Raw genomic sequence first — 115,343 nt, 5'->3', positions numbered from 1 at the left:
CTTTTTGTAAACGACTTTTACCTCTTATTTTTGATAGTTAAATAGTCGATAATTAGTAATAGATAAAAATCACAGACTGTTATTGGGGTCAAATCTCCATATTCCTGATGGCATAAGGCTTTCAGGCTTTTTCGCAATTCTCTCATGAATAATGCAGGTTAGAACAAAGACTAAACGATGTTGCATAATCTCTTATCTGATTATCTTAATCAAATCGAACAAAGAATTATTTTTCTTCAAAATACTTATGTAGAACGGTATCAAGAGGAAATTTTGACTTCAAAACGAGTTAATTTAAGAATTAGATTACGTCTTAATCAAACCCATTTATTAGAAATTAATGAAGCAATCATTATCAAAGATAATCAAGTCAAATTTTTAGACTATCGTTATCATTTTCAAGATGAGGAAAATAAGCTAGTTTTTCGTTATGATAGCACTCCTCACTTTCCTAATCTGTCGACTTTTCCCCATCATAAACATTTACCTAATGAAGTAATTAGTTCTCAAAAACCTGATATTATTCAAGTTTTAACATAAGAGGATTATAGTTTAATAACATTGGACTAATTTAATCAAACTGTTAAAAAAGGTGGGTATTCCCACCTTCTAGACTAATAAGTTTTAAGCTTCTTCTTCGTAATATTCCGCTTGTTTTTGTTTTTGAGGAATATTGACAGGACGAGGGTTATAGGGTTCAGCTTCAACATCATCGTCCCAAACATCCCCTTGAACATCATCATATTCGTATTCCTTTTCTCGAAGGGGAGGTTCATAAGACACCGGTTGTTCCCGTCGAGTTTCTCCCCAGTTGTCTTCTTCGTACTCATCCTCATATTCTTCATAACGAATAGATTCTTCTCTTCGTCTGGGGGGAGGGGGAGTAATCGGTTGTTCCCAGGTATCTTCGTCCCAACGTTCCTCCATGACAGGTTGTTTTGCTTGGACAGGAGTTCTGACGGGGATACCAGTCCCTAATTGATTTTCAGGTTTAGCGGTAGGGGGAGAATAGATGTAATCTTCGTCTTCTGTTTCCCAAGGAGGACGACCAATACCTAGTCGTTCAAGAACACCAACCGTCAACTGGGTTAGTCGTTCTTCGGCCCCTTCAAATACAATGAGACGGTTCGGACCACTGCTAACCACTTCCTCAATAGAAATTTCGTATGTACTGAGAACTTGATCAGGAATTTGAGGATATCCTAAAGAAGCGATAATAATCGACAAAACTCGACCTGTTGCTAGATCAAATTGAAAGTCTCTGACGCGGCCTAAGGGTTCCCCTGCTTCTGTAATCACTTCAGAATTAATAACTGGTGAGTACATATCAACGTCAACGGTTTCGATCGCATCTTCGTTGTCTACTAAAATGACATCACCAATCTGCCGAATACTGGTAATGTAGATATATTGGGGCATACCTGATAAGGAAAGCATATTATCCCGTAGTCCCAGGGCAACAACTTCCCGTTGATCGATATCCACTAAAATGTCTTTAACAACCCCTAACTTTTTACCTCCCTCACGGGTGATGACTTGTGTATTAATAAATTCGTTACGTAGTCGGATGTTATCTGTGGTCATTGTATCTTAGGTTAGATTTTGGCTTTCTAGCAATAGAAAAATTAAATAACAGGTAGTTTGGTTTGATGATCAAGCTTAATCGATAATGATAGCTTAATCTCAGTTACCATAGAGTTTAGTTATTAATTTTACGGAGTTTAATCATAATTAAGGTTTTCTAGGAGTTGCTCTTAGGCTTTTAATGACTTTGATGTAACTCCTATGTTCCATTTTAACTAATCCGTTGACATTTGCCGAAATCAGTTATCAGTGACCACCAGTGAAATATATTCTATCTATTGAGTATGGTTTCGTGTCTCAATGTTGCACGACCAAAGTAGAACAAGGTGCATGATGAACCACATAGTTACTCACACTGCCTAATAATAGTTCTGATAAGCCATTACGGCCTCGACGACCGACTACAATTAAATCGGCTTCCCATGTTTTGGCTAAGGTACAGATTTGTTTTCCTGGTTCTCCATAAGTATAGTCTGACTCTGCTTTAATTCCTTGATTAATCGCTTTTTGCGTTAATCGTTTTAACCAAATCTGTAGTTCTTCTAAACTTTCTTGGATTAATTTTTCTTCTAATTCGATCATTTCTTGATTATAAATTGCCCCATATCCTGTCATTTCTGAGTAAATGGGTAAGTCCATATTCCCTCTGAGATTTTCCTGAACAACCGTTAAAATCATTAACTGGCTATTCTGGTCTTTTGCTAAGTACAAAGCAGCGTCAAAAACCTCTTGACTGCTATCTTCTTCTTCTATAGCAACTAAGATTTTTTTGTACTTGGGCGTAACTATTTTAGTTTCTAAAGATTCTGAATTCAGGACTTCTCGACTTTCAACTTGGTTTGTCATAGCCCCCCCTTTGTTATTATCTCTTCTTTTATTTATAGCTTGACATATTTTTCTTAATGTGTATCAATTTTGATAGAAAAGTTAATATATTTAAGTCTATAAAGAATAAACAATTAATTGAGTTTAGTTGCTCAATTTCTTAGAAAGCCAATACTCAAAACTAAAATTTAATTATTATGGCTCAATCTTCCATTACTATTACTATTAAACTATTTGCTATTTATCAAGAAGTTTATGGGGTTCCTGAATTAACACGACAAGTCCCTCAAGAAACAACGGTGAGTAATATTTTATCTGAGTTGATTGAAGAACATCCTCAATTGAAAAAATGGCAAGACATCACTCGTTTTTCGGTTAATTATCAATTTGTTGAAGCTGATACTAAATTACAAGATGGGGATGAATTGGTGTTTATCCCTCCTGTTAGTGGCGGTTAAATATAAGGTTTTCATTTGAGTTGTAAAATTCCTTCTTAGTTCAAGGTAGTTTACAGCGATAAGGATAATCAAACTCAAGTTATTTTAAGCCATGATAAATAATAAACTTCATAATTTAATTGATCAATTACAACAAGATACTTATGAATCTATTCCATTATTAATTGAACTTGAACTTTCACCGCTTCTAGTGGTGAAATTGCTCCAGTTAATAAAGTCAGATTATGGAATTCCTTATTTAATAAATCTTACTAAGAATAACAATTCATTAGCCCGTTATCAAGTTCCAGAAACCCTCAGAATAATTGATAGTCTAAAAGCAAGACAAGCTTTAAATGAGTTATTAACCAATCATACTTCTCCTAAAATGCTTTGCTTAGTCATTAAAGCATTAGAACAAATCGGAACCGATGAAGTTGTGGATTATTTACAAAATGCTATTGAATGTCCTTTTAAAGAAGTTCATTTAAGTGCTATTTATGCAATCGGAAAAATTGGTACGCTCAAAGCAATTAATTCTTTACAACAGTCAGTTTTTTATACAGAAGAGATTAAAAATTTAGCGCAAAAATTATTAAGAGAAATAGAACAAAAAAAACATATAAAATCTATCAATTCATGGCAAATAGAAGAAAAGCAACAACAAAATAACTCGAAAATGTTAGCTACTAAGCGATGGAATAAATTACAAAATAAACTCAAAAAAAGAAATATTAAACTTCATCTTGATATTTTTCAAAAAGCGATCAAAGACGTTTTTCTAGAAGAAAAATATGAAAGGGATCAACTCAACTTAATTTATCAATTAGGAACAACCAAAAATTTGACTATGATTCCTTACTTATGGGAACACTTATGCAAATATAAGGGAGAAGATGAATTTCTGATTAATTTAACTATAAATACAATTTTAAATTTACAAAATCAATTACAAGATGAACAATTTTCTGATAGATTTGGTTTATCACTTCAAGCTAAAAACAAACTAAACCGAGAAAAAAAATCAAATCCTTCTGATTTTAATTCACCTCTGAAGGAGAAAGAACTTGAACGCATTGAACAGAAAATTAAAATTAGTCTTCCTCAAGATTATCGGGAATTTTTATTAGAATTTTCCAATGGAGGTTGGGTTAATTGTTGTAAAATATTAACTTTACAGAATTCGTTACATAGGTCTACATCTATCGATTCACTTTTTATACCTGACTTTCATATGAACAAAGGTTATCAAACTGGAATTCTGCAAATTGCTGACTTAGGTTGTGGTCATGGAGTTGGTTTAGTTTTAACTGGGCCAGAACGAGGAACTTTATGGTCTTTAGGTGATTATCATTATCACGAACCTTGGTTTAGTCAGAGTGATATCATTAAAATAAATTATCCAAATCCTTCACTTGATCCGATAATAACTAATTATTCAATCTATCATCCGTATCGTTTAACTTTTTCTCAATGGTGTGAAGAATGTTGATATTACTCAGAGGAATTGATATTAATTAATAAAGTATCATCATTAATTCTTGTTGATATTGTTTAGTTAAAGGGTGAGTATTACCCAATAAATTAAAGATAGAAATCATGGCTTTCCTTGCACCATCATTTTTATACTGTCGGTGGTTTTCTACCATATTCAAAAATAATTTTAAAGCTTCTTCGTAGTTTTCACTCAATGTATATTTTGCACCTTGAGAAAATTGTTGATCTAACTCATTTTCTCCTTCTATATTAGCCATTTTTTTAAACTCAATTAAACTTTTCATTCCTTGAGCTTTACTATAATAGTCTTTTTGTTCAACCCCGATAGTTGATAACATTTTGTCTGCATCTTCTAAGCGGTTAAGACGGATTAAAAAGTTAGCTGCTTCAATAATCAACTGAGGGTTATTAGGATATTTAGAGAATAACTCATCTAATAATTGTTTCGCTTTCGCTGCGTCTTTCTCAGTCATCGCTTGACGCATTTCTTCAATTTTTTTATCTAACTCAGAAGTTAAATTGTATTGTTTGAGTAAGTCTCGAATTTCTGCTTCTGGTAAAACTCCAACGAACCCCTGATTAATGTTTCCCTGAAAAGCAATTTTTACATCAGGAACTCCTTCGACAGCGAACTGTTGAGCTAAGTTAGGATGAGCATCAATGTCAATAGTTGCTAAAATAAAATCATATTCTTGCAGTAATTTTTCTAAGATAGGTTTTAATAGTTTGCAAGGACCACACCAAGTGGCAAAAAAATCAATTACCACTGGTTTACTATAAGAATTTTCTATGACTTCTTTGTGAAAGTTACTCGGATCAACAACAACAGCGTAACCCATATTTTAATCTCCTTATTTTAATTATTTATACTTCATATAGTTCTAAAGGAAGACCATCAGGATCTTGAAAAAACGTAAATTTCTTGTTTGTCAATTCATCTATTCTAATGGGTTCAATTTTTATTCCTTTTTAAGTTAATTGTGTAACCATTGTCTCTAGATTTGCAACAGCAAAAGCCAAATGTAAATGTCTCAAGCCACAAGCTTCGGGATAACTAGGTCTTTTTGGAGGATCACAAAAAGAAAATAATTCAATTTGAGAACTGTCACGAATTTTGAGATCCAGTTTATAAGAATTTCGTTCTTTTCTGAACGTTTCTTTGATAATAAATACCCCTAAAATTTCAACATAAAATTGTTTTGATTTTTCGTAATTAGAGCAAATAATCGCAACATGATGAAATCCCTTAATAGTCATAACTTTATTGTTTGATTTTAGCTGAGAATTACCCTAATCCTATATTATTTATTGTTTTCTTTAACAAGTTAATGTTACCTATCCATTCCCTGTTCCCTATTCACTCTATTGAGAATGAGCGATTATTCTCATAAACTGTAAAGGAATGTAACGAGAGATGTTAAGGTGTATTGCAAAATCGGCTAATTTTCGCAGATTGACCCCATAAAAGCAAACGTCCATGATACGATGCAATCCGTAATCCCTTCTGGAATTAGGAGAATAGCCTTGGTTTTACGGGTAGCTGTTGTCGGTTCAGGGCCGGCCGGATCTTCCGCCGCCGAAACATTAGCAAAAGCTGGCATAGAAACATATTTATTTGAACGAAAATTAGATAACGCGAAACCTTGTGGGGGTGCCATTCCCCTATGTATGGTGAGCGAATTTGATTTACCCCCTGAAATTATTGATCGACGGGTGCGGAAGATGAAAATGATCTCCCCATCCAATATTGAAGTTGATATTAATCTCGATCGCCAAGACGAATATATTGGAATGTGTCGTCGGGAAGTGCTTGATGGCTTTTTACGCGATCGCGCTGCAAGTTTAGGGGCTAATCTGATCAACGGAACCGTTTATCAATTAGATATTCCTAAAACAAGCAATGGTGCTTATACGCTCCATTATGCCGATCATTCCAACGGTAATGCCCTAGGAGAAAAGAAAACCCTGCAAGTTGATGTTGTCATCGGTGCGGATGGGGCTAACTCTCGCATTGCCAAAGCCATTGATGCAGGAGACTACAACTATGCGATCGCTTTCCAAGAGCGTATTCGCTTACCTCAAGACAAAATGGCTTACTATGAAGACCTAGCAGAGATGTATGTGGGTAATGATGTTTCCCCTGACTTCTACGCTTGGGTATTCCCCAAATACGACCATGTGGCCGTTGGAACGGGAACCATGAAGGTCAACAAAACCCTTATCAAAGACCTACAAGCAGGAATTCGCGCTCGTGCAGCCCGAAGACTCGAAGGCGGTGAGATCATTAAAGTAGAAGCTCATCCTATCCCAGAACATCCTCGTCCCCGTCGTGTTGTGGGTCGTGTGGCTTTGGTAGGAGACGCAGCAGGAACCGTTACTAAGTCCTCTGGGGAAGGTATCTACTTTGCTGCAAAATCAGCCCGTATGTGCGCTGAAACCATTGTAGAAATGAGTAACGCCGGTCAACGCATTCCCACTGAAGATGATTTAAAAGTATATCTCAAACGTTGGGATAAACAATATGGTATGACCTACCTAGTCTTAGATATTCTACAACGGGTCTTCTATCGTACCGATGCCACCCGTGAGGCGTTTGTAGAAATGTGTGCAGATAAGGATGTACAACGGATGACGTTTGATAGTTATCTCTACAAAACCGTTGTCCCGGCTAACCCCTTAGTGCAGATGAAAATTACCGCTAAAACCATCGGCAGTTTACTGCGAGGCAATGCGTTAGCCCCATAGTATTTTTATCTGATTAAGTCAAGTGTTAGGGTGAGTAAAACTCACCCATTTTTTTTTGATAAAATTGCAGTAATATTTTTTTCTCGTTCTACTCCCTATTACTTGCAGATAATTATTATTTAGGACTCTTTCATGTCATCGTCAAGGGATCATTCAATTTCTATTCAACTAACTAGAAAAACAGCTATCTCTGAATTGTTAGAAGGGTGGCAATATTGGCTAGATTTAGGCTTGATTTCTGAACAGAGAGTTTCTGCTAGATTGATAAGTAGTAATGATTCGTTTGAAGTTAATTTTAAAAAAACTCTAAGTATCAGTAATTTAATTGAACAATTGCAGCTTTTACAAGAGGTTGATTCTGTTTCTGAGGAAACACACTTTAATTTAACAGTTAAAGTTCAAGCAAATAATCCCTATATTTTACAAGGATTAGAGCATTGGTTAGGGTTAGGGTTATTAAATAATCAGCAAGTTAAAAATATTGCCCAAAAAGACTTAAGTTGTCAGATTCCTGATGTTGTTCTGCAACCTGCCACCCCTGTAACAACGCCTTCAACTTCGTCTTTATCTGTTACTAAATCAAACGTTTCAAAGGCTCCTAAGCGACGTAGAAATATTCCCAATATTCCGCAAATGGTTCAATCTTTAATGGCAGAATTAAGTGTCATTTGGTTGCTGTTGTTAGGGGTGTTTATGGTAGTGGTTTCTTCTGGGGTAATAGCAGCAAGTTGGTGGGAAACATTTCCAGCCGTTTTACAATATGGCATCCTTTGGTTATATACGCTAGGGTTTGGGTTGGCTAGTTGGTGGACAGGAAAACAAGCTAATTTAAGATTAACAACTCAAGCATTACGAATTGTTTCTTTATTATTAGTTCCTATTAATTTTTTGGCTATGGATAGTTTTCCTCTATGGCATACTTTTTTAGGATTAATTGGAATGTTTATAGGCAGTCTATCTTTAACTATATTAACGATTAGTTTATTTAAAGATACGTCTCGATCTCATTCTAATTCTTTACCGTTACTCAATCATTTAGGCTTAACCTATTTACATTGGGGATGGACTTTACCAGGAATTCCTATAATCGCAACTTATATGGGGGTGATTGGCACAACAATTATTACTTTGATTTCTCCTAATAATACTAATACTAATAAAAATAATTTTCTTCCTTTTAGTCTCAGTGAAGCAATTATTATTTATGCCTTAATTATTCTCTTGGTTAGGGCTGTTTTTATTACTCAAATTAATGTTTTTGACTTGGGTTTAGCTATTGGTTTATGCGGGTGGTTAATGGCATGGCGATCGCCTCCAAAAACTCCTTGGAAATGGTTGGGTAGTGCTACGTTAATGCTCGGATGGTTATTATCTGTTTTTGTGGTTCCGGCACAAGCGATCGCTATTAGTTTATTGGCTATAATTTGGTTAGGAAAACGCTTAAAAACGTCTGGTTTGCGTCGTGATATTATCTTGATTTTTCTCATTGGTTTACAAATTCATTGGTTAATTTTCCGTTTAGATATTCTTCAAAATATAGTTGCTACTATTATTAATTTTACTAACACTAATGATTATCCTTTCGTTTTAAGTAGTGTATTTCTTTTTCCTTATCTCTTATTAATGGTATTAGGACGATATTTTTTAATCAAAAACAATAAAATAAAATTGTATAATTTCACCAGTCAGCTTACTTTTTGTTTCGGTATTATTTTAACAAGTATTAGTTTAATTAATCCTTTTATTAGAACAATTAATTTAATGTTATCTAGTTTAACATTAGCCTATGAAACGAGAACTAAACTAAAATATAATCGACGTTTTTTTATTAAACCATTAGCACTCATAACTCATGTAAGTTTACTATTAACTTTATTTTCTGCTATGAATTATTATTCACCTCATCTTTCTCTTAATATTTGGTTTCTGATTTTATTAGGATTAGGGACTATCGAAATTTTAGTATCTTTGATTAGTTTTACTGAAGAATCTTTAATTAAATTAATTAATAATAACTCTTGGAATCTAGGGCTATTATTAGCCATAATATCCTATGGTTTATTGTGGTTTCAATTACCCGTTAATTCGCCATTTTGGGGATTAGCTTGGTTAACAGTTCCCTCATTATTGACTGCGATCGCAACTTGGTATTTACCCAGAAGAAAATTAGCAAGTGAATTAAGTGTTATTGCCATCTGTTTAACACAAGCATTAACGATTTATTTCCCAGAAACTAGATTGATGGGGCTAATCATTGGTACTATTTTAATGATTATTAATACCCAATATTTACGTCATTTGTATTCAGTTATTATTACTGTTGGTCTAGGATTAACATCAGTTTTCTTCTATTTATATATTCTTAATTTATCGACTTCTTTATGGATACTTTCAGGAGTCATTATTACTCTACTTTTATGGTTTATTCGTCATGTTTTGAGTGAGAATACATCAGAGTTGACATTCATTTATGCTCAAGTTTTTGATGGTTATGCTTATCTTTTATCTCTAATTGGTTTAATTAGATTATTTGATGTCGGTTTGGTTTATACTTCGACAACTAATGTTTTAATCTCTTCTGTCATTTTAATGGGAAGTGTAACTTATCGCAGTTGGCAACCCTCTTTTAGAAGAAATCAATTACCATTATGGTACAGCATATTAGTGTTAGCAGTTGTCCCTATTCCTGCTTTATCATTATCATCATGGGGATGGGTAGAGTTAGCCATTGCTACTATATTAATGGTAGTACAAACACAGATTTTTAAGCAGCTTAATACTGCATTTATTACCATTGGATTTTTCCTAGAATTAATTGTCGTTATTTTAGAAGATAATGGCATTAAATACGGAGAGCAATTTTGGCTACATTGGTTATTATTTTCATCAATCATTACTTGTATAGTTTGGATAATTTATCATCTTGTTGATCATTATCAAGTTAATTTTCTGAATCATTATAAAAAAGCATTAAACTTATGGGGAATAACTTTATGTACGTTAACCGTTATAACTATTTCTATTCTTCGATTATCAACGGATTATCTTTTAAATAATAATCTTATTTTACTTATCACTCTTAATTTAATTATGATAAGTATCTCTTATGGAAGTTGGCACAATAAAAGTAGAAAAATTTTTTTATGGTCAAGTATTATTGTAATTTTAACTATACAATTTTTAACTCCTAATTTTTTAATAGCGAGAATTATTACATCAGCAACAGGAACTATATTACTTTTTGCTTATAGTTACTTCTTGCCTTATTTTATTACGGCATTTATCACTGTTGGTATGACACTATTTTGTCGTTCTCTTATCCTCCTAAAACCTATACAAATTATTGACTTACCTATAATTCCTATCTGGATAGTAAGCGATAGTATTACCCTAATGATTCTTTGGTTGGTTTGGAGTTATTTAAAAGAAAAACCTCAACCTTTAGTTAAGATTTATGGGAAAGTGGTTGATATCTGGGGAATGATAATCTGTAGTTTTATGTTAACTACTTTAACTTTACATTCTGTTGCTATTTACTGGAACTATATAAATTCTTCTATTACCGTTATTTTAGCCATATTTATTTTATTTTTAGCTATAATTTATCGTGCTAGAAAAAGTCCTAATAATTTGACGTTTTATACATTAGGATGGACATTAGAATTATTGACAATTAATGTTACAACTAAGTTGAGTCAATCTTTAATCTTATTAGCTTTTATCAATATTCTTCTAGGTATTTTATTTCAAATAATTGGAGAATGGTGGCAAAAAAGAACAGGACAAACACAATATTTAAGCAGTTTACATATTTTGCCTCTTTTATATGGAGCATTAGGAACCGCATTAAGATGGAATTTTTTAAATAGTTTCACGGGTTTAACATCTTTTGGTTTAGCCATAATTATTATTGGGGTTGGACGTAGGAAAGAACAGTTTAAACCCTTAATTTATTTAGCACTGGCAATTATTTCCTGTTCTGCTTATGAACTATTGTTTTATCAAATTTCAGACTTATCTTGGGGTGATAAGTATTTAAGTATGGCAGCATTAGCGACAACAATTATGTATTTTTATCGCCTTGCTTCTACTTGGTTATCTTCCTATCTTCATTTAACTCCCAGAGAGTTAAAAATTGTTGCTCATTTACACTGGATTTTAGGTAGTGTTTCTTTAGGGTTGTCTTTGTTATATCCTGTTCAATCACAACAATTAATCGGCTTAACTTCTAGTTTCTTTTTAACACAATATGCTATTTTAGAAGGACGAAACTTTCTCGACAAAAGACAAGGAGAAATTTGGGTTTATCTAGGATTTTTAGAAGCAGGGGGAACAGCAATTTATGGTATTTTGAATTTCCCATCTGTTTTATTATCGAATATAATAGGCTCGATTCTTTCATTATCAAGTATTGTAATTTATACTTTGCCTTGGAGACAATGGGGATGGTCAAAAAGACCTTGGAATCGATTAGCTTTTACACTACCCTTAATAGGAGTTATAAGTAGCTTCAATTTTCTTACTTTGGTTCTTGCTTCTATTTGTTATGGTATTCTGTCTAAGCTTTCTAATAAACCTCGTTTATTATATCCAAGTTTACTATTACTAAATGTTGCTGTCTATAACAATATTCGTATAGTCCCTCAACTATCTCCCTTATTATATTCAAGCTTATTTTGTTTATCTCTTTTATCAATTATCTTTTTTGAACCTTATTGTCAAAGAGAAGAAGGAAAATTAATTAGACATTCTCTTCGTCTTGTCGCAACAGGAATTTTGTGTACTGTTTCTTTTTCATTTTATAGAGAACCGGGTCTGATTCCAGGGTTATTAGGACTTACTTTAATTATTGTTGGTTTAGGGTTAAAAACTCGTGGTTTTTTATTTAGCGGAACCGTTACATTTTTAATCACTGTTTTCTATCAATTAGTGATTGTTAGTTTGACTTATCCTCTGTTAAAATGGATCGTAGGTTTATTATTAGGATTACTGTTCATTTGGATTGCTGCCAATTTTGAAAATAGACGGACTCAAATTAGTACCCTAATTAATCATTGGATGCAAGAATTTGAAACATGGGATTAATAAGAGGCAAGAGGCAGGAGGCAGAAGGCAGGAGTTAAGTGTACCTCACTCGTTAAGAGAAACGCTATATAATAAACAAAAGACATAGTTAATTCAAATAGAAATAAGACAAAATCTACCTCCTATATTGTTAGCGTAGTGAGAAAGACTTGTACTGAGCTTATCGAAGTATGATCTCGCATTTCTCTATCTTAAACTTATTTGAAACAACTATAATTAACAATAATTGAAATTAAGCTGATAGGTAATGGCTAAAAGTTCTCTTAAAAATGATAGTAATATTACTCCGATTCCCTCTTGGCTAAAACGTCCGATTGGAAAAGCAAGTGAACTTTCTACCGTTCAAAAAATTATTAAAACTCGTAATATTCATACCATTTGCGAAGAAGGTCGCTGTCCCAATCGTGGAGAATGTTACAGTAAGAAAACAGCAACCTTTCTATTAATGGGGCCGACTTGCACCCGTTCCTGTGCTTTTTGTCAAGTGGATAAAGGTCATGCACCTATGACTCTAGACCCCCAAGAACCCCAAAAAGTAGCAGAATCCGTTAAATTATTAGGATTAAGCTACGTTGTCCTTACCTCAGTTGCAAGAGATGATTTAGAAGATGGTGGAGCTAACTGGTTCGTTAAAACCATGACTGCTATTCGTAACCTCAACCCCCAAACTCAAATCGAGATATTAACTCCAGACTTTTGGGGAGGACAAGGAGGTAAAAAAAGTCAAAAAGAACGAATTGCTACCGTTGTAGAGGCAAAACCAGCTTGCTATAACCACAATATTGAAACAGTGCAGCGTTTACAAGCTCCAGTAAGACGAGGAGCAAAATATGAACGATCGCTCGATGTACTGAGATGGGTTAAAGAAATAGATTCGACCATTCCCACAAAATCGGGGTTAATGTTAGGTCACGGGGAAACTGAAGCGGAAATTATAAAAACGTTAAAGGATTTAAGACGGGTGCGATGCGATCGCATTACGTTAGGACAATATATGCGTCCTTCTTTAGATCATATTCCAGTGCAGAAATATTGGACTCCTGAAGAATTTGAAAAGTTAGGGAATATCGCTCGTTCTTTGGGTTTTTCTCATGTTCGTTCTGGTCCATTGGTTCGTAGTTCTTATCATGCAGGAGAAGAGAGTTAATCAGCACTATCAACAGTTGCTAGGACCACATTATCTTGTAGATCGAAAGCTGAAGAGCTTTTGTCCTTTGATCCTAGTTCAAACAAATAAATAGCTTGATTTTCAGCAAGTTTAATTTTTCCATCCTCAATATAGTCTGTCAAAAAGGACTCGATGGTACTTTGATCACCAAAAGGGGCAACATCAGGTACCGGATCTCCATTCACGAGAACTTCAACCTGTTGGTTGTCTGCATCAGCAGTAGACGTTTCTAGATAATATTTACCACAAACTGAGCGGTTTCCTGCGATCGATTCTACATCAAAGGTCGTTCCTGATTCTTGATTAGGTAAATTGAGAGGAGAATCAGTATCCCAAGTTTGTTTAGTTTCATTAATGTAAAGATTCGTGGTTACAGGAATATCTACCCCTCCGGCACCACAGGTAATCTCACCCCCCAATATTTCAAATTTTATATCTGCTGATTGTGCAACGGTTAACTTTTTCCCATTAATTGTAAATATAGGTGTATCTTCGTCGGTAAAACCTTGGACTATATTACTCCTCGCAAAAGCCATTGTTTCAACTTGATAATTGACATCTTCTTGCCAAGTTTTATTACTGGTAGTGGTTGCTAAATTAAGCTTTACCAGTTTTCCTTCGGGGTTAACACAAGCATTAAATCCTTCAGTTGAATTAGTCGTGTTACTAGGTTGCCAACCTGTGTCACAAGTAGGGGTTTGTGCAGTGTTATCAATACTATCAATTAAGATAGAAGACTCCCAATTTCCAGGGTTATTAATTTCTGCTGGATCGTACTCTCCATTCTCATCCAAAGGGGGTCCCCATCGCTCAATTACATCTGGCCCTTCCCAAACCTCTGTATCTCCAATGGGTCTTGTATAGTAAATAATCCGTTGAGGTACATCAGCAACTTGAAAAACTAGAATAGGTCTTGCTCCAGTGGGAAGGGTGAAATCAGGAGCCTCAGCTAAAGCTGCAACCGCATCGGACTCAATTCTTCTTCCTAATTTGACTTCATCTGTGAGAAATTCTACCGCTCGATTGGAATTATATTGAATGGTCTCTTTTGCTGCTGCTTTTTGATCCGTACCTATGATGTACACTAACCCCCATCCAGCCATACTAACAACCAAAGCCATTAAAGCACTTCCTAGTAATAATTCAATTAAGGTAAAACCAGTATCAGGTTTCTTTTCTTTGATAAGGGGTAAGATTTTATTAATATTCATAAGATTAATTTATTCAAAATTTTGGGTATTCGTAAATAACAATTTATCATTTTTTTTTTAATCCTGCAAGTATTTACTCATCCATTCTTTTGAGTTTGAACTAATAAGTTTTTAAAGTTTTCATGAAGTAGTCAGTGATTATCTTAAAGATACAAACAATAATTAGACTGTTACAAAATAATCAAGAGTAAAATTACAGATTTTAGAATTTAATTTCTAAGTAAATATCTTTTAATAATCTATTAAAAATAAAAAAGATAATATATTTTCACTAAAATTACTTAGATCAAAGCCTCAACTAAATTCAGTATTAGTACCGAAAAAAGCTGAGGCTAATTAATCAACTAATAAGATCAAATTAACTAACTATCACAAAGATACCGTTCAGCAAGCCTCATCATTTCCACATCGTCTTGAGATTCTTCAGAATCCTCACGTCCTAAACCTAATCCTGATCGAATCGCATCTTCTGCTAAATTTTCTAGGGAATCATTATTATCATTATTAGAATTATCAGCAATTTTTTTACACATTTTATAACCATCTTGCAGTAATTCCCGAACGGTAAAGGCTTGATTAGGATCTTCGTCATACAAATATTCAACAGTTTCTTGAACATAGCGAATTTCATCTTGCGAATCAGCCTGTGCATAAGCATTTGAAGCAATACTGCCACCAGCTAACATAGCTGTCAATAAGATAATTGATTGAGTTAGTCTTAAATTTTTCATTGTTAATCGTCCTTTTCTTTGTAATGTCTAAGATTTTCTCTTTCAGGTGCAATCTTAACGTTCATTTTTGTTATGGAAAGTCAAATTTAGGATAGATTTAAGATACTAAATTACGTTAAGAACCCTTAACCTTAACCCAGGCATAAGTAAATGTTTTTAATAGATTTATATCTATGATTTACGATAGCTAATACAAAACATAAAGAAAAGTTACAGCATTTAATATTTCGTAATGTTAAGATCAAAAAACGTACAACCCAGTAATGGATGATGACAGCAGTTGTGTTTGGAACCCTTCCTTTTCCCAATCAAGGTGGCGATCAAATCGTCAGTAAAGCCGTTAGTACCGCGATCGCGGCTTTATTCAAGCGAACAGGTAAAATAGAAGCGATGGTTAGAGCCGAACCCGTTGCCAAGCTATTACAAGGTAGTGTGGACGGTTTTGACTTCATCGGTAATGGAATGCTGATGTACAACGGTCTACGCATCGACGGGATGGAACTATATGTACAAGCAGTGTCAATTGATTTTAGTGCTATTTTTAAAGGTCAGGTCAAACTAAGACAACCCACTCAAGCAACCATGCGAGTTGTTCTCACCGAAGAAGACTTAACCACTTCTTTCAACACTCCATTTGTGGTAGAAAAGTTACAACGCTTACAGTACGAAGGACAGGCCTTAAACTTCAAGAAAACTGAAATGTTAGTTAATGAAGATAAATCATTGACCCTTAGAAGTCAAATTCAACTCGGAAAAACCGGAGAAACCGTTGACTTAGATATGACTTCAGAAGTTGAAGTGTTAGACCGGCGCAAAATTCAATTTATCAACGTCACCTATAAAGGGGACGACAAAGCGAAAAATTTAGGAAAAGCTTTGATTGATCATGTAAATAACTTGCTAGACTTAGATAAATTTGCCTTAGATGGAACACAGTTGAAAGTGGATCGAGTGCGTATCCGTAAAAATGAACTTATCTTTTACGGTATTGCGAAAATTGACCACTTTCCTCAACGTAAGAAGTAAAAATATTGGGAGTCATCATGACAAAATTAAGCCTCTGCATGATTGTCAAAAATGAAGAAGCAACCCTGACTAAATGTTTAGAAAGTGTCCAAGATATTGTTGACGAAATAGTAGTTATGGACACAGGATCAACGGATAAAACCGTAGAAATTGCTCAAAAATTTGGAGCGAATGTGCCGACATTTGAATGGGGTGATGATTTTGCAGAGGCCAGAAATGAAGCACTAAAGTATGTAACAGGCGATTGGGTTTTAGTGCTTGATGCTGATGAAGTTTTAAATAAAAAAGTTGGCTCACAAATTAAAGAGGCCATCGACAAAGATGAAAATTTAGTGGTTAATTTAGTTCGTCATGAAATTGGTTCCTCTCAATCTCCTTATTCCTTAGTTTCTCGTTTATTTCGTAAACATCCAGAAGTCAGTTTTTCCCGTCCTTATCATGCCATTATTGATGATAGTGTCAGTGAATTATTAAAGAAAGAAAGTCATTGGAAAATTGTTGATCTTCCTGCTATCACAGTGTTTCATTACGGTTATACCCCAGGAGCGATCGCTTCATTGGATAAGTATAATCGCGCTCAACAGGCGATGGAAAACTTTATTAAAGAACATCCTAATGATCCTTATACTTGTAGTAAATTAGGGGCTTTATATGCTCAAATTGGTAAAGAAAAACAAGCCATCAAATTATTTAAACAAGGCTTAAAATCCAATAAAGCTGATACTCATGTTTTATATGAACTTCATTATCACTTAGGAAACCTTCTCAGTAAAGAAGAAGAAAAAGAAAAGGCAATTAAACATTTTCAAAAAGCCATTGATCAGCCGATTATGGCACCTTTAAAGTTAGGAGCTTATAATAATATAGGTGTAGTGTTACAAAGCATGGGAGACTATAAAAACGCAGCCCAAGCTTACGAGACGACCTTAAAAATTGACCCTAGTTTTATCACTGGATACTATAACTTTGCTATGACATTGAGTGCTATGGGAAAATTAGCTGACTCAGTAGCAATTTACGAAAAATTAATCTCTTTAAGTCCTAATTATGCAGCAGCTTATCAAAACTTAGGAGTTGTTTTATTTAAGTTGAAGAAACTCCCTGAAAGTTCCGAAGCCTTTAAAAAAGCAGTTAGTCTTTATAACGCTCAAAATAATCAAGTTGCAGCCGAAAATTTACGCAATGGGTTAAAAGAATTAGGCATCTGGGAAGAATAATCAATATCAATAAGAGATGCAATTTAGGCAAAGCAGGGGAGCCAGGGCAACACTTTGGAGACGGGAAGAAATGATTGATATTGATATATCTTACCCCCCTCACCCCCACACTTGGTTAATCTCTTGGAGTTCAGGCTAATCTCCAAAAAATCATACTGTTTTTTCAATTAAATTGAAATTGAATTATCGAGATGTTTATTGGAATATCTTACGTTTACTGAACAATAAACCCATTCCCGTTGCTATACAGATCCCAATCGTGCTACTAGGTTCGGGAACAGTTACCTGAGACGCAACAAACTCTCCAAACTGCTGATGGAAAGTAACAGTGGGATGAAGTCCATCATAAAATAGAAATTCATTAGGATTAGAACAGACGATATCTAGATCAACACAAGGATCTGAAGTATTGGTTATCCCAAACTTCTCTGGAGAAGTAAAAATTGAAGTAAAATAGCTAAAAGCATCAATTTCGATAAGATCCATAGTAGGATCATTGCGAAATGGCTCTAAGGCACTACTTAAAAGTGCATTATATTCAACTGCGATCATAGTATAGTTAGCTGGCGAGAGACCCACTCTAGGAATAATGGGAAGACTCCCCAAATCAATCACGTTAGGAACAACAATTGTCTTTGCCCCTGCATTTTTCAATTCTGTAATAATTGTCGTAACATTATTAACCGCTTGATTAATAATAGCTGTTGCCCCTGGATCGTTTCCTTGCAGTTTTTGAAGTCCAGCATCAAAGCCATCATTACTTGCGCCCCAAATGACATATAAAGCATCTGATGGGGCAAGACCCCCTATATCAGTTTGGAACGATGCCAATTGATCTAATAAACTAGGAGATGCTGGCGGTAAAGTCCCTAAAGGACCAGTTCTTGACCCACCATAAGCATAATTTGTTCCCCCCTCTAAGGATGCAGAGATGCTAACCCCTAGACGGTTAGCAAGGGTTTCTACCCAGGTAGGCCCATTGGTGAAACGCCCATTTTCATAAGCAGTTGAAGGTTGTAATCCACCAAAAGGCACTTCCTGAAAATCTGGGGTATCAAGAAAAGCAATATTTCCGTTATCGGTTAAGCTATCCCCAAAAGCAATAACGCTACTGAAAGATAGTGCTGATGCTGCCGTTGGCATGAGCAAGCTAACCAAGGTAATAGAAACGATAGAGACTTTTGAAAAAAACATTAGTATTATTAATTAGTTTTAGAGGTTTTTCTCTCGATTTTCGACGATATTAGTACAATACGATAGGAATTTCGCATTGACAAAAGAAAGATAGATGAGATAATAACATAATTAAGCTTTTCGGACAAGCTAAATAATATTTTTATATGTGTAAATAATCATACCGTACAGTCTAGTATGATTATTGGGTCTACACTCTAGTTTTTAGTGCTTAGCACAATAATTAGTTAACGTCTAATTTCAAAGACACCTCGACAACCATTATCAACCCAAATTTTCTGACTATCATAGCCCCAGGTATCCCCTTCCCAACAACCCGCTTGACTCAACTGGCGATCAAGAACGATCCAATCATCTCTATCCAGAGACACTGGACAAGTGGTGTATTGATTACTGTCTGAATTACAAGTAATGGTTCGGCCATTATTGCTACTATTATCATTATTATCAGACCCACCAGCTAAAGCAGCAGCGATCGCTCCAACCACCAACGCACCTCCCACAATAGCGGCCGCATCACTACCGCCACTACTATTGTTACTATTATCATAACCACTGTCTCGACCACGCACAGTAAACTCAGCAGCGCAACCTCTATCCACCCATATCCCTTCTCGATCATAGCCCCAGGTATCCCCTTCAACACAACGGGTATTACTTAGTTGTTGGGTGAGTCTTACCCCTCCACGGGTATTAGTGCGACAAAATTGATAACGATACTTAAAAGATTCACAAGTTATAGTCCGTCTTGCTTCTGCGGGAATAGTTTGTAAGAGAAGTCCTAGACTAATACCAGTAATAATAGTTAGACGGTTTAGGCAATTAATGATCATTATTCTCTATCCTTAAATATAATTTACATAACAGCGCAACTCGACACCCGTTGAGAGTTAAGTTGTGATAAATCTTTTGGATCAACTTGTTTCCAAACAGGATCGCCGTTTTCTTGTAACCAAGCTAAATTTTCTGTGATTAATTTAGCTACAGGAGTGATATAGTTACAGTTTTCATCAGCAAAGGTAAACAAATAGGATTTAACTTTTAAGGTATTAACGGGTTCTGTTTGCCAGTCATAAGTATTAGCAGGAAGAACCCCGTTTGCGTAAATTTTCGATAAAAATTCGTCATTGGGTTGGGTGGGTAAAGCTAACGGTAAAACCTGAAAGTTGTCTTCTGGTAAAATCTGTTCTTCTAACACTTTCGCTGGAACCCCAACCACATAGAAAAAGCCATCAATTTCTTGTTTACGAAGGGCATCAATACTGCGCTTAATATCTAAGGCTTTTATGGCTTTCGGTTGAATATCTAAGTGATACATTAATGTAGAAGCGGTGGTACTGGTTCCACTGCCTGACTCTCCAATGGAAACTCGTTTTCCTGTCAATTCTGAAGCAGAATTAATGTCTTTTCGGGTAACTTAGATGGACTTCTTCATCATACAAAGGTAGAACAGCCCGAATAGATTCCGCTTGCAACCGTGCGATTTCATCCTTATTAGCAAAGGTATTGAGAAAGGCTAAAAGATCGCTTTGTGTCACCCCTAAAGAAATTGTTTCATGGCGAAAAACACTATCAATATTATCTAATGCTCCTCTAGTGGGAATGAGATCAATATCGAGGTTTTTAGTAAGAGCAAATTCTTCTAAATCTTTGGCAACTGAGTAATATTCTCCTGCTTCATTTCCTGTGGCGATTTTAATTTCCATCGGAGAATTTTGAGCCACTGTGTGAGAAGGAATAAAGACTAAAAACATAACCATTATTCCTAAAAAACTACACAGTAAATAATATAATTTTTTTTTCATGACTGAGGAAAGAAGGTATGATTTTTTGAAGTTAAGGCAATCGTATCAAAGTTAAGAATTAAGATTAATACTTACAAAAGAGAGAACGTAAATGATAATCTTTTCATAACTCCAACACTTCTGCCTTATCATACCATTGGTTTCTTAGATCAGTTTTTAATTTTTATTAAAAAATAAAGCAAAACCATTGACTTAAGACCATTTTGCTATTGAATCAGACCTATAACTCGCTTTTGAATAATTCTAAGACTTTTGGCCAAGCATCTTGAGCAGCTTCTGCATTATAACTGCCTCGTTGATCGCAGAAAAAGCCATGCTCTGCTCCTTCATAGCGAAATATTTTATGAGGAATATTATTCTCTTTTAAAGCTTGTTCAATCATGTCAACTTGTTCTTGAGGAATACTCCCATCTTCTTTCCCGAAAAAGGCATATAACGTCCCTGTAATATCTGGGGTACAATTGACTGTAGCTTTACCTTCTTCTCCTGGTTTCCAATTAGCAACTCCTGCTCCATAAAAAGAAGCTGTTGCTTTAATTTCAGGTAAGGTTGCAACTAAATAAACCACATGACCCCCAAAACAAAAACCGATGGTTCCTACCCCTGTTTTTTTCACTTGGGGTAAAGTATAAAGATGGTCAATAGTAGCTTGAATATCTGATAATAATTCAGATGCTTTGGTTTGATTTTTATACTTTCTACCAATTTCAATTGCTTCAGGAGTGTAACCGGTTTCAAAACCAGGCTCTAACCGTTGATAAATAGCAGGAGCAATAGCCACATATCCCTCTTTAGCAAAGCGTCTTGTGACATCTTTAATATGATCATTAACCCCAAAAATTTCCTGAATAACGATCACCGCAGGAAACTCGCCGTTTTGCTTTGGAGTTGCTAAATAACCATCAATATTTAAGTCACCATTCTTGATAACAACGGCTTCGGTAGTAATGTCTAATTGTGTCATATTTAACCTTCAATTTTTTGATGAACAACAGAGAAAAAAGCATCTTTGGCCGCTGCTTGTTCTGCCATTTTTTTAGAACGACCATAGCCTGATCCTAGTTTACGATCCTTGAGGGAAACTTCAGCAAAAAAACGTTCATCATGGCCTCGATCTTTATCTTGTTCAGTAACACGATACTCTGGTAATATTTTGTATTGAGCCTGAGTCCATTCTTGTAGAGCATCTTTATAATTTTGACGGGCTGGATCAGAGCGAATTTCGGCTGCTTTTTTTAGTAATAAAGGATCTAACCAAGGACGCACTAACGTCATGTTTTTTGTACTGAGATATAATGCCCCTAATACCGCTTCAAAAGCATCAGCCAACCAGGAAACTCGACCCATTGTATCTTGAGCAACACTATCAGCCATCAGAAGATAACGATCTAATCCATATTGTTCAGCAAACTCTGCTAACGTGCGATCGCTGACTAAAATAGAACGGATGGCAGCAAATTCTCCTACCAATTCATCGGGATAGGTTTCTAGTAATATTTCAGCCGATACTAATCTAATTACCGAGTCCCCCACAAACTCTAATTGTTGATAGTTATTTTCCCTAGAAATGGTTGGATGAGTTAAGGCTAAATCCAACAATTCTAAATTAACGACTGAGGTGTCAGATAAACCCAATTTTTGAAGGCAGGTTTCTAATTGTTTTTTTCTGCGACTATCTAGAAAAACCATTGATAATTTTAGTTTTAGTGTGGGGTGTAGGGTGTGGGGAAAGATGAGATACTAATATGTTTCTCCTCTGCTTCCCCCAAAACCTATTCATTGCCTAGATATTTAGCTACTGTTTGCACATCCTTATCTCCTCGGCCTGAACAATTAATAATAATACGGGGACTGCCTTCAAGTTGGGGACAAAGGGTTTCTAAATAAGCGATCGCATGGGAGGTTTCTAAAGCTGGAATAATCCCTTCTAACTCAGATAACCGTTGAAAGGCTGCCACTGCTTCAGCATCCGTCACACTATAATATTCAGCACGACCACTATCTTTAAGATAACTATGTTCCGGTCCAACCCCAGGATAATCTAACCCTGCACTAATAGAATGGGCTTCTATGACCTGTCCTTCTTCGTCTTGTAATAAATAACTCATCGCCCCGTGTAATACTCCTGGACGACCTTTTGTAAGGGTTGCAGCGTGTTTTCCAGAAGCAATACTTTCCCCTGCTGCTTCTACTCCAATAAGACGAATCTCAGCATCCTTGACAAACTCATAAAATAAGCCCATCGCATTAGAACCACCGCCCACACAAGCCAATAAAATATCAGGTAAACTGTCCCATTTTTCTTGACATTGGCGACGGGTTTCTTGACCAATAATATGATGAAAGTCTCGTACAATCATGGGGTAAGGATGGGGGCCAGCTACCGAACCGAGAATATAATGAGTCGTTTCTACATTAGTCACCCAATCTCTAATGGCTTCTGAGGTGGCATCTTTGAGGGTTCCGGTTCCTGCTTCTACTGGTTGCACTGTTGCCCCTAATAGTTTCATGCGGAAGACATTGAGTTTTTGCCGTTCCATATCATGAATGCCCATATAAATGACGCATTCTAGACCAAAACGGGCGCACACCGTTGCTGTAGCCACCCCATGTTGTCCTGCTCCCGTTTCTGCGATTACACGCTGTTTACCCATGCGTTTCGCTAATAAGACTTGGCCGAGGGCGTTATTAATTTTATGTGCGCCGGTATGGTTTAAATCTTCTCGTTTTAAGTAAATCTGTGGGCCAGTACCATCAGGACGGGCGTAATGTGCGGTTAAGCGTTCAGCGAAGTAGAGGGGACTGGGACGACCAACATAATCTTTTAATAATTGCGATAATTCCGCTTGAAAGTCAGGATCATCCTTGTATTGACGGTAAGCGGTTTCTAGTTCGCTCAAAGCCGGCATTAAGGTTTCAGGCACATATTTTCCCCCATACTGGCCAAAGCGTCCGATGTCATCAGGGTATTGGGTTTGAGTCGAGGATGGGGAAATGGGTGTGGTTGTCATTGTTATTTTCGTCTGGGTGTTGCGATTGAAGAAAAAGCGTTTAATCTCATTAAGATCATGGTAACTGGGTTATCGACTTTTTTCCATATTTTGGAAAATGGGGAATAAGGAATAAGTAATTTTACTTGATTTTTGGAAAAGAATCATTAAAATCAACCCGATTTCTTTACTTTTTTTGTCTACAGTAGAAAGAAAGGAAAGATGCAGTATTAATGCACCTAAATTCCTTGAAGTCTTAAAAAAGGAAGACAGTAAAGGTGAAAGTATTAGGAAAAACTGCCCTCGTTACCGGAGCGTCTCGTGGAATTGGCCGTGCCATCGCCCTTGAATTAGCTCAGCAAGGGATTAAACGCTTGTTATTAGTGGCTCGCAACAGAGTTAATCTAACAGAGGTTGCTGAAGAAATTCAAGGGATAGGAGCGAATATAGAAGTGATTATTGTTCCCTTAGATATCAGAGATTCTGTTCGTGTTACCACTGCTATCGCTCAAGCTTGGCGAGATTACGGCCCCATTGATATTTTAGTCAACTGTGCAGGAGTAGCTCACCAAAGCTCTTTTCTTTATTCCAAATTATCTCAAGTCGAAGACGAACTTTTCGTTAATTTGATGGGGACTTATCATATTACAAGAGTGGTAGCACGACGCATGGCCGCTCAAAAACAAGGAACCATCATCAATGTTTCTAGTTTAATGGGTAAAATTGCTGCCCCGACTATGGCTACCTATTCTGCTACGAAATTCGCTCTTTTAGGCTTTACCCAAGCGTTACGAAGCGAATTAGCTCCCTATAAGATTCGAGTTATCGCTTTGTTACCTTCTTTAACGGATACGGATATGGTGCAGGGTTTAGAGCGGTTTCGTTTTATGAAACCCGTTGTTCCGAAAAAAGTGGCTCAAGCTTTAGTGATAGGGTTACAAAAAGATATGTCAGAAATTGTTGTCGGATGGCAAAGCCATTTAGCGTTATGGTGTCAACGATTAATACCTTGGTTGATGCAACAAATTACGGCGATGGCTGCTCCTTTGTCTCAAAAATCTCAGTCAACTCGAAGGGTTGCAAAGATTAGCTAATGCCTTCTCTATTATTGTTTTGGGGATATTCTATCTTAATATCCCCTTGTACAATGACTTACATGGTTAAAGATTGCACATCTGTTTCTAATAAGTTAGCAAACTCCTGTAAGAAAGCAGCAGCATGGGAACCATAAATAACACGATGATCGCAGGTAATATTTACAGCCATTTGACGTTTAACTCCTAATAAACCATCAGGCGTGGCTACCACTTGGGGACTGGATGCACCGATCGCTAAAATCGATCCTTGTCCGGGAGGTAAAATGGCATCAAAGCGATCCACCCCAAACATTCCCAAATTCGATAGGGTAAAGGTGCCACTATTATATTCTTCTGGTTGTAACTGCTTGGCTCTTGCTCTGTCAACTAAATCTTTCCAGGTACGAGACAGGGAATAGATGTCAACTTTGTCAGCATTTTGTAAGACCGGAGTAATTAAACCGCCATCAGGCATAGCAACAGCGATCGCAATATTGATAGACTGAGGATAACGAATGCCTTGATCGCTGTAATTCGCATTGACCAAAGGATGTTTTTCCAGGGTGACAGCTACTGCTTTCGCTAATAATGCTGTCATGGTTACCCCTTTGGCCTTCAGTTTCTTATAAAGCTTATCTAACTCATCGGTGGTGATAGTGTAACCCACGTGGAAGGTAGGAACCTGTAGCGTAGCCACCATGTTTTGCACCACTGCTTTTTGTAGGGTATTGAGGGGAACAGTTTCTCCTGCGGTAACTGGTGCTGGAACTGCAGGGGTAGGAGCGACTTGAGGGGTAGTAGTGGTTTGAGAAGATTGAGGGGTTTGAGTAGGAATAGCAGGGGGTGTGGGGGTTTTTCCTGCTGCCTTTTCAATATCTTCTGCCACAATTCTGCCATAGGGTCCGCTCCCTTCAACACTGTTGAGAGAGATCCCTAATTGTTTGGCTAATTTTTTGGCTCTAGGAGAAGCAACAATGCGGTTACTTTGGCCATTGTTACCGTTACTTGAGGGGGAAGAGCTTTCAGTAGCTGTAGCGGTAGTTGCCGGTGCTTGAGAGGGCTGTTCTTCCTCATTTCGAGGGGGAGATTGGGGGGGAGTTCCAGATGAACCAGAGGGGCTTTTTTGTTTGGCTTGTGCAATTTCTTCTTCTGTTTCTGCGATTAAAGCGATCGCATCTCCGACGGGAGCTTCTTGACCAGCTTCAACTAAAATAGTTGCTAGATAGCCATCATAGAAAGATTCTACATCCATATCTGCTTTATCCGATTCTACAACAACCACGGTTTCGCCTTTGGCAACTTTATCCCCTGGAGACTTCACCCAAGAGACGATTTTACCCTCGGTCATGGTAGAACTTAATGCAGGCATGAAAATATCGTGAATCATGGAGCGACCTTCCCAAATGTAATGTTAAAGCGTTATCAATGGTGTTGCTGATGATAGCAAAGGCAATTTTTTTGAACATTTATGCCGTTGTCTATTGTAGCCGAAATGGTGCAATTTTCGTATTTTTTATACTATGGTTGCAATGTATCTTCTTAATTTGAAAATGATTAACTTAAGACAAGCAGTATTTTATGAATATGTAGATGATGGGGTTATTGAAATTTTCGACCGATACAAATGGGGACTCAGACGCTTGGGGGTTAATTTTTCTCAAGACTTATTAGAAACCATTATTTATTGTTCTCATAATTTAGAGAATACTTTAATGGCGTTTTGTTCTTGGGTTTTATGGTTAAAAAGCAAAGGAGAAAAAACGAATCCTGAGATTTTATCAGAAACCTTAATTCAAGCCTTAAAATCTGATAGAGGTTGGATACCTTATGATTATCAAAAAGATTTTTTAGAGCAAAATCTAGACCTTTTAGAAAGTCCTCAAGTCTTTTTATGGAAAGTAGCAGAACAACAGTTAGGAGAAAGTTTAAGAAATCGTGCGATCGCTGATATTTCTGAAGAGGGTAAGATTATTTTTCACCCTAATATTACGTTGACCGATGAAGAAAAAGAAAAAATTGAAGAATTTAAAGTTTATATTAATCAATTATATTTATAACATCTTAATTTAGATAGATATAGAAATAAAAAGATAAAGATAAAATACTTGGAAACCATCGAATAATTAGTTAAAATTAATAAGATTGTTTGTTATTCATTAAATCAATTTATAATTTATGATTATTGGTATTTGGATCTTAGGAAATCAATTACATTCAGAACAAGCTGCTTTACTCAGTCGCAAAAATAATAAACAAGAAACTCCTGTTATTTTTATTGAGTCTCATCACTATATTCAAAAAAAACCTTATCATCAACAAAAGTTAGTGTTAGTTTTTTCAGCAATGCGTCATTTTGCTGAAGAATTAAGCGCACAAGGATGGCAAGTTACTTATAAAATAGCACAAGATTTTAAACCATCGTTAAATGATTGGATTAATCGCAATCAAATCACAGAATTAAGACTGGTAACTCCCTATGATCGCCCATTTTTAAACTTAATCAATAGTTTTAAATTAGATTGTAAAATTAAGTTTATTCCTAATAATCATTTTCTTTGGAGTCAAGAAGAGTTTAAACAATGGAATGACTCGCGTAAACGCTTATTATTAGAAGATTTTTATCGAGAAGGAAGAAAAAGATTTAATGTTTTAATGGAAGAAGATCAACCCATTGGAAAGAAATGGAATTTTGATAAACAAAATCGTAAACCTCCGAAACAAAACTTAAATCCTCCTACTCCCTTATGGTTTGAACCAGATGATATTACTCAACAAGTTATTGATGATGTTAAATCTTATAAGATAAAAACCTACGGTAAAATTGAACCTTTTAAATGGGGAGTAACCCGCTCACAAGCATTACAAGTATTAGACCATTTTTTAGAGAATAATTTAAACAATTTTGGCACTTATCAAGATGCTATGATCACAGGAGAATATACGATGTGGCATAGTTTAATTTCTCCTTATATCAATCTTGGATTATTAAGACCGTTAGAAGTCATTCAAAAAATTGAAAAAGCTTATCATGATTTTAATTATCCTTTAAATAGTGTAGAAGGTTTAATTCGTCAAATTTTAGGATGGCGAGAATATATGTATGGAATTTATCAATTAATGGATGATGATTATAGGGATAAAAATTGGTTCGATCATCAAGAAAAATTACCCGAATTTTATTGGGATAGTTCTCAAACGGATATGAATTGTTTAAAACAAGTTCTGCAACAGGTAGAAGAAACCGGATATGGTCATCATATTCAAAGATTAATGGTTTTGAGCAATTTTGCTTTAATTGTTGGGGTATCTCCCCAAGCTATTAATGATTGGTTTCATAGTGCTTTTATTGATGGGTATGACTGGGTTATGGTTCCAAATGTGATAGGAATGGGACAGTTTGCTGATGGGGGAATATTAGCTTCAAAACCATACGCAGCATCTGCTAATTATATTAATAAGATGAGTGATTATTGTAAAAATTGTGTTTATAAACAGACGAAACGCACGGGAGAAAAAGCTTGTCCGTTTAACTTCTTTTACTGGGATTTTTTATCTCGCCATCAAGACAAATTAAAATCATTAGGAAGAATGAATCTTATCTTAGCTAATCTCAAAAAAATGGACTCAGAAGAATTAGAAATAATACAATCTCAAGCACAGCAATGGAGAGAGAAACATTAAAAATATTGCCATAGTTATTTAGTAAGCTAAAGTATAGCAACTAATACTAGATCCGCTTTAGATAGTATAGTATTAAGTCTTGAAGCAGGGAGCAGGGAGAAAAAATGTTACTCTACTAAAATAAGCGGATTTGGTATGATAATTATCTTAGATTTAGCTAAAATATGGTAAAAAGTCAAAAAATCCCCCTAGGTTAAGGAGGATTTTTTTAAAATCTAAATTTTTTAAATCTAAAATTAACGTGAGTTCAACGAAAGGGAATTTATGGATAATTGACAACAAATTTGAAGTCTCAAACCCCTGTTATCCCATTGAAAAAAGAATAATTCCGAACTCAGGTTAACATTATTGTGGTTCTTGATTTTGGTTAGCTGCTTCTTGTGCTTCTAACATTTGTCTTTGTGCTTCTTTAAAAGACTTAGCTGCTTCGCTAAGGTTATTGCGTGTATCCTCAGCAAACTCGCCACCACTACGACTCCTTTCTAAATTAGCACGGTGCATTAATCCCAACGGATTCATAAAATCCCCTAATTCGCTTCCATTAGGATCTCTTTCATTGCTCTGATAAGGCTTATCCACTTGATCAATGGATTGTGCTACAGTTACAGGAGCTAACCCTAGGGTGGTTCCTAAAAGGGTGAGAATAACCGCTATTTTTTTAGTTTTAAATGGGTTAAACATCATAGATTTTCTTCCTCAACACTATTATTTTTGTGTTCAACTAATAATGGAACATTATAAGTCTGCTAAAACTATATTCAGCATCACAAGACGCTAGAGTCATAGCAACTGTTTCTAGAATACATCATTATTCGAGAGATCATTAACCATTAAAATAGTCTAAAATCTGCTAAATCGTAAAGAATGCTACAGACAATGAGGAAAGGAATCTATCATAGTTAAAGTTTAAAAAACAATCAAAACTTTCCATGAAACCACAAATCATAGTCTGTGGGTTAGGACGAACAGGATATAAAATCTTTCGTTTATTAAGACGACAAGGGGCTGCTGTAGTGGGGATTAGCGACCGCCTAATTTTAGGAGAAACCTCTGAAAATGTCGTTGTCGGTGAATTATGTTCCCCGTCAACCCTAGCTAAAGCAGGTATTCATCACGCTCATACTCTCGTTTTAGCCAGTAATAACGATGCCATTAATTTGGGAACCCTAACCCAAGCACGTATACTCAACCCTAAAATCCGTATTATTAATCGTCTCTTTAACCATACGTTAGGGGAAAGACTCGATCAAACCCTTCCCCATCACCATACTATGAGCGTGGCCGCCTTAGCTGCCCCTATTTTCTCCTTTGCAGCCTTGGGGAATAAAGCGATCGGCCAACTACAATTATTTAACCAAATTTGGCCCATTGAAGACGTGGTGATCGATGAAAATCACCCTTGGTTAGGGCTAAATTTAGGGGAATTGTGGGAATGTCCCTCACGGATGTTAATTTATTATTTACCGGCTCATGGAGAATTGGACTTAGTTTCGGCGGTATTGCAGGAAAAAACCCTGCAATTAGGGGATCATTTGATTATTGGTACTCGTTTAAGCAGTCGTTCTCAACGTCGCTTTTGGGGGCAGAAATTTGTCAAAGCGATCGCCAATTTACGGCGTTATCAGCGTTATGTTAATCCTGTCATTGCAGTAACTTTATGTTTATTGGGGATGATTTTTGCTGCTACTTTTACCTATGTGGCAGTCAATTATAATACCTCTTTGGTGGATGCCTTATACTTCTCTGTGGGTATGATTACTGGTGCTGGAGGACAAGAACAAGTCGCTGAAAAAGCTCCGGCCAGTATTAAAGTATTTACCGCTATTATGATGATTGTGGGCGCAGGGGTAATCGGCGTATGTTATGCCTTGCTCAATGATTTTATATTGGGGAGTCGTTTAAAACAGTTTTGGGATGTGGCCAGAGTTCCGACCAAACATCATTATATTGTCTGTGGTTTAGGAGGCATTGGCATTCAAATTGTCCGTCAACTTCAGAAACAAGGTCATGAAGTGGTGGTAATCGAGTCTGATGCGAATAACCGCTTCTTACACACAGCCCGATCGCTAAGGGTTCCCATTATTTTAGAAGATGCGCGAGTCAATGACACTTTAAAAACAGCTAATCTTCAAAAAGCCACGGCGATTATTGTTGTGACTAGCAACGATATGATAAATGTTGAGATCGGCTTAACTGCTAAAGCGATCGCTCCTCAGATTAACATTACTCTGCGATCGCAAGATCCCCAATTTGGTCAGTCGGTTCAAGAGGTATTTGAGTTTGAAACGGTGTTATGTCCCTCGGAGTTAGCCACCCCTTCCTTTGCTGCTGCTGCGTTGGGGGGCAAAATTTTGGGCAATGGCATGACAGAAGACTTATTATGGGTAGCTTTAGCCACTTTAATCACCCCGAAACATTCTTTTTCTGGGCAAACCGTGAAAGAGGCAGCGATGAAAGGGGGGTTTGTCCCTTTGTATTTGGAACGAAACCCCTTAACGATTCATAGTTGGGAGTTATTAGAGACTCAGTTACAGCCTGGGGATATTCTATATCTAACCATGCCAGCCAATGAATTAGAGCAATTATGGCGCATTCCTTTTAAGGAGGCAGAAGGCAGGAGGCAAGAGGCAGGAGGGAAGATTTTTAGTTAATAGATTTGTACTAGCTCTGGATTTGCGTTAAAGCACTTTTTTTCTGTCTATATAAGGGTTTTGCGAATTTGACCTAATTCAAATGGATTTGCGTTAAAGCACTTTTTGTCTATGCCCAAAACGGAAGATAGCGAGCGTAACGAGTTGAATTAGATTCTGATTCATCAGATTTGATCAGTCCAGCTTCTTTTGTTGCTCCGATTATTTGAGAAACTGTACCACTTTTTGACTTGTTCAAACGAAAGCGATCTCGTAAGCTTTGGTTAGACATTCGTCTATTGCTGATGTAAAGAAGGCAACAATGCTGATAGCAAGCTCGGATACGGTCAGATTGACTCATGTCATTAAAATTTTGATGAGCAAATAAAACTGAAATGGTTCGGATGTCGCCTACTCTAAAATCTGGGGCAGGGAGTTGATAAACTTCGGAAGCGCCAATAACTTTATCGATACCGCTTCCCTTTTCTTCACAAATCCCAAAACGACGCATTATGTCAGCTAGTTGTTCATTACGGGAACGATACTCGTCTATGAAGCGTTCTACTCGAATAGTTGGAATACCAGGATTAGATATTTCCACTCGATCATCATACATTTCAATTACCACTGAAGTTCCTGTGGCCAGAAAGTCCTGATGAATCAAAGCGTTAGCAATCAGTTCTCGCAAAGCTTGTCTGGGAAACATTTTGACTTCTTCTCTGACAACTTCTTCAATAATGCGATTTTGGGGAGCTAAGTTATAAACAAATTTCACTAAACCTTCAAAACCTACGGCATAGCCTTTCTGTCCTGTTTGATCTGTACGAGTGTTAAGTTTATTTATTCCTTCGTAAATAATGACTCGTGGAGCTTTACGGGCTAAAGTAGGCGAAAAGCTGTCAAGTTGTTTGGCAAGAAGAATGGCTGATATATTGGGAATTGTCCAACCTTTTGCTGTTTTTTTGAGAAGTTGATCGCTTTGTAATCTTTCTAGGACAGCATTACGATTAGTAGGATAAGGAAATTTTAGTAGTTGAAAGTAGGTTTGTGTGTCTAATAAGTCGATGACTTTCTCTGCACTGATATGAGAACAAGCAGGTTGACAAAACCAATCTTGTTGATCTTCCTTCGGCAAAGATACGCTTAAGCATATCTGGGGTCATGGGGACAAGTTCTTCCCCTGCTCGCATCAAATATGCACCGTCAAAGGCTATGGGTTGTCCTGTCGGACGGGTTGGCACTTCAAATACCAATACTCGCCCATTAGGGTGTGGTAATTCTGTGATTTCGACCCGTAGGCGAAGTTGCTGGACAATTTTGGCTTTAATTTTATTGAGTGCTTCGGGTGTCGGAAAGGCTTGAGAACCAACAATTTGACGGGGACGTTTATCAGTAATACCTAAGATGAAATACCCGCCCCCTTCATTGGCGAGGGCGACGCAATATTTCATTAGCTTGGTTGTATCGTATTGATTTTTGGCTTCTTTGAATTCTAGTCTTTCATCTTCAGGAGGGATGTTTAACCAACCTTCTAAGACTTCTAGGGTAATCATTCAGCCTCCTTTTTAACAGTAGGGTTTGTTAATTCCCCCGTTACTATATTCATCTTCTGTTATTCCTATTCCCTTGATTTAAAACAAATGTTCTAACTCTGCCACTTCTGAAACGGTTGTCCACCCTTCCATCCCGGCACACCAAATATAGGTTTGAGGGGTAACGCCTTGGGTTAATAATTCATCGGCAGAAAAGGGACCAGTTTGTTGATTTTCCTTATAAAGATACCATTTTTTAGGGGCAGGAGGTTGAGGGGGTTGAGGGGGTTTTTCTGTTGTTGTTTCTGGAATATGACTAACCGTTTCAGTGACATAAAGTTGATAATCATCGATCAATCTCTTAATGATTTCTGCCTCTCGTTTGTATTCAGGACTATCTTTTCCTCCTTGTTTTTCTAATTCTAAGGAACGGTGTTCTAAATAAGCCATTAAAGTTTGATAAAGTTGTCGTTTTTGTTGAGGGGTTTCTGCTTGATCTAACTTTTTGGTAATTTGTCGTTGTATTTCTTCTCTATCTTCACGACAGGCACGAACTTCTAGTATTTGTGAGGCTTCTTCCCAACTTGAAGCAATGTCAACGTTTTCTAAACCTATATTGGTTTTACGAGTATAACGAATCGTATTTTCTCTTGTAGCTTTATTTTCTGATAAGTATAAAACGTTTAATGCTCTTGCTTGAATGACTAATTGAAAGATCGTTGGATCTTCGGGAAAAACATCCCAAAAAGGGGGTTCTTTTTGAATGTGAACAGGAATAGGTAAGTCTCTCGGTTCTCCTCGTAGTTGGGCGCGTTTGGCTTCAATACTATCCCCTTTCCAGTCTTGATAGGACTGTCTTAATTCTTTCATCCCATCAATACAACGTAAAGAAAAGCCTCCTGTTTCTTGTACAAATACGATACGATGGCGTTCAGAATCTCCTAAAGGTTTAATGGCACTCTCTTTAATATCAGGGAATTGTTGCAGTAAAGGAAGCAATTTTTGGGCTGCGGGATCGGCGGTATTTCTTCCTCCTAAAATTCCCACATTGACGTTAGTTGAAGGGGCAAAACCTGCATCTTTTCCTGATAAAATCGCCCGATTCATCATAATTAAGGGCTTAGATTTATGATAGGCAATACGAATATTATCGGTAATTTCGGTTTCGTCATTGTAGAGTTTAAAGAGGCGATCGCAGGCTGCCATTTCGGTATAAAGATGGGAATTTTTTGGGGTTTTATCCACCACCGTTTCTTTACTATAATTGTAGATAATTTCTTCAAGATCCTCTTGCTGCACATCAGGAATTTTAGGAACATCAAATAAGCGCATATATTCATCAGCGAGGCGGTTTTTCTTCCATAAAGGACTCGCTTCTTTTAAAATATCTTCTGAAAGGGTACTACAGATTTGATCCAGTCCCATTTCAAAGCGACTTTTACTGCCTTGAACGTTTGACCCCAACTTTTCAATTAAGTCTTGATACAGTTCATTCATCTTATCTCTATCATATAATTTAATACCATTAATTGTTAAGACATCGGCACTTTCGGCTTGATGATCCGCTTCTTTTGCAAATTCGTCTCTTGTCTGTATTAAACGCTGTTGGAAACGATTTAAACGTCTTTCTAAATTGTCTAATTCTTCTTTTAAACGATCAATAACCACTAAAGAAGCAGCACGGGTTTTTCGTTGAATCGTTGCGATTAAACTACCTTGAAGATTCTCTAAAATGCTATCACAACACAACGTTATTCTATCTTTTTTGGTAATACCATACTGAGATTTAATTTGATTAAATTCTTCTAAAGCTTTTTCGTATTCTTTCTGTCTTTCTGTTTCTTTGGGTTCCCAGAGTTGTTCTTTTTGTTGGCTAAATCTTTGTCTAGTATCATCAAAAATTTGTCTTACCATAGTAATAAAAGTATGAGCAAACTTAGGACCTAAATTCCGATCTTCAATAATACGATACAGTTCATCTTCTAGGGCTTTTCTTCCTTGGCTAATGGTGCGATCGCGGTTATCATATATTCTTTGAAAATAGTCCCCATGTAACCGTTCATCAGGACTTAATTCTCGAAAATGATCTTGTTTATAACTATTAACTTTTTCTTTAATAAATTGATCTAAGTCTCTAATTTTTCCCTGTTCTTTACCAAAAATATTAATGCCTGTTGCGGTACACTGTAAATAGTTTTCTTGATTAATTGTTTGTCGTAGTTGGTTAACCCATTGCGATACTTCTTCGATATAAGATTTATCTTGGGCAGCACCCATATCAGCTAATAACTCCACATCGGTTAAACGCATTTTTTTAAGAATATCGTTTTTGATAAATTCCATCGAATCGGCTGGTAGTTGTACCTGTTCATTTAACCACCAATTAACGATATCTTTGGCTAACCGATAACATAAAGAATTTCTAATCTGAAAAATGGGAATTTCAATAGTAGATAAACCAAAACTCATAAAGTTTTTGGGATAACCTCTACCGCCAGGATCGGCTTGCGCCCAAGCTGACTTAATATTGTCGCGAATTGATCGCTTATGAGGAGAGAAATCTGAAGTCAAATCTAAGAAAATATTTTGTGCGATCATTTCCCGTATTTGATCCAGTTTAAAGTCGCTTTCTCCGTTTTTAGTTCCCACTAAATAAGTAAAATCAAAGGGGGCGCGGTTGCTGCGAACTTCATCGGCTAAATTCTTACTAAATTGAGAATTGTATTCAGTTCGATAGTCAGAAAAATAGCTTAATTCCATCATAGCTGCGTAGCCATTTGCTAAGACGCGATCGCCTACTTTTATTCCTGCAAAGGCTTGAGGCATGGGAACAATAGCAGTAACTAAAGGACTGCCTTCTGCCTCTAACCATTTACGCACACAGTAACCGATATCGATCAGCATTCCACTTCCTGTTCCCCCAGAAAGTGACCCTGTAACAAACACATTGATCGCGTTGGTACTGACTTTAATACCATAGCGATCTAACATAAAATTTTCACGGCCTTTAACTCGATTTACCGCCCCTAAAAATTTATCTCTAATATCATGATAATTACAAAATAAAGCAAATCTTCCACAAGCGCGGATTTGTCCGGCGCCTGCTTCTAAAGAAGTAATATTTCTTTCTAATTCTCTGGGAAACCAACGATCAATCCAAGGATATTGTTCCATATTAGAAACCATATCGCTGACTTGTTTTCCACTAACACTAGCCCAATGTTTTTCGTGATCTTTAAATTTACTCCCTCCGGCTTCTGGGTTACTAATTTTATAATCTTTATCGGTATCAACTACTAAAAAACTGAGGATAGGAAATGCCTCTAAACTGCCGTAGGTTTCTTCAACTAACCTGCGTATTCTTGATAAGATTTCAGCCCCTGTTCCCCCAACACCTACTAAGACAGTGGGAACCATACTTTTTTCTTCAACTGCTGCCATGTTCACCTCCTGATGCTTATGATCTATTTTAGGTTAAGGAACCATGGTAGAAAACTTCGTACTCAAGGTTTCAGCTTTCATAATAGCTAACTTTCTCGTCCTCACGTACTGACTACAAACTTAGTTTAATAATGTTGTCATCCAATTGTAATTTGATGGGTTTGATCAACCCATCAACCTGAGTTAAATTATATTCTTCATTCTGACGTTTAAATTCTGACTCTCAACGCCACCAGAACCTAGTTTGGTCGAACTGATATTAATTAAATTGTAAGAGGTCTTCTAAAATGAGTGCTTGGATATGAATACCGATAAGAATGATCTCTATCCCTAAGGCTAACTGCATTACCCCTAACACCAATCCTGCAATTTGTAATGTGGGCAATTTAATGGTTTTTAAGATGGGACGAGCAAACAACATGGCCAACAAATTTAAAACCATAACTAAAATTAGCATGATTGGAACAATAAACGGGCGATCGGAAATGCGATTATTAAAGACCATTAAAATTAGGGCCAGGGCAATGCCATAAGGGGGCAAAATAGTAGGAAATACCAGGGGATTGATCAACAGTTTCATAGAGGGTTCTATTACTGGTTCATTGGCTGTTGACCCTTTGTATTGAGACATCACTGCTTGTAAAGAGGCCAGGAATAGCATGATACCGGCCGCCATGAGCAAAGCAGACATACTCACTGTCCATTTAGTGAGAATATTGCCACCGAGTAAGACCACTAAAACAATAATAAGGGTTGCTAATCCTGCACCATTAAGAGCTAAACTTTTCCGTAGGTCATCATCGGCAGTTTGGGTTAGTTTAATAAAAGTGGGAATGATTTTAACTGGCCCTAAAGTGACAAAGAAGATAATAAAAATATTACGCGCCCCTAAAACGCCACGAAATTGTTGTAACTCGCTTAGGTTTTGCTTTTCCCAACTTTGATATCTATCGGGATCTGGTTCAGGGGACTCCATTTCTGAGTCAGCTTGAGCGAATAGAAGGAGTTGTTCTTGGGCGTTTGGGGTTTCTATTACTCTATCGGTTAGGGATGTAGCAACAACAGGGGCGTTTACCGAAAACCAGAGAGTTAATACAGCAATAAAAGATAAGATAAACGGCATCAAGAAACGCCGTGTCAATGGAAAATGGGGAAAAACTTTAGATTTCATCAAAAAACCTCATTAGTTTTCTTAAGTATTCTAATTAACTAGAATGTGATTGATAAATATTACTTGTTGTTCCATCAGGACTAAAATTCTGAATCTTTTTTGAAGTGTTTAAAATTTCAATGTCGATAACATTTCCTTATTTTTAGTAAGGTGGGCAATGCCCACCCTACGAATATTTAGCTACTTGGTGGTACTAACTTGTCTAACACTTGGTCAATGGTGAAACTGGCTGCTTCTTGACGGGGTGGATACTCCTTAAAGGTTTCAAGGAACTCAGCCACAAACCCTTGAGCCGGAACTAACAAATAAGTATGATTGAGATACCAGTCCCAATACCTATTGGAGGTAATACTTGCCCGTTCGTAAGGGTCAGTCCGTAAGTTATACAGCCAGGGAATACGGGTTTTAACAAACGGTTCACCCCAGAGGGCTGCGGTTCCTTCGGTGCGTTGCTGAGCAAAATGGACTTTCCAGTTGTCGTAACGCATGGCGAGTAAGTCGCCATCGTCGGAGAAGTAGAAATAGTCGTCTCGTGGACTGTCTTCTGTTTCCCCAGTTAAATAAGGTAAGAAGTTGTAACCGTCCAAGTGGACTTTATAGGTTTTGCGTCCTACTCGGTAGCCTTTCAGTAATTTTTCTTTAACATCGGGATCACCGGCTGCAGCCACTAAAGTCGGCATCCAGTCCAGGTGAGACATAATGTCATTGGAGATGCTACCCGGTTCAATATGTCCCGGCCAACGAACCATAAAGGGAACACGGAAAGCCCCTTCCCAACCGGTGTCTTTTTCTCCTCGAAACGGAGTCATAGCAGCATCAGGCCAGCTATTCATGTGAGGCCCGTTATCGGTGCTATAGATAACGATGGTATTATCTGTGAGTCCTGCTTCGTCTAATGCGTCTAACACTTGACCGACATTTTTATCGTGGTCGATCATCGTGTCATGATAAGGAGACTGCCACCGTCCTGCTTGCCCTAAACTTTCGGGTTTGGTATGGGTGTGATAGTGCATATGGGTGAAGTTGGTCCACAGGAAAAAAGGTTCAGCAGCGTTGGCGTGTTTTTTGATGTATTCGACAGATCGGTTGGCAATGTCGTCATCAATAGTTTCCATACGCTTTTTAGTTAATGGCCCAGTATCTTCAATGCGTCCGTCAGCAAAACTGTGAATGACACCACGGGGCCCGTATTTTTTGCGAAAATTAGGAAAATCTTCAGGGGGAGGATAATCAGCCTGTTCGGGTTCTTCTTCAGCGTTTAAATGGTAGAGGTTGCCATAAAATTCGTCAAACCCATGATTTGTGGGTAAAAATTTATCTTTATCTCCTAAATGGTTTTTGCCAAACTGAGCAGTATCATACCCCAAAGGCTTAAGCATTTCGGCAATGGTGGGATCTTCTTCGCTTAAACCGATATCTGCGCCAGGAAGTCCGACTTTACTTAAACCAGTGCGAAAAACACTTTGTCCGGTAATAAAGGCAGAACGACCAGCAGTACAACTTTGTTCTGCGTAATAGTCAGTGAATAACATTCCTTCTTCGGCAACGCGGTCAATATTGGGAGTTTTAAAGCCCATCATGCCTTTAGTATAAACACTAAGGTCACTTTGTCCGATATCATCCCCCCAGATAACGACAATATTCGGTTTACCCGTGGTCATGCTTTCCACTAATGCGGGGGCAGGTTCATAGACTTGCGCTACAGCAGTCTGACTTAAAGATAAGCCGTCAACTAACAAAAAAGTGATACTTAAAGCGATCGCACATAAACTTTTTATGATTTGTTTAAGCGATAGCTTAACCTCTATAAATTCTATTGATTTCATCATGAAAAAGATTAAAAAGTAGGTGCTTGCCCCTCAAACTATCACAAGTTGATCATTTTTATAACTATTTTTTAGAAAAATATAATGACTAAACTAAATTTTTTAGTTTAAGTTAACTTCTAATTAACCTGAGTTTAGTCAACGACAAACTCATCAGTCATTGCGAGGGGTAATATAAATAGTTAGTTTTAAGTCTAACTAACAACACCCAGAAGCAATCTATAAAACAGTCAACAGAAAAATAAAGATTGCTTCGGGGGAATGATAACAAAACAGAAAACTATACTAATCGTTCATTCCCCTCGCAATGACAATCAAAAAATCTAGAATAAATTTATTAATCTTTAGTATGTAGTTAATCTAATAAATAAAGAGACTTTCTAAGAGCAAATTTTACTTTTTCGATAGAGTTAGATGATAAAATACCTAGTTTTTTTTGAGATACTGTTTCATTGACAGTTGCTATCTTATCTGCTCTAATTAAGGAAGTTTTCTTAAGTCCAGTTAGCTTAAATTCAGGATCTTTATCAGAAATTAATACCCAAGTCTCCCGTAGATTTTCGTTAGGTATTTTTGAAAATATTCCTAAGATAATTGCTTCTTTTCGATGAATAGCAATAACTAAAGCTGGTCTAAGTTTAGTTGCTTGTAAATTACTAAATGGGAAAGAAACTAACCAAATTTCATTAATTTTCGGTTTCATTATTATAAATATCTTCCTCTGGATCATTCCATTCTTGGAACCCTGTTTCTGCTAGTTTCATCAAATCTTGTGTTTGCATAGTTTCTTGTATTTCATCAATTAGTTGCTTTATTTCTTCTACGGGAAGTTTCATAATTATTTCTTTAATTTCTGCTTTGGTTATACTCATAGTCACGGTTTTGTATTTCGATATAACTATTTTAGCTTAAAAACTGATCAAGCACAGCGAAAAGCGGATCTCTTCCATTAAGATCGCTACCTGATCAATATTTTTTTGTTAAACTAGAATAAGATCAAAAACATATTTTAATGAATCTATGAATAAACTACTATCTGCACAAATTGCTTCTCTTACCATTCCTGAAAAACTTGAATTAATCGCAAATGTTTGGGATAGTATTATTATTGATGCTGATCAAGTTCCTTTAACTGAGTCGCAAAAACAAGAGTTAGATAGACGATTAGAAACTTATCAAAATATTGAAAATCAAGGGTCATCTTGGGAAGAAGTTAAACAAAGAATTATAGAAAATAATTTACAAAGTTAAGATTTCTGATGAAGCAGAATTAGATTTAGAGAAAGCTTATCAATGGTACGAAACACAAGTCAATCAACTGGGTTCTGAGTTTATTCGTAAGGTTGATGATAGTTTAAGTTCGATTCAAAAAAATCCTTTTGCTTATCCTCTTATTTATCAAAATGTTAGGCGAAAATTATTATCTAGATTCCCTTATGGGTTATTTTATATCGTTGAAGATGATCTAATTTTCATTATCGCTTGTTTTCATGTTAAACGTGATCCTAAACAGTCGAAAAAGAGAATCAAGTAAATAATCATTAATTTTCATGTTATTGATCTCCATAAATAAACTGTAATTACAATTATATCTTTAACTTTCAGGAACTTTCCTATCCTTATCTTTCTTAATCTTATCTAAAAAATCTGGATAATTATCCATGTCTTCTATTGAATCTAGCGGCGGATTATTTATCCATTTTTTTTCTGTGTCAACTCGATCAACAAAAGTATAAAAAGCTTCATTATCTTCTCGATGAGATAAAATATATTTTCTCAAATCTTTAAGATTCATTGTTTTAACATCAGGTTTAGTCATCAGCATAAATCCGAAAAATAATCATTAATTCTTATGAATTTTGCTGTTTTCTTGTTTCGTTAGCATACATTTTTAAAGCTGTATTAATTTTTGTTTGGTATTGTTCTCCATGTGCAGCAAACCATTCCCAAATATCTTGATCAATTTCTAAGGTAACTGATATTTTTTTCTTTGGCATTCTCAGGGTTGCATTTGCAAAAAAATCATCATCTAAGGGAGGAATATCCGAGGTGTCAATGTCATTATCTGTCATTTTCTCAATTCTCTCCCAGTTGGTTTCTGATGTATTTTGTGAATTTGATTTGTTCATGTTTCAATGCTTTCCTTAATGAAATAATACGGATAACGCTATCATTAAGTTCTATGAAGACAACAACGACAATATACTGTCTTAAGAACCCGATTTCAATATAACGCTCTTCTTCATAGTTTTGTCGTGAATCTAATTCTATTAACATTGGAGATTCAAAAATTTCCCAAGCATCAATAAAATCAAAACCATGTTTCTTGATATTAGTTTGATGTTTCTTTTCATCCCATTGAAAGTCCATGTAACTATTTTAGCTTAAAATTTATCAAGCGATTACCACTTTATTAGTGTTTAGTTGATTAACTGATAAAGGTTGAGGTAAACTTTTACCATCTTCTTTGTATTCTTCTATCAGTAATTCTAAGACTTCTTGAGCATTTTTTAATGCTTCTTCATAAGTATCTCCATGAGTATGAAACTTCTGAGTAGGAAACTCTGGTAAATGAACTAAATAACATTGATCTTCATCTGACCAAAGAATAACAATAGTATAAGGTGATTTCATCATTCAGACTCCTTATTTTGAATTTCTTTTAATTTAATGAGTGTTTCTTCGACTTGCTTTTCTAGATAACGTGTAGCATCATCTCCATCTTTTCCTGCTATGGTAATAGGATATTCTGGTAAAAGAGGATGATACCAGCGACTATGACTACCTTTAGCAGAACGATACACAAAACCTGCTTTTTTTAGCAAGCGTTTTAACTCTCTAATTTTTTTAGGCATAATGAGATAAAATGCTAATACATAGTCATAGCAGTTATAAGATAGAGAATGATAACTTTAAATAAATCTAAAATCCTAAGAGAGACACTATCGCCGACAAAAGCTTGTGACATTCTTCCACTAATTGAGTGGCTGTTGGCAATTCAGAAATGAGTCCCTTCAAAAATCTTAATGACTTTTTCCCTGATTTTTTAAGTTGCTCATTTTTAGGATGTTGTTCTATTTTTGAGATAGATTCTAGTTCTTTGATTGCCTCTTTTTTATCTTCTTGTTGAATTTCAGGAATTGCAATTATTACTGCCTTTAATTTGTTAATTAAGTCTTCCAGTTGAGAATATTCTTGTACTGGATCATTTTCTTTTCCACTATTTATACTTGAGTTTTTACCCATTTTAATAGTTGAATGATCACCTGCGATCGCATTTCCAACAAGTGAGCCATCTACAGTAATTTTTCTGTCGTTCATAACACTGCTACCTCCATAAATAACTTATAAATGTTTAAATAATTTTAGGAATATTCTAATTAATGTGGCTTCCATCTCCTGCAACTGCATTACCTTGAAGATCACCTTCAACATTAACTGATCTATTACTCATATCTATATAAATAGTACCTTCTTGAGAAGTTTCCATTAAATCATAGAGAGCATTTACGATATCCATCAAAAAGCTTTTATCATTACTGGTAAAAATGTGGGATTGTCCTGAGTTAAAATATATTATTAATCCATAATATTGAATTTGTGTAAAATGCTTATACAGTAAAAAGATTGCTAGAGCAAGTAATCCAATTCCCACCAACTTATTGAAATTAATAATAAAAAGACCTACTATGGTTATTCCAATAACTGTTGACCAAGATAAACGAGCCTTTGGAATTTCACCCACCTTAAATCCCGTCATATTCCTAAATTGATATACAGAAGAACCGAATTTAACAGAGTTTTTTGTTATTATTATTTGCTTTGCAGACTCAAATACTCGTTTGTCATCTGTTGGATTAATGATATCTGGAAACGCCATTTTTTTTCTTAAAACCTCTCAAGATTCCCATTTTAATTATAACAAGTTCAAAAATAGAATTGTCCAGAGAATACCATAGAGTTTGTCAACATTTATCAACTTCTCTTGACACAAATACTTAACGTTACAAAGCGCAAACGCTCAGAAACTCAGTAAACTGATAACAAAACGTTATGATAGCCAAACCCTAAACAACCGAAGGAGACACTCAATGTTAGAAAACTATCACAAACACGCAGAAGAAAGAGCAAAACTTGGTATTCCCCCCTTACCTTTAACCGCAGAACAAACATCGCAACTATGCGAACTCTTAAAAAACCCCCCAGAAGACAAAAAAGAAGAACTGTTGATGTTATTACGGGATAGAGTTCCCCCTGGTGTCGATGAAGCAGCTTATGTTAAAGCAGGGTTTTTAACCGGAGTCGCTAAAGGTGAAATAACCTGTCCCCTCATCTCCCCTCAAGGTGCAGTAGACTTATTAGGAACCATGATGGGAGGCTATAATGTACAATCCTTAGTAGAGTTGCTCCAATCTTCGGATAGTAATATTGCCTCAGAAGCAGCCACCGCATTAAGCAAAACCCTGTTAGTGTTTGACGCATTCAATGATGTTTTAGAACTTTCCGAAAGCAACCCCTACGCTAAACAAGTCATTGACGCATGGGCCAATGCTGCTTGGTTCATCAATAAACCCAAAGTCCCCGAAACTATTCGCGTCACCGTCTTTAAAGTGCCAGGAGAAACTAATACAGACGATCTATCTCCTGCACCTCATGCAACCACCCGACCCGATATTTCCCTCCATGCGTTGGCCATGTTAGAGTCAACCATGCCAGAAGGGATCGAAACCATTGCTAGACTCAAGGAAAAAGGCTATCCTGTGGCCTATGTCGGGGATGTAGTGGGTACCGGTTCCTCTCGTAAATCAGCCATTAACTCGGTTTTATGGCACATTGGCCATGATATACCCTTTGTCCCCAATAAACGGGCTGGTGGCTACATTATCGGCGGGAAAATAGCCCCTATTTTCTTCAATACAGCAGAAGACTCCGGCGCGTTTCCCATTGAATGCGATGTTTCAGAAATGGAAACCGGCGACGTTATCATCATCTATCCCTACAAAGGAGAAGTCGCCAACGAAGAAGGAGACGTTATTGCAACCTTCACCCCGAAACCTGAAACTATTTTAGATGAAGTTCGGGCTGGAGGACGCATTCCCTTACTCATCGGACGGGCGTTAACGGATAAAACCCGTGCAGCGTTGGGACTCGAACCCAGTGACATTTTTGTACGTCCTAGTATGCCAGAAGATACTGGCAAAGGCTTTACGTTAGCCCAGAAAATGGTAGGTAAAGCTTGTGGTTTACCTGGGGTTAGACCGGGAACGTCTTGTGAACCGATGATGACCACTGTTGGTTCTCAAGATACCACAGGACCCATGACAAGAGATGAGTTGAAAGAGTTAGCTTGTTTAGGGTTCAATGCAGACTTAACCTTACAAAGTTTTTGTCATACTGCTGCTTACCCCAAACCCGTCGACATCAACACCCATAAAGACTTACCAGACTTCTTTGCAACCCGTGGTGGTGTGGCGTTGAAACCGGGTGACGGTATTATTCACTCTTGGTTAAACCGGATGTTATTACCCGATACAGTAGGAACCGGGGGAGACTCTCATACTCGTTTTCCTTTGGGTATTTCCTTCCCTGCTGGTTCCGGTTTAGTTGCGTTTGCAGCAGCATTAGGGGTGATGCCTTTGGATATGCCAGAATCAGTATTAGTTAAGTTTACTGGAAAGTTGCAACCCGGTGTAACGTTAAGAGACATTGTTAATGCTATCCCTTGGGTTGCCATTCAAGAAGGTAAATTAACTGTTGCCAAAGAGAACAAAATTAATGTTTTCAATGGTCGTATTATGGAGATGGAAGGATTACCTGATTTAAAAGTTGAACAGGCTTTTGAATTAACCGATGCAACAGCAGAAAGGTCCTGTGCAGGGTCAACCATTAAGTTAGGAAAAGACACCATCGCTGAATATTTACGCTCCAATATTTCCTTAATTAAAAATATGGTTGCACGGGGTTATCAAGACTCTAGAACCTTAATGCGTCGGGCTGCAAAAATGGAGGAATGGTTAAAAAATCCCGTGTTAATGGAAGCAGATGAAACGGCAGAGTATGCTGATGTTATCGAAGTCAACTTAAACGAGATTAAAGAACCCATTGTGGCTGCACCTAATGACCCTGATAACGTTAAATTAATGTCAGAATGTGCAGGGGATAAAGTTGATGAGGTGTTCATCGGTTCCTGTATGACTAATATTGGCCATTACCGCGCGGCTGCCAAAATTTTAGAGGGTGCAGGCCGTATTAAATCTGTTTTATGGATTTGTCCCCCAACCCGAATGGATGAAAAACAGCTACGAGAAGAAGGTATTTATGGAGTGTTTGCTGCATCAGGGGCAAGGACAGAAATGCCGGGATGTTCTCTATGTATGGGCAACCAAGCAAGAGTAGAAGACAATGCGACAGTGTTTTCTACCTCTACCCGTAACTTTAATAATCGTATGGGTAAAGGGGCGCAAGTTTACCTCGGTTCGGCAGAGTTAGCTGCGGTATGTGCCTTATTAGGAAAAATACCCACTGTTGAAGAATATATGGAGATTGTTACCCAAAAAATTGATCCCTTTGCCGATGAATTGTACCGTTATTTGAACTTTGATCAAATGACAGGATTTGAAGACGAAGGACGGGTTATTCCGTTAGATGAAATGCCCAAAATTGAAGATATTTTAGGTATTCCAGCCGGTGCTTTAAGTTAACATCGTAAGGTGGGCAATGCCCACCTTAACCTAAATTTTTGAGTTAAAGTAAATGTGAAGTATCAAGTTAAATTTAAGCCCAAAGCTATCAAAAAATTGGGAAAATTGTCATCCCAGGACAAAACTCGAATTATTGCTAAAATTGAAGCAATGATAGATAATTTACAAGGAGATGTTAAAAAGCTAACCAACTTTTTTCCACAGTATCGATTACGAGTCGGTAATTATCGAGTATTATTTGATATTGAAGATAATACTTTAATAATTTATCGAGTTAAACATCGGCAAAATGCTTATAATTAAACTAAGGAGACAAAAATGATTGAATTACATCCTGAATTTTTAACTAAAAATGGTAAAAAAGAATTTGCTGTTTTATCTTATGAGGAATTTATTAAAGTTCAAAAGTTGTTAGAAGACTTAGAAGATTTAGAGGATTTAAGGCAAGCAAAAGAAGAAGAAAAAGATAGTCCTTCTTATTCATTAGATGAAGTAAAGGAAATGTTGAATATTAAAGATTAAGTAGAAAAAAAGTAGCCAAGATTAAAAACTTATTCGATATTGATACTTTCTTTAATACACAAGTTTTTTATAGTTTGCATACAAAATTAAAGATCAAAAATGTCTAAAAAATATCGTTCTCAAGATCCTAATCAATTAGAACTAGATTTATGGAATACCTCCATAACAGAATTAAAGGATATTTCTCACAAAAATACTAATCAAAATACATCATCAAAATTGTCCAAAACAAAACAAGAGCCAAAAATAATAGAAGAGGTAGAAGAAACAGAAGTAATCGAAGAAAAACTAATAACAAATAAACCTAAGAAAACTAATGATTTATTTTTACCATTTACATATGAAGAAATTTTGAAGACAATTGGAAAAGATAAATCTAGACTTGTTGATTTAATTGTTCCAGTTACTCACTTTGAAGAACAAATTATTCAAGTTGTTCTAGATATTGAAAATGCTGGTTATTTGCTATTCCTATATGGTGTATCGGGAGTTGGAAAATCAACTTTTATTAGTTCACTTAAATTTCAAAAATATATTCCAATACAATCAATAGTCTCTATAGATGCTAGTGAATTAGAACAAGAAAATCAAGGTGACATAAAATTAAAGGAATTACTTAAAAAAATAAAAAAAGAGGCAATTGATTTCTTTTCAAAAAATAATAATATAAACGATAAGCTATGTATTGTTATTGATTACTTAGAAAATTTAAAAGATGAAGATAATAATAATGTAAAAGCTTTTTTTAGAGACTTAAATGGATTGCTTCGTAAGTATCCGATTCTCATGATTTGGCCTGTAACAGTTAGAGAAGACTTAGAAAATATGCAAGAATTTGCTAAAAGCTTTTCTAGCACTATGTTTCATAGAAAAAGACCTGTTATAGATTTTACTGGCCCTCCTTTAGATGAATATCCAAACATTGTTAAAAAAACAATCATGTTTTTTAATGAAGGTAAAAATTGCTATGAATTTCAATTAACTGATAATGATCTTGAAAACTTAAAGAAAAAGTATGAGAGTAAACCACGAGAAAGACATTTGATTAGAGATTATCTAAAAGATATAAGAAGTCTTTGGGAGCAAAGAACTGATTATATATCCCGAATTGCCAAAAATGTTCCTAAACCAACAGAAGTATGGTTTATATTTTCTTATCCCGTAGCAGAAAGTGTAGTAGCACGCTTTGCCAAACAGACTCCAGATATAATCAATGAAATATGGAATGCAGATTATAAATCTTTGTTTGTATATATTAGTGAGAATAATCAAAGAAAAGCAGATTGGAGTCCCCAACGCCTAACTTTAGCTTTAAGTAGTCGTATGTTAACTACTAAAATTATGTATTTACCGACAAATTCTTTAGTAAGCTGTATTGCATCTTATGCAAGAGACGCAGAAATTCCTATTACTAATAAAGATTGGCTCGATCCAGACCAGTATAGTATTAAAAGAAATTGGTTACAAAAAAATAATGCGAAAAAAACACTTCAAACAACACCATTATATTTACAATTATCCGGTGTTTCCATTACATTAGGAAAACGCAAAAGTGGAGCTGTACCAACAGGTTTAAAAAATGCAAAACAAGCCTTTGAAAAAATTAATGAAGATATATCTCAAAATAAAATTAGTGATCAAAGGTTCAATAAAGCTATATGTTTAGCTTTAAAAGATGTATTTCGGTACTCCAAACATGAGCTTAATTTTAAGTCAGAAATAAATCATCCTCATTTGACAAATATTAAACCTGATATTTTAGTAGATATGGGTGAAAAATTAGTTTGCTTAGAGTTTTGTTATACTAATAACAGTACACCAGGTTATCTTGCTGATTATGTTTTGAAAAAACTCAATAAATATATGAAACAACTAGAAGATAATTTTGGAATATCTGAAGATTTATTAAGTTAATATACCATTATTTTGTTATAATTAATACTGAATATTAGAAATTACAAATCAAATGAACTTTTACACCATTATCCTTAGAAAAAGTACAAATTATTGGGTTTCACTATGTCTCGAAAATGGATTAGTGGGACAAGGAGAAACCCCAGAACAAGCTATTGATAAACTAAAAGAAGCCATTGAATCTTTTTTAGAAGTTTCTAATAGTGAAGAAAATGTTTATTCTCGTCCCCTTCATATTGATGAACTCCATGAATTTTTAATGATTGAAGATTCAGAATCTTCTGAAATCTACGAATTAAGAAAAGTTTATGCCTAAAAATATTCCTTCTCTTAAACCCAAAAAACTTATTAAAATTCTTGAAAAAGGAGGTTGTCAATTTTATCGAGAAGGAAAAGGAGATCATCGCTTATATATTCGAGAAGTTGATAAACAGCGTAGAATTGTTCCTATCGATATCGGTGCAAAAGAAATGTCACCTGCTTATGTTTTACGCATTTTTAGACAGTTTGGTTTTAGTGATGAAGAAATTGAAAACCTGTTGAAATAAATTAAAAAAGCGATCGCCTATAATAAACATATACACTAAAAGAGGAGATTGTTAAATGGATAAGTTAGTTAATTATCGTCAAATTATCAAAAAAATTTTAACACAATATGATGAGATTGCTAATCGTTCATCTAAAAAAAAGTATGAAACTTGTTTAATCTTTGATGAAAATCATGATCATTATTTGTGGATGTCTATAGCTTGGGTAAATCATAAAAGAATTAACAACACTCATGTTCATATACGAATAAAAAACAATAAAATCTACATAGAAGAAGATTGGACAGAAGAAGGTATCGCTACGGAATTATTAAGAGAAGGTATCCCAAAAGAGGATATTGTTTTAGCTTTTTATGATCCCGAAACTCGTAAACATACAGACTTTGCTATTGCTTAAATACTGATATTTAACTAACAAAAATAGATATAATTGAATTATTCAAGTTAAACGATAAAAGAGGATAATGATGTACAAAAAAATATTAGTTGCGTTAGCTTCTCCTGATGACTGTCAAACACTTTTTCCTAAAGCGTTAACAATAGCGAAAAATAATAATAGTCTTTTAAAGCTATTTCATTGTATTAACTCAGAAGTTTATTTTACTCCTTACGGAACCTTTACCACAGAAGAAGTCACCCAATTACTTCCTCAATGGCAAGATAGTTTAGAAGGAGAACAAAAACAAACAAAACAATGGTTAACAGAATACACTCAAAAAGCATCCTTAGAAGGAATTTCCACAGAATGGGATTGTATAATGGGAAATCCTAGTTCTTCTATTGTTAAATTAGCAAAAAATTGGGATGCTGATTTGATTATTATGGGACGTAGAGGGCTAACTGGTTTAGAGGAAATGTTATTAGGAAGTGTGAGTAATTATGTGGTTCATCATGCCCCTTGTAGTGTATTATTAGTTCAATAAAAAAAGTCATAAACCGTAGAAAGTTCATGACTTTACGATCAGCAAATAGTGATGTTTTTAGTTCATAATTCTGACAGCAATGGTACTGGTATTAAAGTTATAATCTTTACCTTCTAACTCGATTAAAGTACCGATTTTAACTTTTTGTTGACCGACAACAGCACCAGTATCGGTTATTTGTGCATCCCCTCTTAAGGTAAGAATCATGTCTTGAAAATAAACAACTTCTGGTCTAGGATCAGGGAGAGCTTTAACGGAGCCATCTGGCTGAGGTACGACAGTGGTTCGAGGAAGAGGTTTAATATCCTTGATTTCAAACTCCCCAGAAGGTTGATTACGGATAACGATATTCGTCTTTTTCGCCTCACTAAACTGATTAATCAGTGCATCGGGATCACTGACTCCTAAACCCCGTACAATGACATCGACTTCGATAGGTTTACTAGCAACTTGAGCAATGGTACTGGTTCCAGACTTACCAGGAACGACAAAAATGCCCACAATTACTAAAAAAATGGCTAAAGCAGCCCCTAAATCTAGGATACTAATTTTTCCAAATAGACGGCCTTTAGAATCTAATAGTTTCATAAATATACTTCAGTTTGTGTGAAAAGTAGGGTTATAACAAGATAGTCAACTGTCTTTCCTATAGGGAATAGACAAATTGCAGCAATTCTATCATAGTCTTTACCCATTGGATATAGACGACGGTTGTTTTGGTCAAAAGTATCCCGAACCCTAGAGAAATTGCTATCCTAAAGATAAATTAATTAATTAATGAGGAGGAGATAAACTTTGATAAATTACTTTAAATCAATTATTTTTCTTGGTGTATTTGCTACCATTCTACCTTTTAGTTTTCCGAGTCTTGGGTTAGAAACCAATGTTAATATTAATCCCATAGAAATTGCTCAAAATAGAAATCCAGAAACTTATGTTAAAGTTCAGGATATGAATAGTTTAGTGATGCAAATAGACGAAGGTGACTATCGATTTAGAGGTATATTAAAACGGGTTGGATCTAAAGAATTTATGGGTAATGATCGTCAATCTCGTGTGGTTTTTGATCCTTATAGTGGTCATATAGTGGTGTTTAATGTTGCCACAGGAACGGAATTTTATAACTATTATATTGATCCTGTTTCGGGTGTAGGAGAAGATCCTGATACTATGTGTGATCCTGAAACAGAACCTTGTTAAATGTCATAATAGAATTAACTCTAAAATTATTGTTTTCAATTAAAACTAAATCTATGCAAACTCAACACAATCCTCGTAGCAATTCTTCTCCTATTATTTCACCTTTTCCTGATAGAATAGCTACAGTTACTCGTACCACTAAAGAAACCGATGTACAAGTTAGTTTAAATTTAGATGGTCAGGGTAATTGTACAGCAGAAACAGGTATTCCTTTTCTTGATCATATGTTACATCAAATTGCTTCTCATGGCTTAATTGATTTAGAAGTTAAAGCAACCGGAGATATTGAAATTGATGATCATCACACCAATGAAGACGTAGGAATAACCTTAGGTCAAGCATTAAGAAAAGCATTAGGCGATCGCAAAGGAATTGTTCGGTTTGGTCACTTTTTAGCCCCTTTAGATGAAGCTTTAGTTCAAGTTGCTTTAGACTTTTCCGGAAGACCTCATTTAAGTTATGGTTTACAAATTCCTACCGAAAGAGTGGGGACTTATGATACACAATTAGTCAGAGAATTTTTCGTTGCTATTGTTAATCATAGTCAGATGACTTTACATATTAAACAACTCGATGGTATCAATTCTCATCATATCATAGAAGCGACATTTAAAGCCTTTGCAAGGTCTATGAGAATGGCTTTAGAAATTGATCCCCGTCGCGCCCATTCTATTCCTAGTTCAAAAGGGGTTTTAATGGCTTAATCTTACTGTAGGGGCTTAATAATATTAAGCCCAATCATTTAATTATTGTTTTCGCTTTTTAGCTGCTTCTTGGAAACACTGAATATACTGTTGATATCCTCCAGGAAAAGCAACATTTAAAGTTAAGGGATCAGCTTGATCTCTGGGATCGCCAGGCCCTTCAACGACATAATTTTGACCGTTATTTTCTTCAAGTTTAAGGGCTTTTCTGTTTTTAACTTCCCCTGCGCTACTATCAATATAAACGATCAGATTACCAGTGTTAAATTCTTGACCAATTTCTTGAATAAGTTGTAAAAATCCGCGATCGCTTCCTCCTCTTCCAAAGCTTAAGTTACCATTTTTTTCTACTGCTTTACTGGTAACAGTATCCCCTACACCGACAATGGTTGGCATTTGTTCAGGATCAAAATTATCTTTAATTAAAGCAACTAATTGATGATGATTTCTTGGGGCATTTCTCACACTAAAATCTTCCCTTAGGGGATATTTCCCCGTTCGTTGATAATAGTAACGGTTCAAAATCCCTAAAACACCTACCTCTTTAATACCTCCTTTTAACATAAATTGAAAGTCTGTGGTTCCTGAATCTTTTCCTTTCGCTTCTTGCATTATTTCTTGTCCTGTTTCATCTCTTCCTAAGTTGGGCGCATAATGAACAAAAAAGGAATTTTCTAATCCTTCATCGGTAGCTTTTGCTAATAAATCATCCATTAATTGTTTAATGTGTTGTTGTAGTTGAAAATAATAATCTTCTTGTTCAATAAATACCTCATGAAAGACGTTTAAGTTAGCAGTGGGAGAGACTTTATTATCTAATATAGATGCTTGAATATAATTAGCGATCGCCTTATCATCTAGATTAGGATTATTATTAGCAAAAAAGTTTTTAAAACTTGCTTCAATATACTGAGGAACCCTTGCTAAAAAGTCTAATTCTTTATCACTAACCCCAGGGTGAGAAACGTTACCATGACGATCTTGCCATTGGACTCCACCCCCTGCTAAACCAGGTAAATAAAACCCTTTTTCTTTAACTAAATTCTGATCATCATAAGCACGTTCTATAATTAAATTCACCCCACGTTTTCCGATATGTTCCCCATTGGTTAACACATAAAAATGTCCGTTAAATGATCGCGTTGCTTCGATATAATGAGTATCCATAACTCTCGTTAAAGGATCTTTAACTAACCCCATACAAACCCCATCTAGGTCTTGTATAATTAATAGATTGGGTTCATTGGCTAATACATTGATTAATTCTTCATGATCCAAGGATAAAGTACGTTCATGGAGGGGTAAAGAAGACATAGACATGATTAAGTTAAAATTAGAATTCTACAAAGCGATCAAAAGTCTTAAATTTGTTTTTATTGTATCAGAAAATGGTTTTTAAATACTTGTAACTAGCAAAAATTACTTATTTTTTCTTAAGAAGATTATTATTAGGTTAAAGTTATAATAATAAATCATAGCTACTTAAATTCTTTAGGCTGGATAACTGCTTATTAAACCTGATGTTAGAAGTTTTAAACTCTTAATGACAAAAAACTTCTGACTTCTAACTTCTAACTTCTAACTTCTTAATATGTTACCCATTAGAAACTGTGTTCAACAAACCCCTGGTTATGTCCCTGGAGAACAACCCCAAACTACGGATTATATTAAATTAAATACTAACGAAAATCCCTATGCTCCTCCTGATGAAGTTTTTGATAATTTAGAAGAAGAATTAAAGAAAGTTCGGTTATACCCTGATCCCATTTCTACAAAACTCCGTAAAGCAGCCGGCGAAGTATTTGGATTTCCTCCTGAGCAAATTTTAGCCGGCAATGGGTCAGATGATATCTTAAATATTGCTCTAAGAACCTTTGTTAACCCTGGGGAAACTGTCGCTTTTTTAGATCCCACTTACTCCTTATACGAAACCATTGCTAAGGTACATGGAGCAACCATTAAAACCATTTCAACTGATAAAAATTTTGAGTTAGATAGTCCTTTAGTTTGTCCTGAAGCGAAACTAATTTTTGTAGCTTCTCCTAACCCTCCTTTAGGTAAACATTTAAACCGTCAATATCTTAAAGAAACTTGTGAGCAAGCAACAGGTATCGTCTTAATTGACGAAGCTTATGTAGACTTTTCGGATGAAGATCATTGGGAGTTTATAAAACAATATGATAATGTTATTGTTTCCCGTACTATGTCAAAAAGCTATAGTTTAGCAGGAATGCGGGTGGGTTTTGCTATTAGTTCCGTAGAAATCATTGGACAAATGAATAAAGTTAGAGACTCTTATAATTTAGATAGAGTTGCTCAGACATTGGGAGCTAATTGTTTTCAATTTAAAGACTATTTTAAAGGTGTTTGGCAGCAAGTCAGGAATACCCGAACTCGTTTAATTAATTCTCTGAGAAAACTAGATTTTTTTGTTTTTGACTCTGATGCAAATTTTGTCCTTGCTTCTCCTCAATGGATGGAAGCATCACAACTCTATACTAAGTTAAAAGAACGAAAAGTATTAGTGAGATATTTTAAACAGCCTCGCATTAGTAACTATGTCAGAATTACGGTAGGAACTGATGCAGAAATTGATCGCTTATTAGAAGTAATTGAACAGTTAAAAAATGAAGCATGAAACCTTAGAATTAAGAGTAAAATTAGCGAACAAGTTAGCTGACGTATCTGGGAACATCATTAAACAATATTTTCGTCAAAGTAATCTGGAGTCAGAGACGAAAATAACAGAAGTTTCTTCTATCGTTACCATTGCTGATCGCTTAGCAGAAAACGTTATGGTGGATCTGATAAAAAAAGAATGTCCTGATGATGGAATTATCAGAGAAGAAGGGGAGAATATAAATTCAAATAGTGGTTATGCTTGGGTACTTGATCCCATTGATGGGACTTCTTCTTTTGTCAAAGGTTTACCCATTTTTGGCACATTGATTGGTTTAGTTGACCTAAACAAGAACTTACCCTTATTAGGGTGTGTCAATCAACCCATCTTACAAGAAAAATGGTTAGGAATAAGAGGGAAACCTAGTATTTTTAATGATAAAACTATCAATAATCCTTACAAAAATAATGATAATTATCCCTTATCAGAAGCGTGTCTAACTTCCACCACTCCCCTGATGTTTATTACTCCTCGCCAACAAGCGATCGCTTCTCGTTTACAAACGGTGTGTCGTCGGACTGCTTTTGGGGGAGATTGTTACAATTATGTATCCTTAGCAATGGGGTGGTCTGCTATGCCTATTATTGTTTTAGAATCAGACTTAAAATACTATGATTTTTGTGCCTTAATTCCTATCATAGAAGGGGTTGGCGGAATCATTACAGACTGGACAGGAAATGCTCTTAATAGCCATTCTACGGAAGTTTTGGCCGCTTCTAACCTAAACTTACATCAACAAGCTTTAGAGGTTATTTTGAGTCAAGGGTAATATTATATTCAAAAAGTTAACTTAAACTTCTTAAATCTCAATTGAAGACATTTTTTGAATTATGTGTTACATTTATATTACAAAGCAGTGTAGCTCAGGAGGTAGAGCATCCCCCAACGTTGAAGGGGAAGGATACCCCGCCAGTCCAATGAGGAGTAACGGGGAGCCATGTATCAATATTGCAGATGCACCGAGTTTGACAGGAAAGTTGAACCAGGGAAGCGCGTTGAGGAGATATATGGATAACTCGCGGGTTCGAGTCCCGTCACTGCTATTGTTTAAGTATATTGTGGGTTAGGAACAGAGCTTAAAAAAGAGGAGCGATCGCAACTCAATCTCAGATAAACAAATGTAACTTTTTCTGAATGCCCATAGCCCATAATAGTTTTACTTTAGATAGAAAATTCACAATTTTGAATCAATGTTAAGTAAGGGTGGATACCAATCATCGTCTAATATTTGTTCAATTGTGAATGGATATTTTAAGGGTAAATTTAAAGATAAATTAGCATTTTCAGCTTTTAAGTTTACCTGTTTCAAAGCTTTATTATAATTTTTGTCAAGATTATTTTCAAAATGCTGATAATAGTTTCTAGAATCTAAAAAATCAGATAAATCGTTCCTGAAATTATTGATCTCAATTTTCCAACCAGAGAGATAAAAATCTCGATTAACAGTCCAATAAGCATATAATAATAAATGAATTAATAATTGACGAGTCAGACTGTTAATTGCTCGCTTATCACTAGCTCCCAATGACTCTATTTCCTCTTGTAAGTTCACCCAGTCTAAAGCAGTAACATCTTTATTTTTGAGTGCGATTACTTGTTGATCAATCCATTCTCCGAAGTCTAATTTATATAACGTTTTATTTTCTTTTTCTACACTTCTCATAAAAATATTTTCTTGCTAAACAGTATGTTGAGCTAGTTTGAAATCTACTTTTTTATTCAAGGTATAATAGACTAAATTTATTTTATCATATCAAAAGCTCTGGTGTTGGAAGGAGATTGTAATCGCGGTTCAAGTCGAGTGATCGCAACTTAGCGTTATATCAATCAATGTTAGCTCTTTTGAAACTTTTGTACGCATAAAAGAGTCGTAACTTGTTAAACTAGATAGATCAGGTATGATCATAGCCTGCAATTAGATTATCCCTACCGCGCCTATGGTTCATGTTAAGCGCATCGAATTATCTCATTTTAAATCGTTTGGTGGCACCACTGCCATTCCTTTTTTGCCTGGGTTTACTGTCGTATCAGGCCCCAATGGATCGGGTAAATCTAATATACTCGATGCTTTGTTATTTTGCTTGGGGTTAGCTACATCTAAGGGAATGCGGGCCGAACGATTACCAGATTTAATTAATCATAATCATAGCAATAATCGCAAGACTCAAGAGGCTTATGTTTCTGTTACTTTTGATGTGTCTGATTTAACTGATTTAGAAGAATTTAGTCGAGATAATCCTCCTGTTACTAAAATAGCATTAACTGAAGAGAATAATAATAATGGTAATGGGAATCATACTGAAGAAATAAGCAAAGAAAATGGTTTAATTACTAGCAGTGAATGGACAGTCACTCGACGTTTAAGAGTGACAAAAGGGGGTAGTTATTCATCGACTTATTATATTAATGATGAACCTTGTAATGTCAGTCAACTTCATGAACAATTAAATCGTTTGAGAATTTATCCTGAAGGCTATAATGTGGTTTTACAAGGGGATGTTACTCGCATTATTAGTATGAATGGGAAAGAAAGAAGAAATATTATTGATGAATTAGCTGGTGTAGCAGAATTTGATCGGAAAATAGAGAAAACAAAAGAAACCCTAGAAGAAGTTAGGGAAAGAGAAGAACGCTGTCAGATTATTGAAACCGAGTTAAAACGGTCTTTAGAACGGTTAGCTGCGGATAAGATAAAAGCAGAAAAATATAAAAAATTAAAACAACAAATTCAAGAAAAACAAGGATGGGAAACCGTCTTAAGTTGGAAATTCTTACAGCAAAAAATATCTCGTTTACAAACTCAAATTACTACAGGAGAACAGGAAGAACAAAAATTAAATCAAGGAATTAATGAACTCACTGAAAAGATAAGAGAAAATACTACTAAACTGGAAGACTTAAACCGTCAGGTAAAAGCATTAGGAGAAGATGAGCAGTTAACCGTTGCATCTCAGTTAGCAACTCAAAAAGCGCAACGCAACCAAAAACAACAAAAACAACAAGAATTAGATAATCTTATTCAACAAACTGAACAAGAAATAAGAGAAACTGAAACAATTATTACCCAACAAAAACAGACTTTATCCCAACTGACTCAAGATAATAATAGTCTGCAACAAGAGACATTACCCCTTTTAAAAGAACAAAGAAATCGCACCTATCAAACCCTAGAAATGGTCAGAAAACAAGCAGCAGCAGTTGCAGAAGCGTCTGATACTTGGGTACAAGAACAAGCAAAATTAAGCCGTCAAATTTCTACGTTACAAGATACATTAAACCCTCAATTAACCCAACAAGCACAGTTAACAGAACGTTCTCAACAGTTACAAAATAATATTAATGATGAAACACAGCAATTAGAAAGTATTGAGATAGAATTAAACGAACAACAACAAGAATTTAAGGGTTTATCTATTCCCCATGAAGAAAAAATACAACAGCTTGCTCAACAACTATCTACCGCAGAACAAGATAAAAGTATCCTCGAAGAAACCCAAACCCGTTTAGATAAAGAGTACCGAGAAAAACAACGACAGTTAGATCGTTTAGAAGCCTCTCAACAGGCACAACAAGAAGCTCAAGGAACCTACGCAACTCAACTAATTTTAAACTCTGATTTACCTGGGGTTTGTGGTTTAGTGGCACAATTAGGACAAGTTAAACCCAGTTATCAACTAGCCCTAGAAATTGCAGCCGGATCACGTTTGGGTTATGTTGTGGTCGAAGACGATACTATCGCTGCTGCAGGAATTAAGCTCTTAAAACAAGCAAAAGCAGGACGAGCAACCTTTTTACCTTTAACAAAAATAAAGCCCTATCGTGGACAAAACAATAATAGTTTAAACTATGCCCAAGGGTTTGTTGATTTAGCTGTTAATTTAGTGCTTTGTCGCCCTGAACATGAAAAAATATTTTCTTATGTTTTTGGTAATACTGTTGTTTTTGAAACCTTAAATGATGCCAGACATCACTTAGGAAAACAGCGCATTGTTACCCTGGACGGGGACTTGTTAGAAACCAGTGGAGCCATGACAGGAGGAAGTCGCCCTAAACGTTCTTCCATTCGTTTTGGAACCTTAGTCCAAGGAGAATCCCATGAAATTAAATCCTTAAAACAAAGATTAGCTGATTTAGAAGAGTTACTATCTCGTAACCAGGAAAAACTACAGCGAAAATCTGAGCAAATTAAACAACTATCTAATGAGTTAACCGAAGCAAGACAAAGCGGAAGAGAACAACACTTAAAACGGGAACAGTTAGAAAAAGAAATTCAACGATTACAAGGACAACAAGAAAAGTTAAGCTTGCAGGTATCTCGTCATAAACAAGAAGCAGAAACCTTAGATAGTCAATTAAAAATTATTGCTGCTGAAATTCCCCCATTAACCGCAGACTTACAACAAAAACAAGAAAGACTAAGAAAACTAGAAGAATCTCACACCCACAGCGAATGGCAAGAAATTCAAACCTTAATTAAAAGTCAAGAAAAGCAACTACAAGAAAGGGAAAATGAACTGCGTCAAGGGGAAAATAAACGAGAAGAAATTAACCGTCAATTATCTTCTTTAGAGGAAAAAATTAAAGAAAATCAAGATAAAAATAAAGCACAAAACACTAATATTGTCAACTTAAATAATGAAAAAATTAATATTAAACAGCAACTAGAAACCATCAATGATAAAATTAGTAACTTAGAAAAACTATTAGAAGACTTAACCCAAAAATTAGGGGAAACCAAAAAAGAACGCGATCGCATTGAAGAACAGTTGAAAACAGTACAAAAAAATCATCAACAAAAAATATGGAACTTAGAGAAATTGCAAACCACACAACAAGAAAGAAAAGAGAATCTAATTAGTTTAAAAGAAGAACAAGAAAGCCAACAAAATGAATTACCTGACCCCTTACCAGAAGTTCCGTTACTGTCAGAAATAGATGAAACGACCACAGACTTAACCCCTCATATTGAACAACTGCAAAAAGACATTCGTAACGGACAAAAACGCTTAGAAGCGATGGAACCCGTGAATATGTTAGCCTTAGAAGAACATCAAAAAACTGAAGAAAGATTAAACGAACTCACGGAAAAATTAACCACCATTCAAGGAGAAAGAACCGAACTATTATTAAGGATAGAAAACTTTACTACCTTAAGATTTAGGTCGTTTAAAGAATCCTTCGACGCAGTTAATGAGAACTTTAAAAACATATTTGAGACCCTTTCCCAAGGAGATGGATACTTACAATTAGAAAATGAAGAAGACCCCTTTCAAGGGGGATTAAATCTCGTCGCACACCCCAAAGGAAAGCCCGTACAACGGTTAAGTTCTATGTCAGGGGGAGAAAAATCATTAACCGCGTTAAGCTTTATATTTGCCCTACAAAGATATCGTCCTTCTCCTTTTTACGCCTTTGATGAAGTGGATATGTTTTTAGATGGGGCAAATGTCGAAAGACTCTCAAAAATGATTCAACAACAAGCACAACAAGCACAGTTTATTGTCGTTAGTTTACGTCGTCCTATGATTGAAGCATCCCAAAGAACTATCGGCGTAACTCAAGCGAGGGGAGCTTATACTCAGGTTTTGGGTATTAAATTATGATAGGATAAGGCGATCTCCAGAAAGACACCAGTGAGATAAACTTAATAATTACGATAAGGTAATCAATTCTGAATAAGTTACCATCAAAATCAAAAACTCTTGCATGAGTGCCTCTTGTCTCTTGCCTCCCTAAACTAGCTAGTTTTAGCGAAGGTGCAACATATGAGTTATACCAAATCCGCTTGAGATACCCCCTTTTAAAATTAATAGCTTAAAGCGTTAAAACCCTTCTGTCTTCTGCCTCTTCTAGAAGATAAGATAGGTTTGAGAACCGAATGTGGTATTAGGACACTTGTTAACGCTGAAACCATTATCTAATCAACGATTGCCCATTGCCCATTCCCTATTCCCCAGTGCGTAGCACTATAGCATTGTGGGATTCCTCATCAGTATCAAGGAAAAATGCAATTGGCTCTTGATAATTTCAATAAAGCAATAGAGTTAAATATTAAGTTTACCTCATGAGTCCCCAAAATGCTATAATTAGCCTAATATAAATTATTTTAATTATATGATATGAAAAAAAAAATTTTTTGGAGTTTGCATAAACTTAAATTATATCCACAAGTTTTATCAGTTAAAGAAACACTTAATCAATCAGGTTATGTATCTTATAAAAAACGATTAGGACATATTTTAACTTTTAATAATGTTCCAATTATTCCATATAGTGAATTGTTAGATGCACATCAAAACGGTCTATTTCATAAGGGAGGACCAATTTGGCCTGATTGGTCTAAACAAATGGAAGCTCGCCAATGTAATAATGGTATTCCAGTTGATAACATTCCGTCTTTTCCTTCTTATAAAATAGATTCTTTTATAGAAGAACCTTTAGTATGGTGTGGACCTATTGTAGACCATTTTGGTCATCAAATTGCAGACTTTAGTACACGTCTTTTGCATAGTAAACATATTCTACCAAAAGCAAAATTTGTTTTTTCTGCAAAAAATCCTTATTATTTTGATTTTTTTAATACGCCTTCTTTTTTTCGTGAAATTTTAAATTGGTATAATATATCTCCTAATCAAGTCAAAATTATTAGTCAGCCTTGTATTGCTAAAGAACTTTCTGTTGCTCCCCAATCAGAACAACTTAATAACCTTGGTCCATCACAAGAATATCTTGATTTACTTGACTGTCTTGTTGAGAAACAGCTAATCAAGAAACCAAAACAAGGAACTATTTACATTTCACGAGCAGGTATGAATATTCGGTTTGCAGGAGAAGTATATTTAGAACAATTATTGAGAAAAATTAATGTTAAAATTATTCGTCCGGAAACAATGAATCTTAAAACTCAGTTATCCGAATATGAATCATCAGAACGTTTAATTTTTTCAGAAGGTTCAGCTATTCATGGAATACAGTTATTAGGACGTTGTATTAATGAAGTTCAAGTTCTTAATCGTAGACCTAAAGCAAAGATAGCAAAAAACTTTATTGATGTTCGTGCTGATAATTTGACATATTTTGATATTACCAAAGGAATTCTTTACAAAGTTAATGATAAAAATAACATAATATACAACCGTGGCCTTTCTATACTTGATGAAGATGCACTTTTAGATTATTTTTCCTTAGTCTTTCCTTCATTAATATCTATTTGGAACTATGAAGATTACTTAGAGGCTCGTGACCACGACATAATGGACTGGATTCATAAAGAGATGGAAATGAGAGTTAGCAATAGAAAGTTCTCATCAAGTTCATTAAGTTTATTTCAATCAGAACTTATTGAAACAATGGGTAAACTAGGTCTTAATCAATTCATACCTATAGTTGAAAAATTTAGTACCCACTAATCCTAAGTGTTACTTTCATATCTATATTTGTCCATTAAAGATACTATAGTAATTCCCTGTAGTGTCCCATAAGTAGTGAAAGTTAAATCTTCTCCTAAATTTCCTACAAAGTTGCTACACACATCTACCACACTATCCCCTACTGCCTCAAATTCTGTTAAATTGTAAGCGTAGCAAATGTTACCATTTCCTAACATGGAATCTACTTTCCATAATTATGCGTCACTCTTTTTAAAATCCTATTAACCATAAAAATCCCAATGAGTAAATATAGTTCCACACAAGCTGAACAAATTAGAAAAATTGCCACTTATCTTAAGGAACAACGAGTTAAACAAGGATTAAGTATTGAACAAATAGCATCAATGACTTTTATCCGTTTACCTATGCTAAAAGCCTTAGAAAAGACTGATATTGAACAGTTACCTGAATTAATTTATGTACAGGGGTTTATTCGTCGCTACGGGGAAGCTTTAGGTATTGATGGATATAGCTTATCCCATCAAATTAATGCGTCTGAGGCAGAAAAACCGACTATTTCTCCTAACTTAGTCGCTTCTCCTCCTCAAGAATCTCACGTAGGTCAAGAGGTTCCTGCTACCCTGGTTAATGAAGATAATAATAAATCCGTTGCCGTTAAATCTAAGCCCCGAACCTTAGTTCATCCTTCGGAAGATATCCCCGAACGTTCTGAGGTTTCCTTGCTCAAACAACTAAAATTATACTGGATTTACTTGGTAGTTTTAGGAGGAGCCATTGTAGGATTATTTTACCTCTTTTCTCGTCCTCCAGCTACCGAACAAACGGCACAAACTCAAGAGACTGGAACCGTTACTGAGTCAACTGAACCAGAAGCAACTATTACAATCAGCCCCACTACAACTGAACCAACGGAACCCAAAGAAACCATTGAACCTAGTTCTACTGTAACCGAATCGACTGCAACTGCCCCACCAACTCAACCACAAGAACCGACTCAAACCTCGGAAAATTCTGATTCTATTGCCCAACCAGAAACCATTATATCTTCTGAAGAACCCTCCCCTATTTTGGAGTCTCCCCAAGAAACCCCAGAAGCAACTACCAGTCCATCTGAAGTGACTGAAACAAGCGCACCAACTCCCACAGAAACTGTTGAGGATACAATCAGTCAACCTGCTACAGAAAAAGTCATTACGGCAGCATTACAACTAGAAGGAGACTCCTGGTTACAAGTTAGTGTCGATGGTAAAGTCGAATATGAGGGAATTTTAAAAGAAGGAGAGCAACAAAGCTGGGATGCTCAAGAAACCTTAACCATTCGTGCTGGAAATGCAGGAGCGGTTAAATTATCCGTTAATGATAAACCAGCAGAAGTTATTGGAGAGTTAGGTGAGGTGAAAACCGTTGAAGTGACCCCCGATAGTTAATCTTAGGGGCGAACGGTGGTTCGCCCTTTTATTTGTCGAAAAAATAAACTTTTTAGGTCTTTTTTTCTGACATTTATTGTTAGGATGAAACCGCTTCTAAAGAGGCAATGGGATCGGGAATACTAGAAGAAGGGGCTTCAAATTCTCCTTTAACAACGTATTCTAAACGTAATTTCAACCAGGTGATAAATTCAGAATTCTTAGAAATAATAGCAGCACAAGGTTGAGGACATTTTGCTTTAATTTCAGCAAATTCTGGAGCTTCAATAAATGCTGGTTGTTTAACTAACCAAAAATCAATTTCTTTGTTTTGTTCTTGGTAGTTTCTGACTCTTTCTCTCAACACTTCATCCAGGGGTTCTTCTTCTAAAAGAAAGCGTTGACTAGCTAAAACGTAATGGTAGGTGGTCATTGCTGAATAATTAATTGCTATTTACCCAATTACTATTATTCAACCCAAGGGGACATTATAGGTCAGGGTTTATTAATAATTCATATTCCCTGTTTAAATGCACAACGGCTTAACGTGAGTTAGGAGTTCTGAGTTTGTTAACCAGAGAATCGGGGTTTGGGACTTCTTTATGGGATAAGTTTTCCAACAATTACCTTCTGTCGAACTCAGGTTGGCTTAGGGTAACGCAATTAACGAGGCTTCTGCCTCCTGCCTTTCCACTCCTGCCTCCTTCAAGCTCTGCGTAGCCTTCGGCTCCCTTCTTGCAATGCTTTGATGAGGACATCGTGATCGACAGGTTTGACAAAATGAGCGGCAAAACCAGACTCGCGAGCGGTTTGAAAGGCTTTTTCATCACCCCAACCCGACTGGGAAAAGAATACCGTATTTTTCCCTTCTGGCAAGGATCTAAGGTGCTGGCATAGCTCATAACCATTGATGTCAGGTAGACCAATATCCAGCAGAGCAATATTCGGCTGAAACTCTCGAAAAACTGCGATCGCCTCCGTTCCATTGCTGGCAGTTCGGATTTCGTATCCCAAGGATTCGAGCAGAAGCTCAAACATCAGCACGTTGTCTTCATTATCGTCGACAATCAACAGTTTCGTACCCGTTTCCTGAGCATCGCTGGATGTTGGTACGTCCCCTGCCGATTCCTTATCGAGAGAAGCGGCCAAGGGTAGTAGCACCTCAAAAGCACTGCCTTGATCAGCACCGACACTTTTGGCAAAGATTTCACCATCATGGAGATTGACCAAGCGTTTCACCAAAGGTAGACCAATCCCTAAACCGCCTTTCGAGCGATTAGCAAAGGCATCCATCTGGGTAAACATCGTAAAGATCAGGTCAATCTGTTCCGGGGGAATGCCGATCCCGTTGTCCACCACGCGGAAGCAAACTGCATCCTCTTGCTGATGTACTGCTACTTGAATCTCACCCCCTGGATCGGTATATTTGGCTGCATTGTTCAACAAATTAGTCAGTATCTGGGTGAGTCGCATTTCGTCCCCGTACACCCACAGGGGATCTTCGGGCAGATCAAGGCTCAGAGTATGGCGTTTGTCGTCTATGAGTTCGGCACAAACTTCTACCGCATTCTGTACCACTGCTTGGGCGGTCAACTGCTCTTTCTCTAGGCGAATCTTCCCCCGCGTAATCCGAGAAATATCCATCAGATCCTCAATCATTTGAGTCATGTGGTTGACCTGCCGTTTCATGGTGTTAACCACTTTGGTCTGTTGGGCGGGTAATGGGCCTTTTTCTAGGAGAGAAAGCCCAGTGGCGAGTGGCGAGAGGGGATTTCTTAGCTCATGGGCGAGGGTGGCTAAAAACTCATTTTTGTAGCGATCATTCTCCTCTAACTCCGATAAATTGTTACTCATTTGCTCTTGGGTATCTAGGGCATGAGCCATAAAGACGCGGTTAAACCGCCCGGCCATGTCCACATCATTTTGATCCCAGTCCTTGCTTTTACCCGTAATCACCTGCTCGTGTATTTTAAAAGAGGTTCTAGGGGTAAGCCGTTCTCGTTTTGACCCTACCGCCGATTTTTCTTGCGGAACCCCTGCCCACTTCATCTTTTCTTGGCGTTCGGTGCGAAACCAGGCGGTAAAGTAGTTCTTCTGCTCGAACAGGGGCAGCAGCAAGACCCCTTTAATACCGTTTAATGCTGCCTCATCGCTAATTTCGTCGGTAATTTTAGCTGAGTAAAAGGGTTCGCCTTCTTGTTGATTCATTAGCCGAATTAGCTCAGGGAGGATCTGTGCTTCTGGGATAGTGCCGAGAGTAATATTCTGGGGTTTGGAAAAGAACATAAACCCATCGGCATCCATTAGGTCTAAGACTTCGGCTTCGTTTTCTTGAAACACCTTCACCGCCGAATTATCTAGAGAAGTTTTTTCGAGCATCTGGTTGATAGCTCTCTCTAGGTTTTGTTGCTTTTCAAAGTAAATTTCTTCTTCTTTGGCATAGAGATGCCAGCTAAACAGTTGGCAGAGACTTTCACATTCTAAGCGAACGTTTTGCTCAATGTAGCGAGGTTCTCGGCTATGACACGAGATCATGCCCCAAAGCTGGTTATGGGTTACCAAGGAAAACGACATCGATGCTTTTAACCCCTGGTTTCTCACATATTGTTGATGGATAGGGGACAAACTCCGCAGAATCGAATGGGTTAAGTCGAGGGGTTCGCGATCGCTGTCTTCTACTGTGGGAATCAGTCGGGCTGAAGGTAAGTCTACATCGGGAACCAATCGTACCCAGTTAATTTTGTAGAGCTCCCGCGCTTGCTGGGGAATGTCTGAAGCTGGATAATACAAGTCTAGATAAGAATCTAAGTCATCGTGTTTGGTTTCGGCAATCACTTTACCCGTGCCATCCTCATTGAAGCGGTACAGCACCACCCGCTCCATCTCAGAAATATAGCGAATCGTCTCGACGATTTCTCGTGCCATCGTCTCCAAACTCTTGAAGGTTTTGAACTTGGGCGCGACATTCATCGAATAGAGTTTGATGTAATGTTTTGCCGAATAAGTCTGCCGAAATTTGGTCGCTGGTTCGATTTCCAGCACCTGATATGAGCCAGAGCTATAAAGCACGGCATAAAAATCTTGCGGATTACCTGCTATTAGCACCTCATTTCTAAATACGACTTGCAGTGGCAGCCGAGTCTGGCGGGTGCGGGCGCGCTCATAGGTTTCTTGAATGAATTGCCAGTCTTCTTCGTCCATATCCAGCAGCTCAAAGAAGTTTTTGCCCAAGATGTCTTCATGCTGTTGCAGCAGAGTTGAGATATTATCGCTGACAATTTTTACTTCACCGCTTTGTTCCTCAAGGGCAAACAGATAGCCATATCCTTGAATCAATTCCGGAATGTGAATGGGTTCGTCTTCACAGCGGTCAAAGTTAAGTTGATCTAAATCGAGTTTCATTGATACTTGTTTATCGGAAAATTGTTGTTAAAACCTCCCCTTTTTAGGAGGACTTTGATTCGGGGTTGACATACCTTGCTCAATTAATTTAACCAAATGTCGGGCAGAATTGCCCATCTACAAATATTATAATTCTCCTCTCATCGCTAGTTTCATCTCTCTAACCGCCCGTTCCATCCCCACCAACACCGCGCGACTGACAATAGTGTGACCGATATTGAGTTCTTCCATCCCTGGTAAACAAGCCACAGGATACACATTGATATAGGTTAAACCATGACCTGCATTCACCCGTAAACCTAAGTCTAATGCTTGCTCACAGCCTATTTTTAATGTGTCTAATTCTTGTTGACGGATATCTGCATTCGGTGCATCGGCATATTTTCCTGTATGCAGTTCTATAAACTTGGCTTGAGTCTCAGCCGAAGCTTTAATCTGTGCTTCGTCTGCGTCGATAAAGAGGCTCACAGGGATGTTTGCGCTTTGAAGTCGATCCACCACGTTTTTTAACTTTTCTAGGCTTCCAGCGATATCTAAGCCTCCTTCTGTGGTTACTTCTTCCCGTTTCTCCGGCACGAGGGTAATGTAGTCGGGTTTAATATCTAGAGCGATCGCTACCATTTCCTCAGTGGCGGCCATTTCTAGGTTGAGATGGGTGCGAACGGTTTCTCTAAGTAAGCGAATATCTCTATCTTGAATATGACGGCGATCTTCCCTTAAATGTGCGGTAATGCCGTTTGCGCCCCCTAGTTCTGCTAAAACAGCCGCAGCAACGGGATCGGGTTCTACGGTTCGTCTGGCTTGGCGAATGGTGGCAACGTGATCAATATTAACACCCAGTGTGAGCAATGTTGTGTCTCCTTATTGTTTTAACCCTCTTATAATTTATCAAAAAAAGCTGATATTTTTAACTATTTTAAGAGAATTATATGATTAATTCATTATTAATTTAATCATTTAGCTATGGAGATTTTAATTGATCATCCCCATGAAGAGTATATAGATAAAATTCTCGCCATACAAGAAGATTCACTTAGATTTTTGTGTAGTAACTCTTATAATTCTCAACAGATTGAATCTTTGGTTAGTAATCAAAAATGTATAAGAAAGATATGCTATTATCGAGAAAAAGTAATTGTTGCAAAATTTAATCACTCATATATAGGATTTGCTAGTTTAGATATGGTCTCACCTCGAATCAATGGTATTTATATCCATTCTTATTATTCTCGTCAAGGAGTTGGGACAAAATTAATTAAAAGACTAGAGGAATTAGCAATTGAGAAAAAGTATAAAGTGCTTTATACAATGTCATCGATGAATGCAATTAAATTTTATGAAAGTAATGGTTACTCTTTAGTTGGATCATCTGGATTTTGGTCAGACAATAGAGTATGGATACCTTGTGCTAAGATGAAAAAACGCTTATTACCTAAAACAAAACAAGACAAATTTAAAGAAATATTATCTTACATTATTTTGTTTGTCATTGTATTTTTTCTTTTATCCTATTTCATTTAACTATTTTTTTATAAATTTTATTCTGCTGCTTGAAAAATTGCATCAGTTGTTAATTCCAATTCAGGAAAAATGCTCGATTTTAAGCGATCGCCTTTAACATATTTTTCCATCTGATATTCTCCTTCAATTAACTGACAAATAGTAATCGTTGGTTGCTTGGGTTTACCAATATAACGAACTGCCCCTAAAGCGTGATAATCAACAATCCAATATTCAACAATTCCCATTGCTTCATACTCAACAAATTTATGTCCATAATCATCTCGCCAGTTCGTACTAACAACTTCAATAACGAAAGGAATTGTTTGGCCATTTTGAATCACAGATGATTTTTCCCAAAGAGGTTCATTTTTGACGTATTCTCGATTAATAACTGCTACATCGGGTAAATATCCAGAACGAGGGGCAAGGGGTTTTAGCAGACAGTTTTTAGGAATAGAATAGGACAGATTTTGTTTACGAATTTCCAAGTTTAATTCAGCAATTAAAAAACCACTAATATCTTCAGGGGAACCAGTAGGAAGCATTTCAACAATTACACCTTCAATTAATTCGTAGCTTTTCCCATTGTCTGGATACCATTCTAAAAAATCTTCAAAACTTATCGGTTGGATCTGCGGTGTAGTCACCATTTTTAGTCTCTCTCATTTTACCTTTATATTAAGTCTTTAATCTAGTAATATTAACCAAATAAATTATATTTTAAAATACAATAAATTGCTCGAAATCCATCTTTCCAGCCGATTTTCTTTCCCTCTTTATAAGTTCTACCATAATAAGAAATCCCAACTTCATAAATACGACATCCCATTTTTGCTACTTTTGCGGTAATTTCTGGTTCAAAGCCAAAACGACTTTCTTTAATTTTAATAGATTGAATAACTTCTCGTTTAAACGCTTTATAACAGGTTTCCATATCTGTTAGGTTAATATTAGTCAACATATTGGATAAAGTAGTTAAAAATTTATTACCGACCATGTGCCAATAATAAACAACTCGATGGGGACGACTACCCTGAAAACGAGAACCAAAAACGACATCCGCTTTCCGTTTTACAATCGGTTCTATCATTAAAGGATACTCTTGTGGATCATATTCTAAATCAGCATCTTGAACAATAACAATATCCCCTGTTACTGCTGCAAAACCTGTTCTTAATGCAGCCCCTTTTCCCTTATTTTTGTGATGATAAATAACTTGATCAACTTGACATTCTAGTTTAGATTGTAGAAGTTCTCTCGTTCCATCCGTTGAACAATCATCTACTATAACAATCTCACAATTTTTGACAGGAGATGCTTTAACCGCTTCAATAACTTGACCAATCGTCCCAATTTCATTAAAACAGGGAATAACAACAGATAACTTCATTTTCTAGACTTCCCACACACCACAATTGAGCAATTTTCTTGATTCTCAAAACTATAACAATACAAACTCTGATATGTCAATCAATAAAATTCGGATCACAAAAATAGAGAGACAGCAATTAAACCTAAATAGTTCCCAAATTTATCTTTTCAAAATTTTTCCTAACCGTTAATATTTATGTTGATGGCTTAGATTTTAATTCATGACCTTCTAAAATTAAATTATTTTCTTTTAAACAGTCTAACCATCCTAGTAAACGGTTAACTTTACGATAGTCATCTAATAACCCTAATTCTTGTTCTTTTTCCGTTAACTGTTTAAAGGTTTTATACAAAGGATAATCAGGAGAAACTAAACTATCTTTATAATGTAAAATCGGGGGGTTGTCATCTTCTGCATAGTCAGAATAATTAACCCGTAAATTGCTTAATTGAATTTGCATCCGACTGTGAAGAGGAGGATGAGGATTATTATCAAAATCGGGATACAATAAATAAGTAATTTTAGGAATACGCCACGAAAATTGGATTACATTTGCTTCTTCTAGTCTTCCTACGGTACGACTGGCGCAACCTTCGTATAAACGTAATAAAGGTTCTAAGTTTTCTAAAGCACTAATATGAATAAGTAAGGAATTCCTTAGCTTTCTACCAACAGTTTGCTTTTGACAAAGTTGGGAAATAATTTCTAAATTTCCTACCTGATACAACATAGTATCAGCAATAACACAAGCACTATTGTAACTACCAAATAACGACTTGATATCTTGTTTAACTTCTGGGGATAATTCCCGCATTTTTGGACGGCGATCAAATTGACTTAATGCCAAATATAATAATAAATCTTGACGACGTTTTTCTGTAATCATATCCCAATCATCTTCTTGAGTAACTTGTAAAATAACCTTAAATGCTTGACGAAAACTTCTAAATTCTTCTTTTAATTGTGCCTCATTTTTAAGTTCTCCTTTAGCTGGTAATCTTCCCCGTTCGGTGTAAAATTCCATTAGGGGTTGTAAGAGGTGTTCATAGTCTTCAAACCGTCTTACTTTGGTAATTAATCTAGGAGTTTTTGCCCTAGAATGGAAGCGAGAAGCACGGAATTTTTGAGATTCTCTTTCATCCCGAAAGACTAAATAAATACCTAATCCGATGGGAATTGAATCAACATCTAAAACTTGATCAATGTAAAATTTTAGTTCTTCTTGTTCATAATATTTTTGAAAGGTATTACGATTCGTGATAATGCCATCTCCATAGGCAATAACACCCCTATCTCTATCATCAATTAAAACTTGTGCAGAAACAATTAAAATTTTATTAGTTAATTCCCAAGCATTTACTAAAGCTTCTCGTCTCTCATTAATATCTTCAATGACATTAATGACATAACCTAAATTAACAATATCAGCGATACTTTTTTGATTATCGGGACAATAATAAGGGTCCCATCCTTGACTTTTATAACCGGCTTCGGCAATTCTTTCTACATCACCCCCATAACCACATCCATAGTCAAAAAATGTAGTTTCTTCCTCGAATAATAATAAATCTAACCCTAAACGAACAGGACGAGATAAAGTATTTCTAACAATAGCTGCTTTATGTCTTTCTATTTGAATACTAACTGTTTCTTTTGGAAAAATAGGACAATGACAAGCTAAATAATGCCCCTCCAAAGTAATCCGTTTACGCTTTAATCTTTTTTCCCATTCCTGTTTAGTGCCAATGGGCGCATTTAAGGTTAATAGTTCTAATTCTTCTTCCATCTTCGTTAAATGGCTAAAGATTTCATAGTAAGGATAATCAGAAGTAATAAACGTTTCTTTTCTATGAAGAATGGGTGGATTTTTTTTCTTTTTATAGTCCCAATAATTAACTTGTTCTGTATCTAAATTAACAACAATACTTAAGGTTAATACAGGATGCGGATCGTTATCAAATTCTGGATAAAATAAATAAGAGATAAGAGGTCTATCTGTATTAAATTTTATGATAGTTGCCCCTTGAATATCTTCAGTTAGTCTAGCTTTTTTTTCGTATTCCTGTAATCTTATATCAAGAGAATTAATTGCACTGACATGAACATATAAAGCAGTGGGTAACTGTTTACCAATAGAACTTTTTTTACAACAAGCAATAATTTCGCTAAAATAATCAGTGGTAAGGAACATAATAATTGTTAATTTATTCGGGTAAATCTCCAAACTGTTGACGATATTTTTCTAGCATAGACTCGACATCAGATAACTTTTGTTTTTCCTTTTGTAGTTCTGTTTCTTTTTGTTGTAGTTCCGTTTCTTTTTGTTGTAAAGCTGCGGCCAACTCTTCAGGAATTAATAATTTGTCTCCTGTATCGTTTCGATAAAAGCCAATTAATTGCCCTTCAACTGTTAACTGTAACTGTAAAGGTTCACTAATATTATCTTCAATGATTTCATAAATGTTATTTCTTAAACGATAACCGATTAACTTTTCAGAAATCCACTCTCCTTTAGGATCAAATAACCAGTATTCTTTCACTCCTAATTGTTCATATAATGTCTTTTTAAACTCTTGATCTTGATTTTTTGTTCCTGGAGAGGTCATTTCAAAAATAACTTGAGGAACCTCTTTTTCTTCCCAGATTTTATAATTATCTCTTCCCCCTGGTTCCACGTTAAAAATAACCATAACATCCGGCGCAACTCGCATTCTGGGAAGTCCTTGACTGTAATACATAAATTGATTCGCTAAAACAGTAGCTTGCTGGCCTGATAAATACTGTTTAAGGACTTCTAACGTGGTTAAAATAGCATATAAATGAATATAAGTTTCTGCCACAGGTTCACCGTCTGAACTGGGATAAATTATATCAGTTTTAGAAACTGCTTCTAACATAAACTGTACACTCTCATTCAGTTTTTTGTTGTCTTCTTAACATTGTACGCAAAGATGCTCTATTTAGAGTAGTCAGGGATGAATAAATCTTTTACAATTAGAGTTAGTTACAAAACTTCACACATTAAAAATATGGCCATGAATGATCGTAAAAAACGTATTCTCGAACACTTAAAACACAGTACAAACGGAACTCAATATATTTCACCAAAAAAGACCTCTAAACCCACACCAACCCCTTCCCCTATCCCTGAACCGACACCGGAACCTAAACCAGTTCTAAAACCCACGCTTAAACAGGAACGTAAGCAAAAAATTATGGCCCATGTGAACACCAGTAGTCAAAATTTCGGTAGCTTTTCCCTAGAAGATCATAATAAGAAGAAGAAAATTGAGGAGCATATTCGCAAAAGTCTAAGTTAATAACCTGTGTAGGGATAATTCATCAATTATCTCTACCAACTTCTATAATTTCTGTGTATTCAAATTCATTAGGACTTTGTTGAACTAAAGGATAATCAACGCCATTAAGTAAAATACTATCTTGTTTACAGTCAGGTTTAGGAGAATAATAAACTAAAACATATTCTTTTCCGATATAATTTTTGGTTTCTCCTTGAACTTCACCGCGCCATTGGGTTTTAGTTACTAAAATAATTAATTGATTGGCTAATTTAGGAATTGATTTTGCTACTTGTCGGCGATAAATTTCGTCTAAACTACCAAAGGGAGAGTCCATAACAATAGGAAAGGTACTACTATCAGGCCCCATCAAAGTATTTTTATGACTCCACTTTCTGACACTATCAATAATTCCCCCAATAAAAGAAAGACTTAAAATTTGATTTTCTCCTGTTGAGGCTGCCACAGGAACAGCTATTCCTGACGTATTTTCAATTAAGTTTAATTCATAATTTGCGGTTAAGCGAGGAATATAAGGGGTAAAAGAAATAGCAGTAAAAATAGCTTGAACTCGTTTTTCTAACGAGAGACGAAACTGTTTTTCTAGGCGACTTCTAACTTCAATAAGTCTGTCTCTTGCTTCTGTAGCTGCGTCCCTTCTACGTTTAGCTAATATTTGCTTTTCTTCTTTTTGTTTCTGTTTAGTAATCTCTTTATCTAAGGTATCTAATTGTTTTTCTAAAGTAATTAATTGTTGTTGAATTCCTCCTTGTTCTAGTTGAAATTCTCGAATTTTCTGATTGATTTGATCTAAACTTTCTTGTAATTTTCTGATATCTGCATCAGGATAATGTCGAAACTTTTGATTAATTTCATCTAATTCTACTTCTACCCTAGATAATTCTAATCTAGATTGTTCGAGTTTAGCTTGTTTTTCATCTACATTTTCCCAAAAACTAATCACTTTTTCTTCCATCTCATAAACTTGAGATTCTAAGCGGATGGCAGATTCTTCTATGACTGCTATTCCTGCTTTATCCATCCATTGTTTAACTTGTTCATAATAATTATTTCCTTCGATTAATTCTTGACCACAAATACAACTTTGACGGTTTAATAATTGCTGTACAAATTGTTTTTTGATTCCACTGGGTAATTCTCCCCTTTGGCGTAAATCGGTAATAATTGTGTTAAATTTAGGAATAATATTACTCAAAAAGTTTAAGTAACCTTGATTTGATATTAACTGCTTAATTTGCTGTTTTAATTCTCTTGTCTCATTTTTTAATTTAGCTTCTTGTTTATCAAGTTTAATCTTTAAATTTTTTAACTGCTCATTACTATTTAAAGTGATTAATTTATCTGATATTTCTTTCTGCTGTAATATTTGAGAATTTAGTGTTTCTATAATAGTTTCCTGTTTATCTTGTAAATTTTCTATTTCTTGTTCTAATTTTGTTTTTTCTTTTAGCTTTTTTTTGATGTTAATATCTCCAATTATTTTAAGTTCTTCTTCTAATATTTTTTCTGCTTTTTTAAGATGATCAATAGAACGATCTAATACCTTTACCCCTAACAGTTCTTTTGTATCTTCAGCAATACGACTTTTATCATTGTTACGAAAAATATGGTCAATATGTTCTCCATCAAAAAAGAAATACTGATATAAACTTTTTGGTAAAATACGGTTAATAATATCATCAGGTTGTTGTGTCGGTGGATACCAACGACCATCCTCTTCTGCTACCAACATAAATAATTGATTTTTGCTGTATTGAATTGTACCATTTTTATCTAAACAAGCATAACATTTTCGTTTAACTTGATAATGTTTATATTCGTGTTCAAAATAAATTTCTACCCAACAGTCCACGGATGTTCCTATATCCGCTTGCATAATTGCTCGTTTATTAATGAGTAATTCAGGAGAGGTAAAAGCGGCCGTAAACTCTTCATAAAAAACCCAAGTAAACGCATTTAATAAAGTCGTTTTTCCTGAGCCATTGTTACCATGAATAATCGTTGTATTTTGCTCCCCAGAAGCTAGGCCAATTTCTGGGGTTTGACCATAAAACTGTCTAAAATTACATAATTTAATCGATAATAATTTCATTGAATCACTTCTTTAATAATTTGAACGATATCATCATTAATATTTCGGGGCGATCGCAGAGATAATTTACTTTTTTCTAAGGATAAAACTCGTTCAATAATCTGACAAACTTCTGGGGATGCAGAGGTAATAGGTTCTTGAACTTGACTAACATTAACGTCTTCATTCATTAAGCTTTTTCTGTGAGAATTGTTTAATTATAGACAAAAATAAGTGAGTCTATAAAATTAATTTCCTAGTTGGTACAGGCAAAAGGCAACAAAGTTATTACGATGTATCATTAAAATTCATCATTTTCTAAGAATTCAGGACAATTTTAACCACCTTCTTGTCTTATAATACTTTTGAGCAGAGTATTATTACATAGCAGATAAGGCATAGATATCCATGACATTTTATCAGAGAGCCAGTGGGATTTTATTGCACCCAACCTCTTTACCCAGTCGTTTTGGTATTGGTGACTTGGGAGAAGGACCCTATCGCTTCATTGACTTTTTAGCAGCCACGGGGCAAACCCTCTGGCAAGTGTTGCCCTTGGGACCCACAGGATATGGTAATTCTCCTTATCTTTCCTACTCTGCCTTTGCAGGGAACCCTTTATTAATTAGCCCTGATATTCTCTATGGAGATGGCTTAGTCACCCAAGCAGAGTTAGATGCTTATCCTGATCTCCCTGATGATTATGTTGATTATGACTTAGTGGTTGAACATAAATTACCTTTACTCAAAAAAGCCAGCGATACTTTTAAAAATGGTAATTTTCATCAACTAAGAGGAGAATTTGAGCAATTTTGCTCCCGTCATAGCTACTGGTTAGATGATTACGCCTTATTCATGGCTATCCATGACGATAACCCCAAAAAAGGATGGCATCAATGGGATAAAGATATTGCTAAACGTGAACCTCAAGCGTTAGACGCATATCGGTCTAAATATGCAGACGACATTTTTTATCATAAGTTTGTTCAATTTGAATTCGTTCGTCAATGGAAACGGGTCAAAAAATACGCCAACGATCGCAACGTGAAAATTTTTGGTGATATTCCCATTTATGTCGCTTATGATGGCTCTGACGTTTGGTCTCACTCGGATATCTTCTGTATTGACCCAGAAACCTTAGAAATAGATGTAATGGCCGGAGTTCCTCCAGACTATTTTAGCTCGACGGGTCAGTTATGGGGCAATCCTGTCTATAACTGGCAAAAAGTCCAAGAAAATGACTTTAGTTGGTGGATTGAACGGATCAAAAGCACCCTAGAATATTACGATGTCGTTAGAATCGACCATTTCCGAGGGTTTGAAGGCTATTGGGCTGTTCCTAAAGGGGAAAAGACTGCCATGAATGGAAGATGGTTAAAAGCCCCAGGAGATGCCTTCTTTGCCCGTCTCAAAGAAGTATTAGGAACCTTACCCATCGTTGCTGAAGATTTAGGGGTAATTACCCCAGAAGTGGAAGCTTTACGGGATAGATATGAGTTTCCTGGCATGAAGTTACTACACTTTGCCTTTGACTCCGATCGCGCTAATCCTTTCTTACCCTACAATTATTACAATCGTAACTGTGTTGCTTACACCGGAACCCACGACAATAATACAACCGTTGGCTGGTTCGCTGAACGCAACTTTGAAGAAAAAGCAAGAGTAACAGACTATTTAGGCGGTATCTCGGATAAGGGTATTCACTGGAGTTTAATTGGTTGTGCTATGGGTTCAGTAGCCAATCAAGCCGTTTTTCCCCTACAAGATATTTTAGGCTTAGAAAGCACTTCCCGTATGAATACCCCAGGGTTAGCTGCTGGGAACTGGACATGGCGGTATCGTCCCGAAATGTTAACCCCCGAATTAACGGAATATTTACGCTATATGACTGAATTATACGGTCGACTCCCGTCTTAATTAACTTCCTTCGGAGAGGCAAGAGGCAAGCATCCTTTGTTCCCTTTTGCCTTCTTCAGGCTGTTGGTAAATCGAAATAAAAGGTACTACCCTGGCCTAACTCTGAGTCAACCCCGATATGTCCACCATGCTGATCAACAATTCGCTGACACAGAGCCAAACCAATACCACTACCCTCAACCCGTCTTTTCCCGACTCTGGAGAATAGCTTAAAAATTTCAGACTGATCTTCTAATGAAATGCCAGGCCCATTATCAACGATTTGAAAGTAATAGCGATCGCCCCGTAACTCACTCATAACGATGATCATAGGGGCTGCCGTCCCATTATGGATGACGGCGTTTTTAATTAAATTACTGACCAATTCCTCTAATAAATCTGCATTACCTTGTACAACGGGCAGATTATTCCAATTAACTGAGGCTTGGTGAACATCGATGATATTTTGCAACCCATTCACCGCTTCTTCTAGAACCCTATTCATGTCGGTAGGCTTAAAGATAAGATTTTGTCGAGATTCAAGCTTGCTAAATTCTAATAGGGTGTTCAGAGTTTTGTTCATTTTGTGGGAAGTCCGCAGGCCCATCTCTACGATTTTTTGTTCCCTATTTTCTAGGGAACTGAGTTTAAGTAAATCCAAGCTACCCGTCACCACATTGAGTGGGTTACGTAACTCGTGGGCTACCACATGGCTAAAATTCTCTAGGGCTTGATTACTTTGGTGAAGTCGCAGCAGAGCGTCCCGTAGTTGAAACTGGCGTTGACGATTTTTCAAGCAAGTTTGCACCGTTGAATTAAACTCGCGACGTTTGAGGGGCATTTCAAGCAGAGTAAGACTGCCCTGATGGGAGCTAGACTTCAACATGGCCATGCAAACTGGAAAGTGGCGACAGTTCTTGAGCAAAAAAATTACAGGAATATCAGACCAGTTAGGCTGCTCGTTTAAGCACTCCACCAACTTTTCAAAATTATTGTCCAGAGATAACATCTCTTCGGTAATAATTAGTAAGCCAACTTCTGCTCGAATGGCAGTTTTGACTGTTTCTAGGGAATCCATCTCTATCCAGGATAACCCTTGGGTTTCGAGAACCTGTCCCATGGCCTTAGCATTTTGCCTTAGCTGAGTTGCAATGACAATGGTGTTTGAAGAAAGCTGTCGAGTATCAGTCAGTTGGTTCATGGGTATTATTCATCAGGGTTTGAGTATCGCCAACATAGTTAGGAATACCTGAGAGTATTCCCGAAAATTGTTCGAGGGGTTGACCGATATGAATGCCAGAGGAATTTAATTGCACTTCACGAATTCGCGTTTCGTGTGCGCCGTAGCGTTTTTTATACACGCCGATCGCCCGATGCAACGCTCCTTGGGATTCAAAATGCCGTAGCAGTAACACCGCGTCAGCCAAGTAGCTGATATCGATGTCCTCCTGTAGCTGATTACCGATGACCCCATGTTGAGCTACTACCACTAATAAGGTCAAAACATTTTGCTGATTGAGTGCGATCAGCAAGTCATGGAGTTGGGTGATCAGTTTCTGATTGCTCGGCATAGAATTGCCATAGCCAGTCAAACTGTCAATTAAAACCACCTTAGCTCCCCATTTCTTAATCTCTTGGTCGATCAGATAGGTAAATTTCCCTGGGTTACTTTTGCTCAGTCCCAATTCATGAATCCGAAGTTGTCCTGAATCGCTTATCTGTTTTGGGAGCATACCGAGTCCTTGCGATCGCTCTAAGAAGGTACTTGCTAATTCATCAAACAGAAAGATGCTGGCTTTGCCACCTTGACGGATAAAGTTATGAATAAATGAGGTGGCCACAGTAGTCTTACCCGTCCCAGAAGGACCAATCAACAAGCAAGAAGTTCCTGTCAATAGATGGCCTCCAATGAGTTTGTCTAGGGATTCAATACCGCTCGAAATGCGCTGATGAGTCCGCTTGCTGGCATTACCAGTGTGGAGAACGAAGTCAGAGTCCTGATGAGTAAAGGGATAGAGCGGATAAACTTTCATGCCCTGGTTAGTAATTTCCATATCGTGAACCCCAGACTGAAAACCAGTCCCCCGAATTTTGGAGACTTGCACATAGCGGTAGTCTTGGCCGTAAGGGCTGGTCACTTTAGACAGGGTAATAATGCCGTGGGTAATAGCGACCAGTTCGCGATCGCCAGGAGCCATTTCTGGGGTATCCGTCAATAGGACGGTGATGTTGCGGTTATACATATAGTCCCGTAGCAGTAGCAAGTTACGGCGATAAACCACAGTGTCGTTGGCCAACATCCGCAAATAGGAAATCCCGTCAAATACAACTCGTTGGGGCTGCACCGCTTCGATGATCTTGGTAAACTGGGTCATTGTCTCTTCTAGCTCGATCTCAGACGTATCAAAAACGGTCTGTTGCCTTGCTGTTATCTCTAACGCTTGCATCGTGCTGAATTCTTCAAAAACCATCCCCGTCGTATCAATTCCCACTGAATCTGCTGTCTGCTTCAGGGTTTCTACCCGTTGAGACAGGGCAATGCACAACACTTTTTCACCGACTTGCACCCCTGCTTGCAGAAAATGGAGTCCTAGGATAGTTTTTCCCGTACCAGGCGCACCATTGACAACATAAATTTCTCCTTCGGGCAAACCACCACAGGTAATATTGTCAAGGGCTGCAATGCCAGTTGAGTGTCTTACTACCTCACCATTAAGCTGTTTCATGAAGTTTATAAATTTTCCAACTTTTGATGGACTTCTAAAGGTTAGATGAAAATATTAGATTATATAGATTAATAAATTTTTCATTCAATTGCACATTTGATTATTAAGTATCATTGTTTTGATACAAGCTGTGCATTAATAAGTATCTGAAGGAAAATAGACGTTACGGTTAGGATGTGGTAGGAGTAAGGTTGAAATTTTATTGACAAATCTTTACATTATGGAACTTTATTTATCTACTGAGTGCAATTTTTTTGCTAGTTGAACATGAAGGTTATGACTCGCTTTATAGGCTAAAAAATGGGCTTGGGGGATAGTGCCTAATAAACTTAAATCCCCAATTAAATCTAAGAGTTTATGGCGTACTGGTTCATTCTCAAAGCGTAACGGAGGATTCACCCAACCTGTGGGATCGCAGACTAAGGCATTTTCTAAACTGCCTCCTTTGATTAATCCTGCTTGTTTTAACTGTTCGATTTGATCAGCAAAACCGAAAGTTCTGGCCGGGGCAATAAAGTTTTGAAAAGGTTCTTTTTTAGGATTCCAACTCACCCATTGATTAGCGATCGCTTCGTAAGGAAAATCAATACCATAGCTAAAGCGAATTTCTGAGGCAGGAATGGCAGCCACAAAGGAATCTCCATCTCGAACCCATATTGCTTCTTCTATGGGGATTCCTAGCACAATTTCCGAGGGATTTAGACCCGATTTAATGATAGCATCTACCCAATTTTTGGCCGAGCCATCTAATAAAGGAACTTCTGGCCCATCGATTTCAATGCAAGCGTTTTCGATACCGCATCCCGTTAATGCAGCTAGTAAGTGTTCTACTGTGCGAACTGTTACACCATTGGCCATTAATTCCGTGGATAATAAAGTTTGATGCACTGCTGAAACATCAGCCGGAATGATGGGTTTTTCGGGTAAATCAACGCGAACAAAATAACGCCCTTGCTTCGTTTCGGTGGGTAAAATCCTTACTGTTGTTTCAACTCCAGAATGTAAGCCAATTCCTGAGACAGTAAATCCTTTTTCGATAGTCGATGTCATTTTTTTCCCTCTAGCACCACATAACTATTTAATATACTTTAACTTAAGCGATCGCAAAACGAATCTCTTCGAGATAGCACTATTACCACAAGTAAAATCGGAGATGATTAAAATTAATCGAATCAATTTCTAATTTTTGTAGATAATTAAACAATTTAAAATCATCGGTTAGAACTAAATATTGATTCTTGGATATTTCTACAATTCTTCGTAAGTATCTCCTTGGCCAACAATTGCACCAACAACACCAATAAGATAAAAACTATAACCATCTGGATGCTTTTCAATAACGATTTTAAACTGTTTTCCCCAGAATGATGAAAGAGGGATATTTTTTTTAGACAATGATATGTTTTGTGTGATCAGTGGGAATACTATCCGTAAGCTTACTTAAAGTCAGGTTAACCCTTGGACTCAATAAGTATATTTACTTATTTGGCAATCTTTAGTGAACTTTATACCAGATTATTCTAATTTCCCCTTCATTTGGTCAATTCCGATTCTAGTTACCAAACTGTTGTTGCTACCATGAATAACAATCCTCTCGAAATCGTTTTCGTTGATACTTCTCTAAATGAGTCTTCTGATTTGATTACAGGGATAATTCCTTCCCAACCAGATAATCAAATGATGGTTGTCACCTTCGATGAAACCGAAGATGGAATCGAAAAAATTAGTGAAACTTTAGGTCAATATGAACAAGAAATTGAAGCTATTCACCTTATTGGACATGGTAACTCAGGGACTTTACAACTGGGAAATAATGACTTAAACACCGATTATCTTAACGATAATTATGACGAATTAATTGGTTGGGGAAATGCTTTTACAGACGAGGGAGACATTCTTATTTACGGCTGTAATGTAGCTGAGGGGACAATAGGAAGTCAATTTATTAACCAACTGGCCAAACTGACAAGGACAGATGTAGCTGCTTCTGAAGATTTGACAGGGAACAGTGAATTAGGAGGAGATTGGGATTTAGAAGTTACCACAGGAGCGATCGCAACTGGATTAGTCTTTGATGATCTGACTCTTAATAGTTATCAATCTGTATTAGTAAATATTAATAATAACAGCGCACAATGGACTAACGGCGAAATCATTGACGATGCTACCATTAATTTTTCTGCTGTCACCCCTGATGTTGAAATTAACTATCAAAATGGGGATAACAACGTCAATAGCTTTGCCTTCACTCGACAAGATAATAGTCAACAAATTACCGCTCAAGAACGAAATACTTTAACCTTTACTGGCAATGATAAAGATGAGACAAAAATCGATCTATCTAATCTCAATACTGACAAAACATTTACGGTAGAGAATGATGGCACTATTATTACTGACTATATTATAGGAGGTACGCCAAAAAGTTTAACAGTTAGTGATATTAAAAACATTGAAGCTGGATACCGTAATACTAATAGCCTTGATCTATCTGATGTGACTTCAGACATTACTTTTACTCTCAAAAGTGATGACAGTATTGCTGTAGTGTACGGGACAAATTCTCTTACCTTTAAGAATATTGATAACTTAAAAGGTGGGCAAGGAAAAAATACTTATACTTTTGAAAATGGAGCCGTTTTAGCAGGTATATTAACTGGAGGAGCAACCAATCAGAATAATGATATTGTTAACGAAATTATTTATCAAGGTTCAGCCGATAGAACCATAACTTTTACAGGAGATAAAACTGGTAATGCAAATGGTTTAATCAATTCAGGATTTACTAAAATAGGTAAAGTAACCACAGGGAAAGGTGAAGACAATATAACAGGTTTTGGTGGTAATGATAACTTTGTTGGAGGAGAAGATAATGATAATTTAGTCGGCAATACTGGAAATGATAGTTTAACAGGAGAAGTAGGAAAAGATAGCTTAAGTGGGGGTACAGGAAATGATACTTTAGTGGGGGGAGATGATAGTGACACGTATCAGTTTGAAGATGATTGGGGAGAGGATACTGTCGTCGAACTTGATAATGAAGGGACAGCAGATACCTTAGATTTTTCTTCTGTAACTCAAGATATTACTGTAACGATTGGTAGCAAGAATGTTTTAGTTGATAGTAATACAAATAAAGTACGAGGAAATAATAATGGAGAAGCTAATTCTATTGAAAAAGTTATTGGTAGTTCAGGTAATAACACCTATAAAATTAGTGATAATTGGGAAGGAAAATTTACCCTTGATAATAGTGAGAATCACACCAATTCAACCCTAGATTTAAGTGCAATTGCTAATCGAAACTTAGATATAGAAATTTATAGCGATGGTATTATTATTATCGATAAAACTTCTGAAACTTCTAAGAAGAACAATAAAATAACTGCACTCGGCGTTAAAAATATCATCGGTAGTTCAGGAATCAATAGTTATATTATCCAAAATAGCGGGCGTTTAGAAGGAACCATTGAAAATCCTGTTGGAAGTACCAATAGCTTTGATTACACAGCTTATAAAGCTGATGTTGCTGTCAACTTGAAAAACGCAACTGTTAGCTTAGATAGTACAAATATTTTTAAACAATCTGCTACGGGGATATTCTTTCCCTTTGGAAATGGAGGGGCAGATGGTATTCCTCAAAATAATGGCAAAATAAGTGAAATTAAAGGAGGTAGCTTCAACGATCACCTACTAGCTGATAGTGATAATAATGTTACCTTGTCAGGGAATAGAGGCGATGATTATTTAGAAGGCAGTAACCAAGATGATGTCTTGTCTGGAGATGCTGGTTTAGATACTATTTTTGGACATCAAGGAGATGATGATATAGAAGGAGGTAATCAGAATGACTCTTTAGATGGGGGTGCCGGTAATGATACGATCGCAGGTGGTAGTGGAGATGATACCGTGATCGCAGGTGCCGATAATGATAGTGTAGATGGGGGGGCTGGTGAGGATAGTCTTGAAGGGGGAGAAGGGGATGATACCATTAAGGGGGGAGATGATGACGACACCATCATTGGTGGGACAGGTAACGATGAACTGAAAGGAGAGACTGGTAGCGATACCTATATTTTTGAAGATAATTGGGGTCATGACGTAGTAAAAGCTATTCAATCGACTAAAAATAAGACAGCAGAACGAGATACCCTCGATTTATCTGCCGTTACCGATAAAGTCACCCATGTTTTAAGCAATAACATCCTCATTGCAGGGACAGGAGAATGGGCAAAAGTTGAGTTAAATATTCCGAATGCACCTTTCCCTACTCTATCGACATTCAGCCTCAAAGTGAATGGTACGACTGTTACTGTTAATATTAGTAGTAGTACCGATATTAATAGTTTAATTACTATTCTTAATAAGAATGAAAACTTTAAACGAAATGGATTAAAAGCCAGTGAAAATAATAATATTTTAACCATTGCTCATCGGAGTTCTGTTGCCGAATTAACCAACTTTTCCTTAAAAGATAACAATAACACAGAAGTTGATCCCAATGCCGTTATCTTTGATGCTTTAGCCTTAGAAATACCACAAGAAAGTCTCAAAGGTACTACCATTTCTTCAGGGGAAGTTCTGACTGAAACAAGCCAAGCACTTCTCTTCGGCCAATTAACCAATTCTATTACAGCAGGAACAGGGGACGACTCCTTAAAACATATAGAAAAAATTGTCGCAGGTGCTGCGGATAATACCTTTATTTTTGGTAACGAATGGGGAACAACTAATAGAATATTTAACTCATTAACTGCGTTCGCTAACAAAAATCAAACCATAACCATTGATACTCAATCAATTAGTGATAATGGTCATAATTTAGTATTAGATTTTCGTGCGGTTAATAAAGAATTAGAATTTGTCTTTAAACAAGAAGAAGATGGACATACCAGTTTAACCATCAAAAAAGCAGCCGAAATTGAAGATCGCTTTGGGTTAGGAACATTAACTGCCGTTGGGGTAGATATTCCTAGTGCTGGAAGTTCGTTCTTTGACTTAGGATATAACGAAATAGTTATCACTCATATTGATGCGAACACCACAATTTATGGGGGACGAAATGAAAATAGCTTTGTGCCAGAAGAAGACGTTTTATTCTCAGGAAATATTTACGGCGGACAAGGATTTAGACCCTATTTTACTGCTGATGGGGTTACTGGTTTCTTAGATCGAGCCGATTCATTTTTAGGAGGAGATTTTGAAGCTATTATCCCCGAAAAAGTGATTAATACGCTGGATATTTCAGGACGATCAGCTACCAGAGAAAGTACCTCAGAAAAAGATTATCTTGCAGAATTATTTTCTCCTAACTTTGTGAATCTGGGCAACTCTATTGTTAATACACTGCAAAACAGAGAAACCAGCGATATAAGAAGTAGTTTATTGACTGGTTTAACAACCCTTGGAGATGACTTTTTAGCCGGAGATGTGCGCTACATTCAAAACATTAATTATGGAAAAGGCATCAATATTTTAGTCGGTAATGGGTTTAGCAGTGAACCTGGTGCATTTGACGAACCATTAAGCATTTTTGATCGCACTTTTGGTAGCAATACTTTCTCTATTGGCGTAAATCCTGTCTCAGCTACCCTATCACCCTTGGTAAATAATGGATTTAAAGAAGGATTAGAGGACGCAATTCTGGATAATTTAGTAGGAGATTTAGGACTTCATCTTATTTATGGAGGAACCGGAGCCGATACCTATAATTTTGAAGGAAAATGGGGCGCAACGGCCATTGTAGAAACCCCTAATATCTTCATTGGGGATGAAGATGAAAATTTACTTCCCGAATCTTTTGATACTATAGACTTCTCTAACGTTTTCAGCGATCTTTCTATCCATGTCTTTGATGGGGCAGAGATCACAGTTGATGACCTGAGAAAAATAGGCGTTGAGATCGATAGTTCTTTTGATGTGGGAGTAGGTTGGAATAATTTTGTTCTGGTAACACCTGATTTCAGCCCCTTAGATGGGGATGTAGACAGCATTTTAGAGCAAATTATCGCTAATGGGAACTCAGGGACATTAAGTGGTGGTTATGTCGCGGCCATGGATATCGAAAATATTATCGGGGGTCGTGGCATTAATACTGTGGTTCTGCACGGGGACGCTCAACTGCAAGGCATTTTGCAGACGAGTACCGGTGGGCAGATTATCATGGACTACAGTCAATATACTACCGACTCAAATGATGATAAAAACACCGATGATATAGAAATTGATGGGATAAGTCTTCCTGATGGTTTCCAGTTTAACGGTATTAATGTTGATCTTGCTGGTGGCTATCAGTTTAATACGCCTGTGGGAACCTATCAATTAGGAAATGTAGTGGGCGTTCAAGGAAACCGCTTTTGGAACGTCACCGAAGCCCTCAGTTACCTCGATGAGTTTGGTGTTGATACCCCCGACTGGTTTAATGACATTGTTGGCTTACTCTCAGATAATACTGCCATTACTAATACCAGTAAAGTTTTAGGAACCTCAGAAAATGACATTTTTGTGGGGGCAGATACGGTAAGTGAGGTATTTGTGGGGAATGGGGGTAATGATGTAGTCTATGGGGCAGCCCCTAACCGCGATCTGTTTGAAATTAGTTTCTCACTAGATGAAGGCATTGATTTTGGTGCAGGGTTTGCTGATAAAAACAGTGTAGATGGTAGCGATACTTATAGTTATGACGGGTTAGATAAAGCCATTATTGTCGATCTATCCCAAGATTTTGCTGTACAAGGTAATGAAACTGTATTAAGCGATATCTGGCAGTTAGCCTATGATAGTGTCAATAGCGGTGTTAACCCCTTACCCCTTAACAGTGATTTAGAAGCGATCGCCGCAGCCAACTCCACCCTCAATACCACCCGACTCTACAGTATTGAAGGGATCGCAGGGAGTACAACGAACGATCTGATGATTGGAGACTTTGATGAAGCCAATACCTACTATTTCAGTGATGATTGGGGTAAAGATGTCATTATTGATCTTAATAACAATAATAGTAAAAACATCCTTGACTTTAGTGGTGTCACTAAAAAGCTTGATATAAAACAAGAAGAGTGGGGATTTAGAATTACCGTAGAAGGTGAAGATGACGAAATCTTAGCTTATGGGGACTTTGAGACTGCTAATATTAACGCTGACTTTAGTTTTGAAGCCGCTTTTCTTCCTTTCCGACGTAGTGTTGATACCAGTAGTAGCCAACCCCAAGCCTTCACCACCAACGCAACCATCGAACCCCAAAACACTGAAACCGAAACCAGCGATCAAGAAAAATTATCCCAAGGGTTGACAAATTTTGCAGATTGGGCTGGTAATTTCAGCAGTAGCATCAGCGATATTACTGGGGATCTGGGCAAAATTCCCTTCTTAGATGAATCTTTAAGCGAACTTTGGAATCTCACTGGGGGAACCATCAGCGATAAGATTAATGAGCAAGTTACGGTTTTAGTCGATGAAGTCTTTACCAACAGCGAAGGAGACATTACCAACGCAGACATCGCAGCTTTAGATAATATTGAACAATCTTTTAGTAGTAACCCCCGTGAGTTTGTCACTACCATTGATCTGACAAGCTTTAGCAAAGAAGTTAGTCTTGACTTTTCGACTGACAGTTTATTAGGGGATCTCGGTTTAGAAATACCGCTTGATGTCACTCAGTCTGAACCCTTACTCTTTTCAGGGGGGATCGATCTACAATTTGCTTTCGGGTTAGACAGTGACGATAACTTCTATATTTATGAACCTACCTTAGTGGGTAGCGTTTCCCTTAACCACGAAAACCCCTTTGATCTGTCGTTGAATATTGGACCGTTAGGAGTGGGTATTGACGATGGAACCATAGATTTTAATGCTTCAGTGAGTTTAGGAAGCGATGGAAAATTGACCTTTGATGAGATAACAGGTGATCCCACAGGGTTACTCATCGGTGATCCCAGTTTAGGGGGCGATGCTAGTTTTGAGGTGTATTTACCAGTTGGGTTACAAGGGGCATTATCAGGGTTACAAGATGAACCCGGTATTATTGAAGCATCCTATGGCAACGACCCCTATGAACAGACAACTTTATCCGGTTTCTTTAGTGAAGTAGCCAGTAGTTTAAGTACCATTAATCTTGATAGCCTCTTCGAGTTTGAAGCGATCAATCTTGATACTTTATTAGAAGGCTTAGATAGTGTCTTGACACAGTTAGTCGATCCCGATGGTATCGCTTATCAACATATTCCCATCTTGGATCAAAGTATGGTGGATCTGTTGGGATCAGGTTCTGTTAGCTTTATTGAAGGGTTGCAGCAAGCGATTGATATTGTTCAAGATGGGTTAAGTGATATTCAGAGTTTGGAGAGGGATCTCAACTTTCAAATTAATGAAACATTGGGCTTAAACTACGATTTTGGGGCAACCAAAGCAGAGTTAGAAACCGCTTTTGATAATTTAGTCAGTTTAGCTATTGAATTAGATGGTAACTCTAGTGATAGTGAGATTGCAGAAGCTTTGGTGGATGATACTCAAGTACAGGATATTTTAGAAGATGTAGCAATTGTGGACGCTAGGGATAATTTAAGCAGTTATGGGTTAGATGATACTGTAACTGATGATCAGATTATTGACGTATTATTTGATGATCAAACCACTTTTAATAGTTTAGTTAGCGATCGCAATTTAGTCGCTGCTAACTCCGATTATATTAACGCCAGAAGCACACTGAATCAATTAGGGTTGGATGAAACCGCCAGCGATAGCGATATTGAAACAGCTTTAGATAATAGTGATGACATTGCCTTTGCCGAAGAAACCGTCGCTATTTTGAATGATGCCGATGCAGATACCTACGAAAAAGCGATCGCCCGCAACTTCTTAACCCCCTACGGTTTAGACGCAAATTCCACTACAGAAGACATCGAAACTGCCTTTGATAATACAGATGCTATTAACGAAGCGAAACAAGCCTTAACGACGCTACAAAGCACGGATGAAGCCATTATTACGGCTGCCGACAACCTAGCAGAATACGGGTTAGATGGTAACTCAGAAGATGACGACATTAAATTTGCCTTGATCGATCGCAGCGACTACAACGATCTTCGTAGCGATCGCAGCCTTCTACAAACTAGCGACATTGATCCTGATGAAGCACAAACCCGTTTAGATGCGTTAGGAGTGGATGGAGATAGTACCGCCGAAGCCATTTATGTTATCTTAGCTGAAAGGGATTATTTAACCGAATTTGAAGCGAGAAAAGGCGATCGGGATACCTTCGCCCTTTATGATAGTCAAAAAATTATCGGACTGGGTTACAGAGACTCTACCTTTACCTTTGAATTAAATATAGAAGAAATTGACATCGAAGGACAAGAAGAATTTTCCCTCAATTTACGAGATTTAGCGAATTTAGAAGGAATTCCTGACACAATTAAAACGCTTATTGGAGAAGCAGACGATCTCGGTTTAGAAGCCGGGGCATCTGGGGAGATATTTATCGATGCGTTGGCTTCTTTAAACTTAGGGTTAGATGTGGATCTCAGCGATGTCTTTAACCCGACATTTTATGTTCATGATGACACCGTATTTGACTTCGATCTCGAACTAGAAACCATTCAACCCTTGGATGCAAATGTTGCGTTAGATGTCGGAGGAACCCCTCTCGGTTTCTGGATCAAAGAAGGAACCGCAGACATCGATCTTGTGGGACATTTAAGCTTTATCGAAAGTAGCGAAGGACGTTATCTGATCAGCGAGCTTAATGATTCTAATATGAACTTTGAGGCTGATGGTTACGCAAAAATTGATCTTCCTTTATACTTCCCCACCGAAGACATACCCATGGGGGGAACCACCGAAGACACCGATAACGATGGTATTGCTGATAACGTTCTTCACATCGATGCCAACTTTGAACCGGGAGGCATTGCAGACATCGAAACCGCCGTTCCTAACTTAGTTTCGGCGGCGGATCTCTTTGCCTTACTCAACGATCCCGATAATATTATTATTGGTTTAGAAACCTTATTCGATACCTTACACGACGGGGTACAAGCTGCTGCCAATGTTCCTATTCCACTTATTGGAGACGCATTAGGCAGTAACATTACTTTCTTCCAAGATGCGAAAAATGACTTATTAGGAACCGAAGCGAGTCCTACCGACTTTAGAAGACGACTACAAGCCCCAGAATTAACGGTTACAACCCTTATAGAAGGAGATGACACCACCCAAGAAGTACAAACCATTTATACCGATGGTGGTTCAGGAACCTTTCAAATAGCCTTTAATGATGAATCTACCATTCTTATTGATTCAACGGCCAGCAATAGCGAGATTGAAACAGCCCTAGAAAATCTTACTATTATTACCGATGTTACTGTAACCGGTGCTGGAACGGAAGCCAACCCCTGGCAGATCACCTTTGCCAGTTTTGGAGATCAGTCGCAACTGATCCAAGATAAGAAAACGACTGTAGAAGTGATTCAAGAGGGATTATACGATGTTTTAGGTAGCTATTTAACCTTAAGCGATGAAAATGGCGATGGTTTAATTAATGCCTTAGATGTTCCTGTTTCCTTAGAAGACGATAACCTACAATTTAACTTACCTTTGTCCGGTAGTTTAGGCAGTTTCAATCTACCCATTGACTTAAATGCTTCTGTACCAGGGTTAGGGTTAGAATTTGGAGACGACTCACAGATTAATATTGACCTACTCTATGACTTTAGTTTAGGGTTTGGCTTTAATAATAGCGATGGCTTCTATATCGATACAGAAGGAACTTCAGACACAGGGGAAGAACTGGTTATCCAGTTAAATGCTACTCTATCCGATGACTTTAGTGCTGAAGCCCGTTTAGGGTTCCTACAGGTCAATATCGATGAAATAGACGCAGGATCAACGGACGATAATGATACTCGCAACAGTGGCTTTTATGGCACATTAGGGCTGGATCTACGGGATACAGATGGGAATGATAATGGTAAGTTAAAAATTGGTAGTATTGGGTCTATTCGAGAAACATTAGTCGGGACATTAACAGCAGAAGCGGATCTCGATCTGGTAGCTTCTGTGGATATTCCTACTGGTAGTGCGGTTACTTTACCTAAAATTAACACGATTATTCGTTACGATCAACTGTTTGCCAATGCCAGTACCGACAGCAATGCAAGTAATACCTTCGGAGAGTCTCCTATTGTTGTCTTTGAAGGGGTTGAACTAGACTTAGGGAGTTTCTTAACGGGTATCGCTTTACCTATTGTCGAAGCCATTGAACCCTTCCTCGATCCCGTGATTGAAGTAGTCGATATTATTTCTACTCCCATTAATCTTGGGTTTGACGAGATTCGTTTATTGGATCTCGCGCAACTGAAACTAACTGAAACAGAGTTTAGCAACCTTGAAAAAGCGATCGATGCGTTGGTAACGTTTGGGGAGTTTGTTGATACGGTTAAAGCTGCCAAAGATGAACCCATTGTTATTAACTTCGGCGACTTTACTTTGGGAAGTTCTATCTTAAGTGATAGTAATGCAACCATCAGTGATGCTGACTTAGGGGGTAAAACCTCAACCGACTTAGATAGTCAAACATCAGGAAATACCAATGCCAGTAACTTCACCAAAGGCATCGGCACTACTTCGGGATCGATTGAATTTCCCTTCCTAAGCGATCCTGCTTCCTTACTGGGTTTAATGACTGGACGAGGGGTGGATCTGTTCCGCTACGATATGCCAGGGTTGAACTTAGTCTTTGACTATACCCAATCTTTCCCCATTTTCACTGGCGTAAATGCGGTTCTTAGTGGTAGTGTGGGGGCTTATACTGATTTAAGCTTTGGGTTTAACACGACAGGTATCCAAGAATGGGCGTTAGATGATAATTTTGCCATTGGTAAAATTGATAAAATTTTCGATGGTTTCTATGTCAACGACTGGGATAGTAACGGCAACGAAAAAGATGAACTTACCTTTAATATGGCGATCGCAGCCGGGGCTTCGTTAGGGTTAAGTGGGTTAGCTGAAGCTGGCGTATTAGGGGGTATTGAAGCGAATATTGGCTTTGATCTCAATGATGTACCCGATCCCATTACCGGGGAAGAAGATGGCTTATTATTTATTGATGAGATCGCCCAACGTTTGCAACAAGAACCCACTCCCTTATGTTTATTCGATACCAGTGGGGAGTTACGCGCTTTTGTAGAAGCGTTTTTATGGGTGGGTATCCGTGTCTTTGGTATTGAGAAGACATTGTATGAAAAACGAGAACGGTTTGTGGATGAACTTCTCTTCTCCTTTAACCATAGTTGTCCCGAACCCGAAGTTGTCGATATTGCTGAGTTAGAAAATGGGTTATTAAGTCTGCGTTATCTTCCTGTGGGTGAAACACAACAACCCGATGATACTGGGGTAGCGTATGAAGTATCACTGTTAGAAGAAGACATCGTTAACAACAGTGGAGAGATTCTTTTTGCAGCCGGAGACTATATTGAAGTTGCCAGTGGTAGTAATGTTGAATATTTCGCTGTAGCTGAGGTTAACACTATCCAAGCAACGGGAACCAGTCAAGCTGATACCTATGAAATATCAGGGTTAACGGGTACTAATATTAATCTAGCAACGGGTGGCGGTAGCGATCTTGTCTTTATAAGTGAAAGCCAAGGAGATGTTACTGTCATGGGTGGATCGGGTAATGACATGATCTTCTTGACAGATGTTAATGGGGATGTCTTGGTACAAGGAGAAGAGGGTAACGATAGTATTGAAGTTAATTATGAAACTGTCACCTACAGTAACGGTAAAGGCAATATTACTGTAGAAGGAGGCAATGATGACGATAACTTAATGTTAATAGGAGGAGATAACGATCGCACTCGTATTCTCAGAGGGGGTGAAGGTAGCGACTTCATCTTAGGTAGCGAAGGAGATGACGAGATATATGGAGACGCAGGGGAAGACTTGATCAACGCTGGAGAAGGTAACGATACTGTGTCAGGAGGAACGGGAGACGATCAAATATTAGGAGGAGAAGGAGATGATCAGATTCAGGGAGATGCAGGTGAAGATGTCATCTTGGGAGAAGCTGGTAACGACACCATTCAAGGGGGTACAGATAACGACTATTTAGTGGGTGGTTTGGATAGTGATAACGTCCAAGGAGAGGCAGGAAACGACACCATAGAGTGGTCTATTGGGGATGGTGTGGACAGCCTCGTAGATGGGGGAGAAGATGCCGATACAGCCAATTTCCAAGGGTACACAAGGGACGATCAAGGGGATGTGGTTGATACGGGTTCTGTTGATACTGTCACCGTTTCTGCCAATGAAGATAAGGTTATCGTTGACTGGGATGGAGATAACGTTACTTTAGAGAATACCATCGAATCTTTAGGGGTGGATCTCGGTAAAGGCAGTGATAGTATTACCTTCAACGATCTTCAAGCAACTAACCTAACTTCTGTTGAGTTGTCTGCTGGTTCAAGTCGATCCATTGTCTCCCAAGTGTTACCGGTTCTCGATGCTAACGGCAACACGCAAACCTATAGTCAAGATACTACCACCACTATCAAAGAATGGGTGAATACCACTGATATTGAAGACGGTTGGGTTGTGGTAGAAGAAGACGGCGATCAAAGTTTAATCTTACGAGAAGTAACCTATTTAGCCGGAGAAACCATAACTGAAACCTTTAATGTACTATCCAAAACTGTTGATACAGCCAGCGATCGCATTACCATTATTGGAGGTACGAATAATGATGAGTTAACCCTAACTTCTGATCAAGATGAAGATGGAGAAACAGGAGAAGCGATCAATATTTTAACCCTAACTCAAACCAATGGAGTCAGCTTCCAGTTACAAGAGTTAGGTAGTAGTAACGATACGATTATTATCGACGGAAATACTGGAGATGATGTTATCAATGCCAGCAGTATTCAAGCTTCTGATTTCATGATCGACGATCTCAGACTATTAGGAAATAGTGGAAATGATGAAATTTTAGGTAGTGATCATGACGAAACTATTATAGGTGGAACAGGGGCAGATACTATCACAGCAAATGAAGGCGTTGATGGCTTTATTCATGAGGAACATTCAGAAGTAGATGACGGTAGTATTGATACATTAATTGAAACCAGTGACCTTAGTTTCTTTGTTAGTGATACTCAGTTACATATTGGTACATTAAACTTAAATGCAGATGGTATTCCTGTTAGTTTAAATACAGGAGAAACCGAAAGTCTTTATAACCTCTTTGAAACCATAAAATTGTTCGGCGATGAGAATAGTAGTAGTAGCTTCTGGGTAGAAGACTTTAGCCAACGGATTGAATTAGATGGGAAAGGACAAGAAGACACTTATTATGTCGCAATGAATGAAACGTTACCTCGTATTAATGGGGGAGTATTTATTTATGATAGTGGGACAACGGGTAGTGATTTAGTGATTATCGAGGGACAAGAAAATGTCGATGATGTTTTCCATTTTGATGTGGATGAAAACTTAGGTGGTTATGTTGAATATCAAGTTTTAAGCGATGCGTTTGATAATTTCCAATCCCTCGATGTCGATGCTTTATTAGCCAATGTAGAAGCAGATAGTGATGCAGGAACCAGTAGTGAAGCGAGAACGATTAATAATAACAGTTCTAACCTTCCTAGAGTCTATTATGATTCTGCTGAAACCTTTGTAGTGTATGGAGGTAGCGGAAATGACCTCTTTATTATGGATGATACGACTGCCGAAATTGATGTTTACGGAGAAGAAGGTAATGATCAATTTTTCATCGGTAATGTGTTAGCAACGGGAGAAGAAAATGGCATCACTTTTGTTACTGAAATTACCAATGGAGTGAGTTTTGAAGGACGCTTTCATGGAGGAGAAGGAGATGACTACTTTGAAGTAAATCATAATGTAGCTGAAATCTTCTTAAATGGTAACAGTGGAGACGATATTTTCTATCTGAAAGCACATTTAGAAAAAACTGATTCAGGAACCCAAGAAGTAGATATTTCTGATATTACAGTTTCAGCAGGAGATGCAGACAGCGAAGACGAAAATAACGCCTTATTTAGCTACGTCACTAACGATAAAGTTAATATTGATGGGGGTAGTGGTTTCGATAGTTTAGTGGTAGCAGGAACTGCCATTGATGATACCTTTTATATCTATACAGAAATCGAAAATAATACCCAAGTTCAACGACTGTATGGAGCAGGTTTAAACGTAGAAAATATTGCCAATGTAGAACGTTTAATCCTCTTAACCGGTGCAGGAAGTGACACGATTTATGTTTATGGTGTTCTCAATGGTCAACAAATTCTAATTAATACAGGAAGCGATGACGATAATATTATTGTCGGAGGAGGAGAACAACAATTTAATATCGATTTACCTACTTCTGGTACTCAAACATTAACAATGCCCGAAAATAATGACTTATCTCAGTTAAAAGGTTTGGTAGAATTAGACGGTTCATCGGATGGAGATACGATCACCTTTAATCATACAGTTGATACTAATGACGAAAATATTTCTAATCTATTTGAAGGGTTATTAAAAGCCGATGAAGAAGACAACTATCAAACCATACAAGGATTTGGTGTTGTTACCAGTGAAACCCAAGGATTAAATTATCGAAACTTTGAAAATGTAATCGTTAATTTAGGAGATGTTGAGAATACTATTACCATCGAAGATAGTAATGTTGATTTAGAAATAGATGGAGGAGGACAAGACGATCAAATTATCTTTGAACAGTCAGACAGTATCGTAGCGATCGCCTCTAGTTTAGCCACTAATCCTAATAATAATAAAGGGGCAATCTTAAGCAATTTTGGGGCGATCGCAGATGTTACTTTTAACAACTTTGAAGAAGCAGAATTAAGATTTGGTCAAGGAGACGATGAGATTACCTTAGATTTAACCACTGAAGATTTACAACTGGATATTCAACTCAATGATGGAGATGATAACGTTACTGTTAATGAAATTGGAGATATTATCGGTAGTGATCAAGCATCAACCAATATTCAAGGACTTGGAGGTAATGATACTGTTGAAGTTAATTTAGAAGGCAGTCCCACTCAGACAAAATACCAAAATTTCTTAGATAATTTAGCCATCAATGCAGAAACATTAACTGTTAATAACAGTAACTACACTCAAGACGCAGCTTGGAAAGTAGAAAATAATCGTTTATCAGTTGATGATGTTGAATTAATTAAACTCGAAGGGGTTGATCAAGTTGATATTCAACCAGGAACTGGAACAAATAATACTTTAACTGTCACAGAAACTAGCCGACAAGCAGATGTTACCTTAGATGATGATACCGTTACCTTAGAAACAGGAGGGAATGTTCTTAGCAGTAATGGTTCAGAAAATTATAATTATTTTGAAAATGAAATCAATTTTGAAGGAATAGAAAACGGAAGTAATAGTTATGCAGAAAATGGGTTTATTCTTTCTACCAATGGGTCATTTTTACAAGATGAAACCATAAGTTCTTCTGTTAAGAGTAACTCCAATAGTGATCAGTTTACTTTAACTATTGATGGAGTTTCTGTATTTGATCTCTCCTCCATTGACTTAGCTAATAGTATGGCAGGAAGTCAAAGCATTACCTTTACAGGAACGAAACTAAATGGAGATACCGTAACAACCAGCGTTACCGTCGATAGTCAAACCGTTGAAACCTTTGGAGACGAAACTGTTAACCCCGTCTTTGCCGACTTCAAACAATTAGTATCTGTGACTTGGACACCAGGAACCACCCTAGTTGATAATATTGTTGCTCAAGAAGTCTTCCCAGATATTCCCACCGTTACGTTATCTCAAGATGGGTTTACAGGAAAATTATATGAACCTGGAGGAACCGTTAGTGATTTTCCTAATTTTGACAGCTTAAGTTATATTTCCACCGCTACCTTTAACAGTATTAATCAAACCAATGGTTCTGGTGGGTTTAGTTTCTTCCCCGCAAGTAGTATTCCTACTGATGATTTTGCAGCACAATGGAAAGGTACTTTAAACGTCACCAGTCCGGACCAAGAAGCGGTTAAAGTTACCTTCTATCTCACCAGCGATGATGGTTCACGACTCATTATTGATGGAGACTCAGACTTTACCTTAGATCATGGCGGTATTCATGGGTTCAGCGAAAAATCTCAAACCTTCTACCTCACCCCAGGAGAACATGACATTGAAGTAGACTTCTTTGAGAGAGGAGGAAACGCAGGAATTAAACTCGAATATGAAATTGATGGTTATCAGTCGAGACAGTTATTAGCAGTTACCCCAGAAGTTACTCCCGATCTTTCTTTAGCTGATGCAACTTCCATTATCATTGATACCGATGCTCTTACCATTAATGGGGTATCTGGTACAGAAGGCATCTTTACCACCGAGTTGATCGAAAACGGTACCATTGTTCAATTCCGTTTTGCAGGTAATATCGTCATTCCCGATAACACCACCATCACAGGTGTGGGTAGTAAAGGAATCTCTATCTACGCAGGAAATAATGTGGTTGTGGGAGATAATGTCACCTTTGATGTAGCAGGAGATGGCACAACAGCCGGTGCGGGTGGAGGTAGTGCATTTGCTGGAGGAACAGGAGGTGCTGGTAGTGATGGCGGTGCTGGTGGTGATGGCGGTACTGGCGGTACTGGCGGTGCGGGGGGTCGCTCTGACGGTAACTCTCGTTATGGTGGCGATCGAGGCAGTGCTGGAGATGATGGTGAAAGGGGTGGTTCTAGTGCCACCGCAACTACGGGTAATAACGGTCAAAGTGGAAACAATGGCATCAATGCGTCAAGTAGTGCCGGTTCAGCAGGTAGCGGAGGTGCTGGTGGAACTGGAAGAACTGGTGGTGCCGGCGGAGACGCTAATCAGGTAGGCGGTGCAGGAGGCCAGTTAGATGATGGGAATGGTTCACCTGGGGATGCTGGTGATAATGGCAACAACGGTGTCAATGGAGACAAGGGGGATGATGGTAATAACGGTTCTGCGGGTAGCAATACAGGAACAGGATTAGTGATCTCTGGTGGGGGTTCTGGTGGTTCCGGTGGTGGTGGCGGTGGTGCCTCCGGTGGTTCCGGTGGTGGCGGTGGAGAAGGCGGTGATGGCGGTGGAGGTGGTGCTGCTGATGAAGATGAAGAAAGAAATTACTTCTTAGGTATTTATACTGGTAGCGACTATGATGTTGATAGTGGTGACGGTGGCGGCGGCGGCGGTGGTGGTGCTGCCGGCGGCGGCGGCGGTGCTGGCGGTGCTGGCGGTGCTGGCGGTGACGGTGGTGCTGGTGGTGGTGCTTTAGAGATCCTGGCGAGTGGACAGGTTATCTTTGGCAGTAGTCTCTTGAGTGCAGAAGGCGGTGATGGAACGTCAGGAACTTCAGGAGGAACTGGGGGTAATGGAAAATCAGGTACTGGTGGCAGTAATGGTAGTCAAGGAGGTAATGGCAGTAGTGGCTCAAATAAACCTGTCTTGGCTGGTGGGACTGGAGGTGCTGGCGGTACTGGTGGTACTGGCGGTACTGGTGGTCTCACTACCGCTTCAGGAAGCGGTACTGCTGGTTCAGCAGGTAGTCCAGTCGGAAATGGTGGATCAGGAAACGTTAATGATGATGCAGGCGATGGGGCTGCTGGAGGTGCTGGCGGTACTGGAGGTGCTGGCGGTACTGGAGGAACAGGGGGTACTGGAGGAACTGGTGCTGGCGGTGCTGGTGGTACGATTAAGCTTTACGGTTCAGTGCTTGATGCCGATAATGCCACTGTCAATACCTCTGGTGGAACTGGCGCGCAAACTGGAGGCAATGGCCGCCTCATATTAGGAGGTAATACCATTAGTGGCAATCAACTGGCCGGAACGCCTAATACGGTTACCGGTGCTGCTAGTACCAGTACCTTTGATGGACCACGGGAAACCAATCCTTTTATCAGTGGGGGAACAGTTAGTGATACGCCGTTAATTGCTGATTTAGTCGGGGGTTCAGAGATTTACGGTTTATTAGATTCTTCTTTGTATGGCACAACGAATAACTTCCCCAGTTTCTTTAATACAACAAATCAACCCATTCCTACGGATGCAGTGGCTGCTGTGTATCGTTTAGATTTAGGCCCCACTGGATACGTTGATGACTATTTCGATATCGATAGTGATGTTGATTTCGATATGGTGCTATTTATGAACCTATCGGAGCAAACCTTACTCAACCCCCAACTAGGCATCGACCTTGATCAAACAAATACCAATTTCCTCAACCCTCTTTTAACTGGTGGTTGGTCACAAGATTCCATTTTCGGTGGAGACGGGGATCTTACCCTTGCTTCTCTCGCATCTGGGGACGTTTGGGCAACTTTAATTCCCAGTGATGATAGTTTATACATCAATGCTACAGTCAATGGCCCGACAAATAATATTAGTGGCGTTAACCTGGTTGATGGACAGTTTGCCTTCATTACAGACAAATCTCAAACCGCTTCTCGTAGTGATTTGACAGGGATTACTAATCTTATTCTCAGTCCCGACGGAAATCATCTCTATGGCATCAATACGGAACAAAATGCTTTAGTTGTGGTTAATGCGGATGACCTGTCTCAGCGTCAATTATTCACCGATGAAGAGAATGGCATAACTGGGTTAGAAGGGGTCAGTGCTATTTCTATTAGCGATGACGGAAACTATGTTTATGTCGCTAGTGCAGAGGATCAAGTTATTTCTGTATTCAGTCGCAACAGCAGCAATGGAAATCTAACGCTATTAGATGAAACACCTATTACGTCTGGCAACCTCGATGATCTTGAAGTAACCAGCGATCGCATTTATGTTAATGGGAATGCTACCCCTTCAGTTCGTATTGCAGGGGAAGGGTTAACCGCTAGTTTATATGTTACCGGTGGAACCATTGACAGTTTTGACGATATTAACGGGGTGACTCCTATTTCAACCCAAGTCATGACTTCTATCGATCAACCCAGTGGTGATACTAATTCGACGAATGGAAGCTTTGATGAGTTGGATGTGTCGGTTGCTCCTAGTAATGATTTTGCAGTCATTTGGGAAGGAGCGATCAATGTTATTAACCCCACTTCTAATAGTGATGTTGCTGTGACTTTCCATTTAGGAAGTGATGATGGCTCGATCCTCTATATTGATGGGGTAGAAGTCTTAAATCATGATGGTATCCACGGTTTTACCACAGAAACACAAACGGTTAATCTCACTCCAGGAAGCCATGATATTCGGGTAGAATACTTTGAAAGAGGTGGTGGTGCTGGTATCGAGCTTGATTATCAAATTTCTGGTCAATCTCAACAACCGTTAACCACTGCTCCAGAAACCTCTACAACAAGCGGTATTCTTGCGTTTGGACGGGATACAACGGGAAATCTAACAACTCCAGCATTGTCTTATAGTAATGCAGATATCACTGAATTTAGCGTTAGTGGCGATGAAACGTTGATTTACGCAGCTACCAGTAATAATGAGTTAAGGGTGATTAATGCTGCTGATCTCAGTGAAAATCAAATCATTACGGGTACAAACAAAGGATTAATCGATATTACAGACATAACGGTTAGTAACGATGATCAGTTTGTTTATGTATTGAGCGAAGATAGCGGTACTTTAGCCATTTATCAACGCAACGGAACTCAATTAAATGATACTCCTGTTCAATTACTACAAGAGGGAGTTGATGGAATTAAAGGGTTAGCAGGTGCTACGGGTTTAACCTTTGCTCAGTCTGGAGATCAAACCTATGTCTATGTTACCAGTGCTGTAGAATCGAGTTTGACCGTATTTGAAGCCGATACTACTACTGGCGAACTCACCTTTGTACAAATCTTACGCAGCTTACCAGGGTTAGACTTCTCTAGTGATGTGGTAAGCGATGGAAATCAGGTTTATGTGGCTTCTACCGATGGTTTTGCCTTAGATCAAGGGGGAATTGCTTCCTTTACCATTAACGATACAACGAACCTTGAACCCGAACAGTTAAGCATTACTTTCAATAATATTAACGAATTAACCGTTAATACTGGTTCTCAAGGGGATTATATCAATCAAATTAATCCTGCTGATGTTACCACTTTAAACATTAATACAGGAGAAGGATCTGATGTCGTTGAACTAGAAGCGATCGCCAACACCACTAACCTTAATACAGAAGGGGGAGACGATATTGTTACGGTAACGGATGATGATGATAGTGATGTCACCTTAAACGTCAACAGTGGCAATGATGATGATACCGTTACCTTAACTCAGGTACAAGGAACCATCAATGTTACCAATAGTAACGGCACTGATCAGGTTATCTTACAAGATGTTGGTGGGGATGTTACCGTAACCGGTGGAACAGTAACCGATGAAGTGACAGTTAATAACAGTGTTGTCGATAACTTAACCATTGATACTAATGAAGGTGCTGATACCGTTGAGTTACTAGCAGTAACGATTAATAATACTGGATCTGTAACAACAGGTAGTGACGATGACACCGTTACCTTAGTTAATGTTACGGGACTTGATACCGTTAACACTGAAGACGATGAAGACACTGTTACGATTACAGGGGTTAACAATGATAGTGGTGTTACGACTATCAGTACCAGCAGTCAAAGCGATCAAGTTACGGTGCGATCGAGTTCTACTGTGGTGAATAAGGTAACGGTGAATACTCAAGGAGATACGGATACTATCTTCTTACAAAGTGCCAACGCAACAGATGAGATTACAGTTAATGGGGGAGGGAATGATGATACCTTCCAAGTGACCGGACAAAATATTGTCGATGGCGCAAATATTACCTTAAATGGAAGCAGTCAAAGTAGTCAGGATACCCTTAACTTTAATTCAGGTACTGGCTCTATTTTAGCCTTCAACGCCAATAGTAGTACCGTTGCTGACAATACCCCCGTAACCCCTGATGGACAGGTGAAAGTTGATGGAAATGGACTGATTAAATATAGCAATATTGAATCTATACCAGGGTTTGAAGCGACGTTTGCCACTATCTCTAGTTCCTTAAGCATCAATGAAGGTGATAATGTTACCTTGGTTGGATCAGCGACACCTGGCACTACATCAAGCAGCAGTAATATTACCATTGAGTCAGCCGTTTGGATCTTAACTATCGGTGCAGAAACTCGCTCTATTGCTATTACCCTTCCCACCGCTAATAGTGATGGTAGCGTTGATATTAGCACAACCCTCGACTGGGATGCTTTATCAAGTCTGGGAGTCAGCAATGATGGTGTTTATGTCCTTACCCTAGAAGTCACCGATAGTGCAGGAACCGTTGCTAATGATTCAACCACTCTGATCGTCAATAATACTAACCCTACCGCTACGATTATTCAACCTAGCAGTTTGATCTTTAATGAAGGTGATAACATTCAATTTGAAGCAAGTGCCAGTGATCCCAGTAGCGATACTTTAACCTACAGTTGGAACTTTGGAGACGGGACGATTGTAAATAATGTGTTGCAACCTCTTCATACTTACGAAGATGATGGTGACTATAGCGTGATCTTTACCGTAAAAGATGATGATACAACAGACACTAAATCCATTAATTTAACTATTAATAATGTTAATCCAATCGCTAAAGCAGGTGATGACATAACCGCAGAAGAAGGTTCAACCTTCACCCTTTCAGGAAGTGCTACAGAAGTAGGTAATGATACCTTTACCTATGCTTGGGATCTCGATAATAATGGAACCTATGAAACATCTGGCCAAACTGTATCCCATTCTTTTGCTGATAATGGATTATACACCGTTGGGTTAGAAGTTACTGATGGAGACGGTGGGGTTGATACTGATACGGTTAACGTCACTGTTACCAATGTTGCTCCGACTGCAACCATCGACAATATTACCAGTATTCGACGCGAAGGAACGCCTATTATTGTCACAGCTAGTGCTAATGATATAGCAGGAGACAATGATACTTTAACCTATCTCTATGAAGTCTTTAAGAATGGAGATACCACAACCTTTGCTACTGAGTCAGGAATAGATCAAACCAGCTTTACCTTTACTCCTGATGATAACGGTAGTTACGAAATTCAACTAACTGTTAGTGATGAGGATGGAGGTGAAACCATTACCTCTCAAACCATCACCGTTAATAATGTAGCACCCACCATTAACACCCTTACTATTCCGACTAACATCAGCGAAGGAGTCAGTGCCGAGTTTACTGCGACTGCAACAGATGTAGGGGATGATACTTTAACTTATACTTGGAACTTTGGAGATGGTAGTGATGCTGTTGAGGGACAAACTGTAATCCATCAATACGACGATAATGGCAGTTATACCGTTACTTTAACGGTTACAGACGAAGATGGGGGAACCAGGATTCAAACTCGCTCTATTACCGTTAATAATGCTTCTCCAGTGGTTAATGCAGGTTTAGATCAAACCAGTGATGAGGGTGCAACTGTCGCCTTTAATGGTAGTTATAGTGATCAAGGTTCTCTCGATACCCATACGGTTGTTTGGGACTTTGGAGATGGGAATAGTAGCACCGATAGTTTAACTCCCACTCATACCTATACTCAAGATGGGGTTTATACCGCCACTCTCACTGTGACAGATAATGATGGTGCGAGTAACAGCGATCAAATTGTGGTTACAGTTAATAACCTTTCTCCCCAAAATGTTAATGCAGGGGACAATCAACTAATTGATGAAGGTGACTCTGTTACCTTTACGGGAAGTTTCGACGATCCTGGTATCTTAGATACTCATACTATTGTTTGGGACTTTGGAGATGGCAATAGTACAACGGGTACTTTAACGCCTACTCATACCTATACTCAAAATGGGGACTATACTGTAACTCTCACTATTACCGATGAACAAGGTGCTTATGCTAATGATACTTTATCAGTAACGGTTACTGCATTATCCGTTCCTCAAAATGTCGAAGCAGGATCGATTCAAGTTGGAAATGAAGGGGACGCTATGAACTTTAATGGTAGCTTTAATGTCTCTAAACCGATGGAAAACTACACGATTGAGTGGAACTTTGGAGATGGTAGTAGTACAAGCGGTACTTTAACCCCCAACCATACATATAGCAGTGATGGCATCTATACTGTAAGGCTTACTGTTACTGATAATAATAGCTTACAAAGTAATAGTGATACTTTGACAGTTTATGTTAATAATGTTGCCCCTAGTTTAACCATTTCAGGGGATGATTCTCTTAACGAAGGTGGAACTTATACGCTAACTTTAGGAACCATAACTGATCCTGGTCAAGAAACTTTAATTAGTTATACCATTAACTGGGGTGATGGAAATATTGAAACGATTTTAGCTGAGAATCTTAATAGCGATCGCACGCTAACTCATATTTATAATGATGAGGATAGTAACCCAACAATTCTGATTAATTTGACTGATGAAGAAGGGACTTATAATAACGTAGCAAGTAAGTCCATCACTGTTAATAATGTGGCTCCTGGTTTAGACATTTCAGGGAATGAAATGGTAGATGAAGGGTCAGTTTATACTCTAACGTTAGGTGAAGTAAGTGACCCAGGAAATGATACAGTAACTAACTATATTATTGATTGGGGTGATGGAAATATTGAAACCATTTTAGCTGAAGATTTAAACAGCGATCGCACCATTACTCATATTTATGAAGATGATAGTAATCCAACAATTCTAGTGAGTTTAACTGATGAAGACGGAACTTATAATAATGTAGTGAGTAAGTCTATCACCGTTAATAATGTGGCTCCTGATTTAGAAATTTTAGGGGATGAAATGGTCGATGAAGGCTCGATTTATACCTTAACTTTAGGAACAGTGAATAATCCAAGTAACACAACTTTAATTAGTTATACGATTAACTGGGGTGATGGAAATATTGAAACCATTTTAGTTGAGGATCTTAACAGCGATCGCACCATTACTCATATTTATGAAGATGATAGTAATCCAACAATTCTAGTGAGTTTAACTGATGAAGACAGAACTTATAATAATGTGGCAAGTAAGTCCGTCAACGTTAATAATGTGGCTCCTGGTTTAGACATTTCAGGGAATGAAATGGTAGATGAAGGGTCAGTTTATACTCTAACGTTAGGTGAAGTAAGTGACCCAGGAAATGATACAGTAACTAACTATATTATTGATTGGGGTGATGGTAATATTGAAACGATTTTAGCTGAGGAAATAAATAGCGATCGCACTGTCACTCATGTTTACAATAATGGGAATAGTAACCCAGCAATTTTAGTGAGTTTGACCGATGAAGATGGCACTTATAATGTTGCTAGTAAATTGATCACTGTTAATAACATTATTCCCGATATTTCTATCGATGATATTGTTATTGATCGTAATGTTGATGATAACAATGTGGCTATTTTTACGATTAATCTTGACCAACCTTCTAACGAGACTGTGACGTTAGATTTTACTACCCTTGATGGAACAGCAAAAGCTGGATTAGATTATACACAGCAACAAGGACAGTTAATCTTTACCCCTGGACAAATCACTCAAACAGTATCAGTTCCACTCCTTGAACCCTTAAGAGGTGATATCAATGGAGATGGTGAAGTTAACCGAACTGACTTTGATTTATTAGTCGCTACTCGCCGAGAACCTTTCAACTCCACTCAAAACATTAGCAAAACATTTTCTCTTTCTTTGACCAACATTCAAGGTGCGTCTACAGTTAATGCTTCTGGAGTAGGAACATTCTTTTATGATCCACGAGATTTGAATAATGACGGAGAAATAACTTTGTTAGACATTAGGTTATTAGGACTGCTAATTTAACCTGAGTTCGGGTTACGTAAATTGAGGTAAAACCCAGTCCATTTTTGGGGAGCAGCGTAAAATACAGAGGAATAGCTCTTTTCTTATAATTGAATCATTTTTTTCCATTTCATATAAGTTATTGATAATGCTGTCCCATCTTGACGAGAGACCCCGCCGAGGTTTCCTCGGCATGGGAATGCTCGCTCAACCCCTGATTATATAAGGCTTGTAAACCCTCAGTGTCGCCTTCCTAGAATTAATTTACTAATTCCCACGCTAATTTAGCTGCACCTACCATTCCCGCTTGATTTCCTAATTTAGCGGTTAATAATTGTAAATTTTCACGGGAACTGGACAAAACTCGTCTCTCTATTTCTTGTAAGGTAGCTGGGAAAAAAAACTTTGTACTACCACTAATACCTCCACCAATAACAATGGCTTCTGGAGTCAAGACATAAATTAAACTAGCTAACCCGGCACCTAATAAACAACCATAATTATCCCAAAATTTCAAAGCTTCTTTGTCACCTGTTTCGGCTAATTTTCCCAGTTCGGCTGGTTCTTTCCCCGTCATACGACGAATGGCTCGAATTGACCCATATTGTTCTAACGATCCATTATTGCCACTGTTACACATCGGACCATCAAAATTGAGGGTAATTAATCCTAACTCTCCTGCTGCTCCTAAATGACCGGTAAATAGATGACCATTGAGGATAATTGCCCCTCCGACTCCCGTCCCCAAGGTTAACATAATCAGGTTGTCATAGTCTTTTCCGGCACCTAACCAAGCTTCTCCTAACCCTGCACAGTTAGCATCATTAGCAATGATGGTGGAAATGCCTGTTTTTTGTTCTAACCAGTCTGCTAGGGGTACATCTTGCCATCCAGCTAGGTTAATGGCAACTTTAGCAATTCTACCGTCTTTATCGGCTGGCCCTGGGGTTCCGATGCCTAAAGCCAGACAATTTTGCTCCTGAGTCAGTTGAGCGATCGCTTCAATTATCGTTTTAACCACTGCTTCAGGGGTTGAGGGTTGAGGGGTGTTAACGGTGAGGGAATTAATACAAGTACCATCTTCTAGAAACTGTCCAAGTTTAATGGCAGTCCCACCGAGATCAAGACCAACAACTGAGGGTTTTTCCATCGTAATTCGTATAAAAATTGTGTGGCTTTAAATAGAGTTAAACACTCATTATATAGTTAGGGAAGGTATTTTTGAACCACAGTCCACCCGGTTAAACTTACCATAGCAAAGCTCAAAAAAAGTAGGATGTTTGTGCCAATATGTAACCAGCGCATTCTCGGTTTTTCTGCACTGATTTGTGTCGCAGCAGTAGCAGAAATTAACACTAAAACAACAGTTAATAATCCAACAAATAAGTGCGGAGAATGGCCTAAACTTCCGTAATGTCCTAAGGTTCCCACTAGACCAATGACTAATAATAATAACACCAAAATTACCATGATTGAACCAATAATATAATGAACCGAACGTAGCCATACTGGAGAAGATGCTTTGCTATTACGACCATAAAACATCCATCCTCCCGATAACCCTAATAAGACGTAGGCAAATAAAGATAAACCCATTGACCAAGCAGCTATTTTCCATAGCCATAGAAAAGATGGTAAATTCATAGTTGATAGTTATTGACTCTGCTATTCTGTCCTACAGAATTTTATTGTAAAATATTTTAACTAGCCACCGATACTTTATAACTGAAAAAAAAAGCCCCAATGGGGCAATCTCAGCTAGATTTTTTTCAAAGATGAATTGTCATTATTCGACCTTCTAAACTAATGCAGCTTTTAAATTAGAGAATGGATAGTTGTTTTTATCATCGGGTTGTATGGTTTGTTTTTTATTAGTAGAAGCAGTGATAGAAACAAATTCTTCCTCTATTTCGTCATCGCTTCCATCGCTTATACAAAGACGTTCACAAGGAATAGTATCTGAGAGAATGGCACTAGCCATCATTCCTGTATGAATTTCCAGTTGTGCTTTCGGTAAAGCTTCAAATACAAGGCGTTGTCCTGGAAAAACAACCCGTTCAAAATACCAGTTTTCTATGTTGGTAATACGAGCAACTTGAATGTGATTCGTTGCATTTACATAGCAGCAAAGTAGTACGTTTCTTTGCCCAGTTGGAATGGGATCAAGGATCTGAGCCATAATAATTTAGGCAATTTAGTTTCTGATTGTTCATTTCTTCTTTACCCTAACACTCAGCGATCCCCATTAGCTGTAATCAATATTACATTCAATATTTTTCTTGCAGACTATGACATACTACTGCGGTATTATGATATAATATGTTATCAAATTGTAAAGCATTTTTCAAGTATTCTGACCTAAGCAAAAAGCCCTATTTTAGCCACTGTTAGCCGATCACCTCTTCAAAAATCGACTTGCTGGCTGGTCAAAATATCGTTAAAGTTAAGATATATTACAACTTCTCAGTTATCCGAGCAAGGACAAATAACTTTACAAAAGTGGGGATCGCTGGCTACGCAACAGGCACAAGGCAACAGGCACAAGGCAACAGGCAATCAAAGCTTAATTACCTTCAGACCAGTCTTAAGCTGAATTGGTAGTTATGTATTAAAGGCGATCGCTACTAACCTTAACTGATAACAAAGCTGAATTTTAAAATAATTATGACCAAAACACAGCGTATCCTCTATTGTCGCCTTCCCTGTAACCCCATCTTTCCCATTGGGGTCGTCTATTTAGCCGATCACGTTCATAAGCTATTTCCTGAAATTGAGCAGAAAATCTTTGATTTAGGCACTGTTCCCCCTTTAGATTTCAAAAAAGCTTTAGATAATTGCATTGATGAATTTAAGCCCACTTTACTCGTCTTTTCTTGGCGAGATATTCAAATTTATGCTCCAGTGGGAGGAAGAGGAGGCAACCCCCTACAGAACGCCTTTGAATTTTACTATGCTAAAAACCCTTTTATCCGTCTGCGAGGAGCATTAGGAGGGTTAAAAGTCACCACTGCATACTACAGTGAGTTATGGCGTAATTTAGGGCTAATTAAACGGGGTTTGAAGCGGGCCAAACGGTATCAACCTGACGCGCGTTTAGTGGTTGGAGGTGGTGCAGTTAGCGTATTTTATGAACAGTTGAAAACGGGGCTACCTTCGGGAACCATTGTATCAGTTGGGGAAGGAGAAACTTTACTACAAAAATTGCTCAGTGGTCAAGATTTTTCTGACGAAAGGTGTTATGTTGTGGGAGACAATGAGCCACGCGATCGCTTAATTCATGAGTCTCCAACTCCCCTAGAAAAAACTGCTTGTAACTACGACTATATTAAAACCATTTGGCCAGAATTTAACTATTATTTCCAAGAAAATGACTTTTATATTGGGGTACAAACTAAGCGCGGTTGTCCACATAATTGTTGTTATTGTGTTTACACAGTTGTAGAAGGTAAACAAGTCAGAATTAACCCTGCTGATGAAGTTGTTAAAGAAATGCGTCAACTTTATGACAGAGGAATTCGTAATTTTTGGTTTACCGATGCTCAATTTATTCCAGCGCGTCGCTTTATGAAAGATGCAGAGGAGTTATTAGAAAAAATCTTAGCTTCTGGAATGACAGACATTCATTGGGCTGCTTATATTCGTGCTGATAATCTAAACCCATACTTGTGTAAATTGATGGCACAAACGGGGATGAATTATTTTGAAATTGGTATTACTAGCGGTTCTCAAGAATTAGTTCGTAAAATGCGGATGGGTTATAACTTACGCACCGTTTTGCAAAATTGTCGAGACTTAAAAGCAGCCGGGTTTAATGATTTAGTTTCCGTTAATTACTCTTTTAATGTCATCGATGAAACTTTTGATACTATCCGTCAAACCATTACTTATCATCGAGAGTTAGAGGCTATTTTTGGGGCCGATAAAGTTGAACCTGCTATCTTTTTCATCGGGTTACAACCTCATACCCATCTAGAAGAATATGCTTTTGAAAAGGATATCTTAAAACCTAATTATAACCCCATGAGTTTAATGCCTTGGACAGCGAAAAAGTTATTATGGAATCCTGAACCTTTGGGATCATTTTTTGGGGAAGTTTGCTTACAAGCATGGCAACGAAACCCCAATGATTTTGGCAGGGAAGTCATGGATATTTTAGAAGAAAGATTAGGCAAAGCAAACTTAGAAGATGCTTTATCTGCACCCATCAAAGACACGAAAAAACAGTTAGTGTTAACTTAATTAGTAGGGTGGGTTTTACCCACCTTCTTCATTAATATTAATATTCATCGTTCAGCTTAAAAAATCTGTTTAGCTGTCAAACTTAATTCAGGAAATACAATAGATTGATGAATAGTATCTTCTCCTCTAAACTGTTTCACTTGATATTCTCCATCAATTAGCTGATAAATAGAAATGGTTAGTTGTTTAGGTTGTCCAATAAAATGCAAGAAAAGTTAACAATAATTTATGATGGTTCGGCTTTTTATCCAGAAGACGAGATCACATTTAGAACCTAATACTCATTACACCATTCAAATTATTTCTAAAGAAAAATCACAAAAAACAATAACTAAAAATGCTTGGGATCTTCTCAAAGAAATGACAGGAACTTATGAAACATCCGAACACTGATCAAGTGAACACGATCATTATTTATACCAAATCCGCTTATTTTAGTAGAGTAACGTTTTTTCTCCCCACTCCCTGCTCCCTGCTCCGAAAGTTAATACTATACTATCTAAAGCGGATCTAGTATTAGACGGTACACTGAAAAAAGATAATGATTAATCACTCAAAAGAGATTTTTTCTAAAAACTGTTTTTATTCGAGCAAGTTTTCAACCCTTATTACGATAAATAAATATTTAACATCACAATAACCATCGAACCTATCCGCTAAAATAAAACAGAGTAGTCAAAAAAACAAACCCTATAAACTTTTGTACTTCTGACTTCTAATTTCTAACTTCTGACTTCCAAACTATGACCCTTACCACTCCCGTCGACTTCCAGGATAGCTTTGATATCATCGTAGTGGGTGCTGGCCATTCCGGGTGTGAAGCAGCCCTCGCAGCAGCCCGTTTAGGGTGTCGTACCCTGATGTTAACCCTCAACCTTGATCGCATTGCTTGGCAACCCTGTAACCCCGCAGTGGGAGGCCCAGCGAAGTCTCAGTTAACCCATGAAGTGGACGCTTTGGGGGGAGAGATCGGAAAAATGGCTGATCGCACCTATTTACAAAAACGGGTTCTCAACTCCTCACGGGGACCAGCAGTATGGGCGTTACGGGCCCAGACGGATAAGCGAGAATATTCGGCAGTGATGAAGGAAATTGTCGAAAATCAAGAAAATTTAAGCATCCGTGAAGGAATGGTCACGGATCTGGTATTAGGTAAGAATGATGAAGTGATCGGCATTCAAACCTATTTCGGCACTTGTTTCCAGGCCAAAGCTGTTATTTTGACCACCGGAACCTTTTTAGGGGGTCGCATTTGGATCGGTAATAAGTCCATGGAAGCAGGTAGGGCCGGAGAGTTTGCTGCGGTGGGTTTAACGGATACTCTTAATGACTTGGGGTTTGAAACCGGACGACTGAAAACCGGAACCCCGGCCAGGGTAGATAAGCGATCGGTTGACTATTCTAAGTTAGAACCCCAACCCCCCGATGAAGAGGTACGCTGGTTTAGTTTTGATCCTGAAGTTTGGGTCGAAAAAGAACAAATGAATTGTTATTTAACCCGAACCACTACTAAAACTCATCAACTGATCAAAGATAACTTACATTTGTCTCCTATTTATGGCGGTTTTATTGATTCAAAAGGGCCTCGTTATTGTCCGTCTATTGAGGATAAAATTGTTAGGTTTGCGGATAAAGAAAGCCATCAAATTTTTATCGAACCCGAAGGAAGAGAAATTCCAGAATTATATATTCAAGGGTTTTCTACTGGGCTACCGGAAAATATACAATTAGCCATGTTAAGAACCCTACCAGGGTTAGAAAATTGTGTTATGTTGCGCCCTGCTTATGCTGTAGAGTACGATTATTTACCTGCGACCCAATGTTACCCAACTTTGATGACTAAGAAGATTCAAGGATTATTTTGTGCTGGACAAGTTAACGGAACAACGGGTTATGAAGAAGCAGCAGCGCAGGGTATTGTTGCCGGGATAAATGCGGTTAAATTTGTTAAAAATGAAGAGATGATTATTTTTCCTAGAGAAGAAAGTTATCTAGGGACTTTAGTTGATGATTTATGCACAAAGGATCTAAGAGAACCTTACCGAATGTTAACCTCTCGGTCAGAATATCGTTTGATTTTACGGTCTGATAATGCAGATCAAAGAATGACTCCGTTAGGGCGAGAAATTGGTTTAATTGATGATCGTCGTTGGGCATTATTTGAACATAAACAAGCCAATATTGTGGCTGAAAAAGAACGACTTTATGAAACAAGAATTAAAGAAAGGGATGAGGTGGCAATTAAGATTGTCAATGATACTCAACAGAAGATTAAAGGGTCAGCAACTTTAGCCGATTTATTACGTCGTCCTAAGTTTCATTATCAACATTTAGAAAAGTATGGCTTAGGAAATCAAAACTTAACAATAGTAGAAAAAGAAGGAGCAGAAATTGATATTAAATATTCAGGTTATTTGAAACGGCAACAAATTCAAATTGATCAAATTACCCGACATAGCAATAAAAAATTGCCCTCAGACCTCGATTATATGGCGATAGATACCCTTTCTATGGAAGCAAGAGAAAAATTGACCAAAGTTCGTCCTTTGACCCTTGGCCAAGCTTCTCGTATCGGTGGAGTAAATCCTGCGGATATTAATGCTTTATTGGTTTATTTGGAATTGCGATCGCGTTATCAATCAGTATAAATTTTCAAGTACACAGAACTTTGACATCTCCTTTAATTGAAATTCAAAGGATTATAAACAGTTGTGGTTCGAGTGGTTAGAAACGCACTCTCAGAACGTTTACGATATGATTTAGTTATGTTCTTATACAAATCATACCGATTAGTGAGTGATTAAAGTCAGTGTAGAGAAATTAAGATCCTAATTATAATTTTAACCAGTCAAGATACCATGATAGATTGCATTTGTGCTAAATTAGCTGGGGCAATAGATTTTCTGGCAAAACCTCCTGAATCAGCAGTTTCATTACAAATGTTGAATCGCTTATTACTTCACTAAATTAATTCTGGCTTAATCATTAGTTTATAATTGTCGCATAAATTTTTCTTATAGTTGAACTATCATTAAGGAAGTAGGCTAAATTATCTCTGCTTAATTCCTTTAATTGTTATGTCACAAAGGTGCATAACCAGCCGAAAGCTAACAAAGTGAATTAAGATGAAAAAACAGGTTGCTGTCAGCATTCTTGCCCTATCTTTGGGTTTATTTCCCTTTCAAACCACCCAAGCAGCATGGGACTCACCAACTTTATCAGCCGTTAGTAATGGACTAGACGCATTTTGGGGAGGAATTTTGACCCGTTTAGGGATACGCTATACTTATCCGATGGTTTATTCCCACCGAAATATTGAGTTGACTCCTTGTGGTCCTTCATTATTAGCCCATTATTGCTCTGATTCTAACACTATTCATCTAAATATGGTTCAAATGGATAAATTAGTTGAAAGAGTCGGTGATTCTGCTGGTTTTTTCTCCTTAGCCCACGAATATGGTCATTCTGTGCAAAAACATTTAGGAATTCTTGACAAGAATTTGCCTATTGTGGTTTTGGAATTGCAAGCTGACTGTTTAGCAGGGGCATTTTTTGCTGCTACTGATGAGTTGGGAATATTAGAACCTGGAGATTTAAAGGAAGGGGCGATGACTGCTATGATGACAGGGGATTATGACTATGAACATACTCATCATCATGGAACCCCTGAACAACGAGGAAGGGCATTTTTAAGTGGATTTAATGACCCGAAATCTTGTTTTCAATAGAGATTAATACTCTTATTTAATTGTGTTTATTTATCAGGTAACTGATATTGAGACACAATTTTTTTTGCATAGTTAGGAACATGATTATCTAACTTTTCAGGATGATTCCGTTTTACATATAAATAATTACGAGTGAAATGGGAATCAATAGAAAAACGGGCATATTCTAATCCTTTAGGTCCAACTCTTTCAATGACCACTCCCATTAATTTAGCAGCCCACATGGGTAAGGTTACTCCTTTATCATAAGCCGGAATACTTTGTTGAACGGCTTGTTTTCTATCTCCCTGGGAAATAACAGGTTTAGTATTTATTTGGTCTTCTACTAAGGCGAACATTTCTTTTCCTTTATCATTACGAACCATAATCCATTGCCAACCAAATTCTGCTCCCATATAGCCCACTACTAAGTCAGCTAAGGAGTTAACATAATCAAAACAACTCATGCAAGAAGGGGCAAAAACATCTTTTAATTTGTTAGTTTTTAAGCCAAAAAATGGGACTTTTTCAATTGAACCATCTTCATGTTTAAAATGAACTCGAAAATCCTGCATAAACTCATAATGAACCACTGTATCGGGAGATTGACTGGTGGTTTCTAAGAATTTTTGTAATCCCTCACGAGTCACATTATCTACACAGGGGGTTCCTAATACATACAATTTTTTTAACCCTAATTCTTTTTCTACTGTCCGTAAAGCTTGTATTTGACAGCCCACTCCAATAACTAATAAGCGTTTTAAGTTAGATTCTTTGATTTGTTCTAAAATAGATAAATTGGGTGATAAGGTGGGTTTATTTACTCTAGCAGCCAAAACTTCTTCAGAAGTTCTAGCGATTACTGGCATGGGTTGAAATCTATCTTCTTTTGTATTTTGGACACAAACCACCCCTTCAACAATTCCCTTATCTAACATTTCACAAGCAATGCTACTAACTATTCCTGTCCATTGTGCGCCTTCAATGGGTTCTTTTTTTCGGGCTGCCATCATCTCTTGATGAACCCCAAAATAACAGTCATTTTCATCTTCTAAATTGCGACTTTTTCCGTGAGCAATTGTTTCTAATTCTGCGATTTGTTGATTTATAAATGCACAAGCTTCTTTAACATAATGAATATAATAGGTATCACATAACCCACACTCACTACAGAGTTCTTTTGCGGGACGACGACTACCAGGTTTAAGGGCTTTTGCTTTGCTGTGAGGGTGAATAGATGTCATAGATTAAACTATTTGTTAAACAAAAGTAATTACATTGAATCAGTGAACAGTGAATAGTATATATGATATTAGATTACGCTATTATCGTCAGTAATTGTTTTCTTTGTAAACTAATGTAACAAAGTTTAGTATAGCTACTCTTTTGTGCTTAAAATTTCTCTTTAATCTTAAGCTATAATTTGGAATAATAAACTAATATAACATCTATTTATTATTCATCCATTCTATCCAACTATCATTGAAAATAGCTTGATAAATGGGATTATGAACCTTTAAATATTGGTCATCTTTAATAATGAGTCCTGACAAAATAAGTTCTCTAATTTCTTCATCGTCAGTAATGGTATAATAAGGGTTATGTAATATTTCTTGATACCGTTTTAACAGTTGTTTTTTATCAAGAGAACTTTTTAAAATCCGATCGCGAATCGTTCTTAAATGTTCCGGTTCATCTTGACATTCCCAATTGTCTATAATCTGCGATCGCACAAATTCTGTAACCCATTGATATTCCTGATCTTCAGGTATTTCTACAGAAGAGTTATGAATTAACTGGCAAATTTTTTGAGTTAAAAATGGTTGACCATTTGTCCAATATAAAACAGCTTTTAATACCGCTTTGGGATGCTTCACTTTAGATTTTAATCCTTCTAATAAAGGTTGTGCTTCATGAAATTGAAACCCTTTTAAATGAATCACTTGACCAATGTTGAAGGGAGTTCGTTGTTTATCTTCTAATAGTTGAGAAGGAGTAGCAACCCCTAATAACGCAAAACTAAGTCGTTTATAATCAGGATTATCAGCCCTTTTATTATAACAACTTCTCAAAAAAATAAAGAAGTCATCTATCGGAAAATCTAAACTTAATACACTATCAACTTCATCTATAAAAATAACAATATTTGTAGAAATATTTGGTAGAACAACCCGATGAATTAATTCGCCCAAACACTGTACAGGGGATAAAAAATCATATTCTTTTAACCATTCTTTAAAATTCACTTTATCCAATAAATTTAGACCGCTTAGTAGTATATAAGTAAATCCTGCATACCATTTTTTTATAGTTAATTGTCGATTACCAATTTCTGATAAATCGATAGCTACACAAGCAAAATTTTTAGATTGGAGTCGTTTCATAATTTGAACACGAAGACTCGATTTACCCATTTGTCTGGCATTTAAAATATAACAAAATTCTGCGGACTTTAAAGCTTTATAAA

89 protein-coding genes are annotated in these 115,343 nt (G+C 37.3%); 37 read left to right on the top strand and 52 right to left on the bottom strand.

Annotated features, from left to right (window positions below; translation table 11 throughout):
• Window positions 1-177: 177 nt before the first annotated feature.
• Window positions 178-540 carry a toxin TumE gene (gene tumE, locus CY0110_RS01675; RefSeq protein WP_008273093.1) on the top strand — a complete coding sequence of 121 codons (363 nt, stop codon included), beginning with the start codon at window positions 178-180 and terminating at the stop codon, window positions 538-540.
• A gap of 84 nt (window positions 541-624) precedes the next feature.
• On the opposite strand, the gene CY0110_RS01670 is transcribed toward tumE, so the two are convergent.
• Together CY0110_RS01670 and CY0110_RS01665 are read right to left on the bottom strand one after the other, a co-directional pair.
• Window positions 625-1,584, bottom strand: a complete 960-nt coding sequence (locus CY0110_RS01670) for a PRC-barrel domain-containing protein (RefSeq protein WP_008273091.1) — start codon at window positions 1,582-1,584, stop codon at window positions 625-627.
• Between the two features lie 297 nt (window positions 1,585-1,881).
• Entirely contained in the window at window positions 1,882-2,430 is a 549-nt protein-coding gene (locus CY0110_RS01665) for a universal stress protein (RefSeq protein WP_008273085.1), read from the bottom strand.
• A gap of 176 nt (window positions 2,431-2,606) precedes the next feature.
• On the opposite strand from CY0110_RS01665, the gene CY0110_RS01660 reads away from it, so the two are divergent.
• Both CY0110_RS01660 and CY0110_RS01655 read left to right on the top strand, forming a co-directional pair.
• Entirely contained in the window at window positions 2,607-2,867 is a 261-nt protein-coding gene (locus CY0110_RS01660; RefSeq protein WP_035798125.1) for a MoaD/ThiS family protein, read from the top strand.
• Between the two features lie 91 nt (window positions 2,868-2,958).
• Window positions 2,959-4,338, top strand: coding sequence for an SMI1/KNR4 family protein (locus CY0110_RS01655; RefSeq protein WP_035798123.1), 1,380 nt, complete (start codon window positions 2,959-2,961; stop codon window positions 4,336-4,338).
• A gap of 25 nt (window positions 4,339-4,363) precedes the next feature.
• Here the strand turns inward: CY0110_RS01655 and CY0110_RS01650 are convergent, their stop codons facing one another.
• A complete protein-coding gene (locus tag CY0110_RS01650; protein ID WP_035798121.1) occupies window positions 4,364-5,182 on the bottom strand; it encodes a tetratricopeptide repeat protein in 819 nt (272 codons plus the stop codon).
• A gap of 130 nt (window positions 5,183-5,312) precedes the next feature.
• Window positions 5,313-5,600, bottom strand: coding sequence for a VOC family protein (locus CY0110_RS01645; protein ID WP_232285673.1), 288 nt, complete (start codon window positions 5,598-5,600; stop codon window positions 5,313-5,315).
• A gap of 267 nt (window positions 5,601-5,867) precedes the next feature.
• Here CY0110_RS01645 and chlP point away from each other — a divergent pair, with 267 nt between their 5' ends.
• The 3 genes from chlP to lipA all read left to right on the top strand — a co-directional run bounded on the left by chlP (window position 5,868) and on the right by lipA (window position 13,320).
• The gene (chlP, locus tag CY0110_RS01640; RefSeq protein WP_035798272.1) at window positions 5,868-7,088 is read left to right on the top strand and encodes a geranylgeranyl reductase; all 1,221 of its coding nucleotides are present in this window, start codon (window positions 5,868-5,870) and stop codon (window positions 7,086-7,088) included.
• 132 nt (window positions 7,089-7,220) lie between these two features.
• Complete coding sequence (locus CY0110_RS01635) at window positions 7,221-12,173, top strand: hypothetical protein (RefSeq protein WP_035798120.1); 4,953 nt, start codon at window positions 7,221-7,223, stop codon at window positions 12,171-12,173.
• 247 nt (window positions 12,174-12,420) lie between these two features.
• On the top strand, window positions 12,421-13,320 hold the full coding sequence (gene lipA, locus CY0110_RS01630; protein ID WP_035798118.1) for a lipoyl synthase: 900 nt from the start codon (window positions 12,421-12,423) through the stop codon (window positions 13,318-13,320).
• Here lipA and CY0110_RS01625 read toward each other — a convergent pair.
• On the bottom strand, window positions 13,317-14,552 hold the full coding sequence (locus CY0110_RS01625) for a PulJ/GspJ family protein (RefSeq protein ID WP_035798116.1): 1,236 nt from the start codon (window positions 14,550-14,552) through the stop codon (window positions 13,317-13,319). The genes lipA and CY0110_RS01625 overlap by 4 nt on opposite strands.
• 362 nt (window positions 14,553-14,914) lie before the next feature.
• Entirely contained in the window at window positions 14,915-15,283 is a 369-nt protein-coding gene (locus CY0110_RS01620) for a hypothetical protein (RefSeq protein WP_232285672.1), read from the bottom strand.
• 270 nt (window positions 15,284-15,553) lie between these two features.
• Here CY0110_RS01620 and CY0110_RS01615 point away from each other — a divergent pair, with 270 nt between their 5' ends.
• Window positions 15,554-16,309 carry an LmeA family phospholipid-binding protein gene (locus tag CY0110_RS01615; RefSeq protein WP_035798114.1) on the top strand — a complete coding sequence of 252 codons (756 nt, stop codon included), beginning with the start codon at window positions 15,554-15,556 and terminating at the stop codon, window positions 16,307-16,309.
• A 17-nt stretch (window positions 16,310-16,326) separates the two neighbouring features.
• Window positions 16,327-17,526, top strand: a complete 1,200-nt coding sequence (locus CY0110_RS01610) for a glycosyltransferase (protein WP_198139086.1) — start codon at window positions 16,327-16,329, stop codon at window positions 17,524-17,526.
• Between the two features lie 195 nt (window positions 17,527-17,721).
• Here CY0110_RS01610 and CY0110_RS01605 read toward each other — a convergent pair whose 3' ends face one another.
• The 7 genes from CY0110_RS01605 to trpB form a co-directional block, all read right to left on the bottom strand.
• Window positions 17,722-18,720 (bottom strand): SGNH/GDSL hydrolase family protein, encoded by a 999-nt coding sequence (locus tag CY0110_RS01605; protein ID WP_035798109.1) that lies wholly within the window; start codon window positions 18,718-18,720, stop codon window positions 17,722-17,724.
• A gap of 227 nt (window positions 18,721-18,947) precedes the next feature.
• On the bottom strand, window positions 18,948-19,553 hold the full coding sequence (locus CY0110_RS01600; RefSeq protein WP_035798106.1) for a DUF3011 domain-containing protein: 606 nt from the start codon (window positions 19,551-19,553) through the stop codon (window positions 18,948-18,950).
• A 23-nt stretch (window positions 19,554-19,576) separates the two neighbouring features.
• Complete coding sequence (locus CY0110_RS30700) at window positions 19,577-20,104, bottom strand: TAXI family TRAP transporter solute-binding subunit (protein ID WP_232285671.1); 528 nt, start codon at window positions 20,102-20,104, stop codon at window positions 19,577-19,579.
• Between the two features lie 13 nt (window positions 20,105-20,117).
• On the bottom strand, window positions 20,118-20,474 hold the full coding sequence (locus CY0110_RS30695) for a TAXI family TRAP transporter solute-binding subunit (RefSeq protein WP_232285670.1): 357 nt from the start codon (window positions 20,472-20,474) through the stop codon (window positions 20,118-20,120).
• A gap of 271 nt (window positions 20,475-20,745) precedes the next feature.
• Complete coding sequence (locus tag CY0110_RS01590) at window positions 20,746-21,489, bottom strand: dienelactone hydrolase family protein (RefSeq protein WP_008273006.1); 744 nt, start codon at window positions 21,487-21,489, stop codon at window positions 20,746-20,748.
• 2 nt (window positions 21,490-21,491) lie between these two features.
• Window positions 21,492-22,214: a ribonuclease III gene (rnc, locus tag CY0110_RS01585; RefSeq protein ID WP_008272999.1), complete on the bottom strand. Its 723-nt coding sequence runs from the start codon at window positions 22,212-22,214 to the stop codon at window positions 21,492-21,494.
• 83 nt (window positions 22,215-22,297) lie between these two features.
• Entirely contained in the window at window positions 22,298-23,536 is a 1,239-nt protein-coding gene (gene trpB / locus CY0110_RS01580) for a tryptophan synthase subunit beta (RefSeq protein ID WP_008272993.1), read from the bottom strand.
• Window positions 23,537-23,793: 257 nt separating this feature from the next.
• Between trpB and CY0110_RS01575 the strand changes: the two genes are divergently transcribed.
• Window positions 23,794-24,609: an SDR family NAD(P)-dependent oxidoreductase gene (locus CY0110_RS01575; protein WP_008272990.1), complete on the top strand. Its 816-nt coding sequence runs from the start codon at window positions 23,794-23,796 to the stop codon at window positions 24,607-24,609.
• A gap of 58 nt (window positions 24,610-24,667) precedes the next feature.
• Here the strand turns inward: CY0110_RS01575 and CY0110_RS01570 are convergent, their stop codons facing one another.
• A complete protein-coding gene (locus CY0110_RS01570; RefSeq protein ID WP_035798103.1) occupies window positions 24,668-25,978 on the bottom strand; it encodes a dihydrolipoamide acetyltransferase family protein in 1,311 nt (436 codons plus the stop codon).
• Between the two features lie 163 nt (window positions 25,979-26,141).
• Here CY0110_RS01570 and CY0110_RS01565 point away from each other — a divergent pair, with 163 nt between their 5' ends.
• Together CY0110_RS01565 and CY0110_RS01560 are read left to right on the top strand one after the other, a co-directional pair.
• Window positions 26,142-26,648, top strand: coding sequence for a hypothetical protein (locus CY0110_RS01565; protein ID WP_035798270.1), 507 nt, complete (start codon window positions 26,142-26,144; stop codon window positions 26,646-26,648).
• 118 nt (window positions 26,649-26,766) lie between these two features.
• Window positions 26,767-28,272 (top strand): cryptochrome/photolyase family protein, encoded by a 1,506-nt coding sequence (locus CY0110_RS01560; protein WP_035798102.1) that lies wholly within the window; start codon window positions 26,767-26,769, stop codon window positions 28,270-28,272.
• Window positions 28,273-28,617: 345 nt separating this feature from the next.
• Here CY0110_RS01560 and CY0110_RS01555 read toward each other — a convergent pair whose 3' ends face one another.
• Window positions 28,618-28,956 carry a hypothetical protein gene (locus CY0110_RS01555; protein ID WP_035798101.1) on the bottom strand — a complete coding sequence of 113 codons (339 nt, stop codon included), beginning with the start codon at window positions 28,954-28,956 and terminating at the stop codon, window positions 28,618-28,620.
• A gap of 245 nt (window positions 28,957-29,201) precedes the next feature.
• Here CY0110_RS01555 and CY0110_RS01550 point away from each other — a divergent pair, with 245 nt between their 5' ends.
• Window positions 29,202-30,923, top strand: a complete 1,722-nt coding sequence (locus CY0110_RS01550; RefSeq protein WP_050779939.1) for a potassium channel family protein — start codon at window positions 29,202-29,204, stop codon at window positions 30,921-30,923.
• A 109-nt stretch (window positions 30,924-31,032) separates the two neighbouring features.
• On the opposite strand, the gene CY0110_RS30690 is transcribed toward CY0110_RS01550, so the two are convergent.
• The 7 genes from CY0110_RS30690 to CY0110_RS01520 all read right to left on the bottom strand — a co-directional run bounded on the left by CY0110_RS30690 (window position 31,033) and on the right by CY0110_RS01520 (window position 39,744).
• Window positions 31,033-31,518, bottom strand: a complete 486-nt coding sequence (locus CY0110_RS30690; protein ID WP_232285677.1) for an ATP-binding protein — start codon at window positions 31,516-31,518, stop codon at window positions 31,033-31,035.
• 391 nt (window positions 31,519-31,909) lie between these two features.
• Window positions 31,910-32,455, bottom strand: coding sequence for an AlbA family DNA-binding domain-containing protein (locus tag CY0110_RS30685; protein ID WP_232285669.1), 546 nt, complete (start codon window positions 32,453-32,455; stop codon window positions 31,910-31,912).
• A 78-nt stretch (window positions 32,456-32,533) separates the two neighbouring features.
• A complete protein-coding gene (locus tag CY0110_RS01540) occupies window positions 32,534-35,875 on the bottom strand; it encodes a tubulin-like doman-containing protein (protein ID WP_008272932.1) in 3,342 nt (1,113 codons plus the stop codon).
• 259 nt (window positions 35,876-36,134) lie between these two features.
• Window positions 36,135-37,046 (bottom strand): MarC family protein, encoded by a 912-nt coding sequence (locus tag CY0110_RS01535; RefSeq protein ID WP_035798098.1) that lies wholly within the window; start codon window positions 37,044-37,046, stop codon window positions 36,135-36,137.
• 176 nt (window positions 37,047-37,222) lie between these two features.
• Window positions 37,223-38,875 carry an arylsulfatase gene (locus CY0110_RS01530; RefSeq protein WP_050779937.1) on the bottom strand — a complete coding sequence of 551 codons (1,653 nt, stop codon included), beginning with the start codon at window positions 38,873-38,875 and terminating at the stop codon, window positions 37,223-37,225.
• A 352-nt stretch (window positions 38,876-39,227) separates the two neighbouring features.
• On the bottom strand, window positions 39,228-39,575 hold the full coding sequence (locus tag CY0110_RS01525; RefSeq protein WP_008272906.1) for a type II toxin-antitoxin system PemK/MazF family toxin: 348 nt from the start codon (window positions 39,573-39,575) through the stop codon (window positions 39,228-39,230).
• A complete protein-coding gene (locus CY0110_RS01520) occupies window positions 39,559-39,744 on the bottom strand; it encodes a hypothetical protein (protein WP_035798094.1) in 186 nt (61 codons plus the stop codon). The genes CY0110_RS01525 and CY0110_RS01520 overlap by 17 nt, the downstream gene beginning before the upstream one ends.
• Window positions 39,745-39,892: 148 nt before the next feature.
• On the opposite strand from CY0110_RS01520, the gene CY0110_RS01515 reads away from it, so the two are divergent.
• Window positions 39,893-40,123, top strand: a complete 231-nt coding sequence (locus tag CY0110_RS01515; protein WP_008272902.1) for an addiction module protein — start codon at window positions 39,893-39,895, stop codon at window positions 40,121-40,123.
• Window positions 40,107-40,406, top strand: coding sequence for a type II toxin-antitoxin system RelE/ParE family toxin (locus CY0110_RS28265; RefSeq protein WP_071943745.1), 300 nt, complete (start codon window positions 40,107-40,109; stop codon window positions 40,404-40,406). The genes CY0110_RS01515 and CY0110_RS28265 overlap by 17 nt, the downstream gene beginning before the upstream one ends.
• 60 nt (window positions 40,407-40,466) lie before the next feature.
• Here the strand turns inward: CY0110_RS28265 and CY0110_RS01510 are convergent, their stop codons facing one another.
• The 7 genes from CY0110_RS01510 to CY0110_RS01480 form a co-directional block, all read right to left on the bottom strand.
• Window positions 40,467-40,691 (bottom strand): DUF6887 family protein, encoded by a 225-nt coding sequence (locus tag CY0110_RS01510; protein WP_035798267.1) that lies wholly within the window; start codon window positions 40,689-40,691, stop codon window positions 40,467-40,469.
• Window positions 40,692-40,722: 31 nt separating this feature from the next.
• The gene (locus CY0110_RS01505; protein ID WP_008272895.1) at window positions 40,723-40,944 is read right to left on the bottom strand and encodes a BrnA antitoxin family protein; all 222 of its coding nucleotides are present in this window, start codon (window positions 40,942-40,944) and stop codon (window positions 40,723-40,725) included.
• Window positions 40,945-40,948: 4 nt separating this feature from the next.
• Window positions 40,949-41,242, bottom strand: coding sequence for a BrnT family toxin (locus tag CY0110_RS01500; protein WP_035798089.1), 294 nt, complete (start codon window positions 41,240-41,242; stop codon window positions 40,949-40,951).
• A gap of 24 nt (window positions 41,243-41,266) precedes the next feature.
• Complete coding sequence (locus tag CY0110_RS01495; RefSeq protein ID WP_008272892.1) at window positions 41,267-41,506, bottom strand: type II toxin-antitoxin system HicB family antitoxin; 240 nt, start codon at window positions 41,504-41,506, stop codon at window positions 41,267-41,269.
• Window positions 41,506-41,727, bottom strand: coding sequence for a type II toxin-antitoxin system HicA family toxin (locus CY0110_RS01490; protein WP_035798086.1), 222 nt, complete (start codon window positions 41,725-41,727; stop codon window positions 41,506-41,508). Before CY0110_RS01490 ends, CY0110_RS01495 begins: the two co-directional genes overlap by 1 nt.
• 67 nt (window positions 41,728-41,794) lie before the next feature.
• Window positions 41,795-42,193, bottom strand: a complete 399-nt coding sequence (locus CY0110_RS01485) for a hypothetical protein (protein WP_050779935.1) — start codon at window positions 42,191-42,193, stop codon at window positions 41,795-41,797.
• Window positions 42,194-42,248: 55 nt separating this feature from the next.
• Window positions 42,249-42,752: a DUF6232 family protein gene (locus CY0110_RS01480; RefSeq protein WP_035798083.1), complete on the bottom strand. Its 504-nt coding sequence runs from the start codon at window positions 42,750-42,752 to the stop codon at window positions 42,249-42,251.
• 211 nt (window positions 42,753-42,963) lie between these two features.
• Between CY0110_RS01480 and acnB the strand changes: the two genes are divergently transcribed.
• The 8 genes from acnB to CY0110_RS01440 all read left to right on the top strand — a co-directional run bounded on the left by acnB (window position 42,964) and on the right by CY0110_RS01440 (window position 49,480).
• The gene (gene acnB / locus CY0110_RS01475; RefSeq protein ID WP_008272883.1) at window positions 42,964-45,573 is read left to right on the top strand and encodes a bifunctional aconitate hydratase 2/2-methylisocitrate dehydratase; all 2,610 of its coding nucleotides are present in this window, start codon (window positions 42,964-42,966) and stop codon (window positions 45,571-45,573) included.
• Between the two features lie 54 nt (window positions 45,574-45,627).
• Complete coding sequence (locus CY0110_RS01470; RefSeq protein ID WP_035798080.1) at window positions 45,628-45,876, top strand: type II toxin-antitoxin system RelE family toxin; 249 nt, start codon at window positions 45,628-45,630, stop codon at window positions 45,874-45,876.
• Between the two features lie 15 nt (window positions 45,877-45,891).
• Complete coding sequence (locus tag CY0110_RS01465) at window positions 45,892-46,095, top strand: hypothetical protein (RefSeq protein ID WP_008272880.1); 204 nt, start codon at window positions 45,892-45,894, stop codon at window positions 46,093-46,095.
• Between the two features lie 99 nt (window positions 46,096-46,194).
• A complete protein-coding gene (locus CY0110_RS01460; RefSeq protein WP_232285668.1) occupies window positions 46,195-48,009 on the top strand; it encodes an ATP-binding protein in 1,815 nt (604 codons plus the stop codon).
• Between the two features lie 52 nt (window positions 48,010-48,061).
• Window positions 48,062-48,325 (top strand): type II toxin-antitoxin system HicB family antitoxin, encoded by a 264-nt coding sequence (locus CY0110_RS01455; RefSeq protein ID WP_035798077.1) that lies wholly within the window; start codon window positions 48,062-48,064, stop codon window positions 48,323-48,325.
• Window positions 48,318-48,557: a type II toxin-antitoxin system HicA family toxin gene (locus CY0110_RS01450; protein ID WP_035798075.1), complete on the top strand. Its 240-nt coding sequence runs from the start codon at window positions 48,318-48,320 to the stop codon at window positions 48,555-48,557. The genes CY0110_RS01455 and CY0110_RS01450 overlap by 8 nt, the downstream gene beginning before the upstream one ends.
• Before the next feature lie 55 nt (window positions 48,558-48,612).
• The gene (locus CY0110_RS01445) at window positions 48,613-48,954 is read left to right on the top strand and encodes a XisI protein (protein WP_035798073.1); all 342 of its coding nucleotides are present in this window, start codon (window positions 48,613-48,615) and stop codon (window positions 48,952-48,954) included.
• 67 nt (window positions 48,955-49,021) lie between these two features.
• Window positions 49,022-49,480 carry a universal stress protein gene (locus CY0110_RS01440; protein ID WP_008272873.1) on the top strand — a complete coding sequence of 153 codons (459 nt, stop codon included), beginning with the start codon at window positions 49,022-49,024 and terminating at the stop codon, window positions 49,478-49,480.
• Between the two features lie 57 nt (window positions 49,481-49,537).
• Here the strand turns inward: CY0110_RS01440 and CY0110_RS01435 are convergent, their stop codons facing one another.
• Entirely contained in the window at window positions 49,538-50,068 is a 531-nt protein-coding gene (locus CY0110_RS01435; RefSeq protein ID WP_008272869.1) for a DUF4330 domain-containing protein, read from the bottom strand.
• A 207-nt stretch (window positions 50,069-50,275) separates the two neighbouring features.
• Between CY0110_RS01435 and CY0110_RS01430 the strand changes: the two genes are divergently transcribed.
• Window positions 50,276-50,680, top strand: a complete 405-nt coding sequence (locus tag CY0110_RS01430) for a hypothetical protein (protein WP_232285667.1) — start codon at window positions 50,276-50,278, stop codon at window positions 50,678-50,680.
• 53 nt (window positions 50,681-50,733) lie between these two features.
• Window positions 50,734-51,384: an imidazoleglycerol-phosphate dehydratase HisB gene (gene hisB / locus CY0110_RS01425; RefSeq protein ID WP_008272861.1), complete on the top strand. Its 651-nt coding sequence runs from the start codon at window positions 50,734-50,736 to the stop codon at window positions 51,382-51,384.
• Window positions 51,385-51,426: 42 nt separating this feature from the next.
• Here the strand turns inward: hisB and stpA are convergent, their stop codons facing one another.
• Window positions 51,427-52,698, bottom strand: coding sequence for a glucosylglycerol 3-phosphatase (gene stpA / locus CY0110_RS01420; RefSeq protein ID WP_008272854.1), 1,272 nt, complete (start codon window positions 52,696-52,698; stop codon window positions 51,427-51,429).
• A gap of 277 nt (window positions 52,699-52,975) precedes the next feature.
• On the opposite strand from stpA, the gene hisC reads away from it, so the two are divergent.
• Together hisC and CY0110_RS01410 are read left to right on the top strand one after the other, a co-directional pair.
• Entirely contained in the window at window positions 52,976-54,022 is a 1,047-nt protein-coding gene (gene hisC / locus CY0110_RS01415) for a histidinol-phosphate transaminase (RefSeq protein ID WP_035798070.1), read from the top strand.
• Window positions 54,012-54,833 (top strand): inositol monophosphatase family protein, encoded by an 822-nt coding sequence (locus CY0110_RS01410; RefSeq protein ID WP_008272848.1) that lies wholly within the window; start codon window positions 54,012-54,014, stop codon window positions 54,831-54,833. The genes hisC and CY0110_RS01410 overlap by 11 nt, the downstream gene beginning before the upstream one ends.
• A 405-nt stretch (window positions 54,834-55,238) precedes the next feature.
• Here the strand turns inward: CY0110_RS01410 and CY0110_RS01405 are convergent, their stop codons facing one another.
• A complete protein-coding gene (locus CY0110_RS01405) occupies window positions 55,239-55,727 on the bottom strand; it encodes a DUF29 domain-containing protein (protein ID WP_008272843.1) in 489 nt (162 codons plus the stop codon).
• A gap of 274 nt (window positions 55,728-56,001) precedes the next feature.
• Here CY0110_RS01405 and smc point away from each other — a divergent pair, with 274 nt between their 5' ends.
• The gene (gene smc, locus CY0110_RS01400; protein WP_035798066.1) at window positions 56,002-59,667 is read left to right on the top strand and encodes a chromosome segregation protein SMC; all 3,666 of its coding nucleotides are present in this window, start codon (window positions 56,002-56,004) and stop codon (window positions 59,665-59,667) included.
• A gap of 516 nt (window positions 59,668-60,183) precedes the next feature.
• Complete coding sequence (locus CY0110_RS01395; protein WP_035798064.1) at window positions 60,184-61,473, top strand: glycosyltransferase 61 family protein; 1,290 nt, start codon at window positions 60,184-60,186, stop codon at window positions 61,471-61,473.
• Between the two features lie 2 nt (window positions 61,474-61,475).
• On the opposite strand, the gene CY0110_RS01390 is transcribed toward CY0110_RS01395, so the two are convergent.
• On the bottom strand, window positions 61,476-61,670 hold the full coding sequence (locus tag CY0110_RS01390) for a hypothetical protein (protein ID WP_035798062.1): 195 nt from the start codon (window positions 61,668-61,670) through the stop codon (window positions 61,476-61,478).
• Window positions 61,671-61,733: 63 nt separating this feature from the next.
• Between CY0110_RS01390 and CY0110_RS01385 the strand changes: the two genes are divergently transcribed.
• Window positions 61,734-62,882 (top strand): helix-turn-helix domain-containing protein, encoded by a 1,149-nt coding sequence (locus CY0110_RS01385; protein ID WP_008272825.1) that lies wholly within the window; start codon window positions 61,734-61,736, stop codon window positions 62,880-62,882.
• Window positions 62,883-62,961: 79 nt separating this feature from the next.
• Here the strand turns inward: CY0110_RS01385 and CY0110_RS01380 are convergent, their stop codons facing one another.
• The 3 genes from CY0110_RS01380 to CY0110_RS01370 all read right to left on the bottom strand — a co-directional run bounded on the left by CY0110_RS01380 (window position 62,962) and on the right by CY0110_RS01370 (window position 67,112).
• The gene (locus CY0110_RS01380) at window positions 62,962-63,294 is read right to left on the bottom strand and encodes an MgPME-cyclase complex family protein (RefSeq protein ID WP_008272822.1); all 333 of its coding nucleotides are present in this window, start codon (window positions 63,292-63,294) and stop codon (window positions 62,962-62,964) included.
• A 272-nt stretch (window positions 63,295-63,566) separates the two neighbouring features.
• On the bottom strand, window positions 63,567-66,263 hold the full coding sequence (locus CY0110_RS01375) for an ATP-binding protein (protein WP_008272796.1): 2,697 nt from the start codon (window positions 66,261-66,263) through the stop codon (window positions 63,567-63,569).
• Between the two features lie 126 nt (window positions 66,264-66,389).
• On the bottom strand, window positions 66,390-67,112 hold the full coding sequence (locus CY0110_RS01370) for a pyridoxine 5'-phosphate synthase (protein WP_035798059.1): 723 nt from the start codon (window positions 67,110-67,112) through the stop codon (window positions 66,390-66,392).
• A 114-nt stretch (window positions 67,113-67,226) separates the two neighbouring features.
• Here CY0110_RS01370 and CY0110_RS01365 point away from each other — a divergent pair, with 114 nt between their 5' ends.
• Window positions 67,227-67,784 carry a GNAT family N-acetyltransferase gene (locus tag CY0110_RS01365; protein WP_071943739.1) on the top strand — a complete coding sequence of 186 codons (558 nt, stop codon included), beginning with the start codon at window positions 67,227-67,229 and terminating at the stop codon, window positions 67,782-67,784.
• A 17-nt stretch (window positions 67,785-67,801) separates the two neighbouring features.
• On the opposite strand, the gene CY0110_RS01360 is transcribed toward CY0110_RS01365, so the two are convergent.
• The 4 genes from CY0110_RS01360 to CY0110_RS01345 form a co-directional block, all read right to left on the bottom strand.
• Window positions 67,802-68,416 (bottom strand): Uma2 family endonuclease, encoded by a 615-nt coding sequence (locus tag CY0110_RS01360; RefSeq protein WP_035798056.1) that lies wholly within the window; start codon window positions 68,414-68,416, stop codon window positions 67,802-67,804.
• Window positions 68,417-68,466: 50 nt separating this feature from the next.
• Window positions 68,467-69,156 (bottom strand): glycosyltransferase family 2 protein, encoded by a 690-nt coding sequence (locus CY0110_RS01355; RefSeq protein WP_035798054.1) that lies wholly within the window; start codon window positions 69,154-69,156, stop codon window positions 68,467-68,469.
• Between the two features lie 175 nt (window positions 69,157-69,331).
• Window positions 69,332-71,329 (bottom strand): DNA phosphorothioation-associated putative methyltransferase, encoded by a 1,998-nt coding sequence (locus CY0110_RS01350; RefSeq protein WP_035798052.1) that lies wholly within the window; start codon window positions 71,327-71,329, stop codon window positions 69,332-69,334.
• 13 nt (window positions 71,330-71,342) lie between these two features.
• Window positions 71,343-72,035: a Uma2 family endonuclease gene (locus CY0110_RS01345; RefSeq protein WP_035798050.1), complete on the bottom strand. Its 693-nt coding sequence runs from the start codon at window positions 72,033-72,035 to the stop codon at window positions 71,343-71,345.
• A 138-nt stretch (window positions 72,036-72,173) separates the two neighbouring features.
• On the opposite strand from CY0110_RS01345, the gene CY0110_RS01340 reads away from it, so the two are divergent.
• Entirely contained in the window at window positions 72,174-72,458 is a 285-nt protein-coding gene (locus CY0110_RS01340) for a hypothetical protein (RefSeq protein WP_035798259.1), read from the top strand.
• A gap of 22 nt (window positions 72,459-72,480) precedes the next feature.
• On the opposite strand, the gene CY0110_RS01335 is transcribed toward CY0110_RS01340, so the two are convergent.
• Together CY0110_RS01335 and CY0110_RS30295 are read right to left on the bottom strand one after the other, a co-directional pair.
• Entirely contained in the window at window positions 72,481-74,550 is a 2,070-nt protein-coding gene (locus tag CY0110_RS01335; protein ID WP_035798048.1) for an AAA family ATPase, read from the bottom strand.
• Window positions 74,547-74,720 (bottom strand): hypothetical protein, encoded by a 174-nt coding sequence (locus CY0110_RS30295; protein WP_008272755.1) that lies wholly within the window; start codon window positions 74,718-74,720, stop codon window positions 74,547-74,549. The genes CY0110_RS01335 and CY0110_RS30295 overlap by 4 nt, the downstream gene beginning before the upstream one ends.
• A gap of 217 nt (window positions 74,721-74,937) precedes the next feature.
• Here CY0110_RS30295 and malQ point away from each other — a divergent pair, with 217 nt between their 5' ends.
• Window positions 74,938-76,446: a 4-alpha-glucanotransferase gene (malQ, locus tag CY0110_RS01330; protein WP_008272753.1), complete on the top strand. Its 1,509-nt coding sequence runs from the start codon at window positions 74,938-74,940 to the stop codon at window positions 76,444-76,446.
• A gap of 55 nt (window positions 76,447-76,501) precedes the next feature.
• On the opposite strand, the gene CY0110_RS27825 is transcribed toward malQ, so the two are convergent.
• The 4 genes from CY0110_RS27825 to CY0110_RS29755 all read right to left on the bottom strand — a co-directional run bounded on the left by CY0110_RS27825 (window position 76,502) and on the right by CY0110_RS29755 (window position 80,546).
• A complete protein-coding gene (locus CY0110_RS27825; protein ID WP_050779933.1) occupies window positions 76,502-77,626 on the bottom strand; it encodes a sensor histidine kinase in 1,125 nt (374 codons plus the stop codon).
• Complete coding sequence (locus tag CY0110_RS01320) at window positions 77,610-79,151, bottom strand: ATPase domain-containing protein (protein ID WP_035798046.1); 1,542 nt, start codon at window positions 79,149-79,151, stop codon at window positions 77,610-77,612. The genes CY0110_RS27825 and CY0110_RS01320 overlap by 17 nt, the downstream gene beginning before the upstream one ends.
• Window positions 79,152-79,379: 228 nt before the next feature.
• Window positions 79,380-80,201 carry a UDP-3-O-acyl-N-acetylglucosamine deacetylase gene (gene lpxC / locus CY0110_RS01315; RefSeq protein WP_035798044.1) on the bottom strand — a complete coding sequence of 274 codons (822 nt, stop codon included), beginning with the start codon at window positions 80,199-80,201 and terminating at the stop codon, window positions 79,380-79,382.
• 198 nt (window positions 80,202-80,399) lie between these two features.
• Window positions 80,400-80,546 (bottom strand): hypothetical protein, encoded by a 147-nt coding sequence (locus tag CY0110_RS29755; protein WP_157464514.1) that lies wholly within the window; start codon window positions 80,544-80,546, stop codon window positions 80,400-80,402.
• Window positions 80,547-80,729: 183 nt separating this feature from the next.
• Here CY0110_RS29755 and CY0110_RS31310 point away from each other — a divergent pair, with 183 nt between their 5' ends.
• A complete protein-coding gene (locus CY0110_RS31310; RefSeq protein WP_035798042.1) occupies window positions 80,730-104,951 on the top strand; it encodes a PKD domain-containing protein in 24,222 nt (8,073 codons plus the stop codon).
• Between the two features lie 238 nt (window positions 104,952-105,189).
• On the opposite strand, the gene CY0110_RS01305 is transcribed toward CY0110_RS31310, so the two are convergent.
• The 3 genes from CY0110_RS01305 to CY0110_RS01295 form a co-directional block, all read right to left on the bottom strand.
• A complete protein-coding gene (locus tag CY0110_RS01305) occupies window positions 105,190-106,080 on the bottom strand; it encodes an ROK family protein (RefSeq protein WP_008272722.1) in 891 nt (296 codons plus the stop codon).
• Between the two features lie 56 nt (window positions 106,081-106,136).
• Complete coding sequence (locus tag CY0110_RS01300; RefSeq protein WP_008272721.1) at window positions 106,137-106,574, bottom strand: DUF4079 domain-containing protein; 438 nt, start codon at window positions 106,572-106,574, stop codon at window positions 106,137-106,139.
• Window positions 106,575-106,728: 154 nt separating this feature from the next.
• Window positions 106,729-107,109: a DUF1830 domain-containing protein gene (locus CY0110_RS01295; protein WP_008272720.1), complete on the bottom strand. Its 381-nt coding sequence runs from the start codon at window positions 107,107-107,109 to the stop codon at window positions 106,729-106,731.
• Window positions 107,110-107,594: 485 nt separating this feature from the next.
• Here CY0110_RS01295 and CY0110_RS01290 point away from each other — a divergent pair, with 485 nt between their 5' ends.
• Window positions 107,595-109,169 carry a photosystem II high light acclimation radical SAM protein gene (locus CY0110_RS01290; protein ID WP_008272719.1) on the top strand — a complete coding sequence of 525 codons (1,575 nt, stop codon included), beginning with the start codon at window positions 107,595-107,597 and terminating at the stop codon, window positions 109,167-109,169.
• A 56-nt stretch (window positions 109,170-109,225) separates the two neighbouring features.
• Here the strand turns inward: CY0110_RS01290 and CY0110_RS29695 are convergent, their stop codons facing one another.
• Window positions 109,226-109,378 carry a PDDEXK family nuclease gene (locus CY0110_RS29695; RefSeq protein WP_008272718.1) on the bottom strand — a complete coding sequence of 51 codons (153 nt, stop codon included), beginning with the start codon at window positions 109,376-109,378 and terminating at the stop codon, window positions 109,226-109,228.
• 19 nt (window positions 109,379-109,397) lie between these two features.
• On the opposite strand from CY0110_RS29695, the gene CY0110_RS01285 reads away from it, so the two are divergent.
• The 3 genes from CY0110_RS01285 to CY0110_RS01275 all read left to right on the top strand — a co-directional run bounded on the left by CY0110_RS01285 (window position 109,398) and on the right by CY0110_RS01275 (window position 112,897).
• The gene (locus tag CY0110_RS01285; RefSeq protein WP_008272717.1) at window positions 109,398-109,562 is read left to right on the top strand and encodes a hypothetical protein; all 165 of its coding nucleotides are present in this window, start codon (window positions 109,398-109,400) and stop codon (window positions 109,560-109,562) included.
• 350 nt (window positions 109,563-109,912) lie between these two features.
• Entirely contained in the window at window positions 109,913-111,817 is a 1,905-nt protein-coding gene (gene mnmG, locus CY0110_RS01280) for a tRNA uridine-5-carboxymethylaminomethyl(34) synthesis enzyme MnmG (RefSeq protein ID WP_008272716.1), read from the top strand.
• A gap of 477 nt (window positions 111,818-112,294) precedes the next feature.
• Window positions 112,295-112,897 (top strand): neutral zinc metallopeptidase, encoded by a 603-nt coding sequence (locus tag CY0110_RS01275; RefSeq protein WP_008272715.1) that lies wholly within the window; start codon window positions 112,295-112,297, stop codon window positions 112,895-112,897.
• A gap of 26 nt (window positions 112,898-112,923) precedes the next feature.
• On the opposite strand, the gene CY0110_RS01270 is transcribed toward CY0110_RS01275, so the two are convergent.
• Window positions 112,924-114,120, bottom strand: coding sequence for a Coenzyme F420 hydrogenase/dehydrogenase, beta subunit C-terminal domain (locus CY0110_RS01270; RefSeq protein WP_008272714.1), 1,197 nt, complete (start codon window positions 114,118-114,120; stop codon window positions 112,924-112,926).
• A gap of 204 nt (window positions 114,121-114,324) precedes the next feature.
• Window positions 114,325-115,343 (bottom strand): AAA-like domain-containing protein (locus CY0110_RS01265; RefSeq protein ID WP_008272713.1); only part of this gene is annotated, 1,019 nt, incomplete at its 5' end.

The organism is Crocosphaera chwakensis CCY0110, from assembly GCF_000169335.1.
Classification (GTDB): Bacteria; Cyanobacteriota; Cyanobacteriia; order Cyanobacteriales; family Microcystaceae; genus Crocosphaera; species Crocosphaera chwakensis.
Note: the sequence above shows the minus strand (reverse complement) of the source record. Positions and strands in the feature narration are given on the sequence as shown.

Coding starts and splice junctions, on each gene's coding strand:
- CY0110_RS01635 (WP_035798120.1), top strand. CDS start 7,221: ATGTCATCGTCAAGGGATCATTCAATTTCTATTCAACTAACTAGAAAA.
- CY0110_RS01650 (WP_035798121.1), bottom strand. CDS start 5,182: ATGGGTTACGCTGTTGTTGTTGATCCGAGTAACTTTCACAAAGAAGTC.
- CY0110_RS01665 (WP_008273085.1), bottom strand. CDS start 2,430: ATGACAAACCAAGTTGAAAGTCGAGAAGTCCTGAATTCAGAATCTTTA.
- CY0110_RS01605 (WP_035798109.1), bottom strand. CDS start 18,720: ATGTTTTTTTCAAAAGTCTCTATCGTTTCTATTACCTTGGTTAGCTTG.
- CY0110_RS01500 (WP_035798089.1), bottom strand. CDS start 41,242: ATGGACTTTCAATGGGATGAAAAGAAACATCAAACTAATATCAAGAAA.
- mnmG (WP_008272716.1), top strand. CDS start 109,913: ATGACCCTTACCACTCCCGTCGACTTCCAGGATAGCTTTGATATCATC.
- lipA (WP_035798118.1), top strand. CDS start 12,421: ATGGCTAAAAGTTCTCTTAAAAATGATAGTAATATTACTCCGATTCCC.
- CY0110_RS01455 (WP_035798077.1), top strand. CDS start 48,062: ATGAACTTTTACACCATTATCCTTAGAAAAAGTACAAATTATTGGGTT.
- CY0110_RS01340 (WP_035798259.1), top strand. CDS start 72,174: ATGAATGATCGTAAAAAACGTATTCTCGAACACTTAAAACACAGTACA.
- CY0110_RS01570 (WP_035798103.1), bottom strand. CDS start 25,978: ATGATTCACGATATTTTCATGCCTGCATTAAGTTCTACCATGACCGAG.
- CY0110_RS01555 (WP_035798101.1), bottom strand. CDS start 28,956: ATGATGTTTAACCCATTTAAAACTAAAAAAATAGCGGTTATTCTCACC.
- CY0110_RS01530 (WP_050779937.1), bottom strand. CDS start 38,875: ATGATGAAATCAATAGAATTTATAGAGGTTAAGCTATCGCTTAAACAA.
- CY0110_RS01445 (WP_035798073.1), top strand. CDS start 48,613: ATGGATAAGTTAGTTAATTATCGTCAAATTATCAAAAAAATTTTAACA.
- CY0110_RS01655 (WP_035798123.1), top strand. CDS start 2,959: ATGATAAATAATAAACTTCATAATTTAATTGATCAATTACAACAAGAT.
- CY0110_RS01620 (WP_232285672.1), bottom strand. CDS start 15,283: ATGAAAAATTTAAGACTAACTCAATCAATTATCTTATTGACAGCTATG.
- CY0110_RS01380 (WP_008272822.1), bottom strand. CDS start 63,294: ATGACCACCTACCATTACGTTTTAGCTAGTCAACGCTTTCTTTTAGAA.
- CY0110_RS01355 (WP_035798054.1), bottom strand. CDS start 69,156: ATGAAGTTATCTGTTGTTATTCCCTGTTTTAATGAAATTGGGACGATT.
- CY0110_RS01385 (WP_008272825.1), top strand. CDS start 61,734: ATGAGTAAATATAGTTCCACACAAGCTGAACAAATTAGAAAAATTGCC.
- CY0110_RS01495 (WP_008272892.1), bottom strand. CDS start 41,506: ATGAAATCACCTTATACTATTGTTATTCTTTGGTCAGATGAAGATCAA.
- CY0110_RS01460 (WP_232285668.1), top strand. CDS start 46,195: ATGTCTAAAAAATATCGTTCTCAAGATCCTAATCAATTAGAACTAGAT.
- CY0110_RS01435 (WP_008272869.1), bottom strand. CDS start 50,068: ATGAAACTATTAGATTCTAAAGGCCGTCTATTTGGAAAAATTAGTATC.
- hisB (WP_008272861.1), top strand. CDS start 50,734: ATGCAAACTCAACACAATCCTCGTAGCAATTCTTCTCCTATTATTTCA.
- CY0110_RS01550 (WP_050779939.1), top strand. CDS start 29,202: ATGAAACCACAAATCATAGTCTGTGGGTTAGGACGAACAGGATATAAA.
- tumE (WP_008273093.1), top strand. CDS start 178: ATGTTGCATAATCTCTTATCTGATTATCTTAATCAAATCGAACAAAGA.
- CY0110_RS27825 (WP_050779933.1), bottom strand. CDS start 77,626: ATGAACCAACTGACTGATACTCGACAGCTTTCTTCAAACACCATTGTC.
- CY0110_RS01660 (WP_035798125.1), top strand. CDS start 2,607: ATGGCTCAATCTTCCATTACTATTACTATTAAACTATTTGCTATTTAT.
- CY0110_RS01490 (WP_035798086.1), bottom strand. CDS start 41,727: ATGCCTAAAAAAATTAGAGAGTTAAAACGCTTGCTAAAAAAAGCAGGT.
- CY0110_RS01295 (WP_008272720.1), bottom strand. CDS start 107,109: ATGGCTCAGATCCTTGATCCCATTCCAACTGGGCAAAGAAACGTACTA.
- CY0110_RS01540 (WP_008272932.1), bottom strand. CDS start 35,875: ATGGCAGCAGTTGAAGAAAAAAGTATGGTTCCCACTGTCTTAGTAGGT.
- lpxC (WP_035798044.1), bottom strand. CDS start 80,201: ATGACATCGACTATCGAAAAAGGATTTACTGTCTCAGGAATTGGCTTA.
- CY0110_RS01505 (WP_008272895.1), bottom strand. CDS start 40,944: ATGACAGATAATGACATTGACACCTCGGATATTCCTCCCTTAGATGAT.
- CY0110_RS01320 (WP_035798046.1), bottom strand. CDS start 79,151: ATGAAACAGCTTAATGGTGAGGTAGTAAGACACTCAACTGGCATTGCA.
- CY0110_RS01565 (WP_035798270.1), top strand. CDS start 26,142: ATGATTAACTTAAGACAAGCAGTATTTTATGAATATGTAGATGATGGG.
- hisC (WP_035798070.1), top strand. CDS start 52,976: ATGTTACCCATTAGAAACTGTGTTCAACAAACCCCTGGTTATGTCCCT.
- smc (WP_035798066.1), top strand. CDS start 56,002: ATGGTTCATGTTAAGCGCATCGAATTATCTCATTTTAAATCGTTTGGT.
- CY0110_RS01350 (WP_035798052.1), bottom strand. CDS start 71,329: ATGTTCCTTACCACTGATTATTTTAGCGAAATTATTGCTTGTTGTAAA.
- CY0110_RS01360 (WP_035798056.1), bottom strand. CDS start 68,416: ATGGTGACTACACCGCAGATCCAACCGATAAGTTTTGAAGATTTTTTA.
- CY0110_RS01535 (WP_035798098.1), bottom strand. CDS start 37,046: ATGAAATCTAAAGTTTTTCCCCATTTTCCATTGACACGGCGTTTCTTG.
- CY0110_RS01345 (WP_035798050.1), bottom strand. CDS start 72,035: ATGTTAGAAGCAGTTTCTAAAACTGATATAATTTATCCCAGTTCAGAC.
- CY0110_RS01520 (WP_035798094.1), bottom strand. CDS start 39,744: ATGAGTATAACCAAAGCAGAAATTAAAGAAATAATTATGAAACTTCCC.
- CY0110_RS01480 (WP_035798083.1), bottom strand. CDS start 42,752: ATGGCGTTTCCAGATATCATTAATCCAACAGATGACAAACGAGTATTT.
- CY0110_RS01560 (WP_035798102.1), top strand. CDS start 26,767: ATGATTATTGGTATTTGGATCTTAGGAAATCAATTACATTCAGAACAA.
- CY0110_RS01275 (WP_008272715.1), top strand. CDS start 112,295: ATGAAAAAACAGGTTGCTGTCAGCATTCTTGCCCTATCTTTGGGTTTA.
- CY0110_RS01625 (WP_035798116.1), bottom strand. CDS start 14,552: ATGAATATTAATAAAATCTTACCCCTTATCAAAGAAAAGAAACCTGAT.
- CY0110_RS01410 (WP_008272848.1), top strand. CDS start 54,012: ATGAAGCATGAAACCTTAGAATTAAGAGTAAAATTAGCGAACAAGTTA.
- CY0110_RS01395 (WP_035798064.1), top strand. CDS start 60,184: ATGAAAAAAAAAATTTTTTGGAGTTTGCATAAACTTAAATTATATCCA.
- CY0110_RS01610 (WP_198139086.1), top strand. CDS start 16,327: ATGACAAAATTAAGCCTCTGCATGATTGTCAAAAATGAAGAAGCAACC.
- CY0110_RS01270 (WP_008272714.1), bottom strand. CDS start 114,120: ATGACATCTATTCACCCTCACAGCAAAGCAAAAGCCCTTAAACCTGGT.
- CY0110_RS01390 (WP_035798062.1), bottom strand. CDS start 61,670: ATGTTAGGAAATGGTAACATTTGCTACGCTTACAATTTAACAGAATTT.
- CY0110_RS01405 (WP_008272843.1), bottom strand. CDS start 55,727: ATGAGAAGTGTAGAAAAAGAAAATAAAACGTTATATAAATTAGACTTC.
- CY0110_RS01485 (WP_050779935.1), bottom strand. CDS start 42,193: ATGAACGACAGAAAAATTACTGTAGATGGCTCACTTGTTGGAAATGCG.
- CY0110_RS30295 (WP_008272755.1), bottom strand. CDS start 74,720: ATGAATGAAGACGTTAATGTTAGTCAAGTTCAAGAACCTATTACCTCT.
- CY0110_RS30695 (WP_232285670.1), bottom strand. CDS start 20,474: ATGTTTTTAGTCTTTATTCCTTCTCACACAGTGGCTCAAAATTCTCCG.
- CY0110_RS01600 (WP_035798106.1), bottom strand. CDS start 19,553: ATGATCATTAATTGCCTAAACCGTCTAACTATTATTACTGGTATTAGT.
- CY0110_RS01335 (WP_035798048.1), bottom strand. CDS start 74,550: ATGAAATTATTATCGATTAAATTATGTAATTTTAGACAGTTTTATGGT.
- CY0110_RS01300 (WP_008272721.1), bottom strand. CDS start 106,574: ATGAATTTACCATCTTTTCTATGGCTATGGAAAATAGCTGCTTGGTCA.
- CY0110_RS01285 (WP_008272717.1), top strand. CDS start 109,398: ATGATGGTTCGGCTTTTTATCCAGAAGACGAGATCACATTTAGAACCT.
- CY0110_RS01510 (WP_035798267.1), bottom strand. CDS start 40,691: ATGACTAAACCTGATGTTAAAACAATGAATCTTAAAGATTTGAGAAAA.
- malQ (WP_008272753.1), top strand. CDS start 74,938: ATGACATTTTATCAGAGAGCCAGTGGGATTTTATTGCACCCAACCTCT.
- CY0110_RS01670 (WP_008273091.1), bottom strand. CDS start 1,584: ATGACCACAGATAACATCCGACTACGTAACGAATTTATTAATACACAA.
- CY0110_RS01645 (WP_232285673.1), bottom strand. CDS start 5,600: ATGACTATTAAGGGATTTCATCATGTTGCGATTATTTGCTCTAATTAC.
- CY0110_RS01615 (WP_035798114.1), top strand. CDS start 15,554: ATGACAGCAGTTGTGTTTGGAACCCTTCCTTTTCCCAATCAAGGTGGC.
- CY0110_RS01515 (WP_008272902.1), top strand. CDS start 39,893: ATGAATAAACTACTATCTGCACAAATTGCTTCTCTTACCATTCCTGAA.
- CY0110_RS01365 (WP_071943739.1), top strand. CDS start 67,227: ATGGAGATTTTAATTGATCATCCCCATGAAGAGTATATAGATAAAATT.
- CY0110_RS30685 (WP_232285669.1), bottom strand. CDS start 32,455: ATGATTACCCTAGAAGTCTTAGAAGGTTGGTTAAACATCCCTCCTGAA.
- CY0110_RS01375 (WP_008272796.1), bottom strand. CDS start 66,263: ATGAAACTCGATTTAGATCAACTTAACTTTGACCGCTGTGAAGACGAA.
- CY0110_RS01590 (WP_008273006.1), bottom strand. CDS start 21,489: ATGACACAATTAGACATTACTACCGAAGCCGTTGTTATCAAGAATGGT.
- acnB (WP_008272883.1), top strand. CDS start 42,964: ATGTTAGAAAACTATCACAAACACGCAGAAGAAAGAGCAAAACTTGGT.
- rnc (WP_008272999.1), bottom strand. CDS start 22,214: ATGGTTTTTCTAGATAGTCGCAGAAAAAAACAATTAGAAACCTGCCTT.
- CY0110_RS01450 (WP_035798075.1), top strand. CDS start 48,318: ATGCCTAAAAATATTCCTTCTCTTAAACCCAAAAAACTTATTAAAATT.
- CY0110_RS01290 (WP_008272719.1), top strand. CDS start 107,595: ATGACCAAAACACAGCGTATCCTCTATTGTCGCCTTCCCTGTAACCCC.
- CY0110_RS01305 (WP_008272722.1), bottom strand. CDS start 106,080: ATGGAAAAACCCTCAGTTGTTGGTCTTGATCTCGGTGGGACTGCCATT.
- CY0110_RS31310 (WP_035798042.1), top strand. CDS start 80,730: ATGAATAACAATCCTCTCGAAATCGTTTTCGTTGATACTTCTCTAAAT.
- trpB (WP_008272993.1), bottom strand. CDS start 23,536: ATGACAACCACACCCATTTCCCCATCCTCGACTCAAACCCAATACCCT.
- CY0110_RS01465 (WP_008272880.1), top strand. CDS start 45,892: ATGATTGAATTACATCCTGAATTTTTAACTAAAAATGGTAAAAAAGAA.
- CY0110_RS01440 (WP_008272873.1), top strand. CDS start 49,022: ATGATGTACAAAAAAATATTAGTTGCGTTAGCTTCTCCTGATGACTGT.
- stpA (WP_008272854.1), bottom strand. CDS start 52,698: ATGTCTTCTTTACCCCTCCATGAACGTACTTTATCCTTGGATCATGAA.
- CY0110_RS01525 (WP_008272906.1), bottom strand. CDS start 39,575: ATGAAACCGAAAATTAATGAAATTTGGTTAGTTTCTTTCCCATTTAGT.
- CY0110_RS30690 (WP_232285677.1), bottom strand. CDS start 31,518: ATGTATGATGATCGAGTGGAAATATCTAATCCTGGTATTCCAACTATT.